An 80879-nucleotide genomic window follows, 5' to 3' on the forward strand; every position below is an offset into this window, starting at 1 on the left:
CGTCGTCAGCCGTGCGTTGTGTCACGCCGATGTCACGCCCGCCGCCCCTAAAACAGTTCTAAGCTATGCGCATCAATTGGGGGTTTAAGCATGGCATGCTCAGAACTGCAACATATCGATAGAGAAACAGAACTCGTCGCCTTGGCAAGAATGGTGATTTACGCGCGTGAGACCGCGAGAGATCTCAAATCGAGCGAGGTGGAGGCCGGGCTTTCCGTGACACTCGAAGCGATCACCAAGGAGCTTACCGGCGACATAACGATAGATGTCTCGGGGATCGAACAATCACGAAAAGCACCGGGTCGGAGTTATCAATAAGCGGGAAGCGACTAAAGGAACCTGGGGCACTGGAACTGCCATTTAGCCATTGCGCGGTCCAGTGGCGACTGCAGCGGAGCGTCGGGAGATGTCCGCAGCAGGCAGGCTTTTAGGGTCAAACCTTCCTCGTTCTTTTCGCGCGCTACGCGACGCGTTAGTCGGATGAATAGCCCGGTGTCCAAGGACGCGCGCCGTTTCGAACGGCGGTGTCCGAGCTGGGTTAGCGGCGGCTTTCGTTCATGTCGGCGGGGTCATTGTTGAGATCCCTTCTTGCCTGGACGTGTCTTGGTTCGGTCGCATCTTCGGAGTCCGTGATTACCGTCGGCTTGGCGTTGTGACGCCCGACGCCTTCCGGTCAGCTACCGACTTGGCGAACTCCCCTTGGCTCTTTTTCTACGTCTGACATCTCATTCGCCCTTCTGCTTGTAGCCGTCCGAAACCTTCTTGACCTCGGGGTCACTGTTGGTTTCACCGTCGGCATCCTTCGCCCGATCGGGGTCGTCCTTCGCAGGAAGGTAGCCGGGCGGAGTGTTTTCCTGCGGGCCTTCCCAGCGGGGCGACTGGTCGGTGGTGCCGGGAGCGCCGTCTTTCGGTTTGTCCATACCCATGAGGAAGTCTCCTTTCATCCGGATCTAACTTACCCGGCCGTTGCAGGTTCCACTGATGAACGAAAAGGCCACCGGAGATTTGGGAACCATTCGGACCGATCGACATCCATTTTGCCGAGCGAGCCGTGTCAACCGGACATGACAGGATGGCGAACCCAGCGGTTTTTCCGGTTTCTCGCCATGGTGAACGGAAGGAAGCTCTCGAGTTGGGTTCCACGGACAGACCGTGGGCTATGCTTTGCCTTGGATTATGCGGCAGGTTGACGCTCAATTTTCCTCCTCGGCGAACATTCGCATAGGGTTGGTTGATCGAACAACCCTACCTCACTCCTCACTTCACCAGTCCGATCTCGCTCGGTCGCCATGACTTGTCGAAGAAAGGTTCGAGCGGGCTGTACAGGCGCAGGATCGTGAACCAGCCCTTCTTCGGGTCAGCCTGAATCCAATTGCCGCGCGGAACGCCTTGCGGCTGCTCAGGCGTAAACCAGACCGTGGTCGAGCCGTAGGCACCGGCCTCGGCGGCAGGTGAAGGATAATTCCGGCTACCCGCGCGCGGATAGCGCTGTGGCGTGTCGAGCATCGAGCGAGTCATATTGTCGTAGACCGTGAGCGACCAGAAATTCGCCTCCGGGGACACGCCTCGGCAGTGTAACCTTATAGGCCTTAGCACCAATCGAAGGGTTTTTGTCGTCATCTGTCATCGCTAGCAGATATTGCGAGCCGATGCCCGGCAGCCGCATCGCCATGGCCGGGTGATGCCGGTCACGCCGTAGAAAAAGATCGTCCGCGCATCCATCGTCCGAGAGCCGGTCGCGGGAAATGGTTTGACGCCCTCGGGGGTGATCTCCAGAATAGGTGTTTCGAACGCGTAGCCGGAGAGGAAGAGATAATTGGACCAGGACGAATTCGGGTAACAGAACCAGCTGGGATTTCGCGGCGACATGAAAAGGCTGCGAGAGGTCGCATTGGCTACCGCGAGCGCCTCGGTCATGATCCTTCAGCGTACGTCCGGTGCAAAGGGTTGACGATGCCGATTGCGGCCAGCGGCCCCGTCAGCTCCGGGCCTTGGAGGTTCGGGGAACCGCTAGAACGTGGTGTGTGGAATATCCCGGTGCCTTCGCAGGGAAAGGAGGTTCAATCCGAAGTCGTCATCGCTCCTGTCGTTGGCTTCGACGCGGATGGATTCAGACTCGGGTATGGAGGTGGTTTCTTCGACCGGACCCTCGCTCTCTTGCAGCCCTCCCCGCTAGTTGTCCGGGTGGGTTTGAACTGCAAAAAATAGAAACGATCCATCCACTGCACCACGATATTCCAATGGACTACATTGTCACAGACGTCGCCGTGCATCGACGGAGCACTCACAGTAATGAATGACGGCGCTATCGCCGCAGAAAAGCTCGAGGCGGTAAAGCCGCGTGCCGGGCCGTAGCGAGGAGCCGAATGTTCCTCATGAGGTCATGGTAATCGCCCATATGTCGATGCGTTCTTTCCCACGCGATAACGTCAACGTCAGTTCTCCTGAAGCCGGCTCTCGTCGCATCGCGGACGTTAGGATCATCGCCACCGGCCGTAGCTGATGGAAATCCGCTCTGCCGGCTGCCGTGGCTGTCAGGAGATTTACCGATGCTGCCCAGCAGAACTGGCAGCCAGTCAAGCTGCCGCGCTGGCGCTAGTCAAATGGAACGGGCGATCTTCGTCTTGCAAACTCACTGGACTGGCAAGATCAGCTTAACTGTTGGGAAGTAGGACCGGTACCGCCCAACGTCGCGTGTCAGCAGTGGAAGCTGCTGAACCGCTGCGTGCGCGCCGATGAAAAAATCCGGCAAGACGCCGGTACGAGAACCGCCGGCCCGGCGATATCGTGTGAATACTTTTCCCGCAAGGAATAGTGCGGCCCGCGGAAAGGGAGTGACGACCAGCCCAGCTTCTTCAATGAACGCGTCAAGGTCTTCGATGCGTTCATAGCGAACCGCAAGCTCGGCATAGACGACATCATTGATCAACAATGGACCGGCGAGACTGGCCGTTTCGAGTTGCTCGATCGACCAGTCTGCCCAGGTTGAGTCATTGGTGACAAGGTCGAGCAATACATTCGTGTCGACAAGCGTCACGCTTCACCGCGCGTGAGCGCCATGATCGCGTCGGTATCAAGTCCCTTACCGGCATGCCCTCGCAGCTTTTGAAAGCGGCTGGCTGGCTGGATCTTATCAGCCCTTGTCAGCAAAACGCTGCCATCCGCGGCCCGACGGAAGTCGACCTGGCTTCCGGGGACGATCCCGAGTAAGTCCCGAACCGCTTTCGGGATGGTGACTTGCCCCTTTGCTGTAACTGTCGTCGTCATGTTGCAACCTTGTAATACCGATATCGGATTAGGTATTACTTTCCGGCTTCGATTTCAAGCTCCACGCGGCCATCCGATCGCCCGTCGACGCCCGTTGCGCAATAAGACGACGAACTTCCGGCCTTTCGGAAGTCGTCGAACTCCATCGGCGCAAACGCAAGCCGAGCTTGATACGAAATCAGGGACCGGCGCCGTATCGGAGACTTGGCAACTAAGCGCAAGTTCAAGAGCGAGGCGTTCTCAGCGATCCGCAACGCCGCCGAAGGAATGTTGCCGTTGGAACCATTGGCAAGGAAACCATGAAGACCTTCGAGGCATGCCTTTCTGTCCCTCCGGGGCTGACGCCAAGCGAATTGAAGCGGTCCGAGAGAACAATCATGTGACCCAATGCACGTTATCTCAACAGATCTAACGGCATGTTCAAGGAGCTGCGATCAGATGCGCAATTCGCTTTCCCGGCATTTCCTACAGCGGCACATCGTCGCGACGGGTACCCATCTCTTGAAACGGATCGGGCTCATGCGACCAAGCTGCCATTCAGGACGCCGAGATAGTCGCGAACCGCTAAGGGCGTTCCTGCCGCGAATGCCGGAGGAGATCAGTCATGCTTGGTGCAGTGCTCCGCACGGGAAATCCCTCGGCGAGCTGGTCGCAGATCTCCGCGCGATTTCCGGCTGCTTCGCATGATCGGTCAAATACGAGCCGGCCCACCATTCATGAGCCGGTTCGATAACTGTATGCAACAATTCTCATCTAGTCTTCCGGCCCCGCCTGCCTACCTCTTTAAGCTGTCACCCATCCCACGCGCGCCCGAATAGGCGCCTACCAAGACGAAGTGGAGCTGACATGCGTACCGATCGACTTGAAATATCTCGCCGGGACTTACTTATCTCGTCGGCCGCGACGATCGCGGTTACGAGTGCCGCGACCAGTCCGGCGGCTCAACCCGCTGGAGACGAGATGGCGCCGACATCCAAATTATCGTTCACCGTCAACGGCAAACGTCACGACGTAGAGATCGATAATCGAACTACCTTGCTCGATGCCTTGCGGGAACACCTTCACCTGACGGGAACCAAGAAGGGATGCGACCATGGCCAGTGTGGCGCATGCACGGTCATCGTGGACGGCCACAGGCTCAACTCCTGTCTGACGCTCGCCCTCATGCATGAAGGCGGCCAGATCACCACGATAGAGGGGATGGGAGAGCCCGGGGACCTCCATCCCATGCAGGCGGCTTTCGTGAAACATGACGGCTTCCAGTGCGGCTATTGTACGTCGGGGCAGATCTGTTCCTCCGTGGCGGTCCTCGAGGAGATAAAGGCGAACATCCCGAGCCACGTCACCAGCGATCTTACCGCTCAGGCTCATGTTACGCCTGCGGAGATCCGCGAGCGCATGAGCGGCAACATCTGTCGCTGCGGCGCCTACTCGAACATCGTCGACGCTATCGTCGAAGTCGCGGGGACAAAAGTATGAAAGCCTTCACCTACGAGCGTGCAACGACGATAGAGGCCGCCGCCAAATCCGCTGCCGCCAATCAGCATGCCAAATTCATCGCCGGCGGCACCAATCTTCTCGATCTGATGAAGCTGGAGATCGAAACGCCCACGCATCTGATCGATGTCAACGGTCTCGGCCTGGATAAGATCGAAGCGACGCCCGAAGGCGGACTGCGCATTGGCGCACTGGTCCGCAACACCGATCTTGCCGCCCACCAAACCGTCAGGCGCGACTACGGGCTTATCTCCCGCGCGCTCGTCGCAGGCGCGTCGGGCCAGTTGCGAAACAGGGCGACCACGGCGGGCAACCTGCTGCAACGGACGCGTTGTCCTTACTTCTATGACACCAACCAGCCATGCAACAAGCGGCAGCCTGGCAGCGGCTGTTCGGCCATCGGCGGCTTCAGCCGCCAGCACGCCATAGTCGGGACGAGCGAGGCGTGCATCGCGACCCATCCGAGCGATATGGCGATCGCCATGCGGGTACTCGACGCCGTTATCGAAACGCTCAAGGCCGATGGCAGCCGCCGATCCATTCCGATCGCCGAGTTTCATCGGCTACCGGGCGACACACCTGACATCGAGACGGTGCTCGGACGCGGCGAACTCATCACCGCGGTCCTGCTGCCGCCGCCAATTGGCGGCCGGCAGATCTACCGCAAGGTCCGCGACCGTGCCTCCTACGCCTTCGCGCTCGTCTCCGTTGGAGCGGTCATCCAGCCTGACGGCACTGGACGCGTGGCCATCGGCGGCGTCGCCCATAAGCCCTGGCGCGTTGAAGCGGCCGATACCGAGCTTTCGAAGGGAGCAAGAGCGACGGCCGGAGTGCTTCTGGCGGACGCTCGTCCGACCGAACAGAACCGATTCAAGGTCGATCTTGTCGAGCGCACGCTCGGCGCGGTCATCGCTGAAGCCAAGGGGTGATAAGCCATGCAGTTCGACACGCCAGCAACGACCAATCCGATCGACCGCCTCAAGGTCATTGGCCAGCCGGTCCACCGGATCGACGGCCAGCTCAAGACCACGGGCCAGGCCAAATATGCCTACGAATGGCATGATCCAAGCACGCGTTACGCCTATGGATATCCGATCGGCGCAGCGATCGCCAAGGGCCGCATCAACTCCATCGATGTTTCCGCCGCGAAGAAGGCGCCAGGCGTGCTCGCCGTCGTGACGGCGCCTGACGTCGGCGAGCGAGAAAAGGGGAAGTTCAACACCGCGAAACTGTTCGGCGGTAGCGAGATCCAGCATTATCATCAGGCGATCGCCGTCGTTGTCGCGGAAACATTCGAACAGGCGCGTGCCGCGGCAGCGCTCGTCAAGGTCGACTACGCGCAGGAGAAGGGCGCGTTCGATCTCAAAGAGGCGATGAAGTCGGCAGTGAAGCCCGAATCCGGCGATCCCGACACGGCCGTTGGTGATTTCGACGCCGCCTTCAAGGCTGCACCGGTCACCCTCGACCAATCCTATACGACACCGGACCAATCGCATGCGATGATGGAGCCGCACGCCTCTATCGCAGCCTGGGACGGAGACGAGCTGACGGTCTGGACGTCGAGCCAAATGATCGACTGGTGGCGGTCTGATCTCGCAACGACCCTCGGCATCGATAAGGAAAAGATCCATCTGATGTCGCCCTTCATCGGCGGCGGGTTCGGCTCCAAGCTGTTCCTGCGGGCCGACGCCGTCCTTGCCGCATTCGGCGCGAACGCTGCCGGGCGTCCGGTCAAGGTCGCGCTCCCCCGGCCGTTCCTCATGAACAATACGACGCACCGCCCAGCGACGATCCAGCGCATTCGCATAGGTGCCGAGCGCGACGGAAAGATCACGGCGATCGCCCATGAGAGCTGGTCGGGAGACCTGCGTGGAGGCCAGCCGGAGACGGCCGTCAACCAGACCCGGCTGCTTTATGCCGGCGCCAATCGGATGACGGCGATGCGGCTTGCGACGCTCGATCTTCCCGAGGGCAACGCGATGCGGGCTCCGGGTGAGGCCTCAGGCATGATGGCGCTCGAAATCGCCATGGACGAGATGGCGGAGAAGCTGGGACTCGATCCCGTCGAGTTCAGGGTCATCAACGATACGCAGGTCGATCCGGAAAAGCCGGGGCGTCCCTTCTCCCACCGCAATTTCGTGGGCTGTCTGAAGCTGGGCGCGGAGCGCTTTGGATGGAGCGGCCGCGGCGAACCTGGCTCGCGCCGCGAAGGCAACTGGCTGATCGGCATGGGCGTTGCGGCGGCCTTCCGCAACAATTTGCTGCTTCCCTCGGGCGCCCGCGTCCGCCTCGATCGCAAAGGCGTCGTCACGGTCGAGACTGATATGACTGACATCGGCACGGGCAGTTACACCATCATCGCGCAGACCGCAGCCGAGATGATGGGCGTAACGGTCGACAGGGTCGGCGTTCACCTTGGCGATTCCCGTTTTCCGGTTTCTTCGGGCTCCGGCGGCCAGTTTGGAGGAAACTGTTCGACCGCAGGTGTCTACGCTGCCTGCGCCAAGCTGCGGGAGGCCGTCGCCCAGAAGCTCGGCTTCAATTCCGAAGACATCATCTTCGAGAACGGCGAGGTTAGGTCCGGCAACAGGTCGGTGTCTCTCGCCGAGGCCGCCGGTGCTGAAGGCCTTGTCGGCGAGGACACGATCCAATGGGGCAAGCTGTCGGAGACCCATCAGCAGTCGACCTTTGGCGCGCACTTCGTCGAGGTTGGCGTGGATGTTACCACCGGCGAGACGCGGATCCGCAGGATGCTGGCCGTCTGTGCGGCGGGCCGAATTCTCAACCCGATTACCGCGCGCAGCCAAGTCATCGGTGCCATGACCATGGGCACCGGCGGCGCATTGTCCGAGGAGCTCGCCGTCGACACCCGCCACGGATTCTTCGTCAATCACGACCTGGCCGGCTATGAAGTCCCGGTGCATGCCGACATCCCGCACCAGGAGGTGATCTTCCTCGATGAGACGGATCCGATGTCGTCTCCGATGAAGGCGAAAGGCATTGCGGAGCTGGGTATTTGCGGCGTCGCCGCCGCGATTGCCAATGCCATCCATAACGCGACCGGCATCAGGGTCCGCCATTATCCAATCACACTCGACAAACTCATCGGTGGTCTGCCCGATCTTGCATAGAGCTTCTGCCGGCGTTTTCCAGAACGCGGTCGTCAAGCGCGGAAATTTGGTGATCGACGTCTCACCTGACCTTCGTCCCGGCGCCGGCTAGGTACTTTCGACGGATGACCCCCGGCCGAAATTCTTGGCTTCGCCGCCGCCTGCCTCGCGGCGGCAGTGTCGCGCTCGGGTGGTAGCTGACGGCTACTTCTGCGGCCATGTATCCGGCGGCGTACTAGCGCGGCGCTTTACCGTCGCGGATGGTGAAGGTGTCTCGGATGGCACTATCGACAGTCGAATAGCCGCCGGACATACCGTCCCTATGGGCATGGAGGTTCCGCAACAAGCGGAATGCGCCGAGCTCCGCCTCTTTCCCCAGTGAAACAACGGCCAAAGGAACAGCGGGGCTGAGGTTCGCGTTACCCTTCGCCGGGTAGCGCGAGGAAAAGCATGCAAGAGGCGCAGACGTCGAAGTTCTTCTCAAAATTTGCCACGCCGCCGTCTGGCTGCTGCTATGGCGCGGCACGTTCGGAACGATCGAAAAGGGAGTGTCGGCGCTCGGACTGATCGTGCTCTCGTTCGTGGTCGCCGTGTTCGTAATGGGGCCGCCGTGGCGCGAAGTGACGAGGGGCGCAGTCCCGTCTCTTCCCGACAAGGACGGAGCGCATTACGCCTTCATTGGAGTCAGCATCCTCGGGGCCACGATCTCCAACTATCTGTTCTTCTTCTATTCGTCCGGGGCTATCGAAGAAAAATGGGACAAATCGTATTTTGGAATAAACAAGATTACCGCGACGTTCGGCATGGCGTTTGGAGGTGCGCTCTCCGTCGCCATCATCGTCCTTGCCGCCATGGTGTACCCTCCCTGCGGCATCGAGGACATCGAAGGCTACGAGCAGATCGCGATGATCCTGACCCCAGCCCTCGGCACCTGGGGGCATCTACATCTTTTCCCTTCGCTGCTGATCACCTGTTTCGGCGCCGCGCTGGAGCTGAGCCTCGCCCAGGCCTATATCACCACCCAGGGGTTCGGCTGGAACTGGTCCGAGGACGCAAAGCCAAAAACCGATCCCGCCTTCAACCTCGTCTAGACGGTTGCCACCGTTATCGCCGTCATTCCCATCGAAGCCGGTCTCGATCCCTTGCGGGTCACCATCTTCTCGATGGCAATCACTGCCATGAGCCTTCCTCTCGGCGTCATCCCGTTTCTGTTCCTGATGAACGATAAGGCGTTCGTTGGCGACCATACGAATCGCTGGATGGGTAACGCTGTCGTCCTGTTCATCATTGGACTGGCCTTCGCTCTTGGCGATCGTCACTGTACCGCTGCAAATTTTGGGAGGCTGACATGCACCCCGTGCGAGACATTCTCGACAAGCAGCTTGTCGATAAGACAAAGATTCGCGTTGGAAGGGCCGACGGCATCGTTCTGCGCCTCGATGAGCACGGGCGGCCCAGAGTCGAAGCGGTCGAACTCGGCGCGTCGACCTTGGCCAGGAGGCTGTTGATAGGCGTCGGTCTTCGCGCGCTTGCTCGCGATCGAGGCGGCGGATATCGGCTCGCCTGGTATCACGTCGTCGACGTCGGTGTCGACATAACCGTCGATGCCGACCGCCGGGAACTGCCGTTGGAGCGTTGGCAGGAGCGGCTTCGTCGAAGCGTTCTGCCCTGGATTCCGGGCGGGCTGTCATGAGCGAGCTATTTCTCCAGGATCTGCTGGGCGCCCGGGTGTTAGGGCGCGGCAACGAGGTGGTCGGACGCATCGAGGAGTCGTGGCGGAAGAGCATGGCGACGAACTTTTCATCGTCGAATATCACGTCGGGACCTTTGCGCTTCTTGAGAGCCTGGCTTCGTCCTCACTCGCCCGTGCCGTCCTCGGGGTTGTCGGTCTTCGCTCAGGTGACGGACTGGCTGTTCCTTGGGACCAACTCGATCTTTCGAACACCGCTACACCGAAGTTGCTTTGTGACCCGCGGCAACTGAAGCCGCCTCGTCGCTCGTCTCCAATCGCCTGGTGGGCGAAGCTCCGGCAAAGCAAATGACACCTCCTGACAATGCGGCGCCGGCCCAGCTACTCCACCAGCGCCAGCGCAGCAATTGACGGTTGAGGTTCGGCTTGACAGCGTTCTGTCAGCCTCATATCGAGTGGTGAATTTGTCTCGGGCGGCTGACCATGGATGTACTGCCAATAGTGTGAGACGGATGGAGCAAGGTGGCACGGGATTTCGGTCCGGCCTTTTTTCGTTGTCCGTGGGCTGAAGACCGCGAAGTTGCGTGAGGCCCGGCATGGGAGGAAGATCGCAAGGTGCCCTTGTCCGCCAGCCCTCACGAGGACCCCGCATCTTGGAGAGGTACTCATGAGTTAATCAAGCGTGGGTCTTCCACTCGGCCCTGGCATATCAGCAGCCAGCAAGCCAGACGCTGAACACTCGTCGCTCTTCCGTTTGGGTTCATGGTCCTGGACTGAGTTCGACAAGTAGGTCGTGCCGGAAAATCTTTGCCAGCCGCCGAAACATTCGCGTCATCTGATCGTTCAGTTGTCTGGGCCGCGTACCGGGGCTTACAGCTCGGCCTCTTCAGCGCCCTTCTGAAAGGTCGCGAGGTCACTGTTTCCCCTCGTCTTACTCGCTCCGCCGAGGCTTCGTTTGACCATAAGGTTGCGCACTGGAACGCATTGCCTCCCCGGCTCGTTAGTTTGGCGGATTGCGTGTCTTGGCGACGCCCGCCAGCGCATCCAGCCAGCGAAACTGGCGACTTGACCCCGCAGGCACTCTCCACCAGCCGCGGGTCTCTTTTTGTACGCCATCTGACCGGAACGGCGGGTTATTTCAGTCATTGATCAGAATTGCCGCACGGCGGTTTTCCTCACCTCAGCTCGTGCTGATGCCTTTCAGTCTGGCGCCGCGTGGTTTCCGCGTCCCCTACCTGCCCCCTTGGCGGTACTTTGACCCTCTCTCGCTAATTCGCCGCATTCCCGCCCCACCGGATCGGACGCACGACACGGGAGCTTCATGACGGAGACCTGCGATGACGACATTGGGAGGCGGTGGCCTCACTGCGCTATGACCGACCTGATTGGCGCTAACCTTGCAAAGCGTTGGAGATCTCTGTTGCGAGCTGATGCTGGGTGAATGGTTTTCCTAGCCGCACGGCATCAATCTGCGCATCCGACGGCAGGTCCGCGTACCCGGTCGCCATTAGGACCGGCAGACCCGGGTGCAGCTGCCTTGCAACCCTGGCTAGTTCGACGCCGTTCATGCCTGGCATGGAGAAATCGGTGATAAGCAGATCGAACTGCTCACCGCTCCCGAGTAACTCGAGCGCCTCGGCTCCCGAATGGGCTTCTACAACTTCATGGCCGAGGTCGAGCAACATGTCCGCGGAACTCATGGCAATCAGCACGTCATCGTCGACCAGGAGAACTCGTTTTGATGCGGTATTCGATTCGATGCCAATTGGCCGCTCTTTTTCTTCGACCTCTGCCGCAGTCCCGTTGGCGACTGGTATCCATAGTTCGGCCGTTGTGCCGGCTCCTGGCGTGCTTCTGAGGGTGAAGCGGCCGCCGAGTTGAAGAGCCAAGCCGTGGATCATCGAGAGCCCGAGTCCGGTACCCCTGCCAAGTTCCTTTGTGGAGAAGAAGGGTTCGACTGCCTTTGCAAGAGTCTCCGCGTTCATGCCGGTTCCGCTGTCGGTCACTGACAAGATGACGTAATGACCGGCTGCAAGGTCAACGCTGCCCTCATTCAGCAGGTTCGCAGCCAGTGCGATCTTCAACGAGCCCCCCTCGGGCATGGCGTCGCGGGCGTTGACGGCGAGATTGAGCAACGCGAGCTCGACTTGGTTGGGGTCGGCGAGAACTGGCGGGAGGTTGTCCGGTAGCTCTCTATCCAAAACAATCATTTGTCCGACGGACCTTCCAAGAAGATCCTCCATGTCCATCACGAGCTTCCGAAGGTCGACGGGTTTGACCTGCAGGTCCTGGCGTCTTGCGAAGGCAAGTAGTCGCTGTGTTAAAGAGGCTCCCCTCCTAGCTCCCTGGAGCGCTCCGTCGACCAGCCTGAGCATGCGCTCGTTGCCCGCGACGGCCTTGCGCAGAAGTTCGAGATTTCCGAGGACTGCCATCAGAAGATTGTTAAAATCGTGGGCGACTCCTCCTGTCAGTTTGCCGATCGCCTCCAGCTTCTGGGATTGGCGAAGCTGCTCTTCGGCCCTTTCACGTTGTGCGACCTCGGCCAGGACAGCCGCGTGAGCCGCCTCCAATTCGGCAGTCCGGGCTGCAACCCGCTCCTCCAGGACTTCGTTCATCTTTTGCTGCTGCGCCTGCGTGTTGCGACGCTCGGTGATGTCCGCCGATACTCCGACCATCTTGACAGCTTCGCCCGCTCTGTTTCGGTAAAGCTGAGCTCTGAGCTCGACCCAGCGGATTGAGCCGTCCGGCCACAGCGTCCTACATTCGATCGCAAAGTCGACGCCGGTCTCGATGGTAGCAGCTAAGGCCTCTTGCATCCGTTGAAAATCGTCGGGATAGATGCTGGACAAAAGGTGCTCATATGTGAACGGATCGTCTTGTCCTCTACCGAAGATCGCCCGGCACATCGTCGAGGTCGTCAGTATCCGGCTGCCGAGGGCGAGCTCCCAGGCGCCGAGGCTGCCTGCCTCCAGCGCCGTCTGCAGTTGGCGTTCCCCTTCGCGCAGCGCCTCAATGCGAGCGCGCGCTTCATACTGGCGGCGGCGCCCTCGCATTGCCGTATGGGCGACGCTGATGAACGTCGTGGCGTGGAACGGCCTTTCCAGGAAGCTGACGTTGCCAAGGACCTCGGAAAGGCGCGCTGCAGCAGGATTGCGTTCTGGACCGCCACCCCGTTGTGTCAAGACTATGAATGGCATGTCCGACCAGCTCGGCTGCTGCTTTATCCATTCCGACAAGGGCTTCAGATCGGCGCTTCGCAGCGCCTCTTCAGTCACGACGACGAAACCAGTAGCCTCGTCGAGCTGGCGCAATAGAGAGGGCAGATCGGCCACAGCCTGGCCGGACACACCAGCCTCCTCGAGCAGCGATGCGGCAATTTGCGCGTCCCTTCCGGATGGCGCTAAGATGAGGTTGACTACGGGCTGGTCAGGAATGTTCGCGATCCTCGTTCGAATCCGACAACAAAGAGTGGCCGTCGCCAGCGAAGGTGGGAACGCCTCGGAGAACTCCTTGAAATGCGGAGAGAGGTTCCCCCACCATCAGCCCCCGCTCGCTGATTGAGAATTCCCGGATCGTCTCCTCGTGTCTACCGGTGCGCTTCTTGATGACGGAAACGGCCCTGCGAACTTTGCCAAAAGCTTCGAAGTAACGCAGCAGGATGACCGTGTCAGATAGATATGTGACATCGACTGGGGATTTCATATCTCCGACCAGCCCGTGCTGAGCGACCGTGAGGAAGGTCGCCGCGCCCTGCCGATTCAAGAACTGGAGTAGTTCGTGCATGTGAAGGATGAGTGCGTTCTCCTCGGGCATCGCCGCCTGGTAGCCGTTAATGCTATCGATCACGACCGTCTTCGCATCGAAGTCAGCGACACGGTCACGGACCCGCTGCGCAAACTCCCCAGGAGAAACCTCCGAAGCATCGAGCTGTTCTATGTGGATCTTCCCTTCGTCTCTCATACGTTCGAAGTCAAATCCCATGGATTTCGTCCGGGCGAACAAGAGTCCGAGCTCCTCATCGAAAACGAAGACAGCGGCCCGCTCCCCGCGGTTAACGGCCGCGTCGACGAACTGGAGCGCAAAGAGGCTCTTGCCTGTTCCAGCAGGACCGATCAGCAAGGTACTCGATCCACGCTCAATCCCTCCGCCGAGCAAGCCGTCAAGTTTGGCGACGCCGCTTCCAAGCATACCGCGAGAAAATTCAGCCTTGTGCTCTAGTGCTCGAAGCCGTGGAAAGACCCGGACGCCGCCCGTGTGGATGACGAAGTCGTGAAAGCCACCACGAAACGATCGTCCGCGGTATTTCATGATCCGCAGACGCCTGCGTTCCGATCCGTATTCCGGCGCAAGCTGTTCAAGATGAATGACACCGTGAACCACGCTGTGAACAGTCTTGTCGAGGGCGTCCGAGGTCATGTCGTCGAGAAGGAGGACAGTGGCTCCCGACTTCGCAAAGAAGTGCTTCAGCGCGAGAATCTGGCGTCGGTAGCGCAATGAACTCTGCGCCAAAAGGCGGATTTCCGAGAGGCTATCGATCACGACGCGGCTGGGGCGGAGCCGCTCAAAAGATCCGAAGATCATCTTTGTTGTTTCGCCGAGTTCCAAGTCCGAGGAATAGAGAAGACTCTGCTGCTGGTCGGCGTTCAGCAGGCTTTCAGGCGGTACCAGTTCGAAGATCTCGATCTTTTCGTCAAGTTCCAGATTGTGGGACGCCGCGGTACCCCTCAGTTCCTCCTCCGTTTCCGACAGAGTAATGTACAGGCACCTTTCTCCGAGTGCTGCGCCCTCGAGGAGGAACTGAAGGGCGATCGTCGTCTTTCCCGTTCCAGGCGCGCCCTCGAGAAGAAATACATGTCGGCGGGTCAACCCGCCGCAAAGAATTTCATCCAGGCCAGCGATGCCAGTTTTTGCCTCGGTCCTCCGACGGTCGCTCATTTCATTCTCCCATTACCGGCTTCCAGCATTTATGTTCCCGCTTGCTGCCAAAGTGCCTAAACCTTCCATTTCGACGTCAATGACACTCCGGCCTTCATACTACAGTCCTTCTGGCTAGCGCCTGGCGATGATCGCTTCCTAACCTAGCCGGCGGTGGACCGATCTCCCGCTCGCGAGCTTCTCTCCAAATGATCTCCTTGTTTAGCATTGGTGCCGCCGCATTCTGCCTCATCGTTCGCGCGATCCGATAAGCTTATCTAGGGTGCACCCGCAGAACAGCAATGCACCTGCCGTTGAGCCTTTAGCCGCTTCGGACGATGCTGCATCAGTGGCCATTCGGATAGAAGAGTTGCCGACGGGGCTTATGACTTCAATGGTGACGGTTCCCCACATTGAAGGATATGGCTTACCCTTCACCGGGTCTATGGCCGCTCTTGGCCACGCCGTGGCGGGGAGCGAGATTCTGAAGGACGCATTTGCCAACATTGCTTTCGAGAACTTCGAGATCGCCGCTCACAGGTCCCTGCTCACCATAGCCGAAGTGGGCAATCCTGCGCCGCGACGGCGGGCTTGCAGGCAAACCTCGCCGAAGGATAAGGCGATGGCGGCATGGCTTGACGAGAACTTGGCCACGCTGACGCAAAATTTCTTTCGCTGAGAGAAGCTGGTGAGACGGCGAAGGTGTATTCAAAGTTTCCTCTGGGCCGATCGTCCTTGCGGCAAGCGCCGTATTGTCCGAGCGCGGTCCGTTTTTTCGGTGTGACGTTTACGAACTGCGGCGAGTTCGTTTGAGACACACAGCCGACGGAAACAAAGACCTAGAGGTGGAATGACGATAGACGATCCTCCACGAAGTAAGAACGGCCGCCCGGTTCACAGGCGGCCGCAACTATACTGTGGTCGCGGACTCAGAACGCCTGCGTATGACCCTGGTCGCCTTCGACCATGATCCGGAGACTCTCCGGATCGCGAATACCCTGCCGATAAAGCTCGACCAGTGTAGCGGCTATCCGCTTGGCTTCTTCCGAGTCTTTGGCAACTTTAGCCTCCTGAAGAAGTCGATCGAATAGGGGCTGGCAGGCAGCAAGATCGCGCTCATCGAACGGCGCGAGGTTCTTCACATTGACCGTCTTCATGTCTGTAAGCCTCGAGGCTTTTGCCGCCGCAGGGACGGCGTCTGCCTTCTGCAGGGTGTTTGTTAAGCGACCTGTTGTTCGGCTGCGATCTGCAGAGGCGCCTGAGCCTGGCTGTCGTCGCCAATCGCGATCTTGCGCGGCTTCATCGCCTCCGGGACCTCACGCTTCAGGCAGATATTCAGAAGACCGTTCTTCAGAGAGGCGCTTTCGACCTTCACATGTTCGGCAAGCTCGAACCGCCGCTCGAAGCTGCGGCCGGCCAAACCACGGTGCAGGTATTCGCCCTCAGTCTCCTCAGTCTTCTCGCCCCTCACCATGAGGACGTTGCGTTCCTGGGTGGCGTCGAGGTCCCCTTCTCCATAGCCGGCGACCGCCATGATGATGCGATAGGCGTCCTCGTTGGTCTTGACGATGTCATAGGGCGGCCACGTCTCCGCCTGAAGACGTTGCGCGTTGTCGAGGAGATTGAAGACGCGGTCGAAGCCGATGCTGGACCGGTAAAAGGGTGCGAAGTCGAACTCTGTTCTCATGACCATATCCTCCGTAAAGCAACATGGAAAGGAGACGCATCGGAAACCTGCGTCTCCGAAATTTCGGCCCCCGTCTGGGCTGCCGCTAAGATCGATTTGGTTTGCCAACTTTCCGGTTTCAAGAGGGTATCCAAGAAAATTTTTGGGAGCGAACAAACACCTGCATGAGACTACTTCAGAGACTGAAAATGTTCTACCGATTCAGCTGCTTTTGCAGCTGTTGGGAAGCGGTATCGAGGCCACCGAGCAGGGACTGAGGAGGCACTCTTTTGAGCCCCGAAGAACCGCGAGCGGGCTGAGTCAAGGCGACCGGCAACCTGGGCGATAACGCGCAAAAAGCCAAAGGCCGGCGGCGCTTGTTCACCATGATGATCATCACCGGCTTCCTTCAGGCAGCTCGCTGCATCGCGTCGTTCACCAGGCGCGAACGCGGGGAAGCGCAGACTGGTCTCCAGGAAATTTTCGGCGATGGCATCGCCGATCGCAGCCTTGGAGGGGAAGATTTTGTACACGCTCGCCGGGACCTGCCAAGAAGCCGCGCGACGTCCGTGACGTTTGTCTTCGATGGTCCGTACAGCCGGCAACGCGACGGTGCCGGCTTTCGACGATCCGGGCGTATTCAGCCCGCGCCCGGCGTCTTACAGTCCTGGTGATTCCATCGCCCGATCCTAACGAATCCTTGCCAATCGAGGATTCATCCCTTCGGTTGAACGGCTACCGTTCAGTACGAAATCTGCCCGTCCTTTATGGTTGCGCCGTCGGATGTGAGCTCCTCCTTCAGGATATCTCGCGCCTCCGGGCTGATGACAGCGACTGGCGCCGCGACGGCAAGGCGCGCCGCCGAGCCTGCAAAATTTGCTGCAGTCACCCCGATTTGGTCCGCGACGCTTGCCTTTCCGCCATCCAGGCTCTGCCCGGCCAGCCGCCGCCCGAGCAGGCGCACGATCTCCGGACTATCGGCGAAGGCATTGTGGCCGAGCGGGTCGTTCGTCGCGACGGCGCTGGTGTCGATGACGGAAACGCCGAGTTCGTCGAGAAGAGGCGCATAGGGTCCAAGATCGGAATCACCGACGCGGTCGACGCCACCCGATAGCCAGCTCGAAACCTCCAGAGCTTTGTCGTGTTTCGACGTTAGGATTGCGAACTGCGGCCGCTTAGGCCCCATCTCCATGAACTGACGGCGAAATACATCAATGTCGATGTCCGGCGATGCCAGGATGACATTCTTGACCTTCGCCGGGATCGACTTCTCGCGCATGGCGACGCCGCGCAGGGCCTCCGCCGCAAGCCAACCGCCCATGGAGTGAGCGAGGATTGTCACATCGGAGACGTCGGGACTTTTCACAGCCTGGAGGATCAGATCCTCCAGAGCCCGGCGCGAGTAGTTGGCGCTTTCCTTGTCATAGAGGTAGTCGAAGACGCGCCCCCTTGACGGCCAGGTGAAGAGGATCGGCGCGGCGTCGGTTCCCGAGTCATGGACGATCTGCGCGAAGCGGAAGACCGCGTCGGCATAGGTGTTGTTGAATCCATGTACGAAAATGACGACCTGATGCCTGGAGTTTCGGTTCCGACGGTACCAGTCCAAGGCCTGTCCTTCGGACTGGACCTTGGCGACCTGCGTGACCGCGAATTCCTTTTGCGGGTTGGGCGGCATGCGCGACGGCCACTGCACCTCCCCGACCTTGCGGTTTCGGTCGGGAGGTATGGAGACATCGACGCTGTTGAGGGAGATCGCCGTCCCGCGGTCGCCGGAATAGAGCTTGCCAGGATCCCTCCGACGGCTTGCGCGTCGTAGCGACCAGCATGGTGACCCGAATTGTGCCGGTCGGGGCCATGGCGAGAGGCTGAAGGACATCCTGCACCCGGTTGGCGCAACCCGATGCAACGAGAGATAGGACTACAAGGATTGGGACGGTTCTGCATGCGCAATGAAAGGCAGCGATCGTCGCGGTGAGGCGATATCCGGTGAAATCCTGGGCAATGCGCCCAGGGAGCGAGAGCGGTGACGTCATCTCAGTTCTGCTCGACTTCGCGAGGAATCCGGAACCACGCGACATAGAGCGCCGGCAGGAAGAGAAGCGTCAGCGCCGTGCCGACGACGATCCCGCCCATCATCGCGTAGGCCATTGGACCCCAGAATATCTCATGCGAGATCGGAATGAGAGCCAGGGTCGCGGCCGCTGCCGTCAGCATGATCGGCCGCATGCGATGTTCCGTCGCCTCCACCACGGCATTCCACGCGGACATCCCCTCTGCGCGTAACTCCTCGATCTGGACGATCAGGATCACGGAGTTGCGGATGAGGATCCCGACCAGCGCGAGGACGCCGAGGAGTGCGACAAACCCCAAGGGCGAGTTGCTGGCAAGGAGCGCCACGACGACGCCGATGAGGGCCAGAGGGGCCACCGAGAAGACCAGGAGAAGCCTGTGGAAGCTCTGAAGCTGGATCATCAGGAGCGTCGCCATGATGACGAACATGGCAGGCGCCACCTTGGCGATCGGACCCTGCGACTTGGCGCTTTCCTCGACCGCGCCGCCCACTTTGACCGAGTACCCGGCCGGCAGCGTCTTTTCGAAGGCCGCAACCTTGTCGGAGAGCGCCTTCACGACGGTCGCCGGCTGCGTCGCATCGCCAATCCCCGCCTTGATCGTGATGGTCGGAACTCTGTCGCGCCGCCAGATGGTCGGCTGTTCGAGCTCATAGTGGAAGGTTGCGACCGATGACAGCGGGACCGACTGGCCGCTGCTGCTCTGCAGTTGCAGATCAAGCAGCGTGTCGATCGAGCCGCGCTCCTTTTCCGCGGCACGGCCGATGACGTCGACCAGATAGATGTCGTCCCGGACCTGCGTCACGGCATTTCCCTGTACGACGGTGTTGAGCGCCATCGCGATGTCCTGGGAGGAAACACCGAGCTGCCTGGCCTTGTCCTGCAGCACGTCAATCTTCACGACACGGGCCGGCTCGTTCCAGTCGAAGGCAAGGTTCCTGAGGGAAGGATGGGAGCCGACGATCGAGCCCAGCTTCTGTGCCAGGTCGCGCACCGTCTGCAGATTTTCGCCGGACACGCGGTACTGGATCGGCTTGCCGACCGGGGGCCCGATGTCCAGTAGCTTCACATAGGCGTCCGTTCCCGGAAAGGTCTTCTGAAGGTAGGTTTCCATCTGCTGCTTCAGCTTGTCGCGGACGTCGAGATCCTTCGTGACAATGATCGTCTGGCCGAAGGACACGTCGGCCGGCTGCACGTCGAAGGATAGAAGGAAGCGCGGCGCGCCCCTGCCGACGTATGTCGACCAATGTTCGACGCCAGGGTTGCCGGCAAGTATCTCATGCTCGAATTGGGCCATCTGGCGGCTCGTTTCCGTAATCGAACTGTTCTGCGGCAGGTTCCAGTCGATGATCAGTTCAGGACGGTCGGAGCTCGGGAAAAACTGCTGTTGCACCATCGACAAGCCGACGATCGATCCAGCGAAGAGGAGAACTGTTGCGACGATCGTCATCCAGCGCCAGCGCAGGCAGAACTGCAGCAGGCTCGAAAACGCCCTGGCAAAGCGCCCCTTGTGCTCAGCATGCTTCTTCATTGTCTTCGGTAGAATGGTCACGCCAATCAGAGGCGTGAACAAAACCGCGACCACCCACGAAACGACGAGCGACACGGCAATGACGACAAAAAGAGTGAAGGTGAACTCGCCTGCGTTGCTCTTGTTGAAAGCGACAGGAATGAAACCCGCCACAGTTACGAGCGTGCCGGTAAGCATCGGGAAGGCTGTCGAGGTATAGACGTAGGTCGCGGCATTCCTCAGACTGTCGCCAGCTTCCAGCCGCGCGACCATCATCTCGACGGCGATCATGGCGTCGTCCACGAGAAGCCCGAGCGCGATGATCAGCGCTCCGAGCGAGATGCGCTGCAGCGAGATGCCGGTGTAGAGCATCACCAGGAAGGTGATGGCGAGAACCAGCGGGATCGCAACCGCCACAACCAGGCCAGCCCTCATCCCGAGGCTGATGAAGCTGATCGCGAGCACGATCGCGACCGCTTCGAACAGGGCCCTTGTGAAGCCCCCCACTGCCTCGTCGACCACCTTCGGTTGGTCGGAAACCTGTTGGACCGAGACGCCAACGGGAAGGTTCTCAACGATCCTGCTCATCGTCTTGTCGAGCGCTTCGCCGAAGGCAAGGAGGTTGCCGCCCGTCTTCATGCCGATCGCGAGCCCTATGGCCGGCTTTCCGTTAAAGCGGAAGAGCGAAGTTGGCGGGTCGACGTAGCCGCGCGTGATGGTGGCGACGTCCGTCAGCGGGAAAAAGCGGTCGTTGACCCTGAGATTGATCCTACGCAAGGTCTCTTCGGAGATGAACCGCCCGCCGACCCGCAAGGCAACGCGCTCCGGTCCGGTTTCGACAAAACCAGACTGCGTGACAGCGTTTTGCGCCTGCAGCGTGGCGATGATGGCGGAGCGGTCGATGCCGAGGGCGGCGATCTTGCGGGTCGAGAATTCGAGGTAGATCACCTCGTCCTGCGCACCGACCACGTCGACCTTGCCGACGTCGGGGATCTTGAGGATTTGCGTTCGGGCGTTATCGGCGAAATCGCGCAGTTCCCGCTGGCTAAGTCCGCTGTCGTCCATGAAGGCAAAGATATTGCCGTACACGTCGCCGAACTGGTCATCGAAGAACGGTCCGACCACGCCTTGGGGAAACTCGTAGGTGATGTCGTCGATTAGATTGCGGACGCGCGACCAGGTGGGCTTCACGTCCCGCGCGTTCGTATCCGGCAGCAGGTCGACGAAGACGATCGTCTGACCGGCGGTCGTGATGCTGCGTGTGTGTTCGAGGTTGTCGAGTTCCTGCAGCTTTTTTTCGATGCGGTCGGTGACCTGCTGTGTCACCTCCTCAGCGGAAGCGCCCGGCCACCGGGCCTGGATCACCATCGTCTTGATCGTGAAAGACGGATCTTCTTCGCGACCGAGCCCGAGATAGGCGAAGGTGCCCGCTACCGCGAACATGATCATGAAATACCAGACGAGAGAACGATGCTTGAGCGCCCAGTCCGAAAGGTTGAATTTTTTCACGGGGGTAGCTCCGGTGCGAGTTTCACTTTCTGTCCATCGACAAGTTGGTCGATTCCGGCGACGACAATCTCTTCCCCTTCCCGCAGGCCCGAGAGAACCTTGACGGAACGGGCGCCGGACGCCGGGTCATCCAGTTCAACCGGTCGCTTAGCCACGGTGGCTGTCGAGCGATCCACCACCCAGACCTGGATGGCGCCGCCTTCGCTGCGGATGGCGAAGACCGGTAGCGCGATGGCCTGTGTCCTTTCATCGACAAACGGCGTCGCGGTCACCACGGCGCCGAGTCGGAAGATGTCCGGGCCCTGATCGATGGCGATCTTCAGCCGATAGGTGCGGGTGTTCGGATCGGCCTGAGGCGCGATCTCGCGGACGACGCCAATGGCTTGAATCTTGCTGTCGAGCTGGAGGGCGACGCTGAAGCGGTCGTCCAGGCGAATGTTACTGAACTGCGCCTCCGGAATGTCGACGATCACGTCGCGCTGTTCGAGGCGTGCCAGCTTCACGACCGGCTGGCCGGCAGAGACGGTCTGGCCCATCTCTACGAACGCGGCGGTGATGACGCCATCGAACTCGGCCCTCAGCTCGGAGTAGCCAAGCTGCTCATGCGCCTTCGCAAGGCTTGCCGTTGCTTTCGCAGCATTGGCGGTAGCCGACTTGAGCTGCTGTTCGGCAAGATCGTGATCGGCAACGCTTGCCGCATTGCGTTGCACGAGCCTTCGCTTGCGCATTTCGGTGGTCACGGCGTTCTCCAACTGCGCCTGAGCGTTGCGCAGATCGGCTTCCGCGCTCTTGACCGCGAGCTGGAGACTAAGAGGATCGATCTCCGCGAGGACATCGCCCTTGTGGACCAGGTCGCCCACGTCGACCTTGCGAGACACCATTCGTCCGAGCGTCCGGAACGCCAGATCGGTCTCGATACGGGCGCGTACGACGCCAGGCAAGCTTGGCGCCTGGTTGCTTTCGGCCGCAGCTATGACGACTTTAACTGGACGAGGACCCGAGTGCTCTCTTGCGACGGAGTCCTGATCGCAGCCTGCAAGAAGCGACATAGACAGAAGAAGCGAGAGAGAGTTGCATATGCGATTGAGAGTCATCTCACTTGCCATCCCAGGCGACTGCCTGGCCTTCCTTGAGGAACTTTCCACCTTCGGTCACGACCAGGTCGTGCGGGGCGACGCCGCCCGTGACGACGAAATCGCTCTGGCGGTATCGGCCGACAGAGATCTTCCGGAGCGAAACCGAGTGGTTTTTGCCGTTCACGAGCCACACGGCGGGTTCGCCTTCGGCTGATGCGATCGCGGTGTAGGGCAGCACGATTCCGTCGCGCGGCGCGGCCCGCAGCTTGCCCACCACGGGCGTCCCGAGCGGCCATGGCGTGCCGCCCTGGAGCCCCACCTTGATCCGGATCGTGCCACCCTTCCCATCTATGACGGGTGAAACCTCGCGTATGTTGCCATGGACGTCGCGGGAGGGGTCCGACACGGGTGCCACCTCGACGTCCTTCAACGGCCGGCCATCCAGGAAGAACGCCTCGAAGACATCGAACACTGCGTCTCGGGGACCGTCATGGGCGAGCGTGAAGGCGGACTGCGCTGCTGATACCACCTGCCCGGCTTCGATGCCGCGCGCGGTGATAATGCCGTCCGCGGTGGCCTTAAGCTCGGTGTATGACAGCGCGTCCTCGGCAGTCGCAAGCGCGGCCTCGCCGGTCTCGAGGGAAGACTGCGCGCTCAGCAGCTCCTTCTGCGCATCGTCAAAGATCGCCTGCGGGACAGCCTGCGACCTCAGGAGCGACCTCGAACGCTCGAACGCCAGTGTCTTCTGTGTAAGGACGGCCTGCGCCGACTCCAGCGCGGCGCGGGCGACGCTGACGTCCGCCTGCTGTTCCGTGTCGTTGAGGCGGGCAAGAACGTCGCCGGCGTGGACATGCGATCCGATGTCGACCCTTCTCTCAAGAACCCGGCCGCTGACGCGAAAGGAGAGCTCGGTCTGAACCCTGGCCTTCATCTCGCCGGTGATTTCCGCACCGGGTTGATACTGAGCCTCGGCGGCCGCGACGACACGGACCTGCTGCTGTGGCGGCGCCACTTCAGCTTTGTCTTCGCAGGCAGCCAGAACTGCGCAGGCGAGACCAATTCCCAGCAATCGAAAGGACTGCATTTTTGCTCCGGTAAGGTTGCGAAGAGAGCCGCGTTGTTGATCGGCCAGCTTCAATCTGCTGCGTGTAAAAGGCCACTGCCAGATGTTGACAATGCCCACTTAATGGCAAAAGTAGGCGATGTCAACATCCTTCGGATCAAAAATGTTGACACACGCAACATTGATTCAAGTCGAACAGGTAAGACCAAGTCACCGGCAAGGGTCCTGAGCGGGCCACCACAGGTGTACCCCCGATGTTGTCAAACGAATTGGAAAGAAAACATCGCGGGCGGAGCAGAAGGCAAGGCGGCCTCGTGAAATACTGGAGGCCGCGTTTGAGGAGTTTGCGAGGAGAGAATATAGGGAACTCCGGCTAAAGACGTCGCCACCCGCTCGGGAATAACAAAGGGAACGGTCTACCTCTATTTTCCGACCAAGGACGTTCTTTTCCAGGAAATGCTTCGGAACAACTCCGCTTCATCCGCGGATTTAGCGACCGCCATCGACAGCCTTCGGGAATCCTGCGCCGACCGATTACGGGCCCTGCTGCGAAGGCCGGATATGTCGCGCGACATCCGGCCTCAGCCTCTTCAACATGCCGAGCTGAATCTAATTTCCACTAGAAGCGCGATTGTAATCCGACGGCGGGACTTCGCCCGTGACCAAGATGTTTCCCTGGATCTTATAGGCGGCCGCAGCCTGAAGCCAACCGACCGCATCTTCCGATGTCCATGCCGTGCCCTCCGGCGGCAGGCTCTCAAACAGCCGGCAATTAGAGGATTGACAGACTGGGAACCGCCATGGCCGCCGCTCTGGTTCGAGCCGCCCTCTCCGCTGCAAACAGGCCGGTCGGAGCGGCTCTGATCGGAAGAGGTCGCATATTCTCCGCCAGATGAGCCTGAAGACCTGGTGTGAGACGAACCTGAAGAACCCCCGTGAGATGAACCCGACGACGCCGCGTTAGCGGAGCCCACGCTGCCTTGGGACGAACTCGATGACGCTGCGCCATAGGAACCCGTAGAGGATCAAGACTGATCTCCATAGGAAGAATAAGTCATTCCGCCGGCGCTCGAGGCGGTGGCCGCACCAGTGACGACGCCCGCCGCATACCCGCCTAGGACGTACGCGTCGCGGCGATTGTATCCACGCCCATAGTCTCCACCGCCATACTCTCCCGGACCATCGTCGCCTACACCATGGTCTCCACGACCATAGTATCCATGGCCAAAGTATCCATTGCGATTGCCCGAGACCTTGAGATCGCCAGAGTTGTTGACGGTAAGGTTGCCCGAGTCCTTCGCGACGATATTGCCCCCGGAGTTCATGAAGGTGCGGTTTCCATTGATGTTACCCCCCGAGTTAAGGGTGTTGCGGACGCTTCCGGACAGGTTGCTCCCTCTGTGGCTTGGACCTTCCGCCAATCGCCCCTTTGCGCCGCCGACATCTGGCATACGAGTACGTGGGTTCACTGGTGGACGGTTCTGCGCGCCCACCGGCGGCCGACCGTGGCTCGCCATCGGCGGACGTGGGGGGCGGCCTATCTGCGGACGTGGGGGGCCGCCGGGCCCTGCCGACGGAAATGGGGTGGCCCTCCAGACGGGAGGGGTGGCGGACCTCCAGGTGGCGCAAACTGACCGAAGGCAATGTCCGATGTGATGGCCGTCAAAGCGAGAAAAGCAAGGCAGGTGCGCTTCAGATAGTTCATCACCTGCTCCCTTCCGTTCCCAACGCGACGGCTGGTGTCGGATCGATCTTTTTCACATCCGCAGGAGGCGCAAACGTGAATTCGGAGTCGGACAGAGGCGGCTGGGTCTTCCAACTGGTGAATTCGGCAACGAAGCTTGGTTGGCCCTGCAGCAACGGATAGGTGACGACCAGACGATGCGGCGTCGTCGCGTCATTCTTCTCGACCCACAATTCCACATCGATGCCGGACTTCCGTGAGAAAAGCAGATGCCGGCACTCGACACAGTCGACATTGGCGGTCCCTACCTGTGAGGCGGACAAGGCGTCCCCTAGCAGCACTTCGTCCGGAGAGCGCGCAAAAAGCGCGCCGAGCGGAAAATCGACGTCCAGCTTGGTTGCGACCTCGTCGAGCGCGAACGGTATGTCGTCCGACGCGGAGATCGTCATGTGCCGTCGTAGAATAGATCGTGTCTGCCGTCATCGCCGACAAACTCGACGGCGCTGACCGTTCTTGCCGTGACCGACAAGTCCCTCGCATGCAGGGTCTTTCCCATCTGCGAAACGGCAGTCGCTGCCTCGTCGCTGATCGCCGGTTTCACCGGCGGGGGCTGGTCATCTGCTCGGGCTGTCGGCAGCGCGGCGAATCCTACGAACATGCCGAGCGCAGTGGTCTGGACGGCCTTCCGCAGTCTCGCATGCTTACGACATCGACGGAGCGGCTCGTGGCCACCGAACGTCGTTGGGCGTGCGAGACAACCCGCCGCAAATCATTGAAGACTGCCATGTTCATTTCCTTTGATACTAAAGAACGAGAGCGCGCCAGGCCACTGCGGCTCGTCGCGAGGTAAAGCTGGTCCCGGGTGCAGAAGTTCCTGTCCCACGGCGTCACAAGGGGTGTCGCCGTTCGTCCGTCTGTTCGCGATTTGATCCTACTGCATGAACCAGCCGTGGCTCACGACCAGCGACTGACCCGTCACGGCGTTCGAACTAGCCGCCGCGAAATAGAGAACGGCGTCGGCCACGTCATCGGTGCTGGTGAACTCGCCGTCGACCGTGTCCTTGAGCATAACCGTCTTGACTACCTGCTCCTCGCTGAGGCCGAGTTCCCGCGCCTGCTCGGGGATCTGTTTGTCGACGAGCGGCGTGCGAACGAAGCCGGGGCAGACGACGTTGGCCGTGACGTTGTGCTCGGCTCCTTCCTTTGCGAGCACCTTGGCCAATCCGATCAGACCGTGCTTCGCCGTGACATAGGGCGCCTTCAGCTTCGAGGCTTCCTTGGAGTGCACAGAACCCATGTAGATCACCCGGCCGTAATTGGCGGCATACATGTGCTTGAGGCAGGCGCGGGTGGTCAAAAAGGCGCCGTCGAGATGGATCGAAAGCAGCTTTCTCCAGTCAGCAAAGGGAAAGTCGACCAGCGGCCTGACGATCTGGATGCCAGCATTGCTGACGAGCACGTCGACCTTGCCGAACATGGCGACCACGTCGTCAACGGCCTTTTCCACCTGCTCCTCGTCGGCGACGTTCATCGCAACGGCGAAGGTATCGCTGCCCTTGCTTTTGATCTCGGCGGCCGTTGCGTTCGCTGCGTCGAGATTAAGGTCGGCGACTACGGGGATGCCGCCTTCGGCGGCGAACCGAAGCGCTATCTCTTTGCCGATGCCGCTTGCGGCTCCTGTGACAATCGCCACTCGTCCATCAAATCGAGTCATGGATAGTTCCTTTCAATTGCAGGAGATCAGTCGTTTTGGAAGTAATCGAACACGACCTCGCCGAGGCCGAGCGTCAGGTCGGCAACGTAATGGCTGGCCGACGTGACCTCGCGCACAGGTAGACGCGCGACGTCGCACATTGCGTGATCGAACAATTGCAGGGCCGCCATCCCTGCCCATGCGCCCTTCAGCGTCACATCCTCGAGATAGTAGCGCACCAGTTCGCAAATCCGCGGCGAACCGTCCACGTGCGGGATGACCTTCAGCACGAAGGCTGGCTTCGCCATCGCTTTTGCCAGCGGCTCCAGCGGGAGCTCGCGATGCTTGTAGCCCATGGTCGCCGTCACGCACAAAACCGAGCCGTAGTGGAGCGTCCCGACCAGCGTCTCCTGCTCGTGCGACAGCTTCGGAGTCGCCAGTTTCTTTGGAAAGCCCCAAATCTCGCGGCCGCCGGCGATCGGAGAGTTGTCGTCAAGATACATAGCATGCACGTAGCTGCCTTCCTGCACCCTGCCCGATGACGTCGTGAACCGCACCGGAATGACCTGCCCGGTTTCCGTATAGTCGCCGAATCCGGTCGAATCCGGCATGCGGATGAATTCATAGGCGACAGTGTCGCTGATGACTTCCAGCGGCTCCGGCACGAGGGCGCGAAGGGCCTCCGGATCGGTCCGGTAGTTGATGACGACAAATTCGCGGTTGTAGAACTTGTAGGGTGGCCTCGGATAGGCGGGGTTGTTGAGCGGCATCGCGAAGGCATCCTCGCGGATTGTGGCGATCTTCATGTCGTGCTCTTCTCTTTGGTGAAAACTCAATCGAAGTCGAAAATAGCCACACCGTCCGGCGTGTCGGGCCGCTGCAGCACCTCGGGGTGGCGCAGTGTTCGAAGCGCGTCGTTGTAGCCGGAGGTCCAGTGCTCCTCCATGGTCAGGCGGGAGAACTCGTAATCCTTGGAGCTAGCTTCGTAGTTCTTGGCCCGGTACACGAGCTGGACGATGTTGTAGACCTTCTCGTCGGCCTGATCGACGAGAAGCTTGATCTCCGGATCGGCCCGCAGCAGCGCGTCCTTGGGGACGAGTTCGACCAGATGACCTAGGGCGCGATTAGCCGCTGCTGCGACCTGAATTGGTCGGTCGCCACGCGCGTGCGGCTCGAGAACCGGATATCCTTCTGCCGCAGTTCGATTCCAAGGAGGTCACGCGGGAACTCGCCCCGCGCGCTCCAAAGGTCGACCTGAAAGGTCAGCGTGTCCTGGCGCGGCGAGTTGTCGAGCACCCATTGCAGCGGCGTGTTCGATACGAGGCCCCCGTCCCAGTAACACTCGCCGTCAATCCTAGCGGCAGGGAAGCCGGGCGGCAGGGAGCCGCGCGCCATGATGTGTTCGGGGCGGATATCGTGGCTCGTGGTGTCGAAATACTCGAAGTTGCCAGTGCGTACGTTGACCGCACCGACGCTGAAACGCATCACTCCCGAGTTGATGCGGTCGAAGTCCACCAGCCGCTCCAGCGTCGCCTTGAGCGGTGCGACGTCGTAGAAGCTTTCCGCCTCGATACGACCGGCGGATGAAAAGAAAGGTGGAACCGGACGGGGCGTGAAGAACCACGCGGCGCCGTTCATAAGGGTTGCAAAGGCGTGCGTCTGATTGAGCAGGCCACGCGCGAAGTCACCCTGGAACGCTCCAAAAATTGCCGAAAAGAGAGTGGGAATCCCGTGAGCAGGGACGGTTACCGTCTCCCAGAAGCTCCGGAGCGCCTCCACTCGCCTGTCGGGCGGATTGCCGGCAATCAGGGCACTGTTGATGGCGCCGATGGAGATGCCGGCGACCCAGTCCGGATGCAGACCGGCTTCGGCCAGAGCTTGATAGACGCCGGCCTGATAGGAACCGAGCGCCCCGCCCACCTTGCAACAACAGAGCGATACGCTCGAACGGATGACGCTCCTTTGTGCGGTGCGTTTTGCGTCCGACGGAATGATGAATATCCATGAAGTGTCGCCTCTGTTGCTGGTTCGCGCTGCCTTCCGGAAGATGGAGCGCATGTTGACATCGCCCACTTAAAGGCTGGAGTGGACAATGTCAACATCTTCCAAGCAAAATGTTGACAAGAGCAACTTACCTCTCTAAATCGACGGATATGACCCAAGACATTTCCACCAGAAAACAGCGGCCCTATCACCACGGCGACCTTCACAGGGCGATTGTCGAGGCCGCGCTCGACGTGTTGAGCGAGTCTCAAAGCACAGAGTTTTCGCTTCGGGAGCTCGCCCGTCGGGCGGGCGTCAGTCACAACGCCCCGTACAAACACTTCGCCGACAAACGCGAATTGCTGGCGGCCGTCTCGGCGGTGGGGTTCGAACTGCTGGCCGAGCGCATGGCTGAAGCGACCAGGGAACTCGACAGCCCGCGCAAGAGGCTGGCGGCGATGGCCCGCGCATACGTCTGCGGCGGCGTCAACAATCCGGCGCTCTACAGATTGATGTTCGGGGGCTACCTCGCCGGCCAGGACGAAGGGCGTCCCGCGATCGAAAGAACCGCGGCCTACAACATGAAAGCCCTTATAGTTGCGGCGATTTCCGACGGCGCTCTCGGGCGTCCAATTGCAGATAACGAGGCCAATACCCGCACCATCGATGGAGCGATCCTCGTTTTTTGGTCACAGATGCACGGTCTGACTTTATTGCTGGCGGACCGCCTCGTCGGGCCTGGCGACAAGATGGAGGAGCTGACCGAGAACGTCCTGCATGGAATGCTCGACGGGTTGGTGAACAGCATCCCCGCAGTGCCGGAAGGCGTTTGGATAGGCCCTCCGCTAGCAGGCTAGAAGTACTGATTACGCCAGGCACGTAGCTTGTCGGCCGCGCCGCTTTCGATCCGAGAGGAGAATTCTCATGGACCCATACATCTCTGCCCTCACGGGCCTCGCCGGCGTCGCGCTCGGAGGTCTCGCCTCGTTCGCCACCGCCTGGATGACGCATCGGTCCCAGGTGAGGGAAAAGCATCGCGAGGTCGAGGTAGCCAAACGCGAAAAGCTGTTTTCGGATTTCATAGCCGAGGCCACGCGGCTATACGGCGATGCGATAAGCCATCAGAAGGACGACGTCTCGGACCTAGTGCTTCTTTATGCATTGGTCGCTCAAATGCGCCTGATTTCATCACGGCCGGTCGTGGACGCGGCCGAACTGGCGATGGCGAGGATCGTCGAAACCTACCTGACCCCCAATCGCTCGCTCTCTGATATGCGCGACCTCGCGCAGTCCGGCGCGATGAACTTTCTCCTGGATTTCGGCGAGGCTTGCCGCGCTGAACTGGCGGGAGGGCGCGCCGCATCTTCCGCGATGGGGTACTATAAACCTCGCGAACGTGATAACGCTCAACATCCCAAGCCTTCACTTTTATCAGCTCACTGAACCAACTTGGTTTCCCTCCGGGCCCACCACCTTTTATTCATCTCAACGGGTTAACCGGTAAGTGACTCGTGGATTGGACTACTTCTCCCCCGCGGCGCGTAGAGCCATAGGCGTCGCGTCAAGCTTCTTGAGATATATCTGAGTTATCCCGAATATTTTTATGCCCCAGCGGTTTTTTGGACGGCGAAAGGATCGGCGCCGCCCTCGCCATTTCATTGGCGTAGCTCGTGCGCAGGCCATTTAGGGTGTAACCCGGCGGGATACCTTTCAAACTGCCCTCTGGTTCGTAAGGCTCTTTCGGGAGAACGGCTTGCATAGTGCGTCTTAAGGATGGTGCCGCCCTTGGTCTGATCAAGAGCGGCCAGCACTTCTTGAAGCTCGGGACGAACGACCACCGTCACATACTCGTTTCCGCCGTTATTTTCGTCTTTGCTCGTCCAGAATTCGACTACCGTCACAACGCGGACCTCGTTAGTACTGTCATCGATGTAGCGATGAGGGTGAAGCTCGCCCCATGAAACGAGAGCGACGTCACCGCGCCGGTTGCCGAGGAAGCGAGCGAACGCGAAGGCGGTGCGTGCGGCACTCCCAAGCTTATGGAAGTTCTCAAACCGTTCGACGTACTCCGCTGGCCATGGCATGTGGCCTTTGGGCTTCGGAAGTTTATGTTGCTCGATGTCTTCCCAAGGTTCCGCAGACACCATTTCTTTATTACCGCGGCGGTGTAGAGCTTGCGAATGAGAATCGGGACGCGTTTCGCCTTTTGGGGGGAGTGGCTAGCCACCTGACTGCGCAATGGTGGTAAGATTTCCTCCTCAGGCGTGGCAATTTCCACCTCTCCGAATGTCGCCATTGTCCTCGGGAGAGATCCGAGCTTCAAGGAAGGTTTTCGGGTCGGCTTGCCTACCGCATAGCGCGCTTCCCCGCCGCCGGCGGCGAAATGATCAAGGATCGTGTGAACAAAGTGACGCTCGCCCCCATCGAGGAGTTCCGATGCGATTCCGACCTCTTTGGCGAGCTTGTGCGGGATGAAACTGCCCATTGCAGATGCGCAGGGCATTCGAACGAGGATTGCAGACAAGGGAGAAGGAGCTGGCGCTTGCTCCCCTTCTCGGCTCACTTAACCGCTGAAACAGGACTCGATCAATGTTCAAGAAACACGACCTACGCTTCCCGCCGAGGGGGAATCGAGCTCTCCGCGTGGCTGTTCGTTCCGGAGGGACACAAGCTGCCACTTCCGGCCATCACTATGGCGCACGGATATGCCGGGACGAAATATCATGGCATCGAGCCCATCGCGGAAGCCTTCGCAGAAGCTGGTTTCGTAGTGCTGGTGCATGATCATCGCGGCTTCGGCGAAAGCCGTGGCGAACCGCGGCACGACATCAATCCCTGGCAGCAGATCACCGATTGGCGCCGCGCTATCTCTTATCTGCAGGACCGCCCGGAAGTGGACGATGAGCGCGTGGGACTGTGGGGGACGAGCTTCGCAGGCGGCCATGCCCTCGTTCTCTGGTGCAAGCCCTGTCGCGTTCTAAACGACGGTCAAGACAATTTTCCCCATCGTCGCGCCACTCTCAAGCAGCCGATGGGCGGCCTCAACCTTTTCCAGTGGAAACGTCTTGCCGACTGAGGAACGGATACGGTTGTTCGCAACGAGCGGCAATACATCGTGTGACCCCAGCTTTGCGATGCGTCGCCTTCTCCGCCTTCGACAGTGGCCGTAGGGTGGAACCGACGAGGGTCAGGCGGCGTCGTAGAAGCGGCTCCAGATCAGCGGAAATCTTGCGGCCGCCCTGAAGCGAAATGATCGCGCAACGACCGTCGGCTGCCATCGCCTTGAGATTGCGGTCGATATAGTCGCCGCCAACCCTGTCCAGCACGACGTCTGCCCCCCGCCCTCCGGTCGCCTCGACGACGGCCGCTACGAAATCGACGCTGCGATAGTTGATGGCCACGTCGGCGCCTAGCGTTTGGCAGTAAGCGTATTTTTCGTCCGAACCGGCGGTCACCGCCACCTTTGCATCCATCGCCTTGGCACGCTGAACCGCGTGGCTTCCAATGCCGCTCGAGCCACCGCGAATGAGGACCCATTCGTGTCGTTTCAGGGCCGCCCGTTCAACCAGGTTGTATTCCACCGTCATTGCGACCTCGGGAAGCGCGGCGGCGGTGATGAAGTCGATTTCGTCTGGAAGCACGATGACTTGATCAGCTTCGGCGATGGTGTAGTCGGCGTAACCGCCACGGTGGACGAGCGAGCACACCCGTTGACCGGGTTTCAGGCCCACACCGTCTCCGACTGCCTCGAGACGGTCCTCAGCGGCTGAGCCAGCCAAAAGGGCGGTCCTCCCCGCCTAATTGTCTCAGATAAAGGCGAGCTTGGGCAGTCCCTTTTTCGTCGCCACCACCTCACTGGATCCCATTCAGAAGTAGCTTGCCGCCGTGGAGACGATCTGTTCGCCGGTGCTCATGCGCAAAACTTCATGCGACGGGATCCGCCGGTTCGGAGACTTCGGCGTCTCGAGCGACGTCCACGAGGAATGTCGTTTACTCGGTCGTTGTGACAAGAAAATCGGTTCGCACTCAAGCAACCCTCAGTTCAAAGCCGCCGCGATACCACCTCGCGACATCTAACCGGGCGTCACGCGGTACACACATGCAGCTCCTTCCACACCCCGAAGAGAAGCCTCGAAGGCAACCCACTTGTGACCGGTGAGGAGATGGCCGACACCCGGCGCCGAAAACAGCGCTTCGGAAATGCATATTTCCCCTGCGTCAGCCAGCGATTGCACGCGCGCGGCAACATTCACAGTTTGGCCGAAATAATCGAGGTTTTCGTTCAAGGTCACGGCGATGGAGGGGCCGCAATGGGCTCCGATCTTGAGAATGATGCTGGGATCGCCATGCTCGGCATTGTAACGCTCGATTTCCCACAGGATGTGAAGCGCGGCCGAGACAGCATCCGTCGGGCGGGAGAACGCAGCCATCACGGCGTCACCTATTGTCTTGACGATCGCCCCCGAATGCTCCTGCACGGTTGCGCCGAGCAATGCAAAATGCTCGCGGACAAGCGCGTAGGCATTAAGATCGCCGAGTCGTTCATACATTGCGGTCGATCCCTTGAGGTCCGTGAACAGCAGGGTCACCTGACGAATACCCAAACCTTCCTTCTCGTCGACGCATTCCGAGCGAAACAGCCGTCGAAAGGTCTGCCGGGCAAGCAGCATTCCGCCCGAGACATAAGGATCGAAGTCGAGAGCCGGCTTGATCTTCTGCGCCAGGATTTCGGTCGGCCAATTAATAAGCAGCAATGAGCCACGAGCGGCACCGGAGTTTTGCACTTCGACGATGACCGGACCGGGCGACACAGCCGCCAGAGAAGCGGAAAACCGCTGCCCGTCATATCCGATCCGCAGGAGAGTCGGCACTGCTGCGGGCTCGCCTGTGACGGCCACCGCAAAAGCGGCCTGGGTTTGAACGTTGATGCCTGCCAAGGCGCCTGAACCAAGCTCCGCCCGCAAGGTTGTGACCGAGCCCGGCGGGAGGAAGGAAAGGCCACGAACCAGCCCATGCAGGACGTCGAGAAAGCGGACCTGTTGGCCGGGTATCCGTCCATCGCCAAGGAATCTGGACTTCCAGTGAAAATCCTCAACCGAGAGCGAGCCGGGATCATGAAACATCAGCCGGCGGAGTTGCGGCGACACCGTGAAGGTGACCTCGATGAAGTCGTCGAGGTCGGCTTCGCCGGTGACGTCGCAGAGGCCGCAGACATAATGGGTCTTCAACGTTCGCAAGGCGCGGAAACTGTCGAGCACCATGCCGGACTGGGGACACACCACGTCCCAACTCATCTCGAACAATCCGCTTCGGGTCGCGTGGAGAAACAAGTCGATGCTTTCGGCCTCTGCGATGACCTGGTCGCGAGCAAATGCCAGGGGATTGACGCGATAGAGGGCCAAGTCGTCGCCACTGCGGATCAGCGCTTCCAATTTAGAAATAACGCTGGGACTCCAGGACCGGGCCCGACCGATCTCGGTCATCTTGCTTTCAAGAAGCCGCTCCTGAACGTAAGTCATTTACCAGCCCTGAGTCTCGCTATCGTCAGAATTGAGCCCGGCCTAGAGCCTCTTTCTGCTATTTAAGACTATAGCAAAAAATGGAACGCCGGTCCGCTTCGGGGTCAACTCGACAATGTCTCGACGCCTTCAAGTGCGCCCGTTCATGTGGGAGAGACGGCATCCCGGCGAGGTTTCATCACCGACCATCATCATCCCTTTCGAACCAATGTCATTTCCGAGCGTTGCCGGTATCATTGGCATCGCCTACAAATCCATTCACACCTCAGTCAGGACCTGTTCGTTGACCTACCCTCAACTGCGATCCGAAGACCCCGAACTCGACCATGAAACTCGGAGCGGTCTTCCTTCGCTCGTGCTTGCGGCGCTAGGTGTGGTCTATGGCGATATCGGCACCAGTCCCCTCTACGCCTTCAGGGAAGCGCTTCATGCGACGGCCGGCTCGGGCTCGCATCGTGACAACGTGCTGGGAATCCTATCACTTATCGTCTGGGCTCTGACGATCGTCGTGACAGTAAAGTACGTCAGCTTCGTCCTGAAGGCCGACAATCGCGGCGAAGGAGGAACTCTCTCCCTGATGACCCTCGCGCGCGAGAGCCTGTCCGGTAGACCCGCATGGGTCCTGGTGCTTGGCGTCGCCGGAGCCTCGCTCTTTCTCGGAGACGCAATCATCACTCCGGCGATCTCAGTCCTCTCGGCGGTCGAGGGAATTCAGGTCGTAGCCCCGGCCCTTTCCAACTGGGTGGTGCCGATCACCCTCACGATCATTGCAGTCCTGTTCTTCGTCCAGCGGTTCGGAACGGGTGGCGTCGCATCGGTGTTCGGGCCGATCATGGCGCTCTGGTTCGCCGCTCTTGGGGTGAGCGGGGCGATTCACATCCTCGATGACCCGGCTATCCTCGGCGCGATCAATCCGCTCCACGCAATGCGGTATGTCTCGAGCAATATCGGCCTCGCGGTCGCCGTGCTGGGGGCGGTGTTCCTTGCGGTGACGGGGGCCGAGGCGCTCTACGTCGATCTTGGCCATTTTGGCAGACGTCCGATTGTGACGGCATGGTTCTCGCTCGTTTTTCCATGTCTTCTGCTCAACTACTTCGGCCAGGGGGCGTTCGTGCTCGCTAATCCCGGAATGGCCGCGCATCCGTTCTTCGGAATGCATCCGGAATGGGCGAGGATTCCGATCGTGTGCCTCGCCACTGCTGCGACGGTGATCGCAAGCCAGGCGGTCATCTCCGGCGCCTACTCCCTCGTCCGTCAGGCGATGCATCTGAACTTGCTGCCACGGCTGCAGATCTTGCATACATCGGAGACGCATTCCGGGCAGATCTTCATGCCGCAGGTCAACAGTCTGCTCTTCGTCTTCGTAGCCGCCCTTGTCGTCTTCTTCCAGAACTCGAGCGGTCTGTCGGCGGCCTACGGGATCGCGGTCACGGGTGAGATGCTTATCACATCGGTTCTGCTGTTCGTGGTCATGCGACGCATCTGGGGCTGGAAGCCGGCGAGCGCTGCGGCTGTAGTCGTTCCTCTTTTCCTGATCGACACCGGATTCTTCGCCGCCAACGTCGCCAAGTTCGCAGATGGCGGCTGGGTGCCTGTTCTCGTCTCGTCGACCATGATCCTGATCATGCAGACGTGGATGGCGGGGCGACGGCTGCTCGCCGCCCGCACGAAGGCAGACGAGATTCCTCTGGCAGTAATCATCGACAAGCTTGCGCAGAAGAAACCTCCGACAGTTCCGGGCACGGCCGTCTTCCTGACGAGCGATGTCGAGGGCGCGCCAACGGCGCTCTTGCACAGCCTGAAGCACTACAAGGTCCTCCATGAACAGAACGTCATCCTCAGCGTCGTGACGGCGACGAGGCCCTTCGTGCCAGACGACGAAAAGATTTTCCTGGAAAGCTTCAATCCTCTCTTCAGCCGTCTTGTCATCACCTTCGGCTATATGGAAACGCCCAACATTCCACGTGCACTTGTCCTTGTGCGCAAACTCGGGCTGAAGTTCGACATTATGTCCACGTCCTTCTTCCTGTCGCGCCGGACGATCCTTCCATCGAAGAAAGGAGGGATGCCCCTCTGGCAGGACCGGCTGTTCATTGCGCTCGCCCAGAACGCCAGCAATGCGACAGATTACTTCGGACTTCCAACCGGCCGGGTCGTCGAACTCGGTCTTCAGACGGTGATCTAGCGCTGCGCGGATGAGCGTCAGACATAAACGCGCCGCACCACCACCATGGGAACGCAGATCTCCTTGCAGGTCCCTGATCCGAAGTCGAACTGGCAAAGATCGATGCCTTCGTTGCGGAACTACGAGCGTCTGACCGCGTGAAGTTCTCAGTGAAGGAACAGAGAGAGGCCGAACGAGCTGCTGGACCACACCGCCGAAGAGGCACCGGCATCCTAAACAATCAATTGTACATCGGTCGCCTGATATTCAACAGGCTGGCCTACCGCAAGAACCCCGTAAGCGAACGACGCGTGTCACGGCTAATTCGCCCGAGCACCACGTCGTTGAGGAAGTGCCGTCACTTCGCATTGTGAGTGACTCGCTTTGGAAGAGAGTGAAGCGACGGCAAGCTAAGCTAACCAACGGATTGACCGCTTGGGGCCCGCAGCATCATTCGGCGAAGTCACCTCCGCCGGGGACGCTAGCGCTGCGGCCCGATAGCAAGCCATTGGATTTCTTCGCTTATGTGGAGATGGTGATACTCAGCCGTGTGCTTGCCGCAGGACGTCATCCGCGGTCATCAGCTCGAGTTGAACGGAAAAGCGGTTTCGCAGCAGTTCCAGCGAGGCTTCATGCGTTTGGTCGTCGCCGCTGCAGAGGGCATCCTCGATGAGGATGATGCGGTACCCAAGGTCGACGGCCCCGAGCAACGTCGCCATGACGCAGACATCAGTTTCGCCGCCGGTAATCACCAACGTTTCGACTGCCTGACTTCGCAAAGCCTTATTGAGCCTGCCGTCGAGCCATGGGGAATAGATTTTCTTGTCGAATAAGGACGCCGGCGGCACCAGCCTTTGCAGTGCAGGGACAAGCTCCAGCATCTCCGCCGGCAGATGTTCGCCGGTCATCATCCACCATTTTTCATAGTAATTTCGCCATGCGCCGTTTGCCATGTCTTTCGTTTCCGGCGTCAGGAAGCGCGTGAAAATGGTGCGTTCGGGATGGCTCGAGGCGATCTCAAGCACCTGCGGCAGCACGCGATCCATCCACGCGACATGCCAAGGCGTGTCTTCCGCGAAGAGACGTTGCATGTCGACACAGATATGGCGCCAGTTTTCGAGCCTGCCTTTGTTCATAGAATCTCCTCTGACCTCTAATTCGGCACAAGGTCGTCGGGTTCCCTGAATCTTGGTGGGGATGGGGTGGCGCACGTCCGGATTGGCGAGGACCAGCGGTGGCTCAAGGGATCGCAAGCCAAGTGGGGGACGCCGGCTCGAGGAGATGACGAACTCTGCAGGCAACTGCAGCGAGATGACTGCCTTCTCGTCTGGACGGGGAAGTGGCGATCGGCCGCGTTCGTTCCTCCTTCCCGACTAGCCCGGTTTCGATCTCCAAACCGCCCGGCGCGTGGACAAGATAAATCAGCTCGGAGCCATTCAGAACGGCCTCAGCCGGATCTCTATCCATCGCTGCGATGAGGATGTTTGGTGTTGCGTTTCCATCGAGCATTTTCCGCTCCTCCCAAAAGGGCAAGAGCAGATTGTCTCCCAAGCGGTCCACACCCGTAGAAATTGAACCGACGGAGTACAATGGTCCCATGCGAGATTTGTTCCATCAGTCTCAGATGAATCGGCAACTGTGCGCTTCCGCTTAGGAACATTGTCGAACTCAGATTGTTGAGGCAGTGGACCGGTTGGTTGCGCAGTCCCTCACTTCCAGGTCCGCGCGGCAAGGGCTCGCTTCAGTCATGGCGAGCCCTTCGATCCTAATTCTAATTAATTATTGACGCGCAGGCTCCCCGGAGCTTTATTTTTATGCGCTGTAGCCCCCCAGCACAGCGCATGACGGCCACGGGTCCCCGATATCCCGAGGCCCGCCATAAGACCAAGGGCTTGCCGTCTCCGACCCTTTTGGACGAGCCCTTGGTCGTTTTAAGGCCGGACGCCACAAGGTCTTGTTCGCTCGCTCCTGAGCATCATCGAGCTTGCTGCTCAACACCTCGACGCAGGTCGCGACCTTATTGATGCTCTCGATCCGGTGTCGAGTTTCCCCGCAAGCGATTCCACCACGCGATCGACGCGCGCGTTTGCCGCCTCAATCCCCTTCTTGTTTTCCGCCGTCGCCTCAAGAGCTCTCGTCACCTGGAATGAAAGCGGTGGAATTTGCGACACCTGCTGGGTGTCGTCGAAAACCTTCTGTGTCCGCTCTTGAGCACTTCGGATATCGGCGATGTCGCGGTTAAGACTGACCCATACCCCGCCGATAATGAACGCGTTGACAAGAGCGGCGCCTATGATGGCGATGAAATGTGCCGGATAAATCTTCGGCTTCTCGACTTCGGTGTTCATGGTGTCTCCATTCATTCCTGCGCCCCCTGCCCTTCAATGCCCTCAATTTCTATTATCAGCGCCCCGCCGCATCCACGGCGTCAACGCATGCGTTGCGACCGACCTCGGCAGCGTTCGAGCGGTGCGATCAGAGGACTCCTCCTGCGTCATATCTCGGTCAGGTTTCGGCGATAGCGCCGGCGTCGGCCGTCGGCATGCAGGAGGAAGGGTCACTGTCACAACCTTGGTTATGACGATCGGTTCTGGGCGCAAGCGGACACGATCAGCGGTAAGGCTGACATCGCCGCCATGAGGTAAGGTCGCATTTCGTTTCCTCAGTTCTTCGAGTTGCTGTGATGCCGCATTGATGCGCTCGGACACCTCTACCTCGATCTGCAGATCGTGCTCGGCCTGGTCGGCGATCTTCTTATTGGCTTCGGCGTTTGCCTTCTCGATCTTTGCGGTCCATTGAGCATCGGCTAGCTCAGTGGCGTTTGCTGCCGCCTGGTCGCCCATGGAATTGATCTCCCGAACGGCGAGATATGCAACGCCAGCCGCCAAGAGAAACAGAAGGCCGGGGGCGAGAGCGGCGGCAAGGGGTCGATAGGCCGAAGATCATGGCTTCACCTCAATGGTTGTGTCGGTATCGCCCTGCTCTATCGCCTGCTGGCACGACCACCTTGCGGGCTGAGTTCGTCTCCCACACGGCGCCGAACACATAGCTGCCGATGATGCCGCCGAAGAGCAGGATCAGATTCATGGCGATCGCTGAGTGCGAGACAGCCAGGTATGTGACGATCGCAATCCGAAGCAGCGACAGGATGATGATCCGCCGGCGAACGGCCCGATCCGGCGAGGCCTTGTGAGCCATGAAGAACTTCATGCGTTGACACCCTTCAGGGCTTCATCGAAGCGCTTGGCGTAGCTTGCGATGTCCTCAACCCGATCAATGCCGTTGATGATCCGACGGGCGTTGATCCAGTTGGTCGTGTCGGCATCGAAGTAGTTTGAGAGCTTGCGGCCGGTAAACTGCCCCGGGTCATGCCGGTGAACATGATCTTCACGGCGACATCGTCGTGCATGGCGAGGTCCGGCTCCGCGACGAGATCGACGCCGACGATCGGGCTCATGCGCTCATAGTTAGCCTTCTGGGTCAGCTGTACGAGCCCACGGCCGAGCCAGGTCTTCTCTTGTATGTCATTGCGCCAATAAGGAGATTTGACCCACGGCATCCGGCCCCGCTTCCATGAGCTTTCGAGAGGGCGATCGCCTGGTCAACGGTCGGGTTTTCATCCTCGTTCGGCAGCCGCGTCTCAATTACCGGCAGCATGGTCTGGGCGGTCTCATGGAAAGCCGTCGCCAGCATGTAGGCCAGCCTGCGCGGGTCGATCTCAGCCTTGCCAGCTTCGTCGAGGATCGCCTCGATACCGCTGACCTGAAAACTGCGACAGCGCCCCTTTAAACAAAGAGGCGCGCACGGTCGCGAGGAATTTCGCACGAACCATAGAATGCTCAGAGTTGTCGAAAGGTTCAAGCAAGCTACCGGCGCGACAAAGCGAGCTGCTTGCAATACGTGAGTTAGCGTGAGCACAAAGCCGGAAGTCGATTCCCGCTTGTGCCCGATGATCATGAGGATCTTCGATATGGTCTATGACTGGGCTGGTGTGCGTACCCGGCGTGTCCGCAGAATTAAATTGGCGGCAGCCTCAATCATGGCACTGATGATCCTCGCCGCGCCGGTTCTTGCCTTGACCTAAGTCTCGGATCGAACGGCCGTGGCGCATATCAATCTCCGGGTACCCGTAGACGTTCATTGAGACGGCCGAATACGCGCGAGCCTCAAGTTGCCGCGCCGTACTGTCGCCCGCGACTAAGACCCTTGAAAAATCGGGTAGTTCCAGAGAGGTGTGCCTCTGCTAAGGACGCCGCGCGGCGATTAGTTGCAGTTGCCGCAAAGCGAGACTCGGCAGGACCCCAGATCCTATGCCGGGTCTCCACCCTCGCAGCGAAGCGCCGCGTGGAAGTTTGTGCGTGCATTGTAGGGTGTTCTTGAAAGTGAAGCCCGCCTCAGCGAGTGGCCTTTGGGGTATCAGGTGGAACTAGGATGCGCGAGGCGGGTTGCGGCTCCAGCAATGGATGGAGAACCCGATGCAGTGGCAATCCTTTTTGACACACCTAGGTACTTGGACTGCTCGTGCATCGGCTTTCGTGATCGTATTCCTTTATGCCATCGGATGGCTCGTCTTCAGCCCGAAGACATTGATTGGCATGGCGCTGCCACGCTTGCCACATGGTTGATGACGTTGTTCATCCAGCGCGCCGAGCACCGAGACACCCAAGCCATTCACGCCAAACTAGACGAACTGCTTCATACGCAGGGCGAGGCGAGGAACGAGATTACGCGTATGGATGAGAAGGAGCCGGAAGAGATCGAGGGCTTCCGGCAGGTCCAAAAGACAGAGGAGTAACAGAGGACCATGGGGCGGCGGCGAGGTCTAAAAACCATCAGCCCGGGACCCTACGCAGGGTCTCCGCCTCCGCGGGGCCGCGAAGCGCCGCGTAAAAGTTTGAGCGGTTCATTGTTGTTCCTTGGCGGAGAAGGCGCAGGGAGCGGTGGCTAGTGTACCGAGTACATGCCTACGGATTATCTTCATCGGCCGGAGCGAATTCAGCAGGCGCTGGCAAATTATAGTGATTATCGTTGAGTACTCAGCGTTGTCGGTTATCTCCGACCAAGTATCAAGAAGCGCTTGATCTATAAACCTGACTATGCACATTTAGATTTATTCGATGTGTTTAGAAGGTTCTCGGCCGCCATGCTAAGCGCTATCTCTTCAGCCATTCATTGGCGCCTGGGCAAGGCCAACAAAGGCAAAGACAAGCAAAAGTTCGCAAATCACATCTTTGAGGCCGTTAAGGACAAGCCGCATCAGGACGCCAAACTTCGTCGAGGTGTCGGGTTGCTTGTCGATGAGAAAATGTATGGCCACGCGCTCGAGCTCTGTGACAGAAAACTTGCCGGCGATACTTCGGGCTTCTGGACCCATTACCGGACATTCGTCGAGGAATTGGCGCGGGCGAAAAGTTCAAACGGCAATTTCAAGCTGGCGTTATTCAATGACACGGACTTCCGGGTCAACATAGGATGTCGGCTAACGAGCCAAGGGTTAAAAAATAAGATCCGCAAGATCTTCCCTGAAGCCGCGATCACGTCACTTGGGTTTCGGTTTTCAGCCTTTCGAGAAGATTTCGCGATAAGCATCGCCGTGAAAAATCCAGATCAAGATGAACTCAAGAACCGTCTGCGGGTTGGCTATGGCGACAACGCCCTCGGTACCATCATGGAGTCCAGTTTCGTGGTCCTCCAACCGGAAGGTTCTCTTGATCCCAAGACGACAATGGAGGGCCTTGCAACCTTTTTCACGCCCGTGCTCCTTGCACAGCAAATAGGGAAACCCTATGCCGTCTTGAACGGTACCATCCCAATCTACTCAGACGAGCGGGACGTCTATCTTCGCATGCTGTTCGAAACGCTGAAGTTCGTTGCGGCACGCGATGAAATATCGGCAAGTCATCACAATGTAAGATTTCTGCCGGATGCCGCCTTTCTACGCATCCCTCCGCCCCAAGCCTCGGAGCGAGATGGTTGTCTGATAACCACTGGCGCTCGCAACGATCCGGCGGATGACATCACGATATTCAAAGCCGCAATTGACGCATGTGACACGCTTTCCCTGCGCCCCATAGTGCTCACCCACGCCGTTGATCGCCTCGCCGAATTCGAGCGGGACATAGTGGCACGGGGCGGTATCTTCGCTGAAACCGCCAGTATCGAGAAGGCTGCTGAGACATTGTCCCGATGCGGTCTGCACATCGGCGGCCGTTTCCACATGGCGATATTTAGCATTTTGTGCCATGTGCCAACGCTACTGTTCGACGTGAAGACACATAAAAACCAGTGGTTAGCACAATACTCGCCGCTCGTCCGCCTGGTGAAACCCGGGTCGGATTTAAACGTCGAAGCTCGCACCTTTCTTGACGAAGCGCCCGACCAGTCGTCGCCAAGGGTTGCCGGCTACGAGGAATTCTTGGCCGCCGCTTACAGCGCCAAAGCTCTGCGGTAGCGAAAAACTTCTTAGCCCATCTAATCCACATCGCATCAACCTATTCGTTTCCATGTTCGTTCTCCGGTTGAATGAGTTTTTGCTTGGAACAAACCGCCCGAGATTGCGTTCGATTGCCGATGAGCACCAACAGATACAACTTGACGCGAAATTTGCTGACCGGCTGGGACGTCGTCGACTCTCACACCAGTCTGCTTGCGGAGATGCCACCCGGAACGCCACTCAAGGGGCTCCGGAGGGCTGAGGCAGAAGAACTCTGCCACTTGCTGAACATCAACCTGAATCAAGCCATTAGCGAGCCTGAGGGTAATTCACCAGGTCGAGCCTCAGCAGACGAGAATTAGGCCGGGTTCGAAGCCCCGGCCGGTATTCAGACCGGTCAGCCAAGCAGCAGACCGATGTGGTCCTTCTTGATCGCTGGGCAGCCCCAGGCCGCTGCGATCTCTTACTGGATCTGGCGATACTGCTCGTAAGGCGAGACCTCGAGGAAAGACCGGAGAGCGGATCGGTGATGATGATGCGGTCGGCCGCCATATCGCCCTTTGCAGGGAGAGCCGGCGCTCGGGTGGCGAGAGCAATAGCCGAGCGCGGGAAGAACATGTTGCGAGCGGAGTTGCCGACAACCGTAATCGCCGTTGCAGAGGCTGGGATAGCCTGACGAAGGCCCGGATCCTGCACATGATCGTACCAGCGTTCAATACGTCGGAGTCACCAGAGGCCACCACATACTGGTTGGTATCTCCTGCGAAGGTGATGACGTCACCAGCAAGGATCGTGCCGTGCCCGCAGACGCTAGCGTGATCACAGTCGTGCCGACGGCATAGCTCGCAGTGTTCGTCGTTGCCGATGCACCAGTGCCCTTGGTGAAGTCCTTCACACCAGGGAGTTGCGAAGTGCGAAGTTCTGCAGGCGATCGGTGATGCCGTTGCGGAGCATGTCTTCGCGGCCGGCTTCGTTGACCTTGAAGAGAACCGACCGCTTACCGCAGAGGTTCTGCATCGCGCCGGAACCAAGCACAATCTGGAAGTCCAGTCCCTGGGCGCCGTCGTCGTAGAGGATGCGCAGCGCGCCAGCGGTATCGCTGAGATCGTAGGCGGTACCAAAAGGCGCCGCTCCGGCCGTACCGACAGCGCGAGATGCATTCACATGTAGCGCGCCAAGATCGGCTTCGATTTCGTTCACCAGCGTGCGGATGGGCAAACTGGTCGCGAGGGATGATGTTGTAGTTGGCGCCGTTGTTGTCGAGAGCGCGCTTTTCTTCGCCGTTCCAGCGGATCGGTACGCGGCGTGCCTTGGTGATGGTCATCTGGACGTTCCGATGGTCTGGTTACCATCGTTCGGCGAAAATGACGTCGAACGTATTGTAAAGCGTGGGCGTAAGACCGGTGAGCGTATTAGCCATTGAGCTTGCCCTTTCTAGGAGTTGATGGCGATGTCATTGGGGTGGGTTGGGCTATCCAGCCCGGAACACCGCCATCCATCCGGATCGCGGCAGAGACTGCGGGTTATTCGGTGACCGTGAAGCCTTCGCGGATCGTGGGTCGTGACCGGGCTCGTGCGGCCGCCGGACAACCCTATAAGCTGGAATACTTCAGGCGAAAGCACCGTCTCACCACCGAGCAGGCGAGAGAGATCATTAAGCAGGCGGGCAACAGTCGCGAGAAAGCGAATGAGCTTGCCGCGAAGGCACTTAAAAAGTAGCGGTTCCTACTTACAATCAGCTAGCGAAGCCATCTTGCCTCCGGGAAGCACTTGCGCCAACCTCCAATGCAACCTGGGGAGTGAATGAATTGGTACATCGACACTTGCCCGATATCCGATGAACCAGCCCAGGAGGAGCTATCGGGGATAGAAGACATTGCCGAGTACATCTGCCCTCCTGCGGCCGATTTCGGATCACGAGAACCGCCTTGGCGATGATCCTCCACCGAACCCAGAAGCCAAAGAGTTCGCACTTACACAAGCGAAGATGAGGGTAGAGGCAGGCGAGATCCCGACGATCGATAGCTCTCTGCTTTAGTCCGGTTGACCCACTTTACGCCGTGAAGGGTGGCTTATCCCGGAGAACAAAGGTAAGCGGTGTTCTCTTCGCACGTTGACCAAGCGCGGTGGGAGGTAACGATACCAACCCGCTGGGAGGTGATGGCAACCAAGCGCCAAAAGCGGTCATACCGGGGCGGTCCGCGAAGGAAGCACGAACCGCAGCCGAGGCGCGGGCGCGTATCTAATGGGGCTGATCAGCGAGCGCGCTGGCCACGCCGCCTAGCGTCGCAAGATCGATTGCCTCCGGGTCGGAATCTGTGCTCTTAAATGAGCATCGACTGCTGAGCGAAGATACCCGCCATCGCGCCTTGCCATATCGCCGTAGTGACCGAGGGGATGCCAGGGTTGGAAAGGTCACCGGCGGCGTAGATGCCAGGCATGCTGGTTTCACGGCGCTCGTCGGTTTTGAGGGCGATGCCGGTTGGCGTATTGACCGTGGCCAGGCCCAGTGCGTCATGAAGGGTTGCGGACGGCTTATTGCGCGGATGGGCGAACAGGATATCGACCGCGACATTGGGCCCAGTATCCATCTTGATGATTGCCCCATGGCTCCCCTGGCGTGCAATTTCGATGATCCGACCATCAACGAGAGGTACTTGGCGGTCCGCTAGATCGGTCCTTATGTCGAGGGTGATGTCGTGACCATTGCCGAAGACGGTCAACCTGTCAGTCCAATCTTTAAACAGCCTGACCTGATTCATCGACTGCGGGCCAGACCAGACAAGGCCCCAATGCTGGTCAGCTACTTCGAAGCCGTCGCAGTAGGGGCATGGAATGACGGATGTGCCCCAGTTCTCGGCAAAACCCGGAACATCAGGCATCTGATCGACAACGCCATAGCTCAGTATGAGGCGGCGCGCGCTAAGTGTTTCACCATCGCCAGTAAGAACAGAGAAATTGTCGATTGTACCGGAGATGCCGTCCGCGCGGGCATTGACCATCCTTATAGCAGGGTAGCGCGCGAGTTGCTGCCGCGCCACAGCCAGGATGTCGGCCGGTGGCTTGTCGTCGTGGCCGAGCACACCGTGCGAGCGGCCAGCGAAGCGGTTGCGCTGAAGGCCGGTATCGAGAACGATGACATTGCGGCGGGCACGACCAAGCTGCAGAGCGGCGGCGAGGCCAGCAAACCTGCCGCCGATGATGATCACGTGATTCATTGTGGTGGGCTCCGAGTTGCGGATAGAGGGGGCTGGATTGGATTTTGTGGTGGCCTCAGCCGGAGGGACGCCAATGGCCGACATTGCGGCCAGCTTCTTGCACGTTTCGGATACTGAATGGTATCGTAAATTCGAATAACGATACTGTCAAGGATCGCAATTGTCATGAGTGAAGATGTCCAGAACCGACGGGGCAGGCCCACCAACGAGGCGCTCGGTCAAACGATAGTAGATGCCGCGTGCGAACTGTTTGAGGAACTGGGATTTCATGGGGCGACGTTGGATCAGGTCGCTCAGCGCGCGAAGATATCCAAGCTGAGCATCTACAAGCATTTCGAGAACAAGGAGGCGTTATTTGGTGCGGCCTTTGCGGCCCGCTGCCAGCAATTGGTGCCGCAGAAGCTTTTTGATGGCGTCGATGGTTCAGCCGAAGATCAGCTCATGGCGGCGGGATCGTCACTGCTTCGCACGCTTCTGCGCCCGGAGGTCCGCAATGTCGAAGCCATGGTCATGGCCGACACGCCAAACCAGAAGTCGTTGAGCAAGGTCCATTACGAAGCAGGCCCCGCCCATATCATTGCGCAAATCGAGAGCTTGTTGCGTCAGTTGCATGCAAAGTCGCTTCTGAACGTGCCCGATCCTCTCCGGTCCGCCCGCTTGTTTGCCGCGCTTTTCAAGGGCTCCGATCTCCTGATTATCGCACGCTTCGACGACGCCAGAGCAGAGGACGACAACGAGATCGAATCCTATTGCCGGTCGGCGGTCGCCATGTTCATCGCTGCGCACGGTGGCAGTGAACAAGCGGTCGGATAGCCTGGAAGAGACCATGGAGGGGCCGCTCGCTTGAGATTTGGCCATGTGCATTGACCCCGCGTAACATCGTTTTTCGCTTTGAGCCGACCGCAGACTTTAGCTGTTTGTCCGCCGTGAACAGCTCCACGGCATCAGCACATCGATCTGACTCTGCTTATGGCCGCTGACGATGCGGTGAGCGTAGCAGTCAGATAGGCAAACGGATCAACCGAATTGAGCTTGCAGGTCTCTATAAGCGAGGCCATAGTCGCCCAGTTCTCCGCTCCAGCTTCATGGCCGGTAAAGAGAGCGTTCTTCCGATTGAGGGCAATGCCCCGTTCATTCTGCCCATGTCGGGGATGACGTTGAGGTCTATTACCGCTGGCATCCGTATTTCGGCCAGAGAGTTTCTATTTGCCGTGTCGAAGAACGAGCGACAGGCCGGTTTCTAAAGGTTTTGGTGCCGACAGGTGTCGTCATCGCGATCTCAGGGTGGATGATTGATCCTGTGGTGTGCGGCGGCATGACCATGGGAACGCCACGCGTCGATCTTGCGGCGCTAGTCGAATTGAACAGGCTGGTCTCTGGCGGCACCATAGCGGCACTCTTCCGAAGTGGACGTAGAATCACTCAGGAGGACCATGATGAGATCCCGCGATACGCTGGTGCCGGCGTCGGGCCGGCAGCTCGACCTGATATTCAATACCCGGATGCTCGACGGACTGAGCGACAAGGATCGCAAGAAGGCGATTTCAACGCTGGCTTGCCTGCTGATGCAGGCCGCAGGCCTCGTCGTCGAGGAGCTCAACGATGAGCAACACTGATTTGATTCCGACAGCGCTGCTCGCGCGCAAAGCCATCGTCTACGTACGGCAGTCCTCGCAATCGCAGGTCATGACAAATCTGGAAAGCCAGCGACGGCAGTATGATCTTGTTGACGTTGCGCGACACCACGGCTTCAGTGACATCGAGACCATCGACGACGACCTCGGGCGCTCTGCCAGCGGAACTGTCGCGCGCCCTGGTTTCGACCGTCTTGTCGCCCTTTTATGCGCTGGCCAAGTTGGTGCCGTCTTATGCTTCGATGCTTCACGGCTTGCGCGCAACGGTCGGGACTGGCATCACCTGCTCGAACTATGCGGCCTGGTCGAAGCCCGCGTCATTGACCATGACGGCGTCTACAATCCATGTCGGCCCAATGATTGTCTGCTGCTCGGGATGAAGGGTAGTATCAGCGAGTTCGAACTAGGCGTGCTGAGAGCTCGCATGCTCGATGCCGCCAGATCGAAGGCGCGGCGTGGCGAATTGCGCCTTTCCGTTCCGTTCGGCTACATATGGCATCGGGAGGCGGGGCTTGGGCTGGACCCCGATCTGCGTCTGCAAGAGGTGATCCGATCCATATTCGCCCGCTTCCACGAGCTTGGAAGTGCGCGTCAGGTGCTTCTGTCGATGACGAAAGATCAGATTCACTTCCCGCGGCCGTCGGATGAAGGGCGCATGACCAACTTCGTATGGAAGCCAGTCCGTTATCGCAATGTGATCGGCATCCTCAAAAACTCTTTCTACGCCGGCGTCTATGTCTATGGGAAGAGCGAGAAGCGGACTGCCATCATCAATGGACGCGCGCGGCGCAGTTATGCGATCACAGATCAGGGCGACGAGGACAACGTGGGAGCGGAACACCGGTTACGAACAAAGTCCAATGCGGTACGTTCCCCGTGCCTAAAACCTTGGAGGACTGGACGGACGAAGACCCTATGGCCGCAATCAATGCACAGGCTGATCTGGCCCAGCAGGCAAGGCCGAATATGACGGACTTGCATGCGTTGGCTATGACCTTGCACCAAGACCTTGACGAGCGGTCACTCAAAGAGATCGAAGCGAAATCGGGATGTCTGGCGCCACCGCGGTTTATATTGGTGGGAGTGAGCAAAATCATTTGTACTGGTCGTGGAGCCTTCGCACTTCGCGATAGGAATTTCTACCGGCTTGCTGCCTCGAACCAAATCTACTGAAGTGCGTTCTTCAAGAAAGCAACTGGAGGTGGGTCAAGGATGTCGCGGTACCGCGAGATCGGGCTCAATCGTACGTCCCTGGCCCAGTAGCAGAGAGGATGGGAGCATGCCTCCGTTCATCCTGACTTTCGAGCTCGTCAAGAAGGAGAGCGCACCCCTTTATCGGCCGCTTGTTCGTGACCTCATGCGCCGCGGAGCGCACAAATATCAGCTGTCATGTTGGCTCGTTAACCTGGCCAACACGGCTGCCGAAGTTCACGATTACTATCAGCGGTTCCTTCAAGAGGACGATAGGCTGATGGTGTCCGAGTTGACTCACAACCACAAGCACGATCGATACCACAAAGACACGAGCAACTGGATCGAAGCAAATCCGCCGTTCCGATAACTCTAACAAATTCTCAAAGCCTCTGTCGAAACCGAGAAACTTGGCTTTGGCGAGGGCTTGAGCGAACTTCTCATGCCATGCGTTTTTCAGATGGCATGGCTTAACCTTGGGAGCGTCTCATGAAAGACGACGAGATCGAGCGCCTGGCGAAGCTATTGTGGGAACAAGAAAATCCATCGAAGCCGTGGCTCACTCCAACGTCGCGGAGCGTGCTCGGGCAGGATGTAGTGACCGGTGCCTCCGAAGAGGATCGAGAGCGCTACAGAAACAGAGTCCGAAACGGCGAAAGATGAACTTTCGCCGTGGCGAATAGCCGAAGTCCAACATACGTCGGAGTACCCGCTCCTTTCAGAAGCGTCAGTTTGGCCACCATGCCGGGAGAGCGGCCGCCGCGAATGTCAGCGCCACCAGGGCGAGCTAGACGATCCATGCAGCAGCGTTGCGGACAGGAGGAGGTAGGCGAGCCAGACGGCCTTGCAGGCGATGTGTGAGGCTTGATCCTGAGCGAACGTCGTCCCGCCCCGCCCCGCTGCCTCGTCGATGATCGTGTGAGCCAGCCATTCCGCTAACCCGAGCCACACATTGCCGGTGACCAGCCCTACGCCGGCGTCTTGAATGCCGGAATGTGCGATCAGGTGATAAACGCGCAGCGGACCCGATTGTTTAACCCTGGAGAGGAAAGTCGCTCTGCAGCGGGTAGTCGAGCAGCCAATGAACGGCCAGCAGCATGACGCTAGCCAGAGGATGGTTTCGATCATCTCGCTCTCCGAATGAAAAACCGCTTACGGGGCGGGCTGTGGGCGGCCACCTAAGGGCCCTTGTTCTCTTTTTCCGTATTCATCCGAAGGCAAACCTCGCGTGCAGGAGGGATGACATGAGGTTTGTGCAATTGACCCTGATTGGACAGGCTGCGGTGCCTGTTTTCATAAACCCGGATTAGGTGGTGTCCCTAGTGGCGCTCCCTGATCGTACATCAATAGTCACGACCGCCACCGGTAATCATGGCGCGGCCATTGTGTACGATGTTACAGAGTTGGCTTGCCGAGGTCGGTCGCCTGCTGACGGCTAATCCAGGTGTCGCGGCACCAGGACGAGCGTGAAGCCACAACGCAAGCATGGGAAGCCTGCCACCGCTTAAGGTGACGGGCCGTGATGGTCATTTCCGTGGGATTGGTCAGCAAACCAATCTCTCACTATTTGCGGCCGCCGCTGGGGCGGCGGTTCCCACCTTGACTACTACCCCCTGAGGTCTTGGCATCATTGGCCTGGCCGAAATTGGTGCCGCCGAGATGACCGCCGCCACTCGTGTTGGCAACCTGGCGCTCGGCTCTTCGCCGGATCTCGGCTGCATTGGTCTTGCTCATACTATCTTCCTTCTTTCGAACGGGTAATCGCCTCCGGCTTGCCGCCAGACGACGTAGAAATCGATTTTGAAAGGAAAGATCAGCTTGAACGCGCGGTGCGTGAAACGAAGCTCGACTAGCAATTTCGACGGACGACCTTTGCACCCCAATGTGTTTAAAGCAAGTTCTGCTTTGGGTCGAATTGGCGCCCGAGCCGAAGCCCGGGCGAGTGAGGATGCTTCCGGCGACCAATCCAGGCAGAGCCTCAGACACGAATGATGCCGCTGTTTCACACGCGTCCGGTGCGGGCCATGGCTTCGGCGCCAAGTGCAGGGTCAAGCCCACATGTGCGTTTCGCTGCTCTCCAACGGGCTATAGCCGCCCGGTTCTCAAATTGGCGTGAGGTTTGGCCTCACCGGCTCGGGAAGAATGCGCCCTGGCTCATGCGCGGCCCGAGAGCCGCATGCGAGGCAGCCAGCGTCTCCGCTGCCTCGATGATTCTCGCCCGCACCTGCTCATAGGTACAGTCCGCAAACACCGCCACGTTCATGCCGCTTCCTCATGTCAAGTAGATCGCCCTGGAGGGGCTTGTAGAATTTCACGCCGATCAAACGCGGAGAACATGGTTTGTCGGTATTCCGCAATTGATGGCCTTAGCCTTGCGCCGGAGCTGCCGAGGTCGATTGCATTGATCACCGACGAGCGACGGCGAGCGGGCCAAGGCGGGGTTCTGGACGAGGATCGAGGAAGCCGCCTTGATCATGTCCCTATTCAGTTCGCGCGCATTAACCGGCGTTCCGTGATTAGCATGCCGGTTGCTACCATTCTCTGCCGGCAGGAGGTCGGAGGACCACGCATCATGACTGCGGTCGAGAAAAGCATTCCAACGGTGCCAGCGAACTCACGGCCTACGAGCACCCGAACGACCTGGTCAAGCTGCGCGTCTTGATTGGAAAGGCGAAGGATGTCTGCATCACAGATCCAACTCCGGCCGGGCGCTCTGGCCGCATCGATACGTATCGGGTGAATTGCGCCTCGAAGGTCATACGCTCGCGAATGGTCGGATCACCGAAGCGGCATTTGATGCTGCCGATCTAGGCGATTCCCTCGACGTTCGAGCCGAAGACACTATTGAACTTCTTCCAGTCGGCTTCGGTGGCGGCGATGGCCACGCGATCAGCTTTGTACTTCTCGGCGCGGTAGAGCTAGACGATGGCGTCATAGTTGGCCTTGGCGCCCTCGCCCCCGTATAGGTCGGCCGAGATGGGCCGTGGGTTGTCGCGGCGGGTGCCGAAGGTGTTGCGCTGGTTGAGGATGAGGATCGCGCTCTCGGTCTCGTCGGCCAGCGCCTTCAACTCGACTATGACTCCACCGGAGATGCGGTCCCGCAGACAGCTTCAGATCGCGCGGCTTCACAATGCCAATGTGGTCGATGACGATAAAAGGCGTCTTGCCGTTGGCGCGCTTTTGATGAAGCGGCGGGCATATGTCACCAGTTGGGTGATGCCCTCTCGCTGGCAGCGGATGATTTCGAGCGGCTGCCGGTCGATCCAAGTCGCGAACTTAATGCAATCGTCCTGCTCTTTCTGGCTCATCATGCGGATTGGATCGCGCTGCTGGCAGACGTTGATGCCGTGCACCTGGGCAATCATCCTGGCGAATGCGTTGAGCTGAGGGCTGATCATAGGAGAGGAGAGAACCGGATGCCGCTCGGCGACCGCGTGGTAGATCAGCTGCACGTGCGGGATGATTTCCCCTCGCCGACGAGGACAGGGGGCCATAGAGGCTGAGGAGAAAACGGATTTCGTTCATGCTGCCACCCCGCACGGCACGGCTCTTGCACGGTTACTAAAGTATTTACCGTCAGGAGTTCGAGTGTAATGAACGGGCACACATTCAGAGCATTCCCTCCGCTGATGCTGGTGATGAGTGGCTCTGAAAAATACAGATTGGTGAAGTCGGTGGGAGACGCTGCCGAAGCCCTGTTCGCTTCCTGGCCCTTCGACGATGGGGAGGAATACCTCGTGGCCGTAAAGACCTGTTTGGAGGCGTTGCACGGCAAGACGGCGGCGGCAGATGCGAGAGCTGCGCTCATCCGAGCGGCCGAGGAAGCTGGCATCCCGGTGATCACTGTCGTTCACTGAGGTCGTCAGGAACAAACTGCGCCACGAATGGATTGGGGCCATAGAAAGGACCCCGCTATGGCGACCATTTCCCCAGACCCGAAACCCAGTCCGAAGCCGGAACCGGTTCCCGACCTCCCGCCCGATGTACCGCAGCCGCCGAACGAGGAGCCGATCCCAGATTTGCCGCCTGCTGAGGTTCCTAATCCGATCCCGATCCCTAAAGACTTTCCACCGATGATGAAGTGAGATCACGGCCGCGTTAACGACGCGCTTGATGATTGAACGGGATTTTTGCCTGCTCAGGACTTTGGTCCCGCGCGCTGGCATCTGGATTATGCCAACCTGCCTCGCCGACAATCATAGGCGCCAACGGAGGAATTCGTGAAAAACGATATATGGGACCGCAGCGTGGAACTGGTGATCGACGGAAAAGACCAATTCCGTACCGTGAAAAGCACCAGGGAGGCTGTAGAATGCTTGATGACTAGTTGGCCAAATCAGAAAGGTCCGGCATACGCGGCGGCTCGGAAGGTATGTCTCAGTGCTCTCAACGGCGGGGAACCCGACCTTGACCCTCGCGACGCGTTCATAGAGGCCGCCAGTGAGTGTGGAATTCTGCGAACGAGTTGAGGTCCTCATGCCGCGCTCCTCTCGTTCCGCTGCATGCGAAGATCCATAAGCGGTTGCTGATACCGTCCGGCATTTACCTTCATCTCGCGGATGCCCCAGCAGATCGCCAGGGCGCAGGGCTCTCACCTCCGAAGAGTTTGCCACGGCATATTGGAAGGCCCGCAAAGCCGCACGGCCGCTCAGGGAGCAAGTTGGCGAAGCCAAGGCTCTATCATTCGTCGTGAAGCCAAACACGTTCCAGTCGACATGCGCTCCCTCGCCTTCACCAGCTTGGACAAGACAACGCGCGACCGGCGCCGGAATATCATGGAGGCAATGTGGGCCGAAGCGACCAGTGAGAAGGATGCGCCTCTTCGCTGACACCCGCTGCACCAAGGATGATCGGCTCTGATAAAGGCACTGATATGGCGGTCCTCCAGATCCCATCCGTCATCTGACCGCACTGCCTTTTGGTGACTCCGATGCATTGCGGGTGCCCACATTACGCGCGTGCGTCCCGGCCGCCGTCAAGGAGTTGAACCACATCCGCCCTTAATTACCGGTCGGCCAGCGATCCTCGCTGGCCGGCGCAGTTTGTGCCAGGGGAGCTCACGCCATTGGATTCTACCGTTGAGGGGCAAAATCGTCAGCAATTTGCGACAGGTTAGCTGCAATCACACATTCAACACCATTTCGATTGAAGGTGATCTCGCAAGAGCCCTTAAGCTCCGCTGCCAAAAGGCGCTCGATCAACCTGGAGCCAAATCCCTTCGTTGCCGGCGGTAGAACGTCCGGACCGCCTTCCTCTTTCCAGCGTAGTCGAAGTACGGCGTTTACAGACATGTCGTGCTGCCAGTCGATAGAAACGAGACCGGTGGAGACGGACAGCGCTCCGTATTTGGCAGCATTGGTCGCCAGTTCGTGAAGCGCCAGCGAAAGCGAAACGACAGCCTTCGGGGGTAGCGATACCGATGCTCCTTCGACGCGAAACCTCTCGCCTGGATAAGGTGAGATCGCCTGTTCGACGACCGTTCGAAGATCAGCGTGTTGCCAATCACCGTTCAAGAGCAAGTCCTGTGCCCTTCCGAGCGACGTTAACCTTGCTAGGAAAGCTTCTACATCTTTTTTGTTCGTGGCGTCACGCCCTATTGTCTGCCGCGCGATTGCAGCAACCGTGGCGAGAATGTTCTTGACGCGATGATTCAATTCACCCGCCAACATGGCCTGCAGACGTTCCGCCTCCTTTCGCGCAGAAATGTCGTGGGCGACTTTGGAAGCGCCGATGACCTTTCCGGATGCATCTAGAATGGGAGAGACGCTCAGAAGAACGTCGACCTGCCGCCCGCCCTTGCGCGTTCGTTTGGTCTCGTAGGGTTCTACCACCAGACCGGCCTTGATCTGCCGCAGGATCGAAGGCTCTTCGTCTTTGCGGTCATCGGGAACGAGCGTCAGAACCGATTGACCGATGACCTCCTCCTCGGAGTAGCCGTAGAGGCGCGCGGCGGCGGCGTTCCAGCTGGTGATCGTCATCTCGAGGTCGATGCCCAAGATAGCGTCGTTGGACGAGGCGATCATGGACGCAAGATGCCGTTCGACTTCCTGAATTCGTTTGCGCTCGGTGACATCGATCGTGATGGCAACGGCCTTGGAGATCCGACCTTGCTCGTCCCGGATGGCCGAGACCGAGTCGGCAACCCAGATCAGGCTACCGTCACCGCGAATGTAGCGCTTTTCGATATTGAAGCTCTCTCCGGTCTCGACCAAACGCCTGAACAGCCTGGCGTTTTCTGGCAGGTCATCCCTATAGGTTATGTCCTGCATCCGCGTTCCGATTAATTGTTCGGCCGGGTGGCCAACAATGTCGCAAAAGCGCTGGTTGACGCTCACGAGCTCTCCGGTTGGCTCGCCAAGGGCGATGCCTGCCGCCGATTGTGAGAAGATCGCTCGAAGACGTTCCTCGCTTTCGCGGACAGCCGCGTCGGCGTTGACGCGTTCGGTCGTCTCGTTGACGATGCACAACACTCCACGGACGGCTTTGTGCTCATTCCGTACGGGTGAGTAGGAAATATCGAAGTACACCGTTTCCGGAAATCCATGCCGTTCGATGTAGAAAGGCCGGTCTTTGGCCGCGACGGTTTCACCGTTCTCCAGCACACGCTTGAGGAGCGGCTCCAGATCGTCCCAAAGCTCGGACCAGTATTCCCGAGCCGGCCTGCCAAACGCATGGGGGTGCTTGTCCCCGATCGTCGGGGCGTAGCTGTCGTTGTAGAAGGCAACGAATTCAGGGCCCCAGAACATAACGATCTGGGCCTGCGAGGGCAGCATGATGTCGAGCGCGGAATGCAGACAGTTAGGCCACTGAGACATCGGGCCGACCGGTGACGACTCCCAATCGACCGAAGCCAGAAGTGCCTGCGCGCTTGCCCCCCTTGAGGCATGCGGTATTTGTTCAGCCAGTGGCGCGTTCCCCTCTACTTTCCCAACTACGACCCGTCGATCATGATCGGCCTGAGTTTACATCAGTCGATCTTTCTCTCAAACCGAGTGTCTGGGCAGACCCATGCTGCGACGCTGCGCATGCTTGCGCACCGTGCGAGGTTGAGCGTCGCAGGCGAGAACGAGGCTGGGTGGCGCCGCGACGTCATCATCGCCTGAGACCACTGCAGAGATGTACTGCAAGGCGTTCTTCATCCCGTTCACCGTGTACGGTTTCTCGATTGCGCCGAGTGCACCCGCGAAGTCATCGGGAAGGCGCTTGATGTTGCCACTGACAAACACGAATGGCACTTGCGCTTCCGCAAGACGACGCCCTACATCTATTCCCGTCGGGCCGTCCGTGAGATGGATGTCTACGAACGCGAAATCTGGTCTTGAGGCTGAGAGAAGATCACGAGCCTGATGACTGCTAATGGCGAGACCGATCACCTCGTGTCCCGCCGCTTCCACTTCGCTTTCCAGTTCCATTGCAAGCAGCATCTCGTCTTCGACGATCATCACCCTCAATGGTCATTCTCCTGATGTTCATCAACAAGCAGCGTTACATTCACGATCGTTTTCCTGCCCCGGCTGCTCCGTTTGATCCGGGCGTCGAGCTGCTGGGCGGAAGCTTCAAGAAGCAGACGGCTGAACTCCGCGCTTTCCGGATCAGGCTCGACGGGTTTGACGGTATCTTCGACCCGGATCAGAAAGTGTCCATTCAGCCGCTTCACGACGATATGGATCTCGCCGCCGCCATCGCTCAGGCCGCGTCTGACGGCGTCACCAACGAGCTCATTGACAATCAGCGACAAAGGCGTCGCCTTGACGGCTGGGACATAAAGCGGCTGCAGGTCGAGTGTCAGGTGAATATCCTCGCGGCCAATCCCGCCGATCAGATCGGTGACAAGCTCGCGGGCGAAGTCGGCGACATCGAACCTTGCGATATCGTCAAGGATAAACAGTTTGCGCTGGACGGTGCTGAGCGCTTCCACCCGATTGAGAACGGCCATCAGGGTGCGCTTCTGGCTTTCATCTTTCGTTGTGCGAGCCTGCAGCTTGACGATCGAAGCCATGGTCAAAAGGTTGTTTTTGACCCGGTGATCGACCTCGTGCACGAGGAGTGTTTTGGCCGCAAGCGCAGCGCGAAGATCGGCGGTGTTCTTGGCGACCTCCTCCTCGGCTTGATGTCGGGCTGCGGCGAGCTCGGCTTCCCGGCTCTTGACGTTCGTGAAGTCGAGCTGCGAAGCAAAGAAGTAGACGATCCGGCCTTCATCATCTCGGACGGGGCTTATGAAAAGAGCGTTCCAGAAGGTGGTGCCGTCCTTGCGGTAGTTCAGAATGTCGACCGCAATGTCCCGACCTGCGCCGACCGCCTCGCGGATGCGTGCGACTGTTGTCTTGTCCGTTCCCGGCCCTTGCAGGATGCGACAATTGCGACCCACCAATTCGTCGCCCGAGTAGCCTGTAAGCTTTTCAAACGACGTGTTGCAGAAGATGATGGGGTTATCGTCTTGGTTAGGATCCGTGACGATCATCGGCATGCGTGTCGCCTTGAACGCTGCCGCAAATGGATCTTCACGGACATGGCGCGCGACAAGCCTGTCGCCGGCGTCTTGCGCGTCGGTTTTGGATCTGTTCTTTTCCCGCATGAGGGTCCCGCAAAAATGAAGCCCTATATAATGCAGGAACTTGATTTTGGTTCCCGGTCGATAGTCGGAGCAGGATAGCCTCCGAAACTGCTCGAATGCGTCGGTATTGTCCGCTACTGCTCTTGAAGGGCACCGAACTCTCGATGCCACAACTTGGCCGTCTCGACAAATGCACCAAAGATCTACTAGGTGAGGACCTTTGGTTAAGTCGGTTCAGCAAGCGCGCTCGCGCATATTAGGAAGGTTGGCTCTCTCTCATCGGACGACCCGTGGTTGGACCCAAGCTTGGGCCGTCCGGGCGACGGGAGACGCGACAACATGATCCTCAGAAAAGGACGATGACGTGCCGGTGCCCTCGGCCGGAGACAGGCGCCCAAGAAGCCACGCGAAGCGATCATCGAGATCGAGCACCTGATGCTGAGGAAGGCTTCGTATTGAGCGACGCAGATGGATCGAACACAAGTCTCGCATCTGAAGAGTTCATAATCATGATTGCGGTACGCCCCTACGACGCAGCTAAAACGCGCTAACAGGTGTTTTGTTCAGTCGTCGATTTCGGTTGCTCCGATAGACCGGTCCAGCGCGGGTAGTTCTTGTCGCCTTCGCCGAAAAACATGTTCTGGTCGCGTCGCAGATCAATGGCATGGCATCACGGCCCGGCGCAGCAAGCGCAACGCGATCCGTATACTCGAGGAAGGCACAAGATCTGTTGGGACGGCAGGAGCCGGCTTTGCATTCCTCGTCCTTGAAGGCGATGGCCCAGTGCTGAGCGCGCCGACGACATGGTCGCCGGCCGGAACGAGCCTCGCCGCACCGAAGATTAGGCCGCGTCTCTCGAATCAGGCCCGATCATATGTGAACGACGTCAAAAGGGTCGTCACGAAGTTGCTGGCTCGTTCCTTGACGAGGACCTCCGTCCACTCGTCGGTACCGCGAAGTTTTAGGTCGGTATAGATGCTGTCAACTGCCGCTTCTTCAATCCGTTTGATATGGGCATTGAATGCTGCCTCGCCGCCTGCATGGTACATGTCACGAATGATCATGCGGAGGATTTCTTGGATCGCAATCTGCCAGGATGTGTTGATCGCTTGAAGCTCGTTCGTGTCCAGTGCCATGATGGCTCCTGTTGTTAGCGTAAATTTCGATAAGATTGTGCCACAGCTCCTGGTCCGTGATATCGTTCACCAACGCGATTTCAGGAGTGTGAAGGCTAAGCCTGTCTGGCCTTGCGGTTTGCGTAGGGTCTGTCCCGCTCTGCCTTCCGCTTCATCTTCGACCACCGGGGCGATACGGGCATTCTCAGCCGACGCACGCGCCTTGGTTTCTGCCATGGCTGCGGCCTCCGCGGCCGCTTGCTCTTCAGCCACCGGAGCTTCCAGGAGCATACGCTCCTCAAGCTTCAGGCGTTGCCCTCAGCACGGCGGGCTTCACGAGCTTCACCAACCGAGATGCGCTCGGCTTGCCTCGCAATTCGCAAGGGCTCTGCAGCAGCCTTTGCAGCAGGGTATGCACTGAGAAGCGATGCTTTAGCCTCCACAGCTGCGGATCGACGATCGGCGAGTTCGTTGTTTCTGATGTTCTTCAATTTTTTATCCTGATGAGGAGAGGTTCGTTCAGCCCATTTGGCCACGTTTGGCAAGCATGGCTGACGTAACAGAGGTCCGGTCGGCGATCTCCTTCGCCAGCCGCGCCTCCCGCAACCTTTGAGTCTTGGCGACTCGAGACTGAGTGATCGCTTCGAGTTCGTCCATTGCGTGATTTTTGGCGAAGAGCTGGGTCTGGAGATTACCGAAGGCAATCTCCGCCGCTTGGCGAGATTTACTAAAGGTCTGTTTCATCGAAAAATCCTGATAGGTTCATCTTGTGAACGGAACGAAAAAGGCCAGGCAACTGCCTGGCCTCAAAGTGATAACGTGCTTCCGGCAGTGCCAGTACATCCGTGGTCAAAGGAAAGCAGATATCGATCAAGCGGACTGCAGATTGCAGGCCGACATCTTGCCCGACTTCATGTCGCGCTCAAGCTCGAAGCCGATCTTCTGGCCTTCGACGAGCTCGCGCATTCCGGCGCGCTCGACAGCCGAGATGTGAACGAAGGCGTCAGCGCCGCCATTGTCTGGCTGGATGAAGCCGAAGCCCTTGGTGGAATTAAACCATTTTACTGTGCCGGTGGTCATGATGAACCCTTTCAAAGCATAGAGTGAGGGACCGCGAAGCGGATGCTGCGCAGATGGAAACCGACTATTTTTGAAAGGGGAGTTCGCTTAGAGCGCGGTGCCAATCGCGCGGTAGACAAAGCTCGGCAAGCAAAAGATCGATGACGCATCTATACGGGACCGAGACGGCCGCGTCAACGCTTAGTTTTTGTCAGATGTCGGTTTCGCCCCAAGATTGTATCTGTTTAAACGTCGCGCGAGGACTCGATGGAAAAAGACGTGGGCGCCGGTCGACTAACACAATGCGTCAGAGTTCAGCTTGATTGACGTGGTACGATTCGCGTAATCGAGCTACGCCACGGAGACTCTGGTGACCGGATCCCCCAGCCGCTGATGGAGATAGGTGGTCCTCATCCGCTAAGAGACATGTCGAACTTTAAACAGGAAAGTCACGATGGGTTGGAAAACGCCTAAGATCGAATACGTAAACGGCTATAAAATTGTCGAGATCGACGGGCCTATCTTCAAGGTCTACGATGGCACACTCCAGATCGGGGAGGATTTCCCTTACTCCGGCGAAGCGGCCGCTCACGCAAAGTCCCTGCCGAGGCGGGACGCTCCACGGGAGTGAGCAGGCAAGATGAAAATCATCAGGTTCGAGAAGCGCGGAGATGCCATCTTCTAACCGACGTTCCTTGACACGGTCAGCGCTGCCAGGCTTGCGGCCAGTTCGTCGCTTCGGAAGGGTTTCGTCAGTCGGGGCAAATCAGATGCCGCTCCTTCACGCTCGGCGTAGCCGGAGACGAGGAGGACTTGTACCTGCGGATGTTCCGCACGTACGGGTCGCGCGAGCTTGGTGGCATCCATGCCAGGCATTATATGGTCCATGACGCGGCAGTGTATAAGTCGCCACTGACCGGAAGCCAGAACTCGATTTCCGAGCCAACATCGACTTGGCTGCATATCTCCTACGATGCCACCAAGCTGCGGAGCCAAAGCATGTGCCATCGACAGGCCGAGCCGGTGTCTTTCCCCAACCTTGGTAGAAAAGAACGGCTCGACCGCTGTAGCACTTTCAACCGCTCGGCGCGATTTGGCCCAACACGCACAAGCTGTCCAGGCGTGCGCCCCGGTGCGCCATCTAAGAAGCAGAACGTGTCGCGCAGGATTTCCGGAAAAGAGGCCTCGCTTTCGCGCCCTTTTGTTGGGAAGCGGCAGCTCACGTGCGTACGAGCAACGCCTCAACGACGACTGCGAACGCAGGCGAAGCCTGCCGCGGCTTGGGTAATATAAGGGATAACCAAGCCAGGGCGGACACCAGTCATCGGATGGCACAGCAGCTTTGGTTTGAAGCCGAGCCAGGTGGATGGCGCTTATCTCTTATGCAAGCCGTCTGTTGATTTCTACTTGAGAACTGACCCGGCCTTTGCGCCGAGAATACTCGATGGAACTATCCTACTATGCCGGGCCAGTTCCTAGTGGAAATCAATAAACCAACCCTTAGGGCACGCAGCGTGCCCCTCCGTGCTTTTTTCCTCCGCGCGATCTCACGAATGGAAAGATCTATTGGCCGAAATAGCAGCCATAGTCATCCGGAAGTCTTCGCCACCAATGAACAATCGGCAATAGAGGTCTTTTAAGGTGGCCCTCCAGACCGCTGGGGCCGACAGAGATGCGCTTTTCAAAAATCGCCTGCCTCCATGCCACTCTTTGAAAATAGCGGTTGCGTCTCGCACACCAGAACGACGCTCCCCCAAGCAGGCGTTGATCCGTGCTCAAATATTAAGCAAATGCCGCAGAGTGTACACAATACCAGATGCTCAAGGCGTAGAGGCTTGGAAAACCAACAGGTTACAAGGTGGCACACCTCTTGCAGGGAATTTGTTGAGTTGGTGGCTAGGGTTCCGGCGCTTTCCAGAAGTGCGACTGGTCCGAGAGCCACCACCGGCGGAAGAGAAATTCCGCCGGGTGCACGGCGGGATAAAAGCCCGGGAGACCTCGTAAGCCAAGGGGATTGGCGGCGCGATGGTCATTGCCGATCCCTTTTGAAGAAAAGCAAAAGGGGAATTTCAATGCAGACTTTTTCGAAGATCTTTTCCGTAACCGCCCTCGCCGCTTCGCTGGTGCTTGGGATAGGCTCTGTTGCCAAGGCCGAGCAGAAGACCGAATTCAAGGTCGCATGGTCGATCTATGTCGGCTGGATGCCGTGGGGTTATGCCGCCGACCATGGCATTGTCAAGAAATGGGCGGACAAATACGGCATCAAGATCGATGTCACTCAGTTCAACGACTATGTGGAGTCGATGAACCAGTATACGGCCGGCGCATTCGATGCCGTGACCCTGACCAATATGGATGGCCTATCGATCCCGGCTGCCGGCGGTGTCGATACGACCGCCGTCATCGTCGGCGACTTCTCGAACGGTAACGACGCCGTCATCCTGAAAGACAAGGCAAGCCTGGCCGATATCAAGGGCCAGAACGTCAACCTCGTCGAGTTTTCCGTTTCGCATTATCTGCTTGCGCGTGCGCTCGAAAGCATCAAGCTAACCGAACGTGATGTGAAGGTGGTCAACACCTCAGATGCCGATATGGTGGCCGCCTATAAGACGCCTGATGTCACCGCCGTCGTTACCTGGAACCCACTCGTCTCCACCATCCTCGAAGATCCCTCGGCCAAGAAGGTTTTCGACAGTTCGCAGGTGCCTGGCGAAATCATCGACCTGATGGTCGCCAATACCGACGTGCTGAAGGACAACCCGAATTTCGGCAAGGCACTTGCTGGCATCTGGTATGAGACTGCCGCGCTGCTGAATAGTGCCGAGGGCAAGGCGGCCCGTGAGGCCATGGGGGCTGCGTCCGGCACGGATCTCGCCGGTTTCGAAGCCCAGCTTGCCGCGACCAAACTGTTCGACAAGCCAGCGGATGCCGTCGCCTTCACCGCTTCGCCCACACTGCCGAAGACCATGGATCTTGTGCGCAACTTCCTCTTCGAGAAAGGCCTGCTCGGCAATGGTGCTCCCTCTCCTGACGTCATCGGCATCGAAATGCCAGACGGCAAGGTGCTGGGGGATACCGGCAATGTGAAGCTGCGCTTCAGCGAGACCTACATGAAGGCCGCCGCCGACGGATCGCTCTGATCGCGCCAGGCGGCAGGATCTGCCGCGCCGCCTCTTTCCCCTACCAGCGGAGCACCTTCTCATGCGTTGGATCAACACGAAGCCAGGCCGCGGCGCGCAGTTCGCCCTGATGCTGCTACCCTTCGTCCTGCTCGTCGTGGCCTATACTGTCGGATCGGCCGAGCGACTGGCGGCAAACGCCAATGACAAACTTCTGCCGAGCCTTGCCGGCTTTGCCGATGCGATCAACCGCCTGGCTTTCGTGGCCGACCAGCGCACCGGCGACTATCTGCTCTGGTCGGATACTGGCGCCAGCCTGATCCGCCTGCTTGCCGGCCTCGGCATTTCCACCGCGATCGCGCTCATTGTGGGCATGCTGGTCGGCATGCTGCCTTACCTCAGGGCACTGCTTTCTCCTTTCGTCGCAGTCATTTCCATGGTGCCGCCGCTGGCCCTCCTGCCGATCCTCTTCATTGTCTTCGGGCTTGGCGAGACCTCGAAGATCGCTCTCATCGTTATCGGCGTGGCGCCAACAGTGATCCGCGACCTCGCCCTGAAAGCGCTGGAACTGCCGCGCGAGCAGATCGTCAAGGCAGAGACACTGGGCGGCTCCTCCTGGCAGATCGGCCTGCGGGTCGTGCTGCCGCAGATCCTGCCGCGGCTGATCACCTGCCTCAGATTGCAGCTCGGCCCGGCCTGGCTGTTCCTGATCGCCGCCGAAGCAATCTCTTCGGATTCCGGCCTCGGCTACCGTATCTTCCTCGTCCGCCGCTATCTCTCGATGGATATCATCTTTCCCTATGTCGTCTGGATCACCCTGCTTGCGGTGGCAATGAACGCCCTGCTCGATCGCCTGCGCATCGCCGTCTTCCCCTGGTCCGAACTGGAGAAACAGGCATGAGCGAATTGAAGATCGAGAAGGTCTGGAAAGAATATGGCGACCAGATCGTGCTCGAGGACGTGTCACTGACAGTCGCCTCGCGCGCCTTTGTTGCTCTCGTCGGCCCTTCCGGCTGCGGCAAGACCACCTTCCTGCGCATGCTGCTCGGTCAGGAACAGCCGACCAAGGGCAAGATCCTGCTCGATGGCGAGGCGCTGCCGCCGGAGCCGGGGCCCGATCGCGGCGTTGTCTTCCAGCGCTATTCCGTTTTCCCGCACCTGACCGTTCTCGGCAACGTGCTGCTCGGCAAGGAACTGACCGCAGCACGCTACAGGGCAAAGCTCTTCGCTGCCGCCCGCCGCAATGCCATCGAGGAAGCCCGCCAGCTGATCGCCGAGGTCGGACTCAGCGGTTCCGAAGGCAAATATCCGGCACAGCTTTCCGGCGGCATGCAGCAGCGCCTTGCGCTGGCCCAGGCGCTCATCATGAAGCCGAAGGTGCTCTTGCTCGACGAACCCTTCGGCGCGCTCGATCCCGGCATCCGCGCCGAGATCCACACGCTGATGAAGCGGCTCTGGAATGAGACGCGGATGACCGTCGTCATGGTCACGCATGACATGCGCGAAGCCTTCACGCTCGCAAGCCGCGTCGTCGCCTTCGAGCGGCGGCGCGACCGGCCCGAAGAGAAGGAGCGCTACGGCGCCACCATTACCAAGGACATTTCCATCTGGCCGCCACGCCTTGCCGGCCAGCCATCGATCTTCAGCCCCGACCGGGACGGCCCGGTCGTTTCCCTGGGGCATAGCCGGGACGACCTGGCACCGTCAGGAGAGAAGCCATGATACATGTGAGACGCTCGCCCGAAGAGATCGCCGCAAACCGTGCGCGCTACGAGGAGCATCAGAAGAAGGGGCTGAAATTCGCGCCCAAGGCCCTGCCCGGCCTGAGCCCGCTGCCGGCACCAGCCATCGATGCGGCTGCCGTCATCCACCAGGAGATCATTCCGGGCGGCTGGTACTGGTCGACGAAGCTTTTGCGCGGCGAAGCGGTCCGCATCGATCAGGCGGAGGGCAATTCCGCCGTGGCGCTGATCGCCTGGAACGCCGCCGATACGAGCGAGCGGATCAACCTCGTCGATACCGCCAAGGTCCAGTGGACGACGGCGCTCGGCAAGGGTCGCGTGATCTTCTCCGATATGGGCCGCGTCATGTTCTCGATGATCGAAGACAGTTGCGGTGCGCATGATTGCCTGATGGGCGGATCGACTTCTGCCTCGAACGCCGCGAAATATCCGGGTGAAAAGACACGCAACACGCGCGACAATCTGGTTCTCGTTGCCGGCAAGCTCGGCCTAGACCGCCGCGACATCCCCGGCATCCTCAATCTTTTCGCGCCCGTGCGCCTTGCCAAGGTGGGCGGTTTCGGCTGGCAGGGCAAGCGGTCCAACAGCGGCGATTATGTGGAGCTGCGTGCCGAGATGGACATGCTGGTCGGCTTTTCCAATTGTCCGCATCCGCTCGATCCCGATCCGACGTACCAGCCGAAGCCCGTCGTCATCACCCGCTACGAGGCGGCGGTCGCCGCTGCGGATGATCTTTGCCGAACGGCAAGTGCCGAAGCCGTGCGCGGCTTCGAAAACAACGCCCTGATGCAGGCTTGAGGAGAAGACTATGTCCGATTTCATCCAGACCTTCCCTGCCCGCAGCCTGGAAACCGCAGTGGAAAACCATTTCATCGCCGCCGAAGCGCCGTGGTCCGGCATCGTCCGCAAGGGCCAGACGATCCGCATCGAGGACAGTTACGGCCAGCAGGCAATCGACACGCTTTTCTACCGTGCCGACGATTTCTCCGAGCGCTATTCCAACCAAGATACGATGCGCATGCAGGGTGCCGCCTATGTCGGCATCGGCACGAAGATCATGTCGAGCGAAGGTAACGTCATGCTGACGATGACAGCCGACAGTTGCGGCCGCCATGACACCTCGGCCGGCGCCTGCTCATGCGAGAGCAATACGGTGCGCTTCGGCCACGGCACGAAATATCTTCATGCCTGCCGCGACAACTTCCTGCTCGAAGTTTCGAAACACGGAATGGGTAAGCGCGATATCGTGCCCAACATCAATTTCTTCATGAACGTGCCGATCCAGCCCACCGGCGAGATGACGATCGTCGACGGCATTTCGGCGCCGGGCGACTACGTGGAACTCGTCGCCGAGATGGACGTGCTCTGCGTTATCTCCAACTGCCCGCAGATCAACAATCCCTGCAACGGCTTCGATCCGACGCCGATCCGGGTGCTGATCTGGGATGGCGAGGCCTGATCATGTTCAAGAAAGTCCTGATCGCCAACCGGGGCGAAATCGCCATCCGGGTCATCAAGACGCTGCGACGGATGGGCATTGCTTCCGTCGCCGTCTATTCCGATGCCGACCGCTTTGCAAAGGCCTCACTGCTGGCCGACGAAGCCGTGCGCCTCGGCCCGGCCTCGGCGAGTGAAAGCTATCTCAATGTCGATGCGGTCATCGCCGCCTGCAAGGCGACGGGGGCGGAGGCGGTGCATCCCGGCTACGGCTTCCTGTCGGAAAATATCGGCTTTGCCGAACGACTTGCCGCCGAAGGCATCGCCTTCATCGGCCCGCGGCCCGAACACCTCTCGGCCTTCGGCCTGAAGCATACGGCACGCGAACTCGCCCAGGCGAGCGGCGTGCCGCTGCTGCCCGGCACCAGTCTGCTGTCGAGTGCCGATGAAGCACTCGCCGCAGCCGAAACGATCGGCTATCCCGTGATGCTGAAAAGCACGGCCGGCGGCGGCGGCATCGGCATGCAGCTCTGCGCCGATCCCGAAAGCCTGAAGGCATCCTTCGAAAGCGTGCAGCGCACCGCACAGGCAAGCTTCGGCGATGCGCGCGTCTATATCGAGCGTTTCGTGGCCGAGGCACGGCATGTCGAGGTGCAGATCTTCGGCAATGGCGAAGGCAAGGTCATCGCGCTCGGTGAGCGCGACTGCTCGCTGCAGCGGCGAAACCAGAAGGTGGTCGAGGAGACTCCAGCCCCCGGCCTTTCTGCCGCCACGCGCGCGCGCCTGCACAAGGCAGCCGTCGACCTCGGCGCGGCGGTCTCCTACGAGTCCGCCGGTACCGTCGAGTTCATCTACGATCCCCTACGCGAGGAGTTCTACTTCCTCGAGGTGAATACCCGCCTGCAGGTCGAGCATCCGGTCACCGAAGCCGTGTTCGGCGTCGATCTCGTCGAATGGATGATCCGCCAGGCGGCAGCTGAGGATATGCTCTCGGGTGCGGAAGCGCTGCAGCCGAAGGGAGCCGCAATCGAAGTGCGCGTCTATGCCGAGATGCCGCATGCCGATTTCCGCCCCAGCGCCGGCCTGCTGACAGAAGTCTCCTTCCCCGAGGATGCGCGCATCGACAGCTGGATCGAGACCGGAACGGAAGTGACGCCCTTCTATGATCCGATGCTCGCCAAGGTGATTGTAGCTGCTGAAGATCGACGGACGGCGATCGAAAAGCTGAAGACGGCCCTCAAGGGAACGTCGATATCGGGTATCGAAACCAATCTGGATTATCTTCGCGCTATTGCCGGCTCGGAACTTCTTGCCAGCGGCAAGGTTGCGACGGCGGCGCTCCGCGACTTTTCCTTCGTGCCCGATGTCATCGAGGTGATCGCGCCTGGCGCCCAATCGAGCATTCAGGAACTGCCGGGCCGCCTTGGCCTCTGGCATGTCGGCGTGCCACCGAGCGGACCGATGGATGAGCGCTCCTTCCGCCACGCCAACCGCCTCGTCGGCAATGGCGACACGGTGGCAGCACTGGAGCTGACAGTGTCCGGCCCGGTGCTGAAGTTCCACACTGATACGGTGGTCGCGCTTGCTGGCGCGAGGATGGCGATGAGCGTCGACGGCGAGAAGCTGCCGCATGGCGAGGCCGTGATGATCCGCGCCGGCCAGATCCTCTCGATCGGCAGCATCGATGGACCTGGGCAGCGCGCATACCTCGCCGTAGCAGGCGGTTTCGCCGCCCCGGTCGTGCTTGGCTCGCGCGCGACATTCGGGCTCGGCCAGTTCGGCGGCAATGCCACCGGCACGCTGAAGACCGGTCATGTGCTGCATCTTGCCCGTCAGGCCGCAGCCGATGCGCCGAAGCCGGCAACAGAGCCTGCGGAATTGACGCGCGAATGGGAAGTCGGTGTCGTCTATGGTCCGCATGGCGCACCCGATTTCTTTCAGGATGGCGATATCGAGACACTGTTTTCGACTCGCTACGAGGTGCATTTCAACAGCGCGCGCACCGGCGTGCGCCTGATCGGTCCCGCCCCGACATGGGCGCGCAGCGATGGCGGCGAGGCCGGCCTTCATCCCTCCAACCTGCATGACAATGCCTATGCGATCGGCGCTATCGACTTCACTGGCGACATGCCGATCATTCTCGGACCGGACGGGCCGAGCCTCGGCGGCTTCGTCTGCCCGGGAGTGATCGCCCGTGACGAGCAGTGGAAGATGGGCCAGTTCAAGCCGGGCGACCGCATCCGCTTCCATCCCGTCGCGCGGCCTGAAGATCCGATTGCCGGCCCAGTGGTGCATCGGGCGAAGGAAGAGGCGGGCTCGCCGATCATCGGGCAACGCCACGATGGACCTGTCTCGGTCGTCTACCGCCGGCAGGGTGATGACAATCTGTTGGTCGAATATGGGCCGATGACCCTCGATATCGCCTTGCGGCTCAGGGTGCATCTCTTGATGCAGGCCGTATCACAGGCGCGCCTGCCCGGCATCATCGACCTCACGCCCGGCATCCGCTCGCTGCAAATCCATTATGATGACACTGCGTTGACCCGCAAACGTCTGCTCGGCCTGTTGGCCGAGATCGAGGCGAGTCTGCCTTTAGCACAAGACGTCAAGGTTCCGAGCCGCATCGTGCATCTGCCGCTGTCCTGGAACGACCCGGATGCCGAACTCGCCATGCGCAAGTATCAGGAACTCGTGCGGCCAAGCGCGCCCTGGTGCCCCTCCAACATCGAGTTCATCCGCCGCATCAACGGGCTGGCGGACGAACAGGCGGTGCACGACGTCGTCTTCGACGCCAGCTATCTCGTGCTCGGCCTCGGCGACGTCTATCTAGGCGCGCCGGTCGCGACGCCCGTCGATCCGCGCCACAGGCTGGTGACGACGAAATACAATCCGGCCCGCACCTGGACGCCGGAAAATGCCGTTGGTATCGGCGGGGCCTATATGTGTATCTATGGCATGGAAGGGCCTGGCGGCTACCAGCTTTTCGGCCGTACCATTCAAGTCTGGAACACCTGGCGGCGGACGCCGGTTTTCCCCAAGAACAAGCCGTGGCTGCTCGATTTCTTCGACCAGATCCGCTTCTTCCCGGTCGATCATAGGGAATTGGCAGAAGCCCGCGGCGCCTTCCCGCATGGCGGTTATCCCATCCGGATCGAGGAGACGGAATTCTCCTACACCGCCTATGAGAGGGAATTAAAGGCGAGCGCCACCTCCATTGGGATCTTCAAGGCGAGCCAGCAGGCGGCTTTCGATGCCGAGCGCCAGCGCTGGAAAGAGGCGGGCCTCGACAGCTTCGTCACTGACGAAGGCACCGGTGAGAGCCCGGATGGGGATATTCCAGAAGGTTGCTTCGGCGTTGCCAGCGCCGTACCCGGCAATATTTGGAAACTACTGGTCGAGCCGGGCGCACCGGTCGCCGCTGGAGACACGCTTGCCATTATCGAATCCATGAAAATGGAAATCAACGTCACCGCACATGCGCCGGGTCGCGTCCGTGATCTGCGTGCCGGACCCGGGCGAAACGTCAAAGCGGGCGATATCATTGTTGTTCTGGAGGAATGCTGAACCATGCTGCCGACTATTCTGGACCTGGCAAGCCTTCGTGCAGCCTATGCGGCCGGCACTACCCCGCTCGACGTTATCGAGACTGTGATTGCCCGTCGTACAGCCTCGAAGGATCCGGCGATCTTCATCACGCCGACGCCTGCTGATACGCTGCGGGCCGAGGCGCGCGCCCTGACGGAGCGCGCCCCGGAGGCAAACTGCCTGCCGCTCTGGGGCATTCCCTTCGCTGTGAAGGACAATATCGATGTGGCGGGGCTGCCGACGACGGCCGGCTGCCCTGCCTTCGCCTATCATCCCGAAAAGGACGCAACCGTGGTCGCGCGACTGCGAGCCGCGGGCGCGATCGTCATCGGCAAAACCAATCTCGACCAGTTCGCGACCGGTCTCAACGGTACACGCTCGCCCTACGGAGCGCCTCGCTCGGTCTTCGACGAGAATTATGTGTCGGGCGGCTCGAGCTCCGGCTCAGCGGTTGCCGTCGCCTCGGGCCTGGCAAGCTTCGCGCTCGGCACGGACACGGCAGGCTCTGGTCGGGTGCCGGCGGCTTTCAACAATCTCGTCGGCATCAAACCGACACCGGGACTAGTGCCGATTGTTGGGGTGGTGCCTGCCTGCCGCAGCGTCGATGTCGTCACCGTCTTTGCTGGTACAGTCGGCGACGGCGTCGCGATCCGCAAGGTGATGGAGGGCTACGATGCCGCCGATCCGTTTTCGCGCAAGGCGGTTCCATCCAGCCTGCCCACCTCCGGTCTGCGGATCGGTGTGCTCGACGGAGCCGAGCGGGAGTTCTTCGGCAACAGGCACGTCGAAGCTCTCTATGATGCCGCAATCGAAAGAGCGCGCGCACTCGGCGCCACCATCGTTCGCTTCGATTACGCGCCGTTCCGGCAGGCGGCCGAACTGCTCTACAACGGCCCCTGGGTCGCTGAACGCCTGGCGGCCGCTAAGGATTTTCTCGCGACGAACGCCGCCGACTTCGACCCGACGGTCCGTACCATCATTGACGGCGCGAGAGCCTATGACGCGGTCGCCGCCTTCGAAGGCAGATACAAGCTCGAAGCGCTGCGCCAAAAGACCGGAAAGGAATGGGAAAAAGTTGATATTCTGATGGTGCCGACCTCGCCGACCACCTACACGGTCGAAGAAATGATGGCGGATCCGATTGTGAAAAACGGCCATTTCGGTCGTTACACCAACTTCGTCAATCTGCTCGATTGCGCGGCGATCGCCATTCCAGCCGGTTTCGATGCCAATGGTCATCTCCCAGCCGGCGTGACTCTGATCGGGCTGGCCTATACCGATGAAGCCCTCGCCCCCTTTGCCGACGCCATGCACCGAACCTTGAATGCAGGAATGGGCAAGGACCGCCTGGCGGCAATACCGGAGGCAAGCCGGGTGCCGCAGGCCGATGACGGCTTGGTGCCGATCGTCGTCGTCGGGGCGCATCTTACCGGCATGCCTCTCAACCATGAACTGACCCGAACAGGCGGCAGGCGGGTCAAATCCTGCCGCACTGCACCCGATTACCGCCTCTTCGTTCTACCGGATACCAACCCGCCGAAGCCGGGCCTGATCCGCGAACCTGGCCTTGACGGCAAAGGCCTCGAAGTTGAGGTTTGGAAAGTCACTCCGGAAGCTTTCGGCCGTTTTGTGCAGAATATCCCTGCCCCGCTCGGCATCGGTAAGATAACGCTTGACGACGGTTCTCAGGTTTCAGGTTTTCTCTGCGAGGCTCATGCAATCGAAGGCGCGCGCGAAATCACCGAATTGGGAGGCTGGCGCGCCTACATGACCGACCAAAGGAGCTCGAAATGGCGAGCATGAAGTCCCATCTCAAAAGATTCCTGCGGGCGATACTCGCCGGCCTTGAAACACGAAGCGACTCGCGACGGTTCGGTCGCGCAAGGCGGTAATCGATTATAGGTCGATCCTTTCGCCGCAGATCACGTGACGAGGCGGGACCGAGATGGTGCCGCCTTCGCCATGATTTGCTTCCACGTCTGAGGACGATCGCGAATAAAGGGTCGCACGCGCTGCGGCCCCTCGATTTGTTGACCGATCTCCGCATGAGTCTGGCAGCCAACGAGTTGAAGAAGCCGGCAGTCAGCACCGAGGCTGTGGCCGAGACGGTCGGGTATCAATCTGTTTCGGCGTTCCGCCGTGTGTTTGCCGAAAGGATGGGGATGACGCCGGGGGAATGGCGCCGACTGGCGCACAATGGCGGCTAGACGCGCGGCCTGAGCGCCACGCGTGTCAGATTGATCCTTTCGCGCATCATATTGAGCGAATACAGTCTCGATATTTTCACCGTCGGCCGTAAATTGGGCTCCGTAATCACTTGATGAGGAGCCACCCAATGAACATCAGCATCGCCTCTAACGAAAAGGCAACCGCCGCACACGCCGAAATCCATGCGCGGACCGCGACCACGCGATCGACGCCGACAAACGCTGTCATCGAAAACATTCTGAGCCGTAGTGCCGCCAAGTACTACGACCCCAACGCCACGCTGAGCGACGATCAGATCCGCGACCTGGTGCGGATCGGCACTTCGGCGCCGACCTCCTTCCACCTGCAGAACTGGCGGTTTATTGCCGTGCGTACACCGGCTGGATCGATCTGAACTCTCCCATCGCAACCTTTTGAACCAGTTGGGATCGATCACATGAACATCCTCCATATTGATAGCAGCCCTCGTCTGGAATCGCATAGTCGCGCGCTTTCGGCGGCAATCGTCGAAAGGCTTCTCGAGGTTGCATCTGGGGCAGGCATCAGCCGGCGTGACATTGGGGCAGACCCCCTGCCCCAAACCGTTGCCCTCTATGCCGCTGCGTTGGCCTCGCCGGCCACGTTGGCCGCCCCGCCGGCGGGTTCTCTCGATCTTTCGGAGGCGCTTATTGCGGAGGTCGAAGCGGCCGATGTGGTTGTTATCGGAACGCCGATGCACAATTTGACTATTCCCTCGGGTCTCAAAGCTTGGATCGACCAGATCCTGCGTGTCGGCCGCACAATGAAGTCGACGCCGGCGGGAAAAGAGGGAATGCTGCGAGACCGGCCGGTGTTTATCGGCGTTGCGTCCGGCGGCTTCTATACTGGTGAGCGAGCCAACCAGCCGGATTTTCTCACGCCCTATCTGTCGGTGGCACTCAGCTCCATTGGGCTGAAGACCCAACAATTTCTCCCATTACAGGGCACTGCTTTCCTCGACTGGGACCATGCGCCGTTAGCGAGGAGCAAAGCGCTCGCTGCTCTCGACCTGACCGCCGTAGAGCACCTGCGAGAATTCCACAATTACCCTGCGGTGCTCGCCAGCGCCGGCAGTCAGTCTCGCTCGCGCCGGCAATCGTAGCCGGGAGCATTCTGAGGACGCACATATACGTTTTGGCGCCAGCGTCCTAACCCTCCGGCCGCCGCCGAACCATGAATGAGAGGCTTCAGATGTTTTCATCAGTTAGTACCCTTTTCAAAGTTGGCGACAGGATCACCGACAAATCAGCACCGCCCGATGACATCGCTGTGCGCGAATGGCTCGGACCGGAGGCATTCGGCCACTGGTCCGAACTGCGGACTTGGATCGACGGGTTTTATCCTGCAGTTTTCGAGCCGGACTGGCTCTACGGCGGCAAGAACCGCGGCTGGTCCTTGCGCTACAAGAAAACCAAGGCATTCACCACGTTGGTGCCGGAATACCGCCGGTTCTCTGCCCTAGTGGTCATGGGCGGAGCAGAACGCGAGAAGTTCGAGGAACGGCGTTACGTCTGGCGCCCGCAATTGGTCAATCTCTACGATGAAGCGAAAACATATATCGACGGAAAATGGCTGACGGTCGGTACCGCCTCGGCAGATGATCTGCACGATGTGAGAGAACTTCTGACAATGAAGCGACCGCCACTGGCGCACAATTGAAGCCAGAAAGACCGGGCTCGTGGCGCGACGTCACACAGGAAGCCGACGTTAAACCTTTGGCCGCGGGCGTCCCGCCGACAGCGATCTGCGTGGGATCGAGAAGACACCTCCACGCCTCTTAAATTACCGAACCAACCAACACACATAGGGGAGTTGATTCTCATGAAAGCGATTGTAGTCGGACCAGGCTGCATGCACGGCCGGAATGAAGCTGGTGGAGCGGCCCGAGCCGCAGACTGCGATAAACGACGTCGTCGTAAAGGTTCACGCGGCGGAATTCGTCAACGCCGAACTCGAATGGCTTCGAGCCGGACTGATCGCTCGTTTCATGATCGGGACGCCATCGATCCTCGGCCATGAGTTGGCCGGCGTGGTCACTGCGTTGGGTTATGGCACCACGGGGCTGTCGATAGGTCAACGGGGGTTCGGCCTATCGGACTGTATCGGGGACGGCACGCTCGCTGAATATGTCGCATAGAGGCTCGCAATCTCACGCCTCTGCCGGGGCGAGGTCGATTTACAGCGGGTGCGAGCCTGCCGATATCTTGCCTGACCGCATGGCAGGGCCTTTTCCAGCATGGTCGCCTTCAGGCGGGGCAAACTGTACTGGCACATGGGGCAGCCGGCACCGTCGGTTCCCTCGTGACGCAGCTTGCGCGGGAAGCGGGAGCCTATGTCACAGGTACCGGACGGGCAACCGATCGTCAGAAGGCCCTAGACTAGGGGGCGAATGAATTCCTCGACCTTGCAAGCGACACGCTGGAAGACGTTGGCGGCGTCGATCTAGGGTTCGACGTACTTGGCGGCGAGTTCAGACGCGGTCGGCGGCTGATCGGAGGAACGCTTGTAACAGCCGTTGGACCGACGGATATTCGTCTGATCGCGCACAGCTTTCCGAGATCGAACATCGGCAAAGTCTCTAGCCTGGGTGATGCGGTCGCGACCTTCAATTCGACTGAGCGGCGCCCGGGTAAGACGGTCATCCGCGTTGCCTTGAGAAACCGAGTGGGCGCGGCGCACGGATCTTTGGAGAGCCAATTGGCTCTCCAATTTGGCTAGGCTCGCCAAGTCGATGAAACAGGCAGCCTGAGATCGCCGAGATCAGAAACTGTACCGCCGGTCGAGCTCTGTGAGCGCAGACTGGATTTCATCGATCGAAACAGGCTCCGGTGTTCCGGGAATATGACGGAACGCCGGCTTCGAATCGGTCGCATAGAAGTCTGAAGCCCATGCCGCCAAAATGGTCCGTTTGTCGTCGGCTGACAGTGCAGTCGCTTTCACCACGTCGATCGGCCGCTGAAGCTGCATGCCCTGGAGCAAGATCGCCGGACCCATCGTCATGGCATTGCTCGCGGCCCGCTGCAACATATCGTGCATGTCGAGCCTCCTTAACGCACGTGCGGATCTCTGTCTCGCCGAAGGTGAGACGCGGCGATGGCATCAATCTCCGGCGCCAGCAAATCGTGCTTTTCGGCAAAGGCGGCAAACAGGCCCCGCGCAGTCTCTGCTTCTATCTCGCCGAGCAGTGCCGCGCGGCAAGCCTTCAGCGCAACCGAATGGGCGGCGTCCCTAAGCGATGGAGGCCATTCGGAAAGATGTCGATAGGCGTCCATGACGCTGCGAACCTCGGCGGGAATGCCAAGGCCGACAAGAATGGACACAGGTTGTTTGAACATGTCGGGTTTCATGACGCTCTCCTTTCCAACCCGCGATGTTGACGGGCGCCGTGACGACGACGCCCTTTCTCCAAAGCTCTGATTAGGCGGCCTTCTGCGCTTCGATCTGCGCCGGGGCGGCCGGGCGTGCAAGAGCCGGATTGGTCTGGATGTCGATCTTCCGCCGCTTAAGGGCCTCCGGGATTTCTCGAACGAGATCGATCGACAGGAGACCGTTCTTCAGTTCGGCGCCGTTCACCCTGACATGGTCTGCCAGCTCGAACCGGTGCTCGAACGGCCGGGCGGCGATGCCGCGATGCAGATAGCCTTCGGACGCCGTCTCCTGCTTCTTGCCGGTGACCGTGAGTAGATTGGATTGGAAGGTGATGTCGAGATCATCCTGGGCAAAGCCCGCCACTGCAATCGAGATGCGATAACTGTCATCACCAGTCTTGACGATGTCATAGGGCGGCCAATCGCTGATCGAGCGGGCGCGCTGGGCATTTTCGAGAAGATTGAAGACCCGGTCAAAGCCAACGCTCGAGCGGAACAAAGGTGCATAGTCGTAAGATGTTGCCATAGCCATATCCTCCTTGAAGCAACATGGGTACGCAAGCGCCGAAAGACGGGCGCTCCAAGCAAGACCAGCCCTGTCTTCAGCGGCTGGCGGCAATCGATCTGGTTTTTGGGATTTTCGGATTCAAGACCACCCGGAAAAAAAATCGACGATCGTTCCAGGTCACGTCAGGGAGATTGCGATTACCCCTGCTCAATTCCCTTGGTGATCGCTGTACGCTGACATTCCCACTCCAAAGCAGAGTTTGGCAACTTATATAGAACGAGAATTGTTATGCCGTTTGCCTGACAGGAGACATGTATGAGCCAAGACGCATACCAGCTTCTGGGCTGAAACCGGATGCGCATCAAAAGGAAATTCAGAGCACATTTCGCAAGCTCGCAAAGAAGTTGCACCCCGACTTAAACCCCGGCGATAAACGTGCCGAGGCAAAATTCAAGGAGATTCCGCTGCGTACGAGCTGTTGAGCGACGAAGAAAAGCGCGCCCGCTTCGACCGCGGTGAGATCGATATGACGGGCGCCGAACAAGCGCCCCGCAACTTCTATCGCGACTACGCATCGGCAGCCGGTCCTGGTGAGCCCCATCACAATGGAGCCGCTGTGCCGATTTTGGTGATGTGGACAATGTTTTCGCGAGCTTTTTTCGCGAAGCGCGGGCCCCGGGTGGGTCTCGATTCGTGCTTCTGGACGCGACCGCCATTTCTCATTGGAAGTCGATTTCTTCGACTCGGCCAATGGCGCCACGACCAAGGTCAGCCTTCCCGCCGGCCCGGCGCTTGAAGTCCAGATATCGGCCGGCACGCGTGACGGTCAGACCCACTACGGGGCAAGGACGATGGTTTCGGGGCGGTCCTGCCGGCGACGCACTGATCGATATCCCACCCGCTTTTTCACCCGCGATGGCGACGATATCCGCCTCGACCTGCCAGTCACGCTCAGCGAAGTCGTGCTTGGCGGCAAGGTGCGCGTGCCGACGCCCTCCGGCCCGGCAACGTGGTCCTGCCGCCCAATTCCAGCAGCGGAAAGGTATTGCGCATCCGCGAAAGAGTATGGATGATTTGATCATGGGCGATCGCGAATTCCGTCATCGCCTCAAGATCGAGGCGACTGAGCTGGAACTGTGGATCGAGTAGGGTTGCCTTACACCGCAGATCGCCGAGGACCAGCGCGACTTCGGGGATGCACATGTTGCCCGCGCGCGCCTGATCTTGGACCTGACGCGCGACATGGGGGTCAACGAGGCGGGCGTTGATGTTGTGATGGATCTCGTCGATCAGTTCCACAGCCTTCGCAGCGTCATGCGCGATCTGGTCTTGGCTGTTAGCAGACAGGATGCGGCAGTGAAGCAACGCTTGCATGCCGCCTTGGACGGACCGACGCACAATCTTCATAGTGCCACGATCGTGTGGGGAACTGAAGGAGCCGTGAAGTAGTCCTTAGTGCACGGCCTTGCTCACCATCCGGTAGGGATGCACGGCATTGAATTGCGAGATCATGGTAGACGCCTGAAGCAGCACGCGCTCGGCGTTCTGAACATTGTCGCGCGCCAGCTCGTCGGCGTTGACGCGGATTGCCTGCGCCATGTTGGCCGAAAGTGCGGCAAAGTGGCGGTTGCCTTCGACATAGGCCTCGTGTGCGGTACCCTCCAGAACGCGCGCAATATCGGCAAAGACCTCTTCTCGCTCCTCGATGCTGAGGTCTTTCATCATTTGAATTTTCTCTTCCATTTCGGTCTCACTCTGAACAGGCGTGCGATGCTGACCGAGCCCTTGCCCCCTCGATCGGGGAAAAAGCTAGGAAGGGAAAAATGTGGTTTCAAGCCTCAGTGCAGCTTGAACTCGCCTTCAACGCGGCGCCATTCGTTCGGTCCGATCAGACGCTGATGGGTATAGCGGACGGAATGCAGCGGACCGTCGAGGCTCGTCTGCCAGAAGCCCAGGAACTTGTGCATCTCGGGAAAATCGGGCGCGAGGTCGTAGTCCTGCCAGACATAGGTCTGTAGCACGGACTCGAAATCGGGAATGCGGTAGAGGATGTGTGCGGTGGTCAGACCATAGCCGTTGAGTTGGCGCTCCAGATCCGATGAGAATTGCATGCTTCATCTCCGTTTCATAACACTGTGAAGGTGGCTCAAAATTGTATACCCATCAACCGATTTTAAACGTAAGAAGCCCGTTTATTGTTCCTTTCCAGCATGTTAGCAGCAGCTCGTTACGAGTGCTAATTTTTCTTCTCCACCCTCTTGAAAAGAGAAAAAACCAAAAATAAGTTTTTCGCGCGAACGCTCAGACGAGGTTCGCACCCGCCCGGACTGGTGTCCGGTCCGGCAGGGAACAACGTCATCTTTTTTGCTCAACGGAGGAAAACATGTCGTTCCGACCGCTTCATGATCGCATTCTCGTCCGCCGGGTCGAATCCGAAGAAAAGACCAAAGGCGGGATCATCATTCCCGATACCGCCAAGGAAAAGCCGCAGGAAGGCGAAGTCATCGCCGTTGGTCCTGGCGCGCGCAACGATGCCGGTCAGCTTCAGGCGCTCGACGTCAAGGCGGGAGATCGCATCCTGTTCGGCAAATGGTCCGGTACCGAGATCAAGATCAACGGCGAAGACCTGCTGATCATGAAGGAAAGCGATGTCATGGGCATCATCGAGGCACAGGCCGAGCAGAAGAAAGCCGCCTAAGAGCGCAATCCGTAGATCCAACCACCGGTCAGATAGCTGCCTATTGAGGAGTTAAAAAATGGCTGCGAAAGAAGTCAAATTCAACACCGACGCCCGTGAACGCATGCTGCGTGGGGTCGATGTGCTTGCCAATGCCGTGAAGGTCACCCTTGGCCCAAAAGGCCGCAACGTCGTCATCGACAAGTCCTTCGGTGCTCCACGCATCACCAAGGACGGGGTTTCGGTCGCCAAGGAAATCGAACTGGAAGACAAGTTCGAGAACATGGGCGCCCAGATGCTGCGCGAAGTCGCGTCGAAGACAAACGACCTGGCCGGTGACGGCACCACGACAGCGACTGTACTTGCACAGGCTATCGTCAAGGAAGGCGCCAAGGCGGTCGCTTCTGGTATGAACCCGATGGACCTAAAGCGCGGCATCGACATTGCTGTCGAGGCCGTCGTCAAGGAACTGAAGACCAACGCTCGAAAGATCACCAGCAATTCCGAGATCGCTCAGGTGGGCACAGTGTCGGCCAATGGCGACGCCGAGATTGGTCGCTATCTTGCCGAAGCGATGGAGAAGGTCGGCAACGAAGGCGTCATCACCGTCGAGGAAGCCAAGACCGCCGAGACCGAACTCGAAGTGGTCGAAGGCATGCAGTTCGACCGCGGCTATCTCAGCCCCTACTTTGTCACCAACCAGGACAAGATGCGCGTCGAGTTCGAGGATCCCTACATCCTGATCCACGAAAAGAAGCTTTCGAACCTGCAGACCATGCTCCCGGTTCTCGAAGCTGTCGTTCAGTCGTCCAAGCCGTTGCTGATCATCGCTGAAGACGTCGAAGGCGAAGCACTTGCGACCCTCGTCGTCAACAAGCTCCGCGGCGGCCTCAAGATCGCTGCTGTCAAGGCTCCGGGCTTCGGCGACCGCCGCAAGGCCATGCTGGAGGACATCGCCATCCTGACGGGCGGCACTGTCATCTCCGAAGATCTCGGCATCAAGCTTGAAAATGTCACCCTCAACATGCTCGGCCGAGCCAAGAAGGTATCGATCGAAAAGGAAAACACCACCATCATCGACGGTGTTGGCTCCAAGGCTGAGATCGATGGTCGCGTTGCACAGATCCGTGCGCAGATCGATGAAACCACCTCCGACTACGACCGCGAGAAGCTGCAGGAACGTCTTGCCAAGCTCGCTGGCGGTGTCGCCGTTATCCGCGTCGGCGGTTCAACGGAAGTCGAAGTGAAGGAGAAGAAGGATCGCGTTGACGACGCCCTGCATGCCACGCGTGCCGCCGTCGAGGAAGGCATTTTGCCAGGCGGCGGCGTTGCACTGCTGCGGGCGGTCAAGGCACTCGATAATCTCACGACCGTCAACCCGGACCAGAAGGTCGGCGTAGAGATCGTCCGCCGCGCGATCGAAGCACCTGTTCGCCAGATCGCCGAGAATGCCGGTGCAGAAGGCTCCGTGATTGTCGGCAAGCTGCGTGAGAAGGCCGATTTCTCCTACGGCTGGAACGCGCAGACCGGCGAGTACGGTGATCTCTACGCTCAGGGCGTCATTGATCCGGCCAAGGTCGTGCGCACCGCGCTCCAGGATGCCGCTTCCGTTGCCGGTCTGCTGGTGACGACGGAAGCGATGATCGCCGAAAAGCCCAAGAAGGATGCCGATCCGGCCCTGCCCGCTGGCGCCGGCATGGACTACTAAGAAGGCGTGCCCGCCGCGAAAGCGGCGGGCGTTCCTTGGAGCGGCAGATGACGAGCAGTCATCTTTCGAGGGAAGACCTCCGCATATGTGTCGATGTCGTCAAGACCATCGCGCGCGAACGCGGGATTGCAAAGGACCCGGCGGCCGTCGCCGAATTGATGACGGCTGTCGGCCGCTGCTTCAAAAGAGGCATCCGAGTCCACGACGAACTGGTGGAGGCCATGAGGGCCAACGCCTCGCAGGAAGCGCCCGGTCAATGACGCACCGGGCGCTTTGCAAGTCAGTTTCAAGGAGCCGCATCTGCCGTCATTCCTCGACGAGGTGATCCTGCGGCGCCTGCGGATCGGCGATGGCGTGGCCGACGTCGCCATCCGCCGCTCCGGCCGTCAGGTCGTGGTCGACGTCCTCGATCGCCGAGGCGATGTTCGGGTGGTCACGATGGCATAGGCCAGGCAGCAACTCAAAGGAGGCGGGGTCGCCCGCCTTGCCTATTCCGGCTCCTCTTCATTTGAGACCAACAGATCGATCAGGGCGGCAACTCTGCCGGTCGGCAGAGGCCGCCCTTCACCCATCAAGGCTTCGTCATTGTTAGCCCACGCAAATGCCTCAGCGAGTTCAGCCGCCGTCGCACCTGTCGCCCTGACCTCCGCCACCAGAATTTCATCGACAGGCCCAAGAATGGCGATGACGTCTTCAGATGTCATTGTCATATCCACTCTCCTTTCTCTTGTCTTGCTCTAATGTGGTGCGACCAACAAAAAAATCATTTCCTATGTCAGGCAATTCCACTCCTCTTGAAACGGCAAGCCACTGGATTATATCAATATTGTTCGATTGCCCAATGGGAATCGACAAGTCCAGGAAGCGGCCAAGTGCTCTTGGCGTCTCCTT

General features: G+C 59.4%; 85 protein-coding genes, 10 pseudogenes and 1 riboswitch. Of the genes and pseudogenes, 43 read left to right on the plus strand and 52 right to left on the minus strand.

The features are described 5' to 3' along the window. Window positions 1-725: 725 nt before the first annotated feature. The 3 genes from ACPYOI_RS00305 to ACPYOI_RS00315 form a co-directional block, all read right to left on the minus strand. Entirely contained in the window at window positions 726-926 is a 201-nt protein-coding gene (locus tag ACPYOI_RS00305; RefSeq protein ID WP_481415582.1) for a hypothetical protein, read from the minus strand. A 331-nt stretch (window positions 927-1257) separates the two neighbouring features. Next, window positions 1258-1563, minus strand: a complete 306-nt coding sequence (locus ACPYOI_RS00310) for a DUF1214 domain-containing protein (RefSeq protein ID WP_481415581.1) — start codon at window positions 1561-1563, stop codon at window positions 1258-1260. A 66-nt stretch (window positions 1564-1629) separates the two neighbouring features. Beyond that, entirely contained in the window at window positions 1630-1917 is a 288-nt protein-coding gene (locus tag ACPYOI_RS00315; RefSeq protein ID WP_481415580.1) for a hypothetical protein, read from the minus strand. Between the two features lie 36 nt (window positions 1918-1953). On the opposite strand from ACPYOI_RS00315, the gene ACPYOI_RS00320 reads away from it, so the two are divergent. Continuing rightward, window positions 1954-2208 (plus strand): 5-formyltetrahydrofolate cyclo-ligase, encoded by a 255-nt coding sequence (locus ACPYOI_RS00320; RefSeq protein ID WP_481415579.1) that lies wholly within the window; start codon window positions 1954-1956, stop codon window positions 2206-2208. A 424-nt stretch (window positions 2209-2632) separates the two neighbouring features. On the opposite strand, the gene ACPYOI_RS00325 is transcribed toward ACPYOI_RS00320, so the two are convergent. Together ACPYOI_RS00325 and ACPYOI_RS00330 are read right to left on the minus strand one after the other, a co-directional pair. Continuing rightward, entirely contained in the window at window positions 2633-3037 is a 405-nt protein-coding gene (locus ACPYOI_RS00325; protein WP_481422375.1) for a type II toxin-antitoxin system VapC family toxin, read from the minus strand. Beyond that, the gene (locus ACPYOI_RS00330) at window positions 3034-3267 is read right to left on the minus strand and encodes an AbrB/MazE/SpoVT family DNA-binding domain-containing protein (protein ID WP_481415577.1); all 234 of its coding nucleotides are present in this window, start codon (window positions 3265-3267) and stop codon (window positions 3034-3036) included. The genes ACPYOI_RS00325 and ACPYOI_RS00330 overlap by 4 nt, the downstream gene beginning before the upstream one ends. An 846-nt stretch (window positions 3268-4113) precedes the next feature. On the opposite strand from ACPYOI_RS00330, the gene paoA reads away from it, so the two are divergent. The 6 genes from paoA to ACPYOI_RS00360 all read left to right on the plus strand — a co-directional run bounded on the left by paoA (window position 4114) and on the right by ACPYOI_RS00360 (window position 9857). After that, window positions 4114-4746 (plus strand): aldehyde dehydrogenase iron-sulfur subunit PaoA, encoded by a 633-nt coding sequence (gene paoA, locus ACPYOI_RS00335; protein WP_481422377.1) that lies wholly within the window; start codon window positions 4114-4116, stop codon window positions 4744-4746. Next, entirely contained in the window at window positions 4743-5693 is a 951-nt protein-coding gene (locus ACPYOI_RS00340) for an FAD binding domain-containing protein (protein WP_481422378.1), read from the plus strand. The genes paoA and ACPYOI_RS00340 overlap by 4 nt, the downstream gene beginning before the upstream one ends. A gap of 6 nt (window positions 5694-5699) precedes the next feature. Further along, window positions 5700-7895: an aldehyde oxidoreductase molybdenum-binding subunit PaoC gene (paoC, locus tag ACPYOI_RS00345; protein ID WP_481422379.1), complete on the plus strand. Its 2196-nt coding sequence runs from the start codon at window positions 5700-5702 to the stop codon at window positions 7893-7895. Window positions 7896-8383: 488 nt separating this feature from the next. Continuing rightward, window positions 8384-8965: a divalent metal cation transporter gene (locus ACPYOI_RS00350; protein WP_481422401.1), complete on the plus strand. Its 582-nt coding sequence runs from the start codon at window positions 8384-8386 to the stop codon at window positions 8963-8965. 257 nt (window positions 8966-9222) lie between these two features. Beyond that, window positions 9223-9567 (plus strand): hypothetical protein, encoded by a 345-nt coding sequence (locus ACPYOI_RS00355; protein ID WP_481422380.1) that lies wholly within the window; start codon window positions 9223-9225, stop codon window positions 9565-9567. Continuing rightward, complete coding sequence (locus tag ACPYOI_RS00360; protein ID WP_481422381.1) at window positions 9564-9857, plus strand: hypothetical protein; 294 nt, start codon at window positions 9564-9566, stop codon at window positions 9855-9857. The genes ACPYOI_RS00355 and ACPYOI_RS00360 overlap by 4 nt, the downstream gene beginning before the upstream one ends. A gap of 1098 nt (window positions 9858-10955) precedes the next feature. Here the strand turns inward: ACPYOI_RS00360 and ACPYOI_RS00365 are convergent. Then, on the minus strand, window positions 10956-13007 hold the full coding sequence (locus ACPYOI_RS00365; RefSeq protein ID WP_481415607.1) for a response regulator: 2052 nt from the start codon (window positions 13005-13007) through the stop codon (window positions 10956-10958). Next, entirely contained in the window at window positions 12991-14499 is a 1509-nt protein-coding gene (locus ACPYOI_RS00370; RefSeq protein WP_481422382.1) for an ATPase domain-containing protein, read from the minus strand. Before ACPYOI_RS00370 ends, ACPYOI_RS00365 begins: the two co-directional genes overlap by 17 nt. Window positions 14500-14761: 262 nt before the next feature. Between ACPYOI_RS00370 and ACPYOI_RS00375 the strand changes: the two genes are divergently transcribed. After that, entirely contained in the window at window positions 14762-15157 is a 396-nt protein-coding gene (locus ACPYOI_RS00375) for a DUF892 family protein (protein WP_481422383.1), read from the plus strand. Between the two features lie 250 nt (window positions 15158-15407). On the opposite strand, the gene ACPYOI_RS00380 is transcribed toward ACPYOI_RS00375, so the two are convergent. The 7 genes and pseudogenes from ACPYOI_RS00380 to ACPYOI_RS00410 form a co-directional block, all read right to left on the minus strand. Further along, complete coding sequence (locus ACPYOI_RS00380) at window positions 15408-15635, minus strand: hypothetical protein (RefSeq protein ID WP_481415569.1); 228 nt, start codon at window positions 15633-15635, stop codon at window positions 15408-15410. Window positions 15636-15697: 62 nt separating this feature from the next. Next, window positions 15698-16165 carry an Hsp20 family protein gene (locus ACPYOI_RS00385; protein WP_481422384.1) on the minus strand — a complete coding sequence of 156 codons (468 nt, stop codon included), beginning with the start codon at window positions 16163-16165 and terminating at the stop codon, window positions 15698-15700. Between the two features lie 170 nt (window positions 16166-16335). Continuing rightward, a complete protein-coding gene (locus ACPYOI_RS00390) occupies window positions 16336-16677 on the minus strand; it encodes a hypothetical protein (protein ID WP_481422385.1) in 342 nt (113 codons plus the stop codon). A gap of 209 nt (window positions 16678-16886) precedes the next feature. After that, window positions 16887-18177 (minus strand): annotated as a pseudogene (locus ACPYOI_RS00395) (alpha/beta hydrolase). Between the two features lies 1 nt (window position 18178). Then, window positions 18179-21232: an efflux RND transporter permease subunit gene (locus ACPYOI_RS00400; protein ID WP_481422386.1), complete on the minus strand. Its 3054-nt coding sequence runs from the start codon at window positions 21230-21232 to the stop codon at window positions 18179-18181. Next, a complete protein-coding gene (locus ACPYOI_RS00405) occupies window positions 21229-22326 on the minus strand; it encodes an efflux RND transporter periplasmic adaptor subunit (protein ID WP_481422387.1) in 1098 nt (365 codons plus the stop codon). Before ACPYOI_RS00405 ends, ACPYOI_RS00400 begins: the two co-directional genes overlap by 4 nt. Before the next feature lies 1 nt (window position 22327). After that, on the minus strand, window positions 22328-23392 hold the full coding sequence (locus ACPYOI_RS00410) for an efflux RND transporter periplasmic adaptor subunit (RefSeq protein ID WP_481422388.1): 1065 nt from the start codon (window positions 23390-23392) through the stop codon (window positions 22328-22330). Window positions 23393-23770: 378 nt separating this feature from the next. On the opposite strand from ACPYOI_RS00410, the gene ACPYOI_RS00415 reads away from it, so the two are divergent. Then, window positions 23771-24235, plus strand: coding sequence for a TetR/AcrR family transcriptional regulator (locus ACPYOI_RS00415; RefSeq protein ID WP_481422402.1), 465 nt, complete (start codon window positions 23771-23773; stop codon window positions 24233-24235). A 161-nt stretch (window positions 24236-24396) separates the two neighbouring features. Here the strand turns inward: ACPYOI_RS00415 and ACPYOI_RS00420 are convergent, their stop codons facing one another. The 6 genes and pseudogenes from ACPYOI_RS00420 to ACPYOI_RS00445 all read right to left on the minus strand — a co-directional run bounded on the left by ACPYOI_RS00420 (window position 24397) and on the right by ACPYOI_RS00445 (window position 28753). Then, window positions 24397-24696: a hypothetical protein gene (locus ACPYOI_RS00420; RefSeq protein WP_481415564.1), complete on the minus strand. Its 300-nt coding sequence runs from the start codon at window positions 24694-24696 to the stop codon at window positions 24397-24399. Window positions 24697-25075: 379 nt separating this feature from the next. Beyond that, on the minus strand, window positions 25076-25504 hold the full coding sequence (locus ACPYOI_RS00425; protein WP_481422389.1) for a DUF2092 domain-containing protein: 429 nt from the start codon (window positions 25502-25504) through the stop codon (window positions 25076-25078). Further along, window positions 25501-25713 carry a hypothetical protein gene (locus tag ACPYOI_RS00430; protein ID WP_481415562.1) on the minus strand — a complete coding sequence of 71 codons (213 nt, stop codon included), beginning with the start codon at window positions 25711-25713 and terminating at the stop codon, window positions 25501-25503. Before ACPYOI_RS00430 ends, ACPYOI_RS00425 begins: the two co-directional genes overlap by 4 nt. Window positions 25714-25986: 273 nt before the next feature. Next, complete coding sequence (locus tag ACPYOI_RS00435; RefSeq protein WP_481415561.1) at window positions 25987-26769, minus strand: 3-hydroxybutyrate dehydrogenase; 783 nt, start codon at window positions 26767-26769, stop codon at window positions 25987-25989. Between the two features lie 26 nt (window positions 26770-26795). After that, window positions 26796-27554, minus strand: coding sequence for an acetoacetate decarboxylase (locus ACPYOI_RS00440; protein ID WP_481415560.1), 759 nt, complete (start codon window positions 27552-27554; stop codon window positions 26796-26798). Window positions 27555-27580: 26 nt separating this feature from the next. Beyond that, a pseudogene (locus ACPYOI_RS00445) lies at window positions 27581-28753 on the minus strand (patatin-like phospholipase family protein). 148 nt (window positions 28754-28901) lie between these two features. On the opposite strand from ACPYOI_RS00445, the gene ACPYOI_RS00450 reads away from it, so the two are divergent. Both ACPYOI_RS00450 and ACPYOI_RS00455 read left to right on the plus strand, forming a co-directional pair. Next, window positions 28902-29588, plus strand: coding sequence for a TetR/AcrR family transcriptional regulator (locus tag ACPYOI_RS00450; protein ID WP_481422390.1), 687 nt, complete (start codon window positions 28902-28904; stop codon window positions 29586-29588). Window positions 29589-29655: 67 nt separating this feature from the next. Then, window positions 29656-30174, plus strand: coding sequence for a hypothetical protein (locus ACPYOI_RS00455; RefSeq protein ID WP_481415558.1), 519 nt, complete (start codon window positions 29656-29658; stop codon window positions 30172-30174). A 212-nt stretch (window positions 30175-30386) separates the two neighbouring features. Here the strand turns inward: ACPYOI_RS00455 and ACPYOI_RS00460 are convergent, their stop codons facing one another. Then, the gene (locus ACPYOI_RS00460; RefSeq protein WP_481415557.1) at window positions 30387-30878 is read right to left on the minus strand and encodes a hypothetical protein; all 492 of its coding nucleotides are present in this window, start codon (window positions 30876-30878) and stop codon (window positions 30387-30389) included. A gap of 236 nt (window positions 30879-31114) precedes the next feature. Here ACPYOI_RS00460 and ACPYOI_RS00465 point away from each other — a divergent pair. Further along, window positions 31115-31633: pseudogene (locus ACPYOI_RS00465) on the plus strand (alpha/beta hydrolase); the annotation flags it as partial. Window positions 31634-31708: 75 nt separating this feature from the next. Here the strand turns inward: ACPYOI_RS00465 and ACPYOI_RS00470 are convergent. The 3 genes from ACPYOI_RS00470 to ACPYOI_RS00480 form a co-directional block, all read right to left on the minus strand. Then, window positions 31709-31816, minus strand: a complete 108-nt coding sequence (locus ACPYOI_RS00470) for a zinc-binding dehydrogenase (RefSeq protein WP_481422403.1) — start codon at window positions 31814-31816, stop codon at window positions 31709-31711. Then, the gene (locus ACPYOI_RS00475; protein ID WP_481415556.1) at window positions 31773-32510 is read right to left on the minus strand and encodes a zinc-binding dehydrogenase; all 738 of its coding nucleotides are present in this window, start codon (window positions 32508-32510) and stop codon (window positions 31773-31775) included. Before ACPYOI_RS00475 ends, ACPYOI_RS00470 begins: the two co-directional genes overlap by 44 nt. Window positions 32511-32804: 294 nt before the next feature. Next, the gene (locus tag ACPYOI_RS00480; RefSeq protein ID WP_481415555.1) at window positions 32805-34250 is read right to left on the minus strand and encodes a DUF5939 domain-containing protein; all 1446 of its coding nucleotides are present in this window, start codon (window positions 34248-34250) and stop codon (window positions 32805-32807) included. Window positions 34251-34533: 283 nt separating this feature from the next. Between ACPYOI_RS00480 and ACPYOI_RS00485 the strand changes: the two genes are divergently transcribed. After that, window positions 34534-36435: a potassium transporter Kup gene (locus ACPYOI_RS00485; protein WP_481415554.1), complete on the plus strand. Its 1902-nt coding sequence runs from the start codon at window positions 34534-34536 to the stop codon at window positions 36433-36435. Window positions 36436-36956: 521 nt separating this feature from the next. Here the strand turns inward: ACPYOI_RS00485 and ACPYOI_RS00490 are convergent. The 6 genes from ACPYOI_RS00490 to ACPYOI_RS00515 all read right to left on the minus strand — a co-directional run bounded on the left by ACPYOI_RS00490 (window position 36957) and on the right by ACPYOI_RS00515 (window position 40371). After that, window positions 36957-37550: a cysteine hydrolase family protein gene (locus tag ACPYOI_RS00490; RefSeq protein WP_481422391.1), complete on the minus strand. Its 594-nt coding sequence runs from the start codon at window positions 37548-37550 to the stop codon at window positions 36957-36959. Between the two features lie 855 nt (window positions 37551-38405). After that, a complete protein-coding gene (locus ACPYOI_RS00495) occupies window positions 38406-38762 on the minus strand; it encodes a hypothetical protein (RefSeq protein WP_481422392.1) in 357 nt (118 codons plus the stop codon). A 42-nt stretch (window positions 38763-38804) separates the two neighbouring features. Then, window positions 38805-39257, minus strand: a complete 453-nt coding sequence (locus tag ACPYOI_RS00500; RefSeq protein WP_481415551.1) for a hypothetical protein — start codon at window positions 39255-39257, stop codon at window positions 38805-38807. A gap of 112 nt (window positions 39258-39369) precedes the next feature. Then, complete coding sequence (locus ACPYOI_RS00505; protein WP_481422393.1) at window positions 39370-39624, minus strand: hypothetical protein; 255 nt, start codon at window positions 39622-39624, stop codon at window positions 39370-39372. Window positions 39625-39637: 13 nt separating this feature from the next. Next, entirely contained in the window at window positions 39638-39973 is a 336-nt protein-coding gene (locus tag ACPYOI_RS00510) for a glycoside hydrolase family 19 protein (protein WP_481422394.1), read from the minus strand. Continuing rightward, the gene (locus tag ACPYOI_RS00515) at window positions 39895-40371 is read right to left on the minus strand and encodes a hypothetical protein (RefSeq protein WP_481422406.1); all 477 of its coding nucleotides are present in this window, start codon (window positions 40369-40371) and stop codon (window positions 39895-39897) included. The genes ACPYOI_RS00510 and ACPYOI_RS00515 overlap by 79 nt, the downstream gene beginning before the upstream one ends. On the opposite strand from ACPYOI_RS00515, the gene ACPYOI_RS00520 reads away from it, so the two are divergent. The 3 genes from ACPYOI_RS00520 to ACPYOI_RS00530 all read left to right on the plus strand — a co-directional run bounded on the left by ACPYOI_RS00520 (window position 40325) and on the right by ACPYOI_RS00530 (window position 42865). Further along, window positions 40325-40498 (plus strand): hypothetical protein, encoded by a 174-nt coding sequence (locus ACPYOI_RS00520; protein ID WP_481415548.1) that lies wholly within the window; start codon window positions 40325-40327, stop codon window positions 40496-40498. The two genes, ACPYOI_RS00515 and ACPYOI_RS00520, sit on opposite strands and share 47 nt — an antisense overlap. 477 nt (window positions 40499-40975) lie before the next feature. Continuing rightward, window positions 40976-41209: a low affinity iron permease family protein gene (locus tag ACPYOI_RS00525; protein ID WP_481415547.1), complete on the plus strand. Its 234-nt coding sequence runs from the start codon at window positions 40976-40978 to the stop codon at window positions 41207-41209. Between the two features lie 348 nt (window positions 41210-41557). Then, window positions 41558-42865, plus strand: coding sequence for a polysaccharide pyruvyl transferase family protein (locus ACPYOI_RS00530; RefSeq protein WP_481415605.1), 1308 nt, complete (start codon window positions 41558-41560; stop codon window positions 42863-42865). A gap of 873 nt (window positions 42866-43738) precedes the next feature. Here the strand turns inward: ACPYOI_RS00530 and ACPYOI_RS00535 are convergent. Together ACPYOI_RS00535 and ACPYOI_RS00540 are read right to left on the minus strand one after the other, a co-directional pair. Further along, window positions 43739-44065, minus strand: a complete 327-nt coding sequence (locus tag ACPYOI_RS00535) for a hypothetical protein (RefSeq protein WP_481415546.1) — start codon at window positions 44063-44065, stop codon at window positions 43739-43741. Between the two features lie 1106 nt (window positions 44066-45171). Continuing rightward, a complete protein-coding gene (locus ACPYOI_RS00540) occupies window positions 45172-46065 on the minus strand; it encodes an NAD(P)/FAD-dependent oxidoreductase (RefSeq protein ID WP_481415545.1) in 894 nt (297 codons plus the stop codon). Window positions 46066-46230: 165 nt separating this feature from the next. On the opposite strand from ACPYOI_RS00540, the gene ACPYOI_RS00545 reads away from it, so the two are divergent. After that, on the plus strand, window positions 46231-46878 hold the full coding sequence (locus tag ACPYOI_RS00545; protein WP_481415544.1) for a TetR/AcrR family transcriptional regulator: 648 nt from the start codon (window positions 46231-46233) through the stop codon (window positions 46876-46878). 96 nt (window positions 46879-46974) lie between these two features. On the opposite strand, the pseudogene ACPYOI_RS00550 reads toward ACPYOI_RS00545, so the two are convergent. After that, window positions 46975-47195 (minus strand): annotated as a pseudogene (locus ACPYOI_RS00550) (transposase domain-containing protein); the annotation flags it as partial. Window positions 47196-47501: 306 nt separating this feature from the next. Here ACPYOI_RS00550 and ACPYOI_RS00555 point away from each other — a divergent pair. From ACPYOI_RS00555 to ACPYOI_RS00570, 4 genes and pseudogenes are all read left to right on the plus strand, one after another. Then, window positions 47502-47681, plus strand: coding sequence for a hypothetical protein (locus ACPYOI_RS00555; protein WP_481415543.1), 180 nt, complete (start codon window positions 47502-47504; stop codon window positions 47679-47681). After that, window positions 47668-48495: pseudogene (locus tag ACPYOI_RS00560) on the plus strand (recombinase family protein); the annotation flags it as partial. The gene ACPYOI_RS00555 and the pseudogene ACPYOI_RS00560, both read left to right, overlap by 14 nt. A gap of 483 nt (window positions 48496-48978) precedes the next feature. Next, complete coding sequence (locus ACPYOI_RS00565; protein ID WP_481422395.1) at window positions 48979-49260, plus strand: hypothetical protein; 282 nt, start codon at window positions 48979-48981, stop codon at window positions 49258-49260. A gap of 119 nt (window positions 49261-49379) precedes the next feature. Beyond that, a complete protein-coding gene (locus ACPYOI_RS00570; protein ID WP_481415542.1) occupies window positions 49380-49553 on the plus strand; it encodes a hypothetical protein in 174 nt (57 codons plus the stop codon). Between the two features lie 105 nt (window positions 49554-49658). Here the strand turns inward: ACPYOI_RS00570 and ACPYOI_RS00575 are convergent, their stop codons facing one another. From ACPYOI_RS00575 to ACPYOI_RS00595, 5 genes are all read right to left on the minus strand, one after another. After that, on the minus strand, window positions 49659-50018 hold the full coding sequence (locus ACPYOI_RS00575) for a hypothetical protein (RefSeq protein WP_481415541.1): 360 nt from the start codon (window positions 50016-50018) through the stop codon (window positions 49659-49661). Between the two features lie 435 nt (window positions 50019-50453). Continuing rightward, complete coding sequence (locus ACPYOI_RS00580; protein ID WP_168832272.1) at window positions 50454-50624, minus strand: hypothetical protein; 171 nt, start codon at window positions 50622-50624, stop codon at window positions 50454-50456. A 391-nt stretch (window positions 50625-51015) separates the two neighbouring features. Further along, entirely contained in the window at window positions 51016-51153 is a 138-nt protein-coding gene (locus ACPYOI_RS00585; RefSeq protein WP_481415540.1) for a hypothetical protein, read from the minus strand. Between the two features lie 655 nt (window positions 51154-51808). Continuing rightward, the gene (locus tag ACPYOI_RS00590; RefSeq protein WP_481415539.1) at window positions 51809-51958 is read right to left on the minus strand and encodes a hypothetical protein; all 150 of its coding nucleotides are present in this window, start codon (window positions 51956-51958) and stop codon (window positions 51809-51811) included. A gap of 57 nt (window positions 51959-52015) precedes the next feature. Next, window positions 52016-52342, minus strand: coding sequence for a hypothetical protein (locus ACPYOI_RS00595; protein ID WP_481415538.1), 327 nt, complete (start codon window positions 52340-52342; stop codon window positions 52016-52018). Between the two features lie 141 nt (window positions 52343-52483). Here ACPYOI_RS00595 and ACPYOI_RS00600 point away from each other — a divergent pair, with 141 nt between their 5' ends. Both ACPYOI_RS00600 and ACPYOI_RS00605 read left to right on the plus strand, forming a co-directional pair. Continuing rightward, window positions 52484-52747, plus strand: a complete 264-nt coding sequence (locus tag ACPYOI_RS00600) for a DUF982 domain-containing protein (RefSeq protein WP_168832256.1) — start codon at window positions 52484-52486, stop codon at window positions 52745-52747. Between the two features lie 390 nt (window positions 52748-53137). Continuing rightward, complete coding sequence (locus ACPYOI_RS00605; RefSeq protein ID WP_481422404.1) at window positions 53138-53359, plus strand: DUF982 domain-containing protein; 222 nt, start codon at window positions 53138-53140, stop codon at window positions 53357-53359. Window positions 53360-53962: 603 nt separating this feature from the next. Here the strand turns inward: ACPYOI_RS00605 and ACPYOI_RS00610 are convergent. The 7 genes and pseudogenes from ACPYOI_RS00610 to ACPYOI_RS00640 form a co-directional block, all read right to left on the minus strand. Then, window positions 53963-55705, minus strand: a complete 1743-nt coding sequence (locus ACPYOI_RS00610; protein WP_481422396.1) for a PAS domain-containing sensor histidine kinase — start codon at window positions 55703-55705, stop codon at window positions 53963-53965. Between the two features lie 168 nt (window positions 55706-55873). Further along, the gene (locus tag ACPYOI_RS00615) at window positions 55874-56341 is read right to left on the minus strand and encodes a response regulator (RefSeq protein ID WP_481415535.1); all 468 of its coding nucleotides are present in this window, start codon (window positions 56339-56341) and stop codon (window positions 55874-55876) included. Beyond that, complete coding sequence (locus ACPYOI_RS00620) at window positions 56338-57465, minus strand: PAS domain-containing protein (RefSeq protein WP_481415534.1); 1128 nt, start codon at window positions 57463-57465, stop codon at window positions 56338-56340. The genes ACPYOI_RS00615 and ACPYOI_RS00620 overlap by 4 nt, the downstream gene beginning before the upstream one ends. An 839-nt stretch (window positions 57466-58304) precedes the next feature. Further along, entirely contained in the window at window positions 58305-58580 is a 276-nt protein-coding gene (locus tag ACPYOI_RS00625) for a hypothetical protein (protein ID WP_168832251.1), read from the minus strand. Between the two features lie 95 nt (window positions 58581-58675). Next, window positions 58676-59050 (minus strand): annotated as a pseudogene (locus tag ACPYOI_RS00630) (DUF6481 family protein). Window positions 59051-59078: 28 nt separating this feature from the next. After that, window positions 59079-59303, minus strand: a complete 225-nt coding sequence (locus ACPYOI_RS00635; protein ID WP_481415533.1) for a hypothetical protein — start codon at window positions 59301-59303, stop codon at window positions 59079-59081. Between the two features lie 126 nt (window positions 59304-59429). Further along, the gene (locus ACPYOI_RS00640; protein ID WP_018902430.1) at window positions 59430-59639 is read right to left on the minus strand and encodes a cold-shock protein; all 210 of its coding nucleotides are present in this window, start codon (window positions 59637-59639) and stop codon (window positions 59430-59432) included. A 433-nt stretch (window positions 59640-60072) separates the two neighbouring features. On the opposite strand from ACPYOI_RS00640, the gene ACPYOI_RS00645 reads away from it, so the two are divergent. From ACPYOI_RS00645 to ACPYOI_RS00705, 13 genes and pseudogenes are all read left to right on the plus strand, one after another. Then, window positions 60073-60249, plus strand: coding sequence for a hypothetical protein (locus ACPYOI_RS00645; RefSeq protein ID WP_168832248.1), 177 nt, complete (start codon window positions 60073-60075; stop codon window positions 60247-60249). A 1254-nt stretch (window positions 60250-61503) separates the two neighbouring features. After that, window positions 61504-61615, plus strand: a riboswitch (guanidine-I (ykkC/yxkD leader). Window positions 61616-61690: 75 nt separating this feature from the next. After that, entirely contained in the window at window positions 61691-62758 is a 1068-nt protein-coding gene (locus ACPYOI_RS00650; protein WP_481415532.1) for a putative urea ABC transporter substrate-binding protein, read from the plus strand. 61 nt (window positions 62759-62819) lie between these two features. Beyond that, entirely contained in the window at window positions 62820-63638 is an 819-nt protein-coding gene (locus ACPYOI_RS00655) for an ABC transporter permease (protein WP_481415531.1), read from the plus strand. After that, window positions 63635-64459 carry an ABC transporter ATP-binding protein gene (locus tag ACPYOI_RS00660; RefSeq protein WP_481422397.1) on the plus strand — a complete coding sequence of 275 codons (825 nt, stop codon included), beginning with the start codon at window positions 63635-63637 and terminating at the stop codon, window positions 64457-64459. Before ACPYOI_RS00655 ends, ACPYOI_RS00660 begins: the two co-directional genes overlap by 4 nt. Continuing rightward, window positions 64456-65277, plus strand: coding sequence for an urea amidolyase associated protein UAAP1 (locus ACPYOI_RS00665; RefSeq protein WP_481415529.1), 822 nt, complete (start codon window positions 64456-64458; stop codon window positions 65275-65277). Before ACPYOI_RS00660 ends, ACPYOI_RS00665 begins: the two co-directional genes overlap by 4 nt. A gap of 10 nt (window positions 65278-65287) precedes the next feature. After that, on the plus strand, window positions 65288-65938 hold the full coding sequence (locus ACPYOI_RS00670) for an urea amidolyase associated protein UAAP2 (RefSeq protein WP_481415528.1): 651 nt from the start codon (window positions 65288-65290) through the stop codon (window positions 65936-65938). A gap of 2 nt (window positions 65939-65940) precedes the next feature. After that, window positions 65941-69480 (plus strand): urea carboxylase, encoded by a 3540-nt coding sequence (gene uca, locus ACPYOI_RS00675; protein WP_481422398.1) that lies wholly within the window; start codon window positions 65941-65943, stop codon window positions 69478-69480. Window positions 69481-69483: 3 nt separating this feature from the next. After that, window positions 69484-71304 carry an allophanate hydrolase gene (gene atzF / locus ACPYOI_RS00680; RefSeq protein WP_481422399.1) on the plus strand — a complete coding sequence of 607 codons (1821 nt, stop codon included), beginning with the start codon at window positions 69484-69486 and terminating at the stop codon, window positions 71302-71304. Window positions 71305-71522: 218 nt separating this feature from the next. Beyond that, a pseudogene (locus ACPYOI_RS00685) lies at window positions 71523-71708 on the plus strand (helix-turn-helix domain-containing protein); the annotation flags it as partial. 128 nt (window positions 71709-71836) lie between these two features. Continuing rightward, window positions 71837-72088: pseudogene (locus ACPYOI_RS00690) on the plus strand (nitroreductase family protein); the annotation flags it as partial. A gap of 57 nt (window positions 72089-72145) precedes the next feature. Beyond that, window positions 72146-72829 (plus strand): FMN-dependent NADH-azoreductase, encoded by a 684-nt coding sequence (locus ACPYOI_RS00695; protein WP_481415525.1) that lies wholly within the window; start codon window positions 72146-72148, stop codon window positions 72827-72829. Window positions 72830-72918: 89 nt separating this feature from the next. After that, complete coding sequence (locus ACPYOI_RS00700) at window positions 72919-73386, plus strand: DUF3788 domain-containing protein (protein ID WP_481415524.1); 468 nt, start codon at window positions 72919-72921, stop codon at window positions 73384-73386. Window positions 73387-73548: 162 nt separating this feature from the next. Beyond that, window positions 73549-74445, plus strand: a pseudogene (locus tag ACPYOI_RS00705) (NADP-dependent oxidoreductase). A gap of 42 nt (window positions 74446-74487) precedes the next feature. On the opposite strand, the gene ACPYOI_RS00710 reads toward ACPYOI_RS00705, so the two are convergent. From ACPYOI_RS00710 to ACPYOI_RS00720, 3 genes are all read right to left on the minus strand, one after another. Continuing rightward, a complete protein-coding gene (locus tag ACPYOI_RS00710; protein WP_481415523.1) occupies window positions 74488-74763 on the minus strand; it encodes a hypothetical protein in 276 nt (91 codons plus the stop codon). A gap of 11 nt (window positions 74764-74774) precedes the next feature. After that, on the minus strand, window positions 74775-75074 hold the full coding sequence (locus ACPYOI_RS00715) for a DUF982 domain-containing protein (RefSeq protein ID WP_481415522.1): 300 nt from the start codon (window positions 75072-75074) through the stop codon (window positions 74775-74777). A gap of 70 nt (window positions 75075-75144) precedes the next feature. Then, complete coding sequence (locus ACPYOI_RS00720) at window positions 75145-75621, minus strand: Hsp20 family protein (protein WP_481415521.1); 477 nt, start codon at window positions 75619-75621, stop codon at window positions 75145-75147. A gap of 293 nt (window positions 75622-75914) precedes the next feature. On the opposite strand from ACPYOI_RS00720, the gene ACPYOI_RS00725 reads away from it, so the two are divergent. The 3 genes from ACPYOI_RS00725 to ACPYOI_RS00735 all read left to right on the plus strand — a co-directional run bounded on the left by ACPYOI_RS00725 (window position 75915) and on the right by ACPYOI_RS00735 (window position 77052). Then, window positions 75915-76085 carry a DnaJ domain-containing protein gene (locus ACPYOI_RS00725; protein ID WP_481415520.1) on the plus strand — a complete coding sequence of 57 codons (171 nt, stop codon included), beginning with the start codon at window positions 75915-75917 and terminating at the stop codon, window positions 76083-76085. A 240-nt stretch (window positions 76086-76325) separates the two neighbouring features. Further along, window positions 76326-76676 (plus strand): DnaJ C-terminal domain-containing protein, encoded by a 351-nt coding sequence (locus ACPYOI_RS00730; RefSeq protein ID WP_481415519.1) that lies wholly within the window; start codon window positions 76326-76328, stop codon window positions 76674-76676. A 151-nt stretch (window positions 76677-76827) separates the two neighbouring features. Continuing rightward, window positions 76828-77052: a hypothetical protein gene (locus tag ACPYOI_RS00735; protein WP_481415518.1), complete on the plus strand. Its 225-nt coding sequence runs from the start codon at window positions 76828-76830 to the stop codon at window positions 77050-77052. 3 nt (window positions 77053-77055) lie between these two features. Here ACPYOI_RS00735 and ACPYOI_RS00740 read toward each other — a convergent pair whose 3' ends face one another. Beyond that, window positions 77056-77346, minus strand: coding sequence for a hypothetical protein (locus ACPYOI_RS00740; protein ID WP_481415517.1), 291 nt, complete (start codon window positions 77344-77346; stop codon window positions 77056-77058). Window positions 77347-77441: 95 nt separating this feature from the next. Continuing rightward, window positions 77442-77714, minus strand: coding sequence for an usg protein (locus ACPYOI_RS00745; protein WP_481415516.1), 273 nt, complete (start codon window positions 77712-77714; stop codon window positions 77442-77444). 272 nt (window positions 77715-77986) lie between these two features. On the opposite strand from ACPYOI_RS00745, the gene groES reads away from it, so the two are divergent. From groES to ACPYOI_RS00765, 4 genes and pseudogenes are all read left to right on the plus strand, one after another. Continuing rightward, the gene (groES, locus tag ACPYOI_RS00750; protein ID WP_481415515.1) at window positions 77987-78301 is read left to right on the plus strand and encodes a co-chaperone GroES; all 315 of its coding nucleotides are present in this window, start codon (window positions 77987-77989) and stop codon (window positions 78299-78301) included. Between the two features lie 58 nt (window positions 78302-78359). Next, window positions 78360-79988 (plus strand): chaperonin GroEL, encoded by a 1629-nt coding sequence (gene groL, locus ACPYOI_RS00755; protein WP_481415514.1) that lies wholly within the window; start codon window positions 78360-78362, stop codon window positions 79986-79988. Window positions 79989-80035: 47 nt separating this feature from the next. Continuing rightward, window positions 80036-80248 carry a hypothetical protein gene (locus ACPYOI_RS00760; protein WP_481415513.1) on the plus strand — a complete coding sequence of 71 codons (213 nt, stop codon included), beginning with the start codon at window positions 80036-80038 and terminating at the stop codon, window positions 80246-80248. 4 nt (window positions 80249-80252) lie between these two features. Beyond that, a pseudogene (locus ACPYOI_RS00765) lies at window positions 80253-80435 on the plus strand (hypothetical protein); the annotation flags it as partial. A gap of 41 nt (window positions 80436-80476) precedes the next feature. On the opposite strand, the gene ACPYOI_RS00770 reads toward ACPYOI_RS00765, so the two are convergent. Both ACPYOI_RS00770 and ACPYOI_RS00775 read right to left on the minus strand, forming a co-directional pair. Further along, complete coding sequence (locus ACPYOI_RS00770; RefSeq protein ID WP_168832231.1) at window positions 80477-80698, minus strand: hypothetical protein; 222 nt, start codon at window positions 80696-80698, stop codon at window positions 80477-80479. Continuing rightward, window positions 80682-80879, minus strand: a 198-nt coding sequence (locus ACPYOI_RS00775) for a hypothetical protein (RefSeq protein ID WP_481422400.1), incomplete at its 5' end; no start/stop codon positions are given. The genes ACPYOI_RS00775 and ACPYOI_RS00770, both read right to left, overlap by 17 nt.

The organism is Rhizobium sp. SVR5-2C (assembly GCF_056755115.1).

What these genes read in the sequence shown, in the direction of transcription:
- ACPYOI_RS00305 (WP_481415582.1), bottom strand. Translation starts at nt 926, where the DNA reads ATGGGTATGGACAAACCGAAAGACGGCGCTCCCGGCACCACCGACCAG.
- ACPYOI_RS00315 (WP_481415580.1), bottom strand. Translation starts at nt 1,917, where the DNA reads ATGACCGAGGCGCTCGCGGTAGCCAATGCGACCTCTCGCAGCCTTTTC.
- ACPYOI_RS00320 (WP_481415579.1), top strand. Translation starts at nt 1,954, where the DNA reads ATGCCGATTGCGGCCAGCGGCCCCGTCAGCTCCGGGCCTTGGAGGTTC.
- ACPYOI_RS00330 (WP_481415577.1), bottom strand. Translation starts at nt 3,267, where the DNA reads ATGACGACGACAGTTACAGCAAAGGGGCAAGTCACCATCCCGAAAGCG.
- paoA (WP_481422377.1), top strand. Translation starts at nt 4,114, where the DNA reads ATGCGTACCGATCGACTTGAAATATCTCGCCGGGACTTACTTATCTCG.
- ACPYOI_RS00340 (WP_481422378.1), top strand. Translation starts at nt 4,743, where the DNA reads ATGAAAGCCTTCACCTACGAGCGTGCAACGACGATAGAGGCCGCCGCC.
- paoC (WP_481422379.1), top strand. Translation starts at nt 5,700, where the DNA reads ATGCAGTTCGACACGCCAGCAACGACCAATCCGATCGACCGCCTCAAG.
- ACPYOI_RS00355 (WP_481422380.1), top strand. Translation starts at nt 9,223, where the DNA reads ATGCACCCCGTGCGAGACATTCTCGACAAGCAGCTTGTCGATAAGACA.
- ACPYOI_RS00360 (WP_481422381.1), top strand. Translation starts at nt 9,564, where the DNA reads ATGAGCGAGCTATTTCTCCAGGATCTGCTGGGCGCCCGGGTGTTAGGG.
- ACPYOI_RS00370 (WP_481422382.1), bottom strand. Translation starts at nt 14,499, where the DNA reads ATGAGCGACCGTCGGAGGACCGAGGCAAAAACTGGCATCGCTGGCCTG.
- ACPYOI_RS00380 (WP_481415569.1), bottom strand. Translation starts at nt 15,635, where the DNA reads ATGAAGACGGTCAATGTGAAGAACCTCGCGCCGTTCGATGAGCGCGAT.
- ACPYOI_RS00385 (WP_481422384.1), bottom strand. Translation starts at nt 16,165, where the DNA reads ATGAGAACAGAGTTCGACTTCGCACCCTTTTACCGGTCCAGCATCGGC.
- ACPYOI_RS00405 (WP_481422387.1), bottom strand. Translation starts at nt 22,326, where the DNA reads ATGACTCTCAATCGCATATGCAACTCTCTCTCGCTTCTTCTGTCTATG.
- ACPYOI_RS00410 (WP_481422388.1), bottom strand. Translation starts at nt 23,392, where the DNA reads ATGCAGTCCTTTCGATTGCTGGGAATTGGTCTCGCCTGCGCAGTTCTG.
- ACPYOI_RS00420 (WP_481415564.1), bottom strand. Translation starts at nt 24,696, where the DNA reads ATGAACTCCGGGGGCAATATCGTCGCGAAGGACTCGGGCAACCTTACC.
- ACPYOI_RS00425 (WP_481422389.1), bottom strand. Translation starts at nt 25,504, where the DNA reads ATGACGATCTCCGCGTCGGACGACATACCGTTCGCGCTCGACGAGGTC.
- ACPYOI_RS00430 (WP_481415562.1), bottom strand. Translation starts at nt 25,713, where the DNA reads ATGTTCGTAGGATTCGCCGCGCTGCCGACAGCCCGAGCAGATGACCAG.
- ACPYOI_RS00435 (WP_481415561.1), bottom strand. Translation starts at nt 26,769, where the DNA reads ATGACTCGATTTGATGGACGAGTGGCGATTGTCACAGGAGCCGCAAGC.
- ACPYOI_RS00440 (WP_481415560.1), bottom strand. Translation starts at nt 27,554, where the DNA reads ATGAAGATCGCCACAATCCGCGAGGATGCCTTCGCGATGCCGCTCAAC.
- ACPYOI_RS00450 (WP_481422390.1), top strand. Translation starts at nt 28,902, where the DNA reads ATGACCCAAGACATTTCCACCAGAAAACAGCGGCCCTATCACCACGGC.
- ACPYOI_RS00455 (WP_481415558.1), top strand. Translation starts at nt 29,656, where the DNA reads ATGGACCCATACATCTCTGCCCTCACGGGCCTCGCCGGCGTCGCGCTC.
- ACPYOI_RS00460 (WP_481415557.1), bottom strand. Translation starts at nt 30,878, where the DNA reads ATGGTGTCTGCGGAACCTTGGGAAGACATCGAGCAACATAAACTTCCG.
- ACPYOI_RS00480 (WP_481415555.1), bottom strand. Translation starts at nt 34,250, where the DNA reads ATGACTTACGTTCAGGAGCGGCTTCTTGAAAGCAAGATGACCGAGATC.
- ACPYOI_RS00490 (WP_481422391.1), bottom strand. Translation starts at nt 37,550, where the DNA reads ATGAACAAAGGCAGGCTCGAAAACTGGCGCCATATCTGTGTCGACATG.
- ACPYOI_RS00495 (WP_481422392.1), bottom strand. Translation starts at nt 38,762, where the DNA reads ATGAACACCGAAGTCGAGAAGCCGAAGATTTATCCGGCACATTTCATC.
- ACPYOI_RS00500 (WP_481415551.1), bottom strand. Translation starts at nt 39,257, where the DNA reads ATGGGCGACCAGGCGGCAGCAAACGCCACTGAGCTAGCCGATGCTCAA.
- ACPYOI_RS00505 (WP_481422393.1), bottom strand. Translation starts at nt 39,624, where the DNA reads ATGAAGTTCTTCATGGCTCACAAGGCCTCGCCGGATCGGGCCGTTCGC.
- ACPYOI_RS00510 (WP_481422394.1), bottom strand. Translation starts at nt 39,973, where the DNA reads ATGCCGTGGGTCAAATCTCCTTATTGGCGCAATGACATACAAGAGAAG.
- ACPYOI_RS00515 (WP_481422406.1), bottom strand. Translation starts at nt 40,371, where the DNA reads ATGATCATCGGGCACAAGCGGGAATCGACTTCCGGCTTTGTGCTCACG.
- ACPYOI_RS00525 (WP_481415547.1), top strand. Translation starts at nt 40,976, where the DNA reads ATGGCTCGTCTTCAGCCCGAAGACATTGATTGGCATGGCGCTGCCACG.
- ACPYOI_RS00530 (WP_481415605.1), top strand. Translation starts at nt 41,558, where the DNA reads ATGCTAAGCGCTATCTCTTCAGCCATTCATTGGCGCCTGGGCAAGGCC.
- ACPYOI_RS00540 (WP_481415545.1), bottom strand. Translation starts at nt 46,065, where the DNA reads ATGAATCACGTGATCATCATCGGCGGCAGGTTTGCTGGCCTCGCCGCC.
- ACPYOI_RS00545 (WP_481415544.1), top strand. Translation starts at nt 46,231, where the DNA reads ATGAGTGAAGATGTCCAGAACCGACGGGGCAGGCCCACCAACGAGGCG.
- ACPYOI_RS00555 (WP_481415543.1), top strand. Translation starts at nt 47,502, where the DNA reads ATGAGATCCCGCGATACGCTGGTGCCGGCGTCGGGCCGGCAGCTCGAC.
- ACPYOI_RS00565 (WP_481422395.1), top strand. Translation starts at nt 48,979, where the DNA reads ATGCCTCCGTTCATCCTGACTTTCGAGCTCGTCAAGAAGGAGAGCGCA.
- ACPYOI_RS00570 (WP_481415542.1), top strand. Translation starts at nt 49,380, where the DNA reads ATGAAAGACGACGAGATCGAGCGCCTGGCGAAGCTATTGTGGGAACAA.
- ACPYOI_RS00575 (WP_481415541.1), bottom strand. Translation starts at nt 50,018, where the DNA reads ATGATCGAAACCATCCTCTGGCTAGCGTCATGCTGCTGGCCGTTCATT.
- ACPYOI_RS00580 (WP_168832272.1), bottom strand. Translation starts at nt 50,624, where the DNA reads ATGAGCAAGACCAATGCAGCCGAGATCCGGCGAAGAGCCGAGCGCCAG.
- ACPYOI_RS00585 (WP_481415540.1), bottom strand. Translation starts at nt 51,153, where the DNA reads ATGAACGTGGCGGTGTTTGCGGACTGTACCTATGAGCAGGTGCGGGCG.
- ACPYOI_RS00600 (WP_168832256.1), top strand. Translation starts at nt 52,484, where the DNA reads ATGAACGGGCACACATTCAGAGCATTCCCTCCGCTGATGCTGGTGATG.
- ACPYOI_RS00610 (WP_481422396.1), bottom strand. Translation starts at nt 55,705, where the DNA reads ATGTCTCAGTGGCCTAACTGTCTGCATTCCGCGCTCGACATCATGCTG.
- ACPYOI_RS00620 (WP_481415534.1), bottom strand. Translation starts at nt 57,465, where the DNA reads ATGCGGGAAAAGAACAGATCCAAAACCGACGCGCAAGACGCCGGCGAC.
- ACPYOI_RS00625 (WP_168832251.1), bottom strand. Translation starts at nt 58,580, where the DNA reads ATGGCACTGGACACGAACGAGCTTCAAGCGATCAACACATCCTGGCAG.
- ACPYOI_RS00635 (WP_481415533.1), bottom strand. Translation starts at nt 59,303, where the DNA reads ATGAAACAGACCTTTAGTAAATCTCGCCAAGCGGCGGAGATTGCCTTC.
- ACPYOI_RS00640 (WP_018902430.1), bottom strand. Translation starts at nt 59,639, where the DNA reads ATGACCACCGGCACAGTAAAATGGTTTAATTCCACCAAGGGCTTCGGC.
- ACPYOI_RS00645 (WP_168832248.1), top strand. Translation starts at nt 60,073, where the DNA reads ATGGGTTGGAAAACGCCTAAGATCGAATACGTAAACGGCTATAAAATT.
- ACPYOI_RS00650 (WP_481415532.1), top strand. Translation starts at nt 61,691, where the DNA reads ATGCAGACTTTTTCGAAGATCTTTTCCGTAACCGCCCTCGCCGCTTCG.
- ACPYOI_RS00655 (WP_481415531.1), top strand. Translation starts at nt 62,820, where the DNA reads ATGCGTTGGATCAACACGAAGCCAGGCCGCGGCGCGCAGTTCGCCCTG.
- ACPYOI_RS00660 (WP_481422397.1), top strand. Translation starts at nt 63,635, where the DNA reads ATGAGCGAATTGAAGATCGAGAAGGTCTGGAAAGAATATGGCGACCAG.
- ACPYOI_RS00665 (WP_481415529.1), top strand. Translation starts at nt 64,456, where the DNA reads ATGATACATGTGAGACGCTCGCCCGAAGAGATCGCCGCAAACCGTGCG.
- ACPYOI_RS00670 (WP_481415528.1), top strand. Translation starts at nt 65,288, where the DNA reads ATGTCCGATTTCATCCAGACCTTCCCTGCCCGCAGCCTGGAAACCGCA.
- uca (WP_481422398.1), top strand. Translation starts at nt 65,941, where the DNA reads ATGTTCAAGAAAGTCCTGATCGCCAACCGGGGCGAAATCGCCATCCGG.
- atzF (WP_481422399.1), top strand. Translation starts at nt 69,484, where the DNA reads ATGCTGCCGACTATTCTGGACCTGGCAAGCCTTCGTGCAGCCTATGCG.
- ACPYOI_RS00695 (WP_481415525.1), top strand. Translation starts at nt 72,146, where the DNA reads ATGAACATCCTCCATATTGATAGCAGCCCTCGTCTGGAATCGCATAGT.
- ACPYOI_RS00700 (WP_481415524.1), top strand. Translation starts at nt 72,919, where the DNA reads ATGTTTTCATCAGTTAGTACCCTTTTCAAAGTTGGCGACAGGATCACC.
- ACPYOI_RS00710 (WP_481415523.1), bottom strand. Translation starts at nt 74,763, where the DNA reads ATGCACGATATGTTGCAGCGGGCCGCGAGCAATGCCATGACGATGGGT.
- ACPYOI_RS00715 (WP_481415522.1), bottom strand. Translation starts at nt 75,074, where the DNA reads ATGAAACCCGACATGTTCAAACAACCTGTGTCCATTCTTGTCGGCCTT.
- ACPYOI_RS00720 (WP_481415521.1), bottom strand. Translation starts at nt 75,621, where the DNA reads ATGGCAACATCTTACGACTATGCACCTTTGTTCCGCTCGAGCGTTGGC.
- ACPYOI_RS00725 (WP_481415520.1), top strand. Translation starts at nt 75,915, where the DNA reads ATGTATGAGCCAAGACGCATACCAGCTTCTGGGCTGAAACCGGATGCG.
- ACPYOI_RS00740 (WP_481415517.1), bottom strand. Translation starts at nt 77,346, where the DNA reads ATGGAAGAGAAAATTCAAATGATGAAAGACCTCAGCATCGAGGAGCGA.
- ACPYOI_RS00745 (WP_481415516.1), bottom strand. Translation starts at nt 77,714, where the DNA reads ATGCAATTCTCATCGGATCTGGAGCGCCAACTCAACGGCTATGGTCTG.
- groES (WP_481415515.1), top strand. Translation starts at nt 77,987, where the DNA reads ATGTCGTTCCGACCGCTTCATGATCGCATTCTCGTCCGCCGGGTCGAA.
- groL (WP_481415514.1), top strand. Translation starts at nt 78,360, where the DNA reads ATGGCTGCGAAAGAAGTCAAATTCAACACCGACGCCCGTGAACGCATG.
- ACPYOI_RS00760 (WP_481415513.1), top strand. Translation starts at nt 80,036, where the DNA reads ATGACGAGCAGTCATCTTTCGAGGGAAGACCTCCGCATATGTGTCGAT.
- ACPYOI_RS00770 (WP_168832231.1), bottom strand. Translation starts at nt 80,698, where the DNA reads ATGACAATGACATCTGAAGACGTCATCGCCATTCTTGGGCCTGTCGAT.